Origin of the sequence: Rossellomorea sp. LJF3, assembly GCF_037046045.1 — a bacterium.
Classification (GTDB): domain Bacteria; phylum Bacillota; class Bacilli; order Bacillales; family Bacillaceae_B; genus Rossellomorea.
This window is the reverse complement of the sequence record NZ_JBANLY010000016.1, coordinates 1-88,198: the sequence shown is the minus strand read 5'-3', so window position 1 is coordinate 88,198 and position 88,198 is coordinate 1. Positions and strand designations below refer to the sequence as shown.

The window sequence follows — 88,198 nt, the reverse complement described above, 5'->3', positions numbered from 1 at the left end:
GGAGTTGACTGATACTAATCGATCGAGGACTTAACCACAAAGAGTCATATTTATATGAACAACAATTGGTCGATATTCGGCTTTCTTGACATCAATTCTTTATCTAGTTTTCAGGGAATAATTTTTATAAGAAAATATAAAAAAGCCTTGAAAAATTATATCCACACGATATAATAATACTTGTCCTTAAAAAGAGACAAGACATAGTCTGGTGACAATGGCGAAGAGGTCACACCCGTTCCCATGCCGAACACGGAAGTTAAGCTCTTCAGCGCCGATGGTAGTTGGGGGATCTCCCCCTGTGAGAGTAGGACGTCGCCAGGCTATATACAATGGAGGATTAGCTCAGCTGGGAGAGCATCTGCCTTACAAGCAGAGGGTCGGCGGTTCGATCCCGTCATCCTCCACCAAGTTTTTTACGAAAGTAAAATAAACTTCATTAATTTTTGCGTAAGCAAAATATCTTTCCATGAATCACTTATATTAAGCATCATACACGCCGGTGTAGCTCAACTGGTAGAGCAACTGACTTGTAATCAGTAGGTTGGGGGTTCAAGTCCTCTTGCCGGCACCATTTGGTTTTTTTGATGTGAGCCATTAGCTCAGTTGGTAGAGCATCTGACTTTTAATCAGAGGGTCGAAGGTTCGAATCCTTCATGGCTCACCATAGATTTTTGCCTTGGCAAAATATCTTACCATTGTTTTTCTCCAATGTGAAAAACAAAATTATATGCGGGTGTGGCGGAATTGGCAGACGCACCAGACTTAGGATCTGGCGCCGCAAGGCGTGGGGGTTCAAGTCCCTTCACCCGCACCATTTCTTTTGCGGAAGTAGTTCAGTGGTAGAACACCACCTTGCCAAGGTGGGGGTCGCGGGTTCGAATCCCGTCTTCCGCTCCAGAGACTTGCCGGGGTGGCGGAACTGGCAGACGCACAGGACTTAAAATCCTGCGGTAGGTGACTACCGTACCGGTTCGATTCCGGTCCTCGGCACCAAAGATTTTTGCGTAAGCAAAATATCTATCCTTACGTTACTTATTGAAAAAAATATTCTATTTAGCGCCCGTAGCTCAATTGGATAGAGCGTTTGACTACGGATCAAAAGGTTAGGGGTTCGACTCCTCTCGGGCGCGCCATATATCGGGAAGTAGCTCAGCTTGGTAGAGCACTTGGTTTGGGACCAAGGGGTCGCAGGTTCGAATCCTGTCTTCCCGACCACTTCTTTGGGGGCCTTAGCTCAGCTGGGAGAGCGCCTGCTTTGCACGCAGGAGGTCAGCGGTTCGATCCCGCTAGGCTCCACCAAGATTTTTTGCGCCAGCAAAATAATCTTCAGTGATTTTGCACAGCAAAAAAATCCTATATGTTTTACGAAAGTGAAACTTAATACTATGTTATATGTTTCTTGGCGGTGTAGCTCAGCTGGCTAGAGCGTACGGTTCATACCCGTGAGGTCGGGGGTTCGATCCCCTCCGCCGCTACCAATAGGGACCTTTAGCTCAGTTGGTTAGAGCAGACGGCTCATAACCGTCCGGTCGTAGGTTCGAGTCCTACAAGGTCCACCAAGTACCATTTTCATTACGGAGGAATACCCAAGTCCGGCTGAAGGGATCGGTCTTGAAAACCGACAGGGGTGTAACAGCCCGCGGGGGTTCGAATCCCCCTTCCTCCTCCATTTTCTCTTTTAAAAAATATTATCGTCGCGGGGTGGAGCAGTTCGGTAGCTCGTCGGGCTCATAACCCGAAGGTCGCAGGTTCAAATCCTGTCCCCGCAATACCATTTTTGCTTGTTATTAATAAGAGATTAACTTTGCTCTTTTATGAGTCACGCAAGGATAGTTATTTTCACTATCGTGAAGGTAATGAAAGTTATTTTGCTTACGCAAAAAACTCTGGTCCGGTAGTTCAGTTGGTTAGAATGCCTGCCTGTCACGCAGGAGGTCGCGGGTTCGAGTCCCGTCCGGACCGCCATTTATCTTTTGATGGTTCAATTGAAAATTTAATCTTCTATATAATACGGCTCAGTAGCTCAGTTGGTAGAGCAATGGACTGAAAATCCATGTGTCGGCGGTTCGATTCCGTCCTGAGCCACCATTTTTCTATTTAGACAAATTATGGCGATTGTGGCGAAGTGGTTAACGCACCTGATTGTGGTTCAGGCATTCGTGGGTTCGATTCCCATCAGTCGCCCCATATTTTATTTTGTAATGCGGGTGTAGTTTAGTGGTAAAACCTCAGCCTTCCAAGCTGATGATGAGGGTTCGATTCCCTTCACCCGCTCCAATTCATTTTTGGGCCTATAGCTCAGCTGGTTAGAGCGCACGCCTGATAAGCGTGAGGTCGGTGGTTCGAGTCCACTTAGGCCCACCATTTCATTATTCCGCAGTAGCTCAGTGGTAGAGCTATCGGCTGTTAACCGATCGGTCGCAAGTTCGAATCTTGCCTGCGGAGCCATATTTGGAGAAGTACTCAAGTGGCTGAAGAGGCGCCCCTGCTAAGGGTGTAGGTCGGGCAACTGGCGCGAGGGTTCAAATCCCTCCTTCTCCGCCATTAAGGCCCATTGGTCAAGCGGTTAAGACACCGCCCTTTCACGGCGGTAACACGGGTTCGAATCCCGTATGGGTCATTATGAAGAGACTATCATTGTTGATAGTCTTTTTTTTGTTGTTCCAAGTAGCACTTTGTCATGGAATAAAGCTGATATAAGCAAGTTTTAGAAAAAGTTTGTTCCAGGTTTCTGCGTCGATGGATATATTATCGACTTTCCTCCGTTTATTAACAACTTCCTCATTATTCCACTCAAAAGCAAATTTCCCATAACAGCAGAGAAGGTCAATGATTATCAAAAATCAAAATCTAACACCTCTTTCCTCCCTTCATTCGACACCGCTATTCCATCTTCCACCCAACCATAATCCTATACAAAGTACCGGAATCCCTCTATGTTTCCTACAAATATTAATTTTTTCACAAAATAATTTTCGACAAATTTCGCTATGAATTCAACGTAATTCCCCTATGTTTTTACAATGTAAACCTTACCATTTAGAATAACTTTCCAAATCGGCCGGTTTTTCATATATCCATGTAGTAAATTGTCGTAATTGAACGACGATTATAAAGAGGATTTTGGTGATGTTGTTAGAAAGTAGTTATGTAGATTGAAAAAATGTAGGTGAGATGATGAACGCAATGACCATAACAGATTACGATGTGTTTTTGTTTCATGAGGGAAATTTGCAGCAGGCCTATCAGTTTATGGGTGCACATGTGAGAAGGGATTCCACTGGGACCTATACAGAATTTTGCGTTTGGGCACCGAAAGCAAGGCATGTTTCATTGGTGGGTTCCTTTAATCAATGGAATGGGAATGGATATGAATTAAAAAAGCGGAACAGTGAAGGTCTGTGGACGATTCGAGTCGATAAGGATCTGGCGGGAGAAACGTATAAGTATGAGATTACGACTCCCCTTGGGGCAAAGAAGCTGAAGGCGGATCCGTACGGGTTTGCTTCTGAAAGGCGTCCTCATACGGCAAGCGTCGTGTATGAGCTGGAGGGCTTTGAATGGGAAGATGAGAAGTGGCTCGAGGACCGATCATCCACTACGATCTACGACAAGCCTATGGCGATTTATGAAGTCCATTTAGGTACGTGGAAGAAGGAAGCAGGAACGTTTCTATCTTATAGGGAATTAGCGCAGCAATTGATTCCCCATGTGAAAGAGCAGGGATTCACCCATATTGAGCTGCTGCCTGTCACGGAGCATCCATTTGACCGGTCCTGGGGTTATCAGGGTACGGGATATTATTCCCCTACCAGTCGCTACGGCTCACCACATGATTTGATGGCATTTGTGAATGAATGTCATTTACATAATATTGGCGTGATCCTGGATTGGGTCCCAGGTCATTTTTGTAAGGATGCGCATGGGTTATATGAGTTTGATGGTTCGTTTGCCTATGAGTACAGTGAGGAAAGGGACCGGGAGAATTATACGTGGGGAACGGCGAACTTTGACTTAGGCAAAGGGGAAGTGAGGAGCTTCCTGATTTCCAATGCCCGCTTCTGGATGGATCAGTATCATATCGATGGCTTCAGGATCGATGCGGTAGCGAACATCATCTATTGGGCGAATCAGGGTGAGCTTAACCCGAATGAAGGCGCCATACAGTTTTTGAAAAACTTGAACAAGGCCGTTTTTGAGTTTGATTCTTCGATTCTGATGATTGCAGAGGATTCTACGGACTGGCCACAGGTGACGTCTCCTGTTCATTATGGAGGACTGGGATTTAATTATAAGTGGAATATGGGATGGATGAATGACGTCCTTAAATATATGGAAACCGATCCATCTGAACGAAGGCATGTGCATTCTCTCATTACGTTTTCGTTGTTATATGCGTTTTCAGAGAATTATGTTCTTCCCTTCTCCCATGACGAAGTGGTGCATGGGAAGAAGTCGTTATTAAATAAAATGCCGGGGGATTACTGGCAGAAATTCGCTCAATACCGTTTGCTCCTCGGCTTCATGATGGCTCATCCAGGAAAAAAGCTTCTGTTCATGGGAAGTGAACTGGCCCCGTTTTCAGAGTGGAAGGACCTTGAGGAATTGGATTGGCATTTATTGGATTACGAATTTCATCACAAATTCAATTCATATTTCAAAGAGCTTATGCATTTATATAAAGGTGCTGAACCATTATTTCAGATGGATCATCGTTCAGACGGATTCCAGTGGGTTGATGTAAATAATGCAGAGCAGCAGATTTTCTCTTTCATCCGTTATGGGATAGAGAAGGGAGATCATCTTGTGGTGATCTGCAATTTCAGTCCCCATGTGTATCATCAGTATAAGGTGGGAGTAGATAAGGTTTCTTCGTATGAAGAGATTTGGAATAGTGATGATGAAAGGTTTGGAGGTTCCCATCAGGTGAATCCCAACCCGCTTACCGTGCACAATGAGCCGTATCATGGAAGAGATGGGTATGTGGAAATGACGATTCCACCATACGCAGCCGTTTATTTAAGACCAATCGAGTGAAAGGGGAGAAGAGTAATGGCAAAAGGTAGATGTGTGGCCATGTTGTTAGCAGGTGGAAAAGGGAGCAGGTTAAGTTCATTGACGAAGAGTCTGGCGAAACCGGCCGTACCATTTGGAGGAAAGTACCGTATCATTGATTTTACCCTGAGCAATTGTACGAACTCAGGTATCGACACTGTCGGTGTTCTTACCCAGTACCAGCCCCTGGTATTGAATTCTTATATCGGGATCGGGAGTGCATGGGACCTTGACCGTAAAAACGGTGGTGTGACCGTCCTGCCCCCATATGCTGAATCATCCGAAATGCGCTGGTATACGGGGACGGCCAGTGCCATTTATCAAAATATGAATTACCTTGAGCAATACGATCCCGAGTACGTATTGATTCTGTCGGGTGATCACATTTACAAAATGGATTATAGTAAAATGCTTGATTATCATATCGAGAAAAAAGCAGATGTCTCGATTTCAGTCATTGAAGTGGGGTGGGATGAAGCGAGCCGCTTCGGACTGATGAACGCGAATGAGGATATGCGTGTCACGGAGTTTGAAGAAAAACCACCTTTCCCGAAAAGCAATCTTGCTTCGATGGGCATTTACATCTTTAATTATTCCGTGCTGAAGGATTATTTGGAGATGGATGAACGGAATCCGGATTCGAGCCATGACTTTGGGAAGGATGTCATTCCTCTCCTACTTGATGAAAAGAAAAAACTGATGGCATATCCATTTGAAGGCTATTGGAAGGATGTCGGAACGGTCAAGAGCCTTTGGGAAGCGAATATGGACCTGATAGATGAAGAGAATGAATTGAATCTGTTCGATCATGATTGGAGAGTGTATTCGGTTAATCCGAATGAGCCGCCTCAATATATTTCAGAAGACGCCCTTGTGGAGGGATCTCTTGTAAATGAAGGATGTACGATTGAAGGAACGATTCAAAAGTCCGTCCTCTTCCAGGGAACAACGGTGAAAAAGGGAGCGCATGTCAGTCGTTCAGTCATCATGCCGGACGCTGTCGTTGAAGAAAATGCCTATATCGAGCAGGCGATCGTGCCATCGAATGTAAGGGTTCCAAAGGGATTGTGCATCATGCCGGAAGAGGGATCTGATGAAGTGATCCTCGTGACGGAATCATTCATTGAAGCACTGCTGGAACAGGAAAGAGTGTAAGGTTCAAGACCATCTTAACAACATTAGAGGAGGAGAAGTGTTTTGAAAAATACGATGCTTGGTGTTATTGACGCTACGAGTTACTACGATTCCTTGGAGGATTTATTATTACATCGCTCATTAGCGGCCCTTCCCATTGCCGGGAGATACCGGTTGATTGACTTTGTCCTTTCCAATATGGTGAATTCCGATATCGGCAGCGTTGCAATCTTTCCAAAGTTTCAATACAGATCACTGATGGATCACCTCGGATCAGGGAAGAACTGGGATCTGAACCGGAAGAGGGATGGCTTGTTTTTCTTTCCTGCCCCTGGACTGGAAGCGAATGAAGAAGGTGTCGGGTCCTTTAATCACTTTGCCCATCATATGGACTATTTCAGACGCAGTACACAGGAATACGCCCTGATCAGCAATTGCTTCACGTTATGTAACATCGATTATCAACCCGTACTGGAGCGTCATATCCGTATCGGTTGTGATATAACGGAAATGCGTTACAATGGCAGCTCCTTAGACATGTACTTAGTCAAAACGTCTACACTGATTGATTTGATCGGGAACAGGCGTGAGACGGGCTATACGTGTATGCAGGATGTGGTGGATGACATGGATGGCGGATTTAAGGTGTGCGGATATGAGCATGAAGGATTTGTTCAAACGATTGATTCCATTGAAGAATACTATGATGCCAGCATGAAGCTTATGAACTTATCCTATTGGAAAGAGCTGTTCAAGAAAGATATGCCTATTTATACGAAAGTAAAGGATGAGCCGCCGACACGCTACACATCAGCTGCAAGTGTGAAAAACAGCATCATCGCCAATGGATGCTTCATTGAAGGCAAAGTGAAGAATTCTACCATGTTCAGAGCGGTGAAGGTCGGCAGGAATACCACAATTTCTAACAGCATCATTATGCAGAAGAGCCAAATTGGAGATAACTGTGTACTGGAGAATGTGATTCTGGATAAAGATGTGAAGATAGAAGATGGTGTCAAGCTTATCGGGGAAGCAAACAATCCAATTGTCATTCGCAAAGGGATGATTCAAGGAGCGCTGATGAATTCGTGAAAGTGTTATTTGTAGTATCTGAGTGTGTCCCATTTATTAAATCCGGGGGCTTGGCGGACGTTGCAGGCGCTTTGCCCAAGGAGTTAAGAAGTTTAGGCACGGATGTCAGGGTGATTCTGCCTAAATACGGCGGGATCCCTCAAGCATTCCGTTCAAGAATGAAGCGGAAGAAAGAATTTTTCGTGTCAGTGGGCTGGAGAAATCAGTATTGTGGAATTGAAGAGTACAGTGAAAATGGCGTGACCTATTATTTTGTGGATAATGAATATTATTTTAACCGGGATCGTTTATACGGATACTTTGACGATGGGGAGAGATTCTCCTTTTTTACAAGGGCAGTATTGGAAAGTATCGCTGTTCTTGATTTCTATCCTGATGTGATTCATTGTCATGATTGGCACACGGGCATGGTTCCGTTCTTACTCAGAAGCGAGTATCAGGAGAGACCGGGCTACTCATTCATCCGCAGCGTATTCACGATTCATAATCTGCAATTTCAAGGAATCTACCCTAAAGAGGTGATGACGGAGTTACTCGCTATCCCGGAGAAGTATTTTCATCATGAATACCTCGAATTTTATGGAAATATCAATTTCATGAAAGGCGCGCTCATTTCTTCGGACTTCGTTACAACGGTCAGTCCTACGTATAAAGAGGAAATCCTCACGCCTTACTACGGGGAAAAGCTTCATAATATACTTGGTCAGCGGTATAACCAATTATTGGGGATCCTCAATGGGATTGATGATGAAGTGTATAATCCTGATGACGGGGAGTTTCCTTTCTTCAGCGGGAATCTTCAAGGAAAGAAGCAGGCAAAGCTTCATCTGCAAAAAAGCCTCGGACTTCATGAGGATGAAGGAATCCCACTTGTGTCCATCATTTCGAGACTGACGAACCAAAAGGGTCTTGAAATCATCAGGGGCGTCTTTCATGAGATGATCCAGGAAAATGTACAGTTTGTCCTGTTGGGGACAGGTGATTGGGAGTTTGAACAGTTTTTCAGGGAAATGGAGTGGACGTATCCTGATAAGGTCAGAGTACAGATCGGCTTCAATGAAGAACTGGCGAAGCAGATCTATTCCGCCAGTGATCTGTTCCTGATGCCTTCCAAGTTCGAGCCTTGCGGGCTGGGACAGTTGATCGCCATGAGATACGGGGCCCTGCCACTTGTAAGGGAGACAGGCGGGTTGAACGATACCGTTGAATCCTACAATGAGGAGACAAAGAGCGGCAACGGCTTCTCATTCAAAAACTTTAATGCTCACGATATGCTTTACACCTATAGAAGAGCCCTATCGTATTACCACGAAGATCCGGAAACATGGAATCATATTGTACGTAATGCAATGAATAAGGATTATAGTTGGGCCCAATCGGCCTTTAAATATAATCAACTATACGCTGACCTGGTATCAAGGAGTGAAAGCCATGTTTTCTGATCCGATTGAATTTAAAGAATTGTTTCTGAAGAAGCTTGAAATGATGTATGGAAAGACGTTTCCTGAGTCCACCAGTCAGGATCAGTTTTTCACGTTAGGCCATTTGATACGTGAATATATTTCGATGAACTGGATCCATACGAATGAGCAGTACCGTTTCAATAAACAAAAGCAGGTGTATTATTTATCCATCGAGTTCCTGCTGGGGCGTCTGCTACGGCAAAATCTGACGAATCTGGGGATCTACGAAATTGTGGATAAAGGGCTTAAGGATCTTGGAATCGACCTTGCGGAAATGGAAGAGGTGGAGCACGATGCAGGACTGGGAAATGGCGGCCTTGGCCGTTTAGCCGCCTGCTTTCTGGATTCCCTGGCTTCCCTCAATTTACCCGGTCATGGATATGGTATCCGTTATAAGCATGGATTGTTCGAACAAAAGATCGTGAACGGATTTCAGATGGAGCTTCCGGAACAGTGGCTGCGTCATGGACATGTTTGGGAGGTCCGCAAATCCGACCTGACAGTCGAAGTGCCTTTCTGGGGGAAGGTGGAATCCTATACGGAAAAGGATGTCTTAAGGTTTCGACATGTAGATGCAGAAATCGTCGCGGCGGTTCCGTATGATATGCCCGTAGTGGGGTTCGAAACGTCGACGGTCAATACGCTGCGATTATGGAGTGCCGAGCCTGCCGCCTATAAAGCGGGAAAAGATATGATGAAATACAAGCGTGATACAGAAGCCATCACGGAATTTCTTTATCCAGACGATACCCACGAGGAAGGGAAGATCCTGCGCCTGAAGCAGCAATACTTCCTGGTGTCAGCAAGTATCCGATCCATTTTGGATTCGTATTTGTACCGAAATGGGGATCTGAAGGAACTGCATGAGAATATTTCTATCCATATCAATGATACCCATCCGGTTCTTGCCATTCCGGAGTTGATGAGGGTCCTTCTGGATGAATACTCCTTTGAATGGGAAGAAGCATGGGAAATCACGACGAATACATTCGCCTATACAAACCATACGACGCTGTCAGAAGCACTGGAGAGATGGCCGATTCGTATATTCCAGCCCCTCCTGCCAAGAATCCACATGATTGTGAATGAAATCAATGAACGGTTCTGCAGGGAATTATGGAAAGAATATCCCGGTGAGTGGAAGAGGATAGAGGACATGGCGATCATCTCTCATAATGAAGTCAAAATGGCCCATCTTGCCATTGTAGGAAGCTTCAGTGTGAACGGTGTGGCAAAGATCCACACGGAAATCCTGAAGCAGCGGGAAATGAACTTATTCTATCAATATTATCCTGGAAAATTTAATAGTAAGACCAATGGGATCACCCATAGAAGGTGGCTCCTTAATAGCAACCCATCCCTTTCGAACCTGATTACCTCTTCGATCGGGGATGAGTGGATCAAAGACCCTTCCAAACTGGTGAAGCTGAAGGAGTATCATCATGATACGGCATTCCTGAAAGACCTGTATGATGTGAAGCAGGGAAATAAACAAAAGCTTGCCGGGCTGATATATGAAAGCAATGGTATCATTGTCGATCCGTCTTCGATATTCGATATCCAGGTGAAGCGGCTTCATGCATACAAACGTCAGTTAATGAATGTGTTGCATATCCTTCACCTGTACAATCGCTGTGTGGAAGATCCGGGATTTGATTTTCATCCACGTACATTCATTTTCGGGGCAAAGGCGTCCCCGGGTTACTATTATGCAAAAAAGATCATTAAGTTGATCCACTCTGTAGCAGATCTCGTAAATGATCACCCGCTTGTGAAAGGGCGCATTAAAGTCGTGTTCCTTGAAAATTACCGGGTGTCCCTTGCAGAAGAGATCATCCCGGCAGCTGACTTGTCCGAGCAGATCTCAACGGCAAGTAAAGAAGCGTCCGGTACGGGGAATATGAAGTTCATGATGAACGGTGCTTTGACCCTTGGGACACTTGACGGTGCCAATATTGAGATCCTGGAACAGGTCGGGCGAGAAAATATCTTTATATTCGGATTAACGGCTGAGGAAGTGATGAAATATCAGAACCATGGAGGCTATTACGCCATGGAGTACTTCCACTACGATACAAGGATCAAAAAGGTGTTGAACCAGTTGATTGATGATACCCTGCCTGATGCAGGTGATCATTTCGAAACCATTTATGATTCGTTACTGACTGAGAATGATCAATTCTTTGTCCTGAGGGATTTCGATTCCTACGTAAGGGTGCATGAACAGGCAGGAAAGGCGTATGAAAACAAAGAGCACTGGTCAAGGATGTGCCTGCAGAACATTGCCAATTCCGGCTATTTCTCCAGTGACCGGACAATCGAGCAATATGCGAAGGACATATGGGGCATTGCACAGGGGAGTTTAATGAAATAGAAAAAACGCTTGGGAATCGGATCCCAAGCGTTTTTTCTATTTTTTCTTCTTGTCGGATACATAGCTGTCTCCATCTTTATAGGGGATGTCACCCAGAGGAGATTCCATATCGTTCTCATCAAGCATGTCTTCATACTCTTCATGTGTTTTCGACGGATAGGCTTTACGGTTCGATCCTTCCATGTCGGTCCCGACGAATGATTCAAAATCCTCGGTGAACCCTTCCGATGTGTCCTCATCCTGATACAGGTCTGAGTAATCTTCGTGATCCCCTTCAAAGTCGGAGGGGGTTTCAGAAGTACCGAAACGGCCGACTTCCTGGAAGCTGTCGTGGTCGTCGCGCACATTCCCATCTGTCTCATGTCTGAATTCATTATCGACTGGCGGCTGCAGTACATCTTCTTCTACCGGCCTATCCTGTGGTGTCGACTTCTCCGGTGTATGGTCCTTACAATAGAGAGTCGTCGGAATGACTTCGAGGCGTTCGTAAGGGATATCCTGTCCGCACTCTTTACATTCTCCGTACGTACCGGCTTCGATCGCTTGCAGGGCTTGTTGGATTTTATCCAGTTCAAGCTTCGCATGATCATCGATGGCGAAATCCTTCTCCCGTTCATATAACTCTGTACCCATATCGGCCGGATGGTTATCGTAAAGGGAAAGTTCTCCTGTGTTATCGCGTTCGTTTGTATGGTGAAGATTATCCAAATCCTGATGTAAATGTTCCTTTAACTGCTTTTCCTGTTGAACCAATTCTTGTTTTAATGTCTGTTTTTGGCTGTCTGTCAGCAATTTCTTCACATCCTTCATTATGTTCGCTTAAATCTTGTCCTAACCATACTTTATCCGAAAGTGGGAAGGTTAAAACATAAAAGGTTTTTTCTGAAAAATAATACTATTAGCGAGTGGTGGTTGATTTCCACTTCAGGTGCTCGCTTTCCGCGGGGCTGGCGGTGAGCCTCCTCGGCTGCGCCTCCGGAGTCTCACCTCTCCAGCGTTTCCCGCAGGAGTCGAGCACCTTCCGTTCCAATCAACATTAGTTTTATATTTCTTAAAAAGGATAAACATCAGAAATTGAAGGGCCAAGAGAGAAAACAATAAAAGGAATTGGTTTAGTCAAAATAAAAAAATCCGAACAATCATTCGAGATTCTTCATTAGAAAGTCGAAGTCGTTCGGATTTTTTTGTTTTGTAAAAGCATATAAAAGGTATTTAAACGGTTCTAGCTGTTGCACGGAAATCAACAGCGGTTTAACAAGGGAACCTAAATCTTTCTACAGCATATAAGCAAGTAATAATCCAATGGATAACAGGAAACCAAAGATGGTATTTGTTTGTGCCGTGGCTTTCATGGCGGGCATCATTTCGATGGGTTGTGTTTTCCCGATGAATCCTGTTGTTGCTTTGATTGCTTTAGGGATGCTCAAAAAGGCTACGAACAGCCATGGGGATGAGATTCCCGTTACGACCAACCCGATGATCCAGGCGTAGGAAACGACAAACATACTGCCTAAGAGGATGATCGCCCCTTTTTTTCCTAACAGGATCGCAATGGTTTTGCGGCCGTTTTCCTTATCACCATCGAGGTCACGGATATTGTTGGCCAATAATATGGAACCTACCAATATGGAAACCGGAATCGAGATGAGGACGCTGTCCCCATTGATGTAGCCTGTCTGGATGTAAAATGAGATGAGGATGATCACAAATCCCATGAAAAATCCGGCTACGATTTCGCCGAATGGTGTGTAAGCAATTGGCATTGGTCCGCCAGTATAAAAGTACCCCGCTGCCATGCACACTATTCCTATGAGAGCCAGCCACCATGTACTATTAAGACAGATATAAATCCCTAACAGAAGGGCGATCCCGTATAGTGAAAAGGCAAGGTTGATGACCGTAGATGGTTTGACACCATTACGGACGATCGCTCCGCCGATTCCTACCGAGTGCTCTGTATCCAGGCCCCTCTTATAATCATAATATTCATTGAACATATTCGTAGCCGCCTGGATCAACAGGCAGGCAACCAGCATGGCTGCAAACAGCAAAATGTCCACTTTCGTAAATTGCAGCGCAAGTACCGTTCCTAATAATACAGGTACAAATGCCGCTGTAAGAGTGTGGGGCCGGGTTAATTGCCACCAGATCTTCCACCCTTTATCTGATTCCAACACGTTGGATGCTTGTTGTTCCATCATTCTCTCTCCCTTACGCAATAAGGAATTTTCAGAAAACATTACAATTCCTTTACAGATTAAAGTGTAGGTAAAGGGAAGGGGACTGTCAATCATTTTCTACAAATTCGTGAAGGTTCTATTTTCCAGGAATTGAGGACTTTTACAAAGCTTTTGGTTTCTCAAAAGAAGAAAAAGGGTTTATTATATATAATAAGGATAAATATTTTAAACATGTCTTGAACTCCGTTGACACACCATAAATACAGGTGTATCTTATAGTAAGTTTGACTATTGTACGTGATTTTGTTTGGGGGAATTCAATTGGTTACCATCCATAAGACCAATATTGAAAAAGCATATGATTCAGCCAGAATGAAGGCTAAACAAATACATCGCCCCGTCCTTCTCAGTATAGTGGAGGAAGTGGATGCCTTAGATCCTCTTTCTTTTTATTATGGAGGAAACTCTTTTCATGGAGAGCGCTTCCTATGGAAGGACCGCGATCATACCATCACATTGGTAGGGCTCGGAGCGGCTCACATTTTGTCTACAGATGAAAGGGAAGAGCGCTTTTTTACCGTTGAGAGCGAGTGGAAGCGCTTTATCGGGGAATCTGTGATCATGACAGGGGAAAAATGGGCAGGAACAGGTCCACTATTATACGGCGGGTTTCGTTTCGATCCGATGAACGGCAACAGTGAAGAGTGGAGTCAATTCTCTACGGGGACATTCCAACTCCCGATGTTCATGTTAACAAAGCCTGAAAAAACGAATTATTTGACGATGAATGTCATCTGTCATCCGGATGAGGATGAAAGCTTATTCCATGAACGTATCAGATTGAAGGAAGAGCTTCTTGCAAATGCCCGGAAGGCCATCATTCCTGAACGCCCTGAGTGGATCGGGAACCGTGATGTAAAACCTGAAGAATGGAAGGAGTCCGTCCAGAGTGTAGTGAATCGCATGCAGAAGGGTGAGATGGATAAAGTCGTCCTTGCGAGGAAATGTGAAGTGTCATTCGACCAACAGGTGACCTCTGATTTCGTATTGGATAATCTATGGAAGCAGCAGCCTGACAGCTTCGTATTCAGCTTTGAATGGGAAGGAAGCTGCTTTATCGGCGCAACTCCGGAACGACTCGTAAAGAAAACAGGGGAAGAAATCCTCTCCACCTGCCTGGCGGGTTCGATTGCCAGGGGGGATACCTTGGAAAGTGATGAGAAACTTGGGGAAGAGCTCCTCGAGGATGAAAAGAACAGGTACGAACATCAGCTTGTTGTGGATAGCATCCAACAGGCCCTCAACCCATTTTGTGACGCACTTTCGATTCCTTCTACGCCACAGCTTATGAAGCTCAAGGATATCCAGCATCTCTATACACCGGTCATCGGACAGGCATCCGAGAATACATCGCTTTTGAGCCTTGTTGAAAAATTACATCCCACTCCCGCACTGGGTGGTGTCCCGAGGGATAAGGCGATGCATGTGATCAGGCAGGAGGAAGATATGGACCGTGGTCTATATGCCGCTCCCATCGGTTGGATCGATGCCTATGGAAATGGTGAATATGCCGTGGCCCTTCGCTCGGGCCTCCTTCAGGGAGACAAGGCCTACTTGTATGCAGGGTGTGGAATCGTAGCCGACTCTGAACCTGAAAGTGAGTTTAAGGAAACACAGATGAAATTTCGGCCGATGCTCCGGGCATTAGGAGGGACCGTACGTGATTGATGAACATCAGAAGAAACTTACAGATTATTTAGCGGCCTTCATTGAAGAATTGGTTGGAAATGGAGTAGACGAAGTCGTCATCAGTCCCGGCTCTCGTTCTACTCCTTTAGCGTTGTTATTCGCGCACCATCCCGGGGTGAAGACGTATATCAATGTGGATGAACGCTCTGCGGCTTTTTTTGCGTTGGGGATCGCCAAGGCCAAGAAAAAGCCCGTAGCCATCCTATGCAGTTCCGGGACGGCCGGGGCCAATTACTATCCTGCTGTCATTGAAGCCCGCTATGCAAAGGTGCCCCTCATTGTGCTGACAGCCGATCGGCCCCATGAACTGAGAGAAGTGGGTGCCCCACAAGCCATTGATCAGATCGATCTTTACGGGAAACACGTGAAGTGGTCCATCGACATGGCATTGCCTGAAAGCATCCCGTCCATGCTCCAGTATGCGCGATCATCTGCTGTCAGGGGCGTAGCTCTTTCAACAGGCTATCCGGAAGGTCCGGTTCATTATAATTTCCCATTTAGGGAACCGTTGATCCCGGATTTACAAAAATTTGAATTCTCAAGTGGAAGAACGGCAAAGAGGGTCCTTCAAGGAGACCGGCAGCTATCTCCTGACAACAAGAATGAACTTCAGGAAACATTAATGAATTCGAAGCGGGGCCTCATCGTGTGCGGACCGGGGCTAAGTGAAGAGGCTGTTCCGTCCATCGTACGATTTGCCGAGGAATATGCGCTGCCTGTCGTAGCGGACCCACTGTCCTTCGTCCGGAGCGGGAACCATTCCAAAGACAATATCATTGACTGCTACGACACTTTCTTAAGAATTGATGAACTGAAAGAATCACTTCAACCAGATCTCATTATCCGTTTCGGTGCCATGCCCGTATCGAAGGCGCTTATGCTGTACCTGAAAGGCCTGCCGGATATTCCGGCGTGGGTTTTGAGTAAAGGGGAAGAGTGGCAGGATCCGACGGCACGCGGTACCGATTTCATTCACTGCGGGGAAAACCTCTTTTGTCAGAGCTTTATGGACCAAAGTGGACAAAGGAATATGGGCTGGCTGGATGAGTGGAAGCGTGTCAATATGGATACGAAGGGTTTACTCACCAAGGGTCACCAATCCTGGGATGAAGGAATGGCGGTCCATCAGTTGATACAGCATTTGCCTGAAGGATCCACCTTGTTTTCCAGCAACAGCATGCCGATCCGTGATTTGGATACATACTTTTTCACGAATGACAGGTCCCAGCGGATCTTCGCCAACCGCGGAGCCAACGGGATTGACGGAGTGGTATCCACTGCTCTCGGTATGAGTACGGTATCTCAGCCGATGTATCTCCTGATTGGGGATCTCGCCTTCTTCCATGATCTTAATGGGTTATTAACAGCGAGGAAATATCAATTGGATGTAACGATTGTGGTGATGAACAATAACGGTGGCGGGATTTTTTCCTACCTGCCCCAAGCAGGTGACCAGACTTACTTCGAAGACCTGTTCGGAACCCCGATGGATTTGGAGTTCGCTCACGCAGCCAAACTATACGGCGCACATTATTTCCATGTTGGAACCCAGGAAGAATTCATCCCGGCTCTCCAGGAAGCAGAGCATAGCAAGGGAATAAAGATCATTGAGGTAGTGACCAATCGGGAAGAAAATGTAGCAAATCATCGTAAATTGTGGAATTTTGTTTCCCGGGAAATGACGCAGAACTTAAAGGGGGAAAATCTTGATTCTTCAAGTGAATGATATCCATTATTTTGTAGAAGTGAAAGGGGAGGGAGACCCTTTGGTTTTCCTTCACGGCTTCACAGGCGACACAACAACGTGGTCCAGGGTCACCGATCAATTGTCTGCTGCATATCGATGTATCAGCGTTGATCTGATTGGTCATGGCCGTACGGATTCCCCGAGAGACGTCACAAGATACACAATGGAGCGGGTTGCAGCAGATATATACACTCTACTTGATGAGCTCGACATCGACAACGCAGTGTTGGTCGGGTATTCGATGGGTGGGCGTTTGGCACTTCACTTCAGCTTGACCTATCCTGAAAAAGTGAAGGCATTGATTCTGGAAAGCGCCTCTCCCGGATTGAAGACGAGTGAAGAAAGAGAAGATCGCCGGAAGAAGGATCATGCACTGGCGGACAGAATAGAAAGGGAAGGCATCGAAGAGTTTGTCGACTTCTGGCAGGAGATTCCCTTGTTCGCTTCTCAGAAGAGATTATCGGATAGGGAACGTTCCGACATCAGGCAGCAGCGCCTGAGGCAATCGGCCACAGGCTTATCCAATAGCTTGAAAGGGATGGGGACCGGTGCCCAGGATTCTTTATGGGACAGGCTTGGTGAACTGACATGCCCAGTCCTGTTACTCGTGGGCGAACTGGATCATAAGTTCGTCCATATTGCAGAAGAGATGAAAAATCTCAATCCCGATTTTCAAATCCTGACATTTTCCAACACCGGTCATGCAATTCATGTGGAAGAATCGCGAAAGTTTGGTACAATAATAGAGGAACTACTTTTAACTACATAAAGGAGGAACAAACCAATGGCTTTTGAATGGGTTTCAGAAAGAAATTACGAAGATATTTTATACGAAACATACAATGGGATCGCTAAGATCACGATCAATCGACCAGAAGTTCACAACGCATTCCGTCCTAAAACCGTCATGGAATTAATCGATGCATTTGCTTATGCACGCGACGATTCCAAGGTGGGTGTCATCGTTTTAACAGGTGCAGGTGAGAAAGCATTCTGTTCAGGCGGAGACCAGCGTGTACGCGGTCACGGCGGATATGTAGGGGAAGATGAAATTCCTCGCTTGAATGTATTGGATTTACAGCGTCTGATCCGCGTGATTCCTAAGCCTGTCATTGCAATGGTATCCGGTTATGCGATCGGAGGCGGACACGTCCTTCACGTCGTATGTGATATTACGATTGCCGCTGACAATGCAATCTTCGGACAAACAGGTCCTAAAGTAGGAAGCTTTGACGCTGGATACGGTGCAGGATATCTTGCACGCATCATCGGCCACAAGAAAGCGAAAGAAATCTGGTATCTATGCCGTCAGTACAATGCACAGGAAGCGCTTGATATGGGTCTTGTCAATACAGTGGTTCCATACGAGCAGCTTGAAGCGGAAACGGTTCAATGGGCATCAGAAATGCTTGAGAAGAGCCCGACTGCCCTTCGTTTCTTAAAGGCTTCATTCAACGCAGATACAGATGGACTGGCAGGTCTGCAGCAGCTTGCAGGTGACGCTACCCTTCTTTACTACACAACGGAAGAAGCAAAAGAAGGACGCGACGCATTCAAAGAAAAGCGTAAGCCGGACTTCGGACAATTCCCTCGTTTCCCTTGATTTGAGGGTGGCCTGATGAATCTGATATGGATTCATCGGGCTTTTTTAAATGAAAAGTGAACCAATACGAAAGGAATGGAGATTGACAGGATGACTACACAGGAATTACCTAACTGGCTGAAACAACGAGCGTTTTTAACCCCCGACCGGATGGCGTTAAGCAATGGGGATGTGGAGTATACATTTAGTGAGCTTTGGGAAAAAGCCATTTCGATCGGGAAACAGCTACATACCATCGCAAAACATTCGTCTCATCCTTTTTTGGGACTCATGATTAAAAACAAAGTGGAGTCTGTCTTCCTTGTTCATGCCATTCAACAGCTCGGTTTCACGACTGTACTGTTAAACAATAAGTTAAGTGAAAATGAACTTTCTTTCCAGATTCAAGATATGGGATTAGGGACGGTCATTTATGATGATGAATTTGCAGGGAAGCTTTCTTTTTTGGGGGAAGAAGTGGAGGGAGTCTCTTTCTCTCAGTTATTCGAAACTGACCCGACAGACTTTGAGGTGAAGGATCATTTTCAATTAGACCAAGCATGCTCGGTCATGTACACATCGGGTACGACGGGAGCGCCAAAGGGTGTCCTTCAATCGTACGGCAACCATTGGTGGAGTGCCATTGGTTCTTCCCTGAATCTTGGTATAAATGAAAATGATACATGGCTTTGTTCCGTACCCCTTTTTCATATCAGTGGTTACTCAATCCTGATGAGAAGCGTCATTTACGGAATGAACGTACGTCTGTTTGAAACCTTCGATGTGGCGGGGATCAACCGGGAATTGAGGTCCGGGAATGTCACCATCATGTCGGTTGTCAGCAATATGCTCTCCCGTTTGATGAAAGACCTGGGGGATGAAACCTATCATCCAAGTTTCCGCTGCATGCTGCTGGGTGGTGGTCCTGCGCCGCTTCCCTTATTGGAGAAGTGTAAAGAAAAAGAGGTACCGGTCTTCCAAACCTATGGTATGACAGAGACGGCCTCCCAGATTGTGACATTGTCGCCAGAGTACAGTATGTCTAAGCTCGGATCGGCCGGAAAGCCCCTCTTCCCTTCTGAATTGAAGATCAAGAGTGAAGGATCGAATCGAGAAGGGGAGATCCTCGTAAAAGGGCCGAATGTGACGAATGGATATTACCAGAGAGAAGAAGCCAACGCCAAAAGCTTTGAATCCGGCTGGTTCCATACGGGGGACATCGGATATGTGGATGAAGATGGATTCTTATTTGTCCTCGACCGGCGTTCAGATTTGATCATTTCCGGAGGGGAAAATGTGTATCCCGCAGAAATCGAGAGTGTCCTCCTCAGCTGTGACGGGGTGGAGGATGCAGGTGTGGCAGGCGTTGCAAGTGACGAATGGGGGCAGATGCCGTGTGCGTTCGTTGTAAAGAAAAATCATCTTACAGAAGAGGAAATCATCACACACTGTAAGAAGAACCTGGCGTCTTATAAACGTCCGAAAAAATTCGTATTTGTAGATGAACTTCCACGAAATGCGTCAAACAAACTGCTGAGGAGAGTTTTAAGAGAGCAGTGGGAAAAAGGGATGGTTGCCGATGAAGATTGAATCCATCACCCTTCATGTTGTTTCCATGCCTTTAAAGAAGCCATTTGTGACCCATCTTCAAACGGTTAAAGACCGTGAAGGCATTATCGTCGAAGTCAGGGACAGTGATGGAATGTGCGGACTGGGGGAAGGAGTCGCCTTTTCCACGCCATGGTATACGGAAGAGACGGTGAAAACATCCTTTCACATGCTGAAGGATGTGTTGATTCCCCTTATGAATAGTAAACCATTTCACCATCCTGAGGAAATCGGGAAGCGGTTCGAAACGGTACGGGGAAATGCCATGGCGAAGGCTGCCCTTGAAATGGCCTTATGGGATCTTTATGCCAGGCAGCAAGGTGAGCCTCTATGGAACGTGATCGGCGGGACGCGTAAAGAAATTCTTGCCGGGGCTGTTGTTGGATCGGGAACGTTGAAAGAGATGGTGAAACAGACCGAAGACCTGGTCGAGGAAGGGTATCAGCGAATCAAGTTGAAAATTTCCCCGGGAGCCGACAGGGAAATTGTAAAGGAATTACGTACCCATTTCCCTGCGCTCTCTCTATTAGCCGATGCCAATTCAGCGTATAGTCTTGAAGACATAACAAAGCTTCAGGCTTTGGATGAATTTGAGTTAGAGATGATCGAACAGCCGCTTGGGGTCGACGATCTGATTGAACATTCCCTATTGCAAAAGGAGATAACGACACCGATCTGCCTTGATGAAAGTATCGTGACCCCCCACGACATGAAGAGTGCCATACATTTGAAAAGCTGTGGAGTGGTCAACATCAAGCTTGGCAGGGTCGGGGGATACACGAGTGCGCTTGAGATCTACCGGTTGTGCCGGGAAAACGGGATCAAGGTTTGGTGCGGCGGGATGATCGAATTCGGGGTGTCCCGGGCTCATAATCTGACGCTTTCAACCCTTGAAGGATTCCGGGTTCCAGGTGATATCTCTTCCTCCTCGAAGTATTGGGATGAAGACATCATTATATCTCCGGTCGTTGTGAGAAATGGTGTGGTGGAACGATTGGAGGGAAGCGGAATCGGCGTGGAACTCAACAGAAAGCGCTTGAATGCCGTGACACTGTTTAAGGAATCCTTTCCAACACGTTTAGTCGATCAACACAGATAAAAGCCAGAGAGCACATGCTCCCTGGCTTTCTTTCATTTAAAACGGATTCGTCGCCCACTGAAGGGATTGTTTGATGAAGATCCTCTGGTGTAATTTCAGCTGGGAGACCATATGCTCTGCCAAATCCTCGGGCTGCATATACTTTTCCTTGTCTGCTTCCTCAAGCTTATCTCCAAAGGTCAGGTCCGTGGCCACGAGGCTCGGATTCAGGGTCATGACACGGATGTTATGTTTTCGGACTTCCTGCATCAGTGCCTCTGTCATTCCTTGGACGGCAAACTTCGATCCACTGTATGCCGTGCTTCCTTCAGTCCCTTTCAAGCCGCTGCTCGATGAGATATTGATGATGTCCCCCCGGTTCTTCTCGATCAGCTGGGGCAGGACGGCACGGGTTACATAGTAGGTTCCGAATACATTGACCTCAAAGGTCCGTTTCCACTCTTCGGGATCGATGTCCAGGAACGGACCGTACGTTCCGATACCGGCGTTATTGATTAAGATGTCTGCCGGTCCCAGTTCATGCTTAAGTTTAGAAACGGCCCTATCCACTTGTTCCATATCGGAAATATCCGCTACAGCCACACTGGCTTTCACTCCAAGGGATCGTGCTTCCTCCGCCACTTGTGCCAGGGTGCTTTCTGTGCGCGCGATCAACCCGACATGAACGCCTTCACGGGCAAGCTCTAATGCAGTCGCCTTTCCGATTCCCCGGGCAGCCCCCGTAATATAAGCCGTTTTGCCTTTAATCGTTTGTGCCATCTTCCATCATCCTTTTCATAAGGTTCTATCGTAAGTGTAAAGTGTAGGAGTGCGGATAGGCAACTAATCTACCTGACGGATGGGAATGAAAAAAGCCCCGGGAGTCCCGGAGCGGATTTATTCACTTTTTTGCCGCAAATACCGTTTATCATTCATGAATAAACTCCAGAAGTAGACAAAACCGGGGAACAGGATGATGAACCCGACGATATAGGTGATGAATACAGCCTTAAAGGAGTTGGGATCGGTAAAACCCGATTGGATCGTAACCTCAGGATAAATGATATATGGTAAATGTGCCTTACCGTACACATAACTTGCCAGTACATATTGAAAGGTAACCGCAATGACGGCCACCCGGGGCATCCCTTTCATCCCTTCCTTGTTCGTCGGAAGGAACAAAGCACCTCCCGCGACAAGGAACCCTAGAAGAGAGACGAGTAGGATCGGCAGGTCGTCCATCATACGATCGTAAATCCATCTTGCCTCGTTTTTCATGGTGAACATGATGAGAAAGGCCATGACAACCGAGATGGGACCGATGATCAGAGCGTCCCGGCGATATACTTTGAAGGCTTCGAATTCCTTTGAAGCCTTGGAGTAGTCAGCAAGAAGAAGAGATGACAGAAATAGCGTACTTGCGACGGCGAATCCGAAGAAAGCATATTCATGTGGGCTGCTAAACAATTTCCCCAGATGAAGGGTCTGTCCGTCGCTGAAGTCGATATATGGTCCGTGGGAAATGGGCAGTACACTGATGAGCAGACCCGGAATCAATAAGCCCGTGATCCCCGTTACGTAGGTCAGAGGCTTTCTGTAGTCATCTGCTACATGTGAGAATACAAGGAAGGCACTCCGCAGGGCCAGAAGCAAAAGAATCAAACTTCCGGGAACGAGCAATACGGTACCTAATGAATAGGCGGCTCCAGGGAACATACTGTACACGGCGACGACCAGGGCGACGATGAATGTGTTGGTGACCTCCCAGGTCGGGGACAGATAGCGATTGGCAATGTTCGTCGCTTTAGTTTTGTCATGATTGATGTAGATCATCGACCAGAAACCTGCCCCGAAATCCATCGTCGCCATGACGGCGTAGATAAAGACGAATCCCCATAGGATCGTGATGGCAATCAATGATTGTGTCATAACTTCACCTCCTGCTTTTTAAGTTGATAAAGGAATATCCTTGTGACTCGCTTCGGCTTTGTTAATATCCTTTTCAGGCGGATTCCGTCTAAAATAATAGAGTAGGACCAGAACGACGGACACGGCCAAAATCGCATATACGGACACGAATAGGATGAATAGGGTTCCTAAGTTCCCTGAAGTGGTCACCGAGTCTTCCGTACTGAGAATACGGTAGATCGTCCAAGGCTGTCGGCCGGTACAGGCGAAAATCCAACCGAACTCGATGGCCATTATCGACAGCGGGCCACCCGCAACGAATGCCCACATCAGCCATTTCGGGAACCGGTCCTTTTTCAGTAATTTGTTCCATACATAGGCGACCAGTGACAGTAAGATAAGCAATGAGCCGATCCCGACCATCGCATTAAATAGGGTATGGACGAATAGAGGCGGCCAATATTCTTCAGGGAAGTCGTTCAATCCGATCACTTCCGTATCGAAACTGTTCCCGGCAAGGAAACTGAGGGCCCACGGAATTTCAATTCCCCACTTCACTTCTTGAGTGACAGGGTCGGTGAATCCTCCAACCGAAAGCGGAGCATGAGTCTGGGTTTCGAACAAGCCTTCCGCTGCAGCCAGTTTCTCGGGCTGATATTCGTGGAGCTTCTGGGCTGATTCATGTCCATTGATGGCGGTCAAGAATGCGAAAACACCTCCGACTAATAAGCAAATCATGAGCGACTTGCGGTGAAAGGCATAAATCCTTGACCCGAAAGAAGATCGGAGCATCTTAAATGCGGACACCGTCGCAATCGTGAACGACCCGACTACATAGGCCGATAACGCCACGTGTCCGGCTGTCACGAAGAAGCTCGGATTAAAGAATGCTTTCCACGGATCTACGTTAGTGATTTGTCCGTTTATGATTTCAAATCCCGCAGGCGTTCCTTCAAACGCATGGACATTGGTGATCAATACGGCTGAAGCAAGACCGCCAATGGCAACAAGGACCAGGCTCACGATCCTCATCCATGGTGCGATCCGGCTTGCTGCATATACATAAATGGACATAAACAATGCTTCCACAAAGAAAGCATAGATTTCAATTTGAAACGGCAGGGCCATGACGCGCCCGATGACCTCCATGAATCCCGGCCAAAGGAGTGAGAGTTGAACGCCGGCGATCGTCCCGGTTGGGATACCCACCCCTAACAGAACGGCAAACGCCTTCGTCCAGCGCTTCGCCATCACCGAATAATCAAGGTCATTGGTCCGTTGAAACATGATTTCGGCCACGAGGATCATTAACGGAATACCTACTCCAAGTGTGGCAAAAATGATATGAAACCCCATGGTGATCCCGAACATGGAACGAGCGATTACTAATTCATCCATTTTCAAATCTCCCTTACTAGTCTTTAACATTTCCTTATTGTCCACTTAATGGAAAATAATATTCATGTTTTTTGGGAGGGAGATTTTCTATTTGGGGAGAGTGTTAAACCTTCACCGATTATAAACACCATAAAAAAAGAGCGGCCACCGTGGCCACTCTTATTGCAATGCTTTTTGTAATGTATCGATGTTCCTTTTCATCAGTGAAAAATAATCCTCATCCTTTTTTCGATCATCTGCTGTAAGGACGGATAAGTTATGAAGTGTCAGTGACTTCGCACCAAGCTCATTTTGGACGACTTCTGTCAGCCGTGAAGAGACGTTTTGTTCAAAGAGAACGTATTGGACATTGTCTTTTTTTCCTTTTTCGATGATTTTCTTCAGCTCCTGCTGGGATGGTTCATTGGCTGTATTCAAGCCGGCGATGGCTTCCTGGTGAAGTCCGTAGCGTTCTTCCCAATAGCTGTAGGCGGCGTGGGACACGTAAAATGTCTTCTTTGGCGCGTTGTCAGCCATCTTTTTGAACTCAGCGTCCAACTCGTCCAGGTCACTCGACAACGTTTCAAGATTAGCCTGGAACTCATCCTTATGCTCGGGCATTTCCTTCGAGAGGGTGTCGGCGATATTCTTGGCCATTTCCTTCGAATATACGGGATCCAGCCAGATGTGAGGGTTCACATCATGGTGATGGTCGTCATGGTCGTGTTCATCAGCCTCTTCTTCATGAGGCAATTCGATACCTTTGCTTGTAGGTACCACAGTAACGCCTTCATTTTCTAATAGTGATTTGGAGTTTTCAACGAATCCTTCAAGGCCCATTCCAACATAGAAGAAAACGTCCCCGTCAGCCATCTTCATCATATCTTTCTGAGATGGTTCGAAGGTGTGTTCATCGGCACCTGGAGGGTAGATACTTTCAACATCCACATAGTCCCCGCCGATTTTTTTCGTGAAATCCTCCAGTGGATAGACGGTTGTGTAAATCTCTAACACATCTTTCTTTTTGCCGTCCTGACCAGAGTCGGCTCCGCAGGCAGACAATACGAAAATCAATAATAATAGCAAACTCATGCGAATATAGTTCAAGAGGAATCCTCCTTTTTTAGTGGTGTTCGTTCCTTAACTGTAATGATTACGATTTAGCACAAAGGTTATTTTACTACCGATAAGGGGAATAAGCAAGATAAATGGATTATTTTTATAAAAAAAGACTGCCTCCCGATTTGGAGCCAGCCTGAATCATTTATCTTTTTGCCGTGGCCATTCTTCCGGCACGTGGTCGATCCCTCCAGGATGAAATGGGTGACATTTCACGATCCGCTTGATCGTCAGCCAGCCGCCCTTTAGTGCGCCAAACCGGCTCACGGCTTCGACACCGTAATGGGAGCATGTAGGATAAAAGCGGCAAGTAGGGGGTTTAAGGGGAGAAATGACGCGCTGGTAAAACTTGAACAATACTAACAATACTTGTTTCATAATCCGTCTCCCTGTTGATTTTCTTTTACTATATCAGAATCTGGAGGGGGATTGAAAGATTTTGGCCTGTCAGCCCGGGTAGGAAAATAGGATTTTCGCCTAATTCAGATTAAGTTGATGAAATAACTATGAATTTACGTTATACTATGAAGTAGAAACTAAATGGGAGTGATTTTAATGCCTTCAGTAGAAAGCTTTGAATTAGATCATGATGCAGTGAAAGCACCATATGTGAGACATTGCGGTGTCCATAAAGTGGGAAGCGACGGACTTGTGAATAAGTTTGATATCCGTTTCTGTCAGCCGAACAAGCAGGCGATGAAGCCTGATTCCATTCATACTCTTGAGCATTTATTAGCCTTCACGATCCGTAAATATGCTGAGCCGTATGCTCATTTTGATATTATTGATATTTCCCCGATGGGTTGCCAAACGGGCTATTATTTAGTCGTCAGCGGTGAGCCGAAAGTGGAAGAGATCATCGACCTGTTGAATGCTACCATGAAAGAAGCGGTAGAAATCGAAGAAATTCCTGCAGCCAATGAGAAGCAATGCGGGCAGGCGAAGCTTCATGACCTGGAAGGGGCCAAGAAACTGATGCGTTTCTGGCTGAGTCAGAGCAATGAAGAATTGAAGCAAGTATTTGCATAAAGAAAAACCACCGTTCATCATGAGCGGTGGTTTTTTTGAATTTATTCTTTCTTTTCCTCATCCTGTTTCATCTGTTCGAGGTGAGGATTGTTTTCGAGTGGATCGACTGTATGTTTAACGGTTGTATAGGCTTTGGACGTTGTAAGGGCACTGACGAAAATCACCAGGATACATATGACAACCGCAATAATTAGAACAAGAGTCATTGACATCATGAAACCCCCTTTTTTCACTATTTTACCATATAAGGATCAGCCATATAAGAGAAAAAACAACACTTTTATGACGTTTCCTATGTTTTCCATTGGATGTTTGTTATTCTGAATATAGTATGCACGATCCTTGAAAGACGAAGCAAGGGGGAAGATACCATGGAAATGTCTTCTATGATGGGAAAACAGGTGGCTGAGCTTCAGAGGACGCTCAGCATGAACCTGCTGAAGAGCCAGATGGCGACTCAAGCGGCTCAGGTCACGGTGATGATGAGGGATATGCAGGCCAGTCAACCTGCTCCTCATCCAAGTAAAGGACATGCAGTGGATATAAAAGGATGAAAAAAGCGTCGCTCCGGGTAATCGGGGCAACGCTTTTTTTGCGAAAAGATTTCGGCTTAATGAAGGCTTTTCTTCTCCAGTCTCACCCGTTCCTCGCTGTTGGACCATTTTTCTTTCAATGTTTCAAATATGTATAAGCGGAAGAAGTATTGCAATTCTTCTGTTTCCATTTCCTGGATCATTTCCAATAATTCATTCCTGGATGTATCTTCTAAGATTGTAAGGGCAATGAGGTCTAAGTCTTCGTCGGTACCTTTGATTCTTCCACGGTACATTTCATAAATCTCTTCGATTAACTTCATGCACTTCACCTCCCTTTTGTTTCATTTTAACATGAACGTTTATGAATTACTCTACATATTATGCTAGGACAACTCTTATTTGTCTTTACCCTTTTATCGGACTTTTTAACCGCGTAAAGGCGTGCTGCCTTAGCCGGAGCGAAGTCGCTGCATTGGTGATGAAAAGGTTGTCTGCGATAAAACCAGCCACTACGAAAAGGAGATGCTTTAATTGGAGAAAAGCTTGCTGTTCGTTGGGTCGGGTCTCAGTGCCCTTATTCTTAATTTATTCGGAGAGTGGGACATGCTGATTACGTTTCTGTTGATCGCCGTGACCCTCGATTACTTCACAGGAATGATTGCGAGCGGGATAGAAGGTGAGCTGTCAAGCAAATTCGGGATGAAGGGAATCGGCCGAAAAGTGCTTATTTTCTCGCTTGTCACCGTTGCTCACCTTATTGATACTATACTAACAAATCAACACTTTATTCGTAATGCGACGATTATTTTTTATTTATGTAATGAGTTGATTTCGATCATTGAGAATGTCGGGAGAGCCGGTGTGCCCGTACCGGAATTTTTGCGGAAAGCGGTTGAAGTGTTGAAGAAGAAATCCAAGTGAATAGAATTCCGTCAATTGAGGAAAATGAAGGGTAAGTACAGTGAAGGAGTGGGAAGATGAGCGAAGAACGACATGATTATTATATTGAAGTGGCCACCGGTGAAATTTCAAGAAGCTCGACGGATTCCGAATGGAACTTTAAAATATCTGCGACCGATGAAGAAATCACCCAGCTCCGGGAAGTGTTCGATTCCAATCATTCGGTCGACTGGCAAAATTTCTACAGGGCCCACGTTCCTTATGTTCAATATCATTTTGACCGGGAAAATGATGCCTATGATGAAAACCTGCATCAAGTGTATGAAATGCTTCACCGGCTGGGAGATGAAGACGTCAAGACTTTCATCGAAAGCATAGGCATCCTCGACTCCAAGCCCCATGAAGATCACGAGTAATGATAAAAGTGTTGGTTCAGAAGTGATATCTGTGGACCAATGCTTTTTATTTGTGGTTAGATGAAAGAAAGTGTGTACGGATGAGGTGACGTAGATGGAACAGTTTATAGATGAAAATGGCAAGAGAGTAGAATTATCCTTTCAAAAGGGGCAGTTTCAACAGGAGTCCTGCCATGTCCTTGTGATCTGCCGCTATAATGGCAAATGGTTATTGACCCGTCATAAAAAAAGGGGTCTCGAGTTTCCAGGGGGGAAGAGGGAAAAGGGGGAGACCCTCGGGGAAGCTGCGATTCGCGAAACGTTTGAAGAAACGGGGGGAGTGATCAAAGAGCCTCTTTTCATTGGGGAATATAAGGTGTTTGACCATACTCCATTTGTCAAAACGATTTTCTTTGCGGAAGCAGAAGAGATGATCCAAAAAGATGATTACCTGGAAACAGAAGGATCCGTGCTTTGGGACGGTGATTTTACACAGATTCACGAAGACCCTTCCTTTAGTTTCATCATGAAGGATCGGGTGGTGGAATCGGCCCTGAAAAGAGTGAGAGAACTCGATCTTATGACTTGATCCATTTCTTCTCGAGCTGCTCCACGAGCTTATACATAATGGTTGCGAATACGGCTATGACGAGTAGGGAGAGAAGGACAAGGGTGAAATTGAAGACCTGGAATCCGTAGATGATCATGTATCCGAGACCTTTGGCGGACACAAGGAATTCACCGACGATGACACCGACCCAGGATAGCCCTACATTGACTTTCAAGGTCGAAATGATCGTAGGGAAGGAAGCGGGAAGGATGACTTCTTTAAACATCTGTCCCCGTTTCGCACCGAATGTCTGCATCACCTTCAAGTAGTTCGGGTCGACTTCCCGAAAGGATGTATAGACGACGATGGTGGTGATGATGACAGAGATGACGGTCCCCATGGCAATGATGGACGTGAAGCCGGGCCCAAGTCCGACAATCAGGATCGGTCCGAGGGCGACCTTAGGCATGGCGTTCAGGATGACAAGATAAGGGTCCAATACTTTCGAAAGAAACGGAGACCACCAAAGTAAAGCGGCAAGCAGGGTCCCAAGCAGGGTGCCGAGGATGAATCCGATGACGGTTTCCCCAAGTGTCACAGACAGGTTGGCTAAAAGGCTCCCGTCGCCCAACTTCACGATGAACAGCTTCCATATCTTCGAAGGCGAACTGAAGATGAGGGGGTCCACCCAGCTGTTTCGGCTGGCGATCTCCCACAGTGAGAAGAAGACGGTGAAAATAAGGGCTTGATAAAACCAAACCCATCGCTGCTCCCTTTTCAATGATTGAATGTATTCCTGGTGTTTTTGTTTAATCGATTCTTGATTCAAGTTTCTCAAGCTCCTTCCAAATACTCTGGAAAAATTCCGGATACGCTTCATGATTTCTGACCTCGAAGGGCATCAATCCCTTTAACGGTTGTGGCACTTCGAATATAATATGAACACGCCCCGGTTTCGAACCGAATAAAATGATGCGATCACTCATGGAAATCGCTTCGCCGATATCATGTGTGACGAGGATGGCCGTTTTCCCGAAGGATTTCAAAGTGGAAAACACCAGATCCTCTAACTTCAATTTCGTTTGATAATCAAGTGCAGAGAAAGGTTCATCCAGGAGAAGCAGTTGAGGCTCGGTGATGAGTGTCCGGATCAGCGCTACCCGTTGCCGCATTCCCCCTGACAATTCCCGTGGGTAGGATGTCTCTACACCCTCAAGGCCCATTTCCTTCAATAAAGCATGAGCTTCTTTTCTTTTATCCTCTGTCAGGTTCCCCATAATGGCCAAACCGAGGAAAATATTCTCTTCAATCGTCTTCCACGGAAACAGATAGTCCTGCTGAAGCATATATCCCAATTTCTTCTTCATATTCCTGATGGGCTTATTGTCTAAGGTTACGGTTCCTTCTATAGGTTGAATGAGACCGGCAATGATGGAAAGCAGCGTCGTCTTTCCGCACCCCGATGGACCGATGAATGAGACGAACTCCCCTTCTTCTACCTGCAATGAAATGTCTGTGAGGGCATGGGTGGACGTTTTCGGTGAGAAGTAGGTGTGGTGGACGGAATCGATCGATAGAAAGTTCACTGTTTTAAGCCTCCATTTTCGAATTTTTTTACAACGGAAGGGCTGACATGTGTCAGCCCCCGGGTATTGCTACTTCGCTGCTTTTTCAGCGATGGAAGTGTTTACGAGCGTTTTGTGATCGATGGACTGAGGGAGTTCCCCTGCTTCATCCATGATGGCCTGAAGATTGTTCCACTCTTCTTCATCCAGGATCGGGTCTGTTGCGAAGGACCCTTGTGATTTATACCGGTCGACAACCGTTTCAATCAGGTCCACTTCCGTATCTTCGAAATATGGCTCAATCACTTTGGCGATGTCGGCCGCTGAATGTTCTTCCACCCATTGCTGAGCTTTGTAAAGGGCTTTCGTGAATTTCTCCACCGTTTCTTTGTTTTCTTTCATATAACTGTCTTTCGCCATGAAAGTTGTATACGGCACATGCCCTGATTCGGTGCCAAAGGAAGCGACGATATGTCCCTTTCCTTCTTGTTCAAAGATGGAGGCTGTCGGCTCGAATAATTGGACATAGTCGCCGGTACCGGATGCAAAGGCATTGGCAACATTGGCGAAATCGATGTTTTGGATCAAGTTCAAATCGTTTTGGGGATCAATGCCGTGCTGCTTCAATACGAATTCCCCGACCATTTGCGGCATGCCGCCTTTACGCTGGCCAAGGAAGGTCGAACCCTTCAACTGATCCCATTCGAAGTTCTCCACCTTTTCCCTGGAGACGAGAAACGTACCGTCGGTTTGGGTTAATTGAGCGAAGTTGATGACGGGATCATCCGACCCTTGTGCATGGACGTAGATGGACGTTTCAGAGCCGACCAGGGCGACATCCGCGCCGTTTGATAATAGGGTGGTCATCGTCTTATCCCCGCCCCATGTGGTGGTCAGTTCAATGTCTAGTCCTTCTTCTTTAAAGAATCCTTTTTCGATCGCTACATATTCAGGTGCGTAAAAAATCGAGCGGGTCACTTCCGCTACACGAACCTTTTGGACCGCCTCCTCTTTTTCTCCACATGCAGTCAATCCGATGGTCAAAGTGAGAATGAGGAGTACACCTAAACCGCTTCGAATCCATTTTTTCAATTCAATCTTCCTCCTTTACTTTTTCCAGGTAATCAGTAGTCGGGATGAGTGCAGCTGTGCCTTGTTTATTTAGTTGGCAGTAGGGTAGGATGGTCATAAAGCAACGTGAATTCTATTTGCTAAAATAGTCTATGTAGAGTATAAAAAATGTGTGAATACCCATAGCACGTTTTGAAAGGAAGAGAATATGAAGAACGGAATGATCGTGAAGAAAACGTTGTTTCCCTCTCCGAACCCACATGTTGAATTATATGAAATCACCTATATATCCTCGGGACTGAGGGTGAAGGGCTTACTGGCTGAGCCTGTTTTAAAGGGTACATACGACGGTTTCCTCTACTTAAGGGGAGGGATCAAAGGGGTCGGCATGGTCAGGCCCGCCAGGATCGCCCAGTTCGCATCACACGGATTCATCGTGTTTGCGCCATATTACAGGGGGAACCTGGGGGGAGAAGGGAATGAGGATTTCGCCGGGGATGACCGTGAAGATGCTGTTGCAGGAGTGGAACTGTTGAAAGAACACTCCCGGGTGGCAAAGAATCGCATCCATGTATTCGGATTCTCGAGGGGCGGCGTCATGGCCCTGATGGCAGGGATCGAGAGCCGGGACGTGACGTCCATCGTCACATGGGGAGGCGTGTCTGATATGTTCTTGACGTATGATGAACGAAAGGACATGCGGAGAATGATGAAGCGGGTGATCGGGGGAAGCCCGAATAAAGTTCCCGAAAGATACGAATGGAGGACTCCCCTCTATTCACTTGAAAATCTTGAGGCACCGGTCTTGATCATCCACGGTGAAAAAGATCAGAACGTTTCCGTCGAGCATGCATATAGATTAGAAAAAAGGTTGAAGGAGCTCGGGAAGCGGATTTCGTCCCATTACTTCAAAGAGTTTACACACTATTTTCCGCCCCGGAAGAACCAAGAAATCGTTTCCCTACTCTGTTCATGGATGAAAAATCAATAAATGAATAAGGATTGAGGTCAAATAAGATGGGCATGGGTCTTGAGTTAAATACGATGATTGTGACAAAAGGAAAAGAAGTGAGAAAAGAGGAGAATCTGTTTCAACTTCAAAAGGACGGATACCGCCTATATCCGATGCATCTTCCCATTGATGTGAAAAAAACGAAGCACAGTGATCCGAGCGGTTTCGGGAGGATTGAAAAGATAGAGTGGAAGGAAGAGAAAACGACGATCGTCTACCGGCTGATTTCCCTCAATTCCACCAATTAAAAACGGAAGGCTGTAAACAAATGCTTACAGCCTTCCGTTTTATTTGATTTCCTCATATAGCAGATAGCGGTTATCCTTCGTTTGGGCGATAAGATAGTTCTTGTGATCTTTTACGCTATAAATGGGGGTACCTTCCGCCAGCGTGTTGGCGGTGAAATTATTGACGGGATGATACTTGGTTTCGATCTTTTCTTTAATGGATCCAACCTTTTCCTTAAGGGTGAGTTTCTTCTCGGCGGATACCTTCACGTATTCTTTGTCGTTCACGACCATCATATCCCCATACCCGCATAATTCATACGATGCAGGTTTCTTCTCCCCGCAGGCACTCAATACGAATACACATAACACCAATACGGCCAGACGCTTCATATGTCTCCTCCTTTTCCATTCGGCACATACTCAAAAGATATTCAAGCTTGTACGCTAACATGATATTTTTTCCGCTTTTTTTATGGAAATGGTGCTTCCTTAATTCCTTGGATTTGTGTAAACTTAAAAGTATAATAAGTTTACATACATAAGGGGGATTTACAAATGAATGGAGAAAAACTGCGGATGATCATTCACTGTGCCATCTTTGCTGCCATGACAGGAATTTTCGCACAGATTGAAATACCACTGCCACTCGTTCCCATCAGCGGCCAAACCCTGGCAGTCGGGATCACGGCTACGATTCTTGGAAGCAGATACGGTGCGCTTTCCTTGATCTGCTATGCGGCACTCGGCGCGGTAGGGGTCCCGGTATTTGCCGGTTTCAGTGGAGGGGCACAGGTCCTGGTCGGTCCGACCGGAGGCTATATCTTCGGATTTATCATTGCGGCTTACTTGACAGGACTCATCCTTGAAAAAACGAGATTTACGATTCCGATGGCGATGATCGCCAACACCGTCGGCATGATCATCACGTTGATCCTTGGGACCATCCAACTGAAATTTGTAGCGGATCTCAGCTGGAGTCAGGCGATGGCAGCGGGGGTTTATCCGTTTATCGTCGTCGGACTGATTAAAGCATTCCTGGCAAGCTGGATTGGAATCACCGTAAGAAAACGGTTGGTACAGGCGAAATTGATCCAGAACCGGAACGTGGCAGCATAAGAAAAAGTGGACTCCTATTTTTAGGAATCCACTTTTTTTATTTGAATTTATACATTGACCAATAACCGATATCGTTAAAGCCAATACGCTTATAAATTTTTCCTGCTTCAGGATTATCATAAAAAAGGCATAGTTCTTTTCCTTCGTTCAAAACGTCACGGCAAAGCTTTGTCATGCACTCTGTTGCGTAGCCCTTTTTCTTGTACTCAGGATGGGTGCATACGGCGACGATCATGGCGGACATGCTGTTCTCCGCCGTTGTGGAAGCGGAAGAAACGAACTTTCCGTCCTCTTCTACATAGTAACTGCGGGCAACACCCTTTTCCATCCCATGCTTTCTTTTCTCTACGGTAAAGTCTCCTCCGCTGAATTCCGGAATAGCGTTCAATAGCTCCACAAGTTGCGGTAAATCGGTTAAAGAAGCTTCTTTAACATGCGGCAGCTCCCGGTCTTCCATGGAGGAGGTATTGTCACATTTGGCATAATACATATGTCTTTTCGAGTTGATATCCCTGGATAAGAAGGGTTCAACTTCAGTGACAATCCGTTTTAATCCTGAAACGATGCTGTAGTCTTCTGTCTCGTTGATAATGGCGGCGAAGCCTTCTGCGTCAAATTCCCCCATGGAAAAGGGGATGAAGTTTTCCCGGTATTTGAGGAGGATCCCTCTGAGATTTCCTTCCTCATCAAAGTCTCCCCAAATCTTCTGGAAATCCTGTTCATACCCAAAGGCTTCGATGTCCCCGATGATGAACAAGTTCTCAGCAGGCTGCTGCTGAATGAGTTGCTGACATATAGCATGATCTTTCTCTGTAAGCTGTCTGATCATCTTTATTCCCCCTGTGAAATTTAATCATAATCATACCAAAATTAGTAATATTTAGTAAAGTGTTATTTTCTTTGGAATCATGATAAAAGAATAGGGAAATGGTAGTGGTTTTAAAATTCATCTTTTAGGGAAACTTATGATCAATAACAGTTTTTCTATAACAGTTCTAAGGAGGAGCACACATGCTTTGGACCATCATCGGAATCTTATTAGTTCTCTGGTTACTAGGATTGATCTTTAAAATCGGTGGAGCTGTCATCCACGTTCTACTGATCATCGCCGTTGTCGTATTCTTATTTAACAGAATCACCGGCCGCAAAAAAGGGCTATAACGATAACAAAGGTCCGTCCCTCAGATTTGAGGGACGGACCTTTGTATGTTAGTTACGTGATTTATTTAACGGACGGGCCGCCTTTTTGTTCGATGTCAGAAGGGACGTTCGAGAATTTCTTAAAGTTCTCGTTGAATTTGTGAGCAAGTTCTTTTGCTTTGACTTCATAAGCCGCTTCATTGGACCATGTCTTCTTAGGTTGAAGCACTTCGTCTGGAACACCAGGAACGTGAACCGGGATGTTCAGGCCGAAAATCTCGTCTGTTGCCGTTTCCACATTCGTAAGTTCACCCTCAAGGGCCGCCTGGATCATGGCGCGGGTGTAGGAAAGCTTCATGCGATTCCCCACTCCGTATTCTCCGCCGGTCCAACCCGTATTCACGAGGAATACCTGTGCATTGTGCTCATCGATCTTCTTCCCGAGCATTTCTGCGTAACGAGTGGCAGGAAGCGGAAGGAATGGAGATCCAAAGCAAGTTGAGAAAGTTGCTTGTGGTGAAGTGATTCCACGCTCCGTACCTGCAAGCTTCGAGGTATATCCACTTAAGAAATGATACATTGCCTGTTCTTTTGTCAGCTTGCTGATCGGAGGCAATACGCCGAAAGCATCAGCTGTTAAGAATACAATCGTATTTGGGTGTCCTGCGATACTTGGCTCCACGATGTTTTCCATCGCTTGAAGGGGGTAGGCAGCACGCGTGTTTTCTGTTAAAGTGTTATCATCATAATCCGCGATGCGGGACATATCATCCAGAACGACATTTTCCAGGACGGAACCGAAACGGATCGCATCAAAGATCTGAGGTTCTTTTTCACGTGTAAGCCCGATGCACTTAGCATAGCATCCGCCTTCGATATTGAATACGCCGTTCGGGGACCAACCGTGCTCATCATCACCGATCAAGCGGCGGTTTGGATCTGCGGATAAGGTGGTTTTCCCTGTACCGGACAATCCGAAGAACAATGCTACATCGCCTTCACGACCGACGTTCGAAGAGCAGTGCATGGAAAGGATGTCGGATTCAGGAAGTACATAGTTCATGACCGAGAAGATGGATTTCTTCATTTCACCGGCATATTCCGTACCGCCGATCAATACGATTCTTTTTTCAAATGAAACGATGATGAACGTTTCAGAGTGAGTGCCGTCGACTTCAGGATCAGCTTTGAAGTTAGGAGCTGAAATCACGGTGAATTCGGATTGATGATCTTTTAACTCTTCTGTTTGAGGACGGATGAATAATTGGTGGGCAAATAGATTATGCCAGGCGAACTCATTGATCACTTGAATCGGCAGTCTATGTTTTGGGTCGGCGCCTGCGAACCCTTTAAATGAGAAAACTTCTTCTTTTTCTTTTAAGTATGAGATGACCTTCGTATATAATTTATCGAATGATTCCGAAGAGATCGGTTGATTGACAGAACCCCACTCGATTTTATCCTTCGTCGTTGGTTCTTCCACAATAAATTTATCTTTAGGAGAGCGTCCTGTGTATTTACCAGTTTCTGCTCTGACTGCACCTGATGATGTTAAAACGCCTTCATTTCGCTGAAGGACCTTTTCGACTAGTTGAGAAACAGATAATTGTTCCTGAATGTTTTGACCGTTAAGTAATTCTGTTAATTCATTAGACATGCTCACTGAATTCATTAGAACCCTTCCTTTATATAAATTTATTTAATGGTATCGTTTTCTTCACAAAAATAGTATAACACAATCAAGCTATTAGTCTATACTATTTATTTAATTTTATAATGTGTCTTCATTTTGTCACATTTCTTGACCGAATAAAGCCTGTTTCTTCTTATTTATATGAAATGTATCATGCAATGTTTAGCCTCATTACCCCATTAGGTTATTTTGATGATGAAAAACAGGCTGAAATCATGAAATGAATGGTTAAACCTGTCATTCGAAAAAAAGTTGACACCACTTGTCCTAACCGTTATCATTGTTCCTTGAACGGATACTCTTATCCTGAGCTGGTGGAGGGAGCAGACCCTATGAAACCCAGCAACCTGCTAAATAGTGAATGGATCCATTTCTTTAATGAATCCGATTAAGCGAAGGTGCTAAACTGAGGCAAGGTCTCTAAAACCTTGAACGATAAGAGAGAAAAGGCGCGGCTATGATCTGAAACCTTTCCTCTGAAGCTTTTTTTCCTGAGGAAGGGTTTTTTCTGTTTATAGTGGACCACATGCACATAAATCATGATTTATTTATAAAAGAATCATGTTTACTTCATACTACTTAGGGAAATGAGTACCGTATCTGTTTACTGTTTTGTCAGAAGAATCGTTCTGACAAATATGCTTAAGGAGGAACCTTGATGTCAACTAAACGTCGTCTGTTTACATCTGAGTCCGTAACCGAAGGACATCCAGATAAAATTTGTGACCAAATCTCTGATTCAATTCTTGATGCAATTCTTACCAATGATCCAAATGCACGTGTAGCGTGTGAAACATCTGTCACAACGGGTCTTGTGCTCGTTGCCGGTGAAATCACTACGAATACGTATGTCGATATCCCGAAAATCGTTCGTGAAACGATCCGTGAAATTGGCTATACCCGTGCGAAATACGGCTTTGATGCTGAAACATGTGCGGTTTTGACTTCCATTGATGAGCAGTCTGCCGATATCGCTCAAGGTGTCGATCAGGCCCTTGAAGCCCGTGAAGGTCAAATGACGGATGAAGAAATCGATGCAATCGGTGCAGGTGACCAAGGGTTGATGTTCGGATTCGCTTGTAATGAAACGAAAGAGCTTATGCCTCTTCCGATTTCCCTTGCACACAAAATTTCCCGTCGCTTAACGGAAGTACGTAAAGAAGAAATCCTTCCTTACCTTCGTCCGGATGGAAAAACACAAGTAACCGTTGAATACGATGAAAACGATAAGCCGGTCCGCATCGACACGATCGTTATCTCGACTCAGCATCACCCGGAAGTGACGCTTGAGCAAATCCAGCGCAACCTGAAAGAATATGTCATCGATCCGGTTGTACCGAAAGAACTGATCGATGAAGAAACGAAATACTTCATCAACCCGACTGGCCGCTTCGTAATCGGTGGACCACAAGGTGATGCAGGACTGACAGGACGTAAAATCATCGTTGACACATACGGCGGATACGCTCGTCACGGTGGCGGTGCCTTCTCTGGTAAGGATGCAACGAAAGTGGATCGTTCAGCGGCTTATGCAGCGCGCTATGTAGCGAAGAACATCGTGGCAGCAGGACTTGCTGAAAAATGTGAAGTTCAATTAGCGTATGCAATCGGTGTGGCGAAGCCCGTATCCATCTCCGTTGATACATTTGGAACAGGGAAAGTTTCAGAAGATGTATTAATTGACGTTGTGAGCAATAACTTTGACCTGCGTCCTGCAGGGATCATCAAGATGCTCGACCTTCGTCGTCCGATCTACAAGCAGACAGCTGCTTACGGACACTTCGGCCGCAACGACATCGATCTTCCTTGGGAACGCACGAACAAAGCGGATGCGTTGAAAGCAGAAGCATTAGGCGAATAAGGAAAGATAGAAGAGACCAACACTTTTTGGGGTGTTGGTCTTTTTTGATGATCATCACAAGAAAATCTTCCATGAGTATTCTCAAGGAGGATGGGGTATCCCAAGTATAGGAAGTTAAAACGGTTTGATGTTCTTATAATACTGTCCTTTTTCTGCGTATTCCCTTGAAATGCGCTTCATTTCACTGATATCGTGCTCATTGAGCTCCCTCACGACTTTTGCCGGTCGTCCGAACGCAAGGGTATTTGGCGGGATGACCTTCCCCTGGGGGACAAGGCTTCCGGCTCCGATGAACGCTCCTTCGCCGATTTCGGCATTATCGAGGATGATGGAACCCATGCCGATCAATGCCTTTTTCCTGATCTTGCAGCTATGTAAGATCACCCCATGTCCGACAGTCACTTCATCTTCAAGGATAAGAGGGTTATTTGGACTCTGATGAAGAATGGAGTTATCCTGTATATTTACTTTATCACCGATCTTAGTGGGAGCGACATCCCCCCTGATGACGGTGTTGAACCAGATACTCGATTCTTCACCGATCTCCACGTCCCCGGAGATGGTCACATAATCGGCGATGAATGCCGAATGTGCGATGATGGGTTTTTTATCGTAATATGGATAGAGCATTTTTTACTACCCCTTTCAATAATATTTATTATAATAATGGTAGCAGAATTCATTCATGGAGAGAACTACAAAGGAGGATTTGTCATGTGGAAATGGGAATCAGATCAAGAGGCAAAGGCAGTCATCGTCATCATTCATGGGGCGATGGAACATCACGGAAGATATGGTTGGCTCATTGAAATGTGGCGTGCTGCAGGCTTTCACGTCGTCATGGGTGACTTACCCGGTCAGGGAATGACGTCAAGAAGTCAAAGGGGCCATATCGATTCCTTTGATGAATACATCGTGGAAGTGAAGGACTGGGTCCAGGCAGCCTATCAATTCGAATTGCCTGTCTTTGTGATCGGTCATAGTATGGGCGGCCTTATCGCCATAAGACTCCTTCAGGAATCCCATGTGAACGTAGCGGGAGTCATTTTATCCTCGCCTTGTTTGGGACTGGTTACGACCCCGGCTAAACCGGTCGAGCTATTATCCCTCGGTTTAAATAAAATCGCTCCGATGGTGAAGTTCCCGTCAGGTTTGACCATCGATATGGCGACCCGGAACGCAGATGTCCGGGAAATCGACAGCAATGATACGCTCTATATCACGAAAGTGTCTGTCCGCTGGTACAGGGAGCTTGTACAGGCTATGAAGCAAGCATTTGCCAACCTGGAAAAAATGCCAGACGTCCCATTGCTTGTGATGCAGGCGGGTGATGATAAAATCGTCGAAAAAAAGACAGTGAAAAAATGGTTCAATGAGCTGTCATTATCTGAAATGCATTACAAAGAATGGCCAAAGTGCTATCATGAAATTTATAATGAACCTGAAAGAGAAGAGATCTATGAGTATTCTAAGATCTTCATTGAAAGTCGATTGAAAGCGCTGGGATACATTTTGTAAAAGAGGTGATGAAATGTCGATACCAAGTGATCCCTTTTCATTAATGACAAGAGTGTACCGCACCGTTTTTCCCATCGTGCATGAAGAATTGGACGGCTGGAAAAAGCGGGCGGAAAAGATACCCAATCAGGAACTGAGAAACCAGGCACTTGCGAGCATCCAGCATAAAACGTTCCATTGCGAGGGAGGATCGATCCTTTCCCTTCTGGCATTGGAGCATAAAGCAGATACGATCCGGTTCATCGTCGCGTATCAGACGATCAGCGATTACCTGGATAATCTGTGCGATCGCAGTGTTTCCCTTGATCCCGATGACTTTGCCCTCCTGCATCAGTCCATGAAGGATTCCTTGACGGTGGGGGCGGAACCCGTCAATTATTATGCATTAAGACGAGATCAGGATGATGGAGGATATCTCAGGGAACTGGTCCTGACCTGCCAATCCGTTCTAGGTAGCTTACGCCATTACGAAAGCATCAAGGATGATCTCCTGGAACTGTGTGAGTATTACTGTGATCTGCAGATACATAAACACGTGAAGAAAGAAGAGAGAGAGGGACGGCTTCAGGATTGGTTCGAAACCCATCGACCGAACCTGCCTGAAATGGACTGGTATGAGTTTTCCGCTTGTTCAGGTTCGACTCTTGGAATCTTCTGTTTGGTCTCTTATGCCAATCGAAGGGACTTCAAGCCGTCATATACAGAAAAAATCAAGCGGGGCTATTTCCCATACATTCAAGGATTACATATCCTTCTCGATTACTTCATCGATCAGGATGAGGACCGGGAAGGGGGAGATTTGAACTTCTGTTTCTACTATGAAAATGATGAGCATTTAAAGGAGCGACTCATCCATTTTCTGCAGAAGGCCGATGAACATACCCATGAGCTTCCCCATGCTCACTTTCACCGATTGATCAATAAAGGACTCATCGGAGTCTATTTGTCTGACGACAAAGCCAGTAAACAGGAGAGCGTCCAATCCTTCTCCAAGCAATTCATCGGAGAAGCCGGCTGGATCACCAAATTCTTCTACCTGAACGGGAAAATCTACCGCAAATGGAGAAACCGAAAAAAAACATCATAATAGACGAGCGAGGGACGGACCTCCGAAATACTTCGGAGGTCCGTCCCTTTTTCTGTCTGTTTTGCCCAACCAAAGTTGGACACAGTCACACAATAAGATACCAAATATACCATAATTATACATAAAAAATTTGTTGATTTTCCCGGTTTGGTGACAATAGTCCTTGTTTACTGTCGATGAGACATGGATCCTTTTAACTATATTCTTTTTATTTCGTAATACTAAATAACCAAATACTGTCTGAATATATTTACTTTTCAGAATAGTGGAGTATATTGTAGTTAGTGTAAAAATTTAGTACATAACTAAGGGGGAATCGTGCTTGAAATCACGTAAAGTATTATCCATGGCCATGGCCGCAGCACTTAGTGTAGGGGCATTTGCCGTACCTGCATCAGCTGCGACTGTTGGGCCTGAGAATGTGTTAGCAAAGCCAACGGTGAAATATGATCATAAACATGGAGGGGCGTTCGATTTAGGAATCGCGAACGATGAACGTCTGATCGAGATGCTGAAGAAAGAAGGAAAGATCAAGAAGAATGCTACTGCTGCAGAAGCTCAGAAGGGATTGCAGAAATTCCTGAAAGCGAAAGCGGAATCTGCTGAAAATCATCCAGGGGAACTTCAGGATGAGGTAGCGGAAACGAAGACCAAGCTGAAAAAAGAAATGAAGAAAAACGGCTTGAATCATGGTAAAGGAAATAAGCTTGGACATGCGAAAAAGAATAAACCTGACCCGGTTGAAGAAGAAGCATATGATGGTGAGAAACGAACAGATGAAGTATTGGTCCTTCTCGTTGATTATCCGGACAAGCCGCACAACACCATGACGGAAGATGAAACGGATATGTATTATGAAGGTGAAGATGCTTATTCAAGAGAACACTATCAGGATATGTTATTCGGAACAGGCGGCTGGGAAGGTCCGGATGGAAAGACATATACTTCAATGAAACAGTACTATGAACAGCAATCCGGTGGAAGTTATTCAGTAGATGGTGATGTTGCTGGTTGGTATACAGCAAGTAAACCGGCAGCTGCATATGGTGGAAATGATCCGCAGCCGGATGGCAGCGACGTAAACGCACGCGGCTTGATCAAAGAAGCACTTGCCCAAGCGGCTGCAGACCCGAACGTAAACCTTGAAGATTATGATAATTGGGATCGTTACGACCTTGATGGTGACGGAAATTATCTTGAGCCGGACGGTCTTGTCGATCACTTAATGGTCATTCATTCAGGTGTAGGTGAAGAAGCCGGCGGTGGTTCTTTAGGATCTGACGCTATTTGGTCACACCGTTGGAACCTTGGCGGGATCTTCCCGATTGCCGGATCTCCTGAGCCTGAAGTTGATTATTGGGGACAGGGAACAATGTACGCTTACGACTACACAATCGAACCTGAAGACGGTGCCGTCGGAGTAATGGCCCATGAATTCGGACATGATTTAGGATTGCCTGACGAGTATGATACACAATATTCAGGTGCAGGTGAAGCAGTCAGCTACTGGTCCATCATGGCAAGCGGAAGCTGGGCGGGGGATATCCCTGGAGCACAGCCGACAGGATTCAGTCCTTATGCGAAGGAAATGCTCCAAAATTCTGCAGTAGTGGACAGTGAAGGTACAAAAGGAAATTGGCAGTCTGGTACAGAAGTAGAGCTTGAGGACCTTAAGGGTAAAGGAATGGAAGTCCTTCTGGACGAAGCTGCTACAAAAGGTACGAACAATGATGTCGTGAAAGTGAATCTTCCTAAAAAAGAAGTTCAGGGAATCAAACCTGCCTTTGGTGAAAAGTACTACTACAGTACAAAAGGAGATGACCTGAATACGACATTAGTGTCTCCGGAGTTCGACTTAACCAATGCTACAACTGCTTCATTCGATTTCAAAACGTTGTATGAAGTGGAGTTTGAGTACGACTATCTATATGTAACCGCTAAAACAGCCAGCGGCAAGGAAGTTGAATTGGATGTCATCGGTGACGATGATACGAATGCAGATACAACTGCAGAAACCACAAATGGCGAATGGGTGGATAAGTCATATGACTTAAGCCAATTCGCAGGTGAGAAAGTGACGCTTGAATTCAACTATGTGACGGACGGCGGCTTGGCCCTTGACGGCTTCGCTATGGATAATGCAACACTGACAGTGGATGGAAATGTCGTGTTTGAAGACGATGCTGAAGGGCAACCTCAATTCGAAATGGATGGTTTCGTAGCTTCCAATGGTATCGACTACAAAGATCACTACTACCTGCTTGAGTGGCGCAGCCACAACGGTGTCGATGAAGGTCTTGCCAACATCCGCCGTGGTGCAAGCCTGATGGAATACAACGAAGGATTAGTCGTATGGTATGTGGATAACTCTTTCTCTGATAACTGGACTGGTAAACATCCAGGAGACGGATACCTTGGAGTGGTAGATGCAGATCAAAAGGCAAACTATTGGAGCGACGGTTCAGTTGGATCCACACGCTACCAGATCCACGATGCTGCATTCAGCCTGAATAAATCTGAGAAGATGTTCCTTGATTACACTGATTTACTCGGCATCACAATGAAAGACAACCACACTGCCCGTAACCCACTATTCGATGACAGTGCGGATTACAGCAATAAAGGATTAGTAGACGCTGGACGTAACGTACCGAACTACGGATTGAAATTCCGTGTAACAGGAGAAAGTGCTGACGGTACAGTCGGTAAAGTGTTACTTTACAAAAAATAAGCAAGCAAAAAGGGTGATGGCCATTCCGGCCATCACCCTTTAAGCATGTTAGTGGACATTTTTTTCATCAGAATTGATAATAATACACACATCAATCAAAGGAGATGTCCATTTTGAAGCTAAGTGTACTAGATCAGTCACCGATTGCAGAAGGAATGAGCCCGCAGGAGGCTTTAAATAATACAGTAGAATTAGCAAAACATGCAGAAAAATTAGGGTTTGAACGGTTCTGGGTATCCGAGCATCATGATTCCACGAGCCTTGCCGGTTCATCACCGGAAGTGCTGATTGCCCATCTTGCCCAAAATACGTCAAGAATCCGTGTCGGGTCCGGAGGGGTCATGCTTCCCCATTACTCATCTTATAAAGTGGCGGAAAATTTCCGTTTGCTTGAAGGCTTGAATCCGAATCGGATCGATTTAGGGTTGGGAAGGGCTCCCGGTGGAATGCCGATGGCCACGATGGCCCTCCATGACGGGAAACCGAGAGATGTAAATCGTTACCCGGAACAAATTGATGACTTACTCGGTTATCTGACGGATTCCCTGCCTGATGCCCATCCGTACCAGGGACTCACGGCAGCGCCGATGATCAAAACCATGCCGGAAGTCTGGATGCTTGGATCAAGTCCATCCAGTGCCATGCTTGCAGCGCAAAAAGGCCTGCCATATACATTCGCTCAGTTCATCAATGGGGAAGGTGGACCTCAGTATACTCAAGCCTACCGGAATAACTTTGTTCCTTCCGAGTACCTGAAAGAACCGAAGAACATCGTAGCCGTTTTTGCCATCTGTGCCGAAACGGACGAAGAAGCGGAAAGGGTTGCATCAAGCATTGATTTATCCATTCTGATGATCGAGCAGGGCATGCGCTCGAACGGAACCCCGAGCCCTGAGAAAGCGGCAGCGTATCAGTACACCCCATTCGAAGCAATGAGAGTGCGGGAAAACCGCAAGCGCATGGTGGTCGGGAATCCTAAGAAAGTGAAAGAAAAACTCCTTGCACTCAGCGAGCAGTACCAGACGGATGAAATCATGCTCGTAAGCATCACATACGACTTCAAGGATAAACTCAAATCATTCGAACTGATCGCAAACGAATTATTATAAAAAGATAGGGACGGACCTCCGCGGAGGTCCGTCCCTACTTTTATCTCTTCTCCAACGCTACGATAAACGGCGGATTATTCAGTTGGTTCATGAACTGGTATCTCAGAACGTGGACATAGTTTTGATCCAGTCGCTCTACATAGCGGAGGATGTAGTCCCGTTCGACGGCTCCTTCAGGATGCCCGTGATAAATGACAAGGACAAGGATCCCTTCAGGGGCCATCATCTCAAGGATCTGATTCAAGGCAAGTATCGTCGTTTTCGGACGGGTGACGATATCCTTGTCACCGCCAGGTAAATACCCAAGATTGAAGAGGGCCCCCGTCACTTTCCCGTAATGCAATGGCGGGATAACGTTCATGACGGTCTCATGTCCCTGGTGGAACAGGGTCACCCGGTCGGCGAGATCATGGGTGATAAGTTGTTCCCTCGTGTTGTGGATGGCTTCTTCCTGGATATCGAAACCGTATACCCGGCCGTTTTCCCCGACCAGGCGAGCGAGGAACAGGGTGTCATGTCCATTTCCAAGCGTTGCGTCTATCGTAATATCTCCCGGTTTGACAGCCCGTTCCAGAAGCTCTCTCGCGAAAGGTAGTATTCGATCTAATTTCATGCTTTCACATCCATTTTATAAAATTTTCCCTGCCAGCTGTCCCGGCGTTTCAATTCATCATCAATGGCGTTCAGTACGTTCCATTTATTCACGCTCCACATCGGTCCGATCATCAGGTCGATAGGTCCGTCCCCCGTGATGCGATGAACGATCATCTCAGGAGGGATGATTTCTAATTGGTCACAGACGAGTTTCACGTAATGATCAAAATCCATGAACTCCAACAGTCCTTTTTCGTATTGCTTGACCATGGGTGTTCCCTTCAGTAAGTGAAGAAGATGGATCTTGATTCCCTGGACGTCAAGCTTTGCGACTTCCCGTGCCGTTTCCATCATCATTTCCTCATTTTCCTGGGGAAGTCCGTTAATAATATGGGAGCATACACGGATCCCGTGCTTGCGCAATTTTTGAACGCCTTCCTTATAACACTGGTAATCATGAGCCCGGTTGATCAAGCCCGCCGTTTTTTCGTGGACGGTTTGAAGCCCGAGCTCAACCCATAAATACGTTCTTTCATTCAATTCAGCCAAATATTCGACGACGTCGTCAGGAAGGCAATCAGGGCGTGTGGCGATGGAAATGCCTACCACTCCATCCTGCTTCAGAACGGATTCGTATTTTTCCCTCAGGACGTCAACGGGTGCATGGGTATTTGTGAACGCCTGGAAATACGCCATGTACTTTCCGTCTTTCCACTTTTTATGCATTCTTCCTTTGATGTCATTGAATTGTTTCTCTAAGGAGTCGACCCTGCTTCCGGCAAAGTCGCCGGATCCCGCTGCACTGCAAAAGGTACAGCCGCCGTGTGCAACTGTGCCATCCCTGTTCGGGCAATCGAACCCGCCGTCGAGGGCAACTTTAAACACCTTATGTCCGAAATGGTTTCGGAGGTGATAATTCCATGTGTGATATCTTTTTGAATCTGTGGCATATGGAAATGGGTTTGTCCCGATGACAAACACCTCCTAAATTTCAAGTGATATAGCGGTATGTATGACGCTAAAGAGATTTTATCATGAACACGGGGACAAATGTATCCTGACCATAGAAATAGGTGAAGATTACCACTTCTGAAACGGGCAAACAAGTTCAAACTAAGGTGGAGGGGAGTAAGGATAGGACCTTCCTCTTCTTGATTTTAATCATCAAGGAGGTAGTCGAAATGGCAACAAGGAATTCGATGGATGAATGCATTCAGAAATGCGAAGATGCCATTCGTTACGCTCAACAACAATATAAAGCAGGGTCACAGCAGGAGCATTATCATGATGTGGAATACACACAGGCGATGCAGCAGCTTGAAGAAGCGGTCAACGACGTGGCTCACATGGCGAACAGTGCAAACTCCCAACAGCGTGAACAACTGCATCGCATGAGACTTCAACTTCAAGCCTTGCAGAATGAGATGATTTTGCTGGATCACGATCCGAATGTAGTGGGAGGTAAATTACATTGAGTACACGCTCTGATCAAAACAACCCTGAACAAAAGACCCGAAGTGATTTCCGAAAACTGGATACAGAATTCGGCGCTGAAAACAATCCTGTCAAAGAAGCCAAAAAGCGCTACGAAAAACAGGGTCAGCCCGTCAAATCCAATCATCATAACGGGAAATAAAACGTCCCCGGCCAGGTGCTCATAAGGAGTGCCTGGTCTCTTTTTATGATATAAAAAAATAATTCTTGCCCCCTTTCCTGAAAAGGAGTAAAATCCTTTTGGGACTCGAAATAAAAGGTTGGAAAGGGGGCAGAATGATGCCCAAATCATTATGGTTACTTGTCATTGGAATGATGGTGAATGTGACGGGAGCCTCTTTTTTATGGCCGCTTAATACGATTTACCTTCATGAAAATTTAGGGAAGTCATTGTCTGTAGCGGGGATTGTGCTGATGATGAACGCAGGCGCGAGTGTGATCGGGAATCTGATTGGAGGGACGTTATTCGATCGTTTTGGCGGTTATCGTTCCATCCTGTTAGGAATTTCAATCACTTTATCCGCCCTGATCGGGATGAATATATGGCACGGCTTTTCATATTATGTCGTCTTCCTGACCATTGTCGGATTCGGTTCAGGTATCGTATTTCCTTCTATGTACGCCATGGCAGGTTCGGTGTGGCCGGAAGGGGGGCGGAAAGCATTCAATTCCGTCTATGTCGCCCAGAACATTGGAGTGGCCGTCGGAGCCGCATTGGGCGGGTTCGTCGCCTCATTTTCCTTTAACTATATATTTATGGCTAATCTGAGTATGTATATCGTCTTTTTCTTCATCGCCTTCTTCGGATACCGGAAGATTTCGGCTAGTGGTCATCAAACGTCGGTGTTGAATGAATCAAAGGTAATAAGGGATAAATCGAAGCTGAAGGCCCTGCTCTTCATATGTGTTGCCTATCTTTTATGCTGGATGGGGTACGTGCAATGGCAGTCCACCATCGCCACCTATACGCAGGAAATCAATATATCCCTGAAACAGTACAGCTTATTGTGGACGATCAATGGAGCGTTGATCGTTCTGGCTCAGCCGATTTTATCCAAAGCGATCAAGCGTTTTGAGAACAATTTAAAGCTCCAAATCATGATCGGGACCATCATTTTCATGATTTCGTTCGGTGTAGCATCGATTGCCGATCAATTTCAGTGGTTTGCCATTGCCATGATCATCCTGACGATCGGTGAAATGCTCATCTGGCCGGCGGTCCCGACAATCGCCAACTCACTTGCTCCAAAGGGCAGGGAGGGATTCTACCAGGGGATCGTCAACAGTACGGCCACGGGTGGCAGAATGATCGGTCCGTTTATCGGAGGGTTGCTGGTGGATGTATTCAGCATGCAGGTGCTCTTCATGACACTGATCGCGTTTTTCGCTGTATCGTTATTGATTACCAGTCAATATGACCGTCCATTAAGAAAGAAAAGCGCCGTGTCAGTACCGGTACAACAATAAAGAAACCCCCAATGAGGAATCATTGGGGGTTTTTTCTCCATATAAAAAGGGCTCCCATTTCCTATGGAAGCCCACTTGCAAAAAAATTGAGGCGGATAATCAGCAAACGCCACATCGTTTGTTGTCACTAGGACGTGATTACCGACTTACACAATTCAGCTCATCGCTATAATAGAATAGCATAGGACTTGAAAGAAAACAAGACTATTTTATAAATATAATCTTTAACCGAAGATTACATTGGACTTTTATAAGTAATGATAGTCGTTTCTAGGAAGCATTACTATAGAGAAATAGGAATGAATACAGTGCAGAATGGTTTCTAACTCATTTTTTGAGCCAATATTTTATCAGAGGACCCTTATCGCCAAATACAGGGTCTGATGTTGGAAGGGAAACGTTCTTGATCTCAATTAACACACTGGGACGTTCACGTAATGAACCCTTTTTTAAATTATAACTGTCTCCATCCGGATAAGCGCCGGCGACTTTAAAGTCGGGACTTGCTGACAACCTCTTATGACCGGTCCCGGCTGGCAGGACCATCACATCACCTTGGTGAACCGTCACTTCTTCGCCCATTTCACCGCCTAATTGAACTCTGGCCTCACCCTGCATGACACCCAATACTTCGTGGGCATTGCTGTGATAATGGTGATAATCGTAAATGCCGTTTGTCCAGCTGTTCAGCCAGTGATTTTGATTGAAGATCTCTTCGGCTTCATTTGCCTGATCGAGTGCGTTCCGGTAAATGAGTACGGGCAGGTCCGGGTTATTCGGGATGATACCATCGTCTTCGAAATAAAATATTTTCAGTTCTGCGATTTTCATCCTTTCATTCCTCCATTCATTGTTATGAAGATTCCCTAATACGACAGGCATTAAACCGAATCCCGACTGGTAATTGAAATTATTGACAAATCTGAATTGTTTTCAAAAAGCTTTATAATAGAATGTGCTACTATAGAGGTATATGTTCTCTTGCAAAACAGAGGAGGCGATGGGAAATGAGCAGTTTATTAAAAAAGGTGTCCGTCGACATGATCGAAATCATTCTTGAGAACGCTTTCGAGTGGTTGGTCGTCGTGGATGACGAAGGGATCATCATCTATATAAACGACAATTACTGTCGCTTTCTTGAGGTTGAACGGGATAAAGCGATAGGATCACATGTAACAAACGTGATTGAAAACACGAGGATGCACATAGTGGCTGAAAGCGGGAAAGAAGAGGTGGCAGATCTTCAATATATTAAAGGAAATTACATGATCGCCAACCGAATCCCGATTCTGGGGGACGGGAAGGTGATCGGGGCATTCGGATCCGTCATTTTCCGTGATACGAGTGAATGGATGCAAATGAGTTCACATGTGAAAAACATGATGTCAAAGATCCAAAGTTACATACAGGATATCAATACCGGGGTGAAATACTCTCTCAATGACATCATCGGGGAATCAACCGGTATGAATGAATTGAAGGACAAAGCCCAAATGATCGCCCCGAGTGATATTTCCATCCTGATCAGAGGGGAGAGCGGAACGGGTAAAGAGCTGTTCGCACACAGCATCCACCAGCTGAGTGAAAGGAGCGGACAGCCTTTCATTAAAGTGAACTGTGCAGCGATCCCCGAGCAGCTATTGGAGTCGGAGCTCTTTGGTTACGAAGAAGGGGCATTCACCGGGGCCAAAAAAGGCGGAAAGAAAGGGAAATTCCAGCTTGCCCATAAGGGAACATTGTTCCTTGATGAAATCGGTGATATGCCTCTTAATATGCAGGCGAAGCTTCTCAGGGTATTACAGGAAGGGGAAGTCGAGGCAGTCGGTTCGACCCGGGTACAGAATGTGGACGTGAGGATCATTGCCGCCACGAACCGTCCACTGGAGAAAATGATGGAAGAAAAGAGATTCCGGAGTGACCTGTATTACAGGATCAATGTCATCCCTTTTCAGATCCCTCCACTGCGTGAGCGGAAAGACGATATTGAAACCCTCGCATCCTTTTTCCTGGAGAAATCCATAAAATCCTCGGGAAAACGTATCAAGGATTTCGACCAGGAGGTGATGCGGATTTTTCTTTCCTACAGCTGGCCGGGGAATCTCCGTGAATTGGAAAATGTCATTCACGCTTCCACCTATCTGACGAATGGAAGCACCATTTCTCTTCAGTCATTACCGACGTATATGAAGTCGGGTAATGTATATGGAGTGGGATCTAAAACGCTGAAAGAAATCCTGGAAGAAACGGAAAAGTCCGTCCTCACCCAGAGTCTGCAAGCCCAGCCCGATAAGCGAAAGGCTGCAAAGTCACTGGGAATCAGTAAATCCAGTATGTATGAAAAATTAAATAAGTATGGTCTTCTGTAAACTCATAAGATAGTCCGGAAATGTGGAAAACTGTCCGCTTTTCCGGACTATCTTATTTTTAGAGAAATGGTGAACATTTCGTGACTGAAGGATGGATTTGTCCAGTATTTCGGACTCGAAAAAAACTTTAGGATTGTTTTAGTAGTAATCTGAAAGTTGGCACAATTATTGCATGTTTAATAAGTGATCATATTTTTGGGAAAGGGGAGCGTACGCATCAAGATAAAATGTAAGCGTCATCATCTTTGGAGAACAAAGGGGGAAATATCATGTTAAGCATGATCGGTCTGATTGGAGGACTCATTTTATTAATCTATTTAACGATGAGGGGCATGAACATCCTGATCGTTGGGCCCATCTCGGCATTATTTGTCGCAGTGCTGAGCGGCATGCCGCTTTTTCCGCAATTGGCGGGAAAAGGTGAAGCGGATCTTGTCACGAACTATATGTCAGGTTTCACAAGCTTTGTCGCTGCCTGGTATTTGATGTTCTTACTGGGAGCGGTGTTCGGGAAAGTGATGGAGGATAGCGGTGCCGCAGACAGCGTCTCCCGTTTTGTAGTAGAAAAATTGGGGATGAAATACGCTGTATTCGCCATCGTACTTGCCTGTGCGGTTTTAACGTACGGGGGAGTCAGCCTGTTCGTTGTAGCATTCTCGGTTTATCCTATGGCGGTGAGTCTGTTTAAACAAGCAGATCTGCCACGCCGTTTCATTCCGGCGGCACTGGCGTTCGGGTCGGTCACGTTTACGATGACCTCAGCCGGTTCACCGGAGATCCAGAACTGGATTCCCATCGAATATTTAAACACAACGCCTTATGCAGGCTGGGAAGTCAGCTTGATCGTTGCCGTATTCATGGCGGTGTTTGGATACTGGTGGTTAAAGCGCATGATCACGAAGGCTGTGAGAAAAGGAGAGAAATTCCACGCCCGTGAAGAAGATCCGGTCATTGATGAAGGAAGACCGTTACCAAACCCGTTCATGGGATTGATCCCATTATTGGTCGTCCTCATCCTGGCTTTTTCATTCCACGATTCTTTAAAACAATCGGCTCTGATCATTGCCTTGCTCGGAGGGGTCATTTCCGCTTATGTATTGAATCGTAAGTATTTCAAAGGCTTCTGGGGAGCGGTTTCCGAGGGGACGGTCGGAGCGCTGATCGCCATCGGGAACACGGCGGCCGTAGTCGGTTTCGGCGGGGTGGCCAAAGCGGTTCCTGCTTTTACTACAGCAGTCGAGGTCATGACGAATATTCCCGGGTCACCATTGATCGGAGGAGCCATCGCCGTCAGTGTCATCGCCGGTATGACAGGTTCGGCTTCGGGAGGTCAGGCGATTGCCCTGCCGATCCTTGCACCGCACTACGTCGATATGGGTGTGAACCCAGAAGCCCTTCACCGGGTAGTGGCGATATCTTCAGGAGCACTGGACTCACTGCCGCATAATGGTTATGTCGTGACGACGATCCGCTCGATCTGTAATGAATCACATGGAGAAGCGTATGGCGCTGTAGGGGCATTGACGGTCATCGTCCCTCTTATCGGTTTGGCACTTGCGATTGTATTATTCAGCTTGGGAGTGGGGATTTAAGAAAATGGTAGAAAATAAAGTGGTATTCATAACAGGGGCAGCCCAGGGGATCGGCTACCAAATCGGCAGGGAATTCGCCGCTGGAGGAGCGAAAGTCGTCCTCACGGATTTGAAGGAAGATGCTGTGGGGGAAGCTTCAGAATCTCTTAAAACAGAAGGATATGAGGTTCTCGGATTGGGCTGTGACGTAACATCGGAATCAGAATTAAAAGAAGCGATTGAAAAAACAGTGGAGCATTTCGGGCGGCTCGATGTCCTGATCAACAATGCAGGGCTTCAGCATGTGTCACATATCGAAGAGTTCCCCACTGAAAAGTTCGAGCTGCTGTTAAAAGTCATGCTGACGGCCCCGTTTATTGCGATCAAGCATGCTCTTCCCCACATGAAGAAGCAAGGGTCGGGACGGATCATCAACATGGCGTCCATCAACGGATTGGTCGGTTTTTCAGGCAAAGCCGCCTATAATTCTGCGAAACACGGAGTCATCGGTTTGACGAAAGTCGCGGCACTGGAAACGGCAGAGCACGGGATCACGGTGAATGCGGTTTGTCCGGGCTACGTGGATACGCCCTTGGTCCGGAATCAACTGGCAGATCTCGCAAAGACGCGCAACGTCCCTTTCGAGAGAGTGATTGAAGAAGTCATCTATCCTTTGGTGCCTCAGAAAAGGCTCCTGGACGTAAAAGAAATTGCCGACTATACGATGTTCCTGTGCAGTGATGCCGCAAAAGGGGTCACCGGGCAGGCAGTCGTACTGGACGGCGGGTATACGGTTCAATAGAATGATGGAGGAGAGACGGTTCTTTAGGGGGCCGTTTCTTTTTTTTTCGGGGTGTGGCGAAAGTGGATGTTGAGTTGGATGAAAATGTAAAACGGCTGTATTCTTCATCAAAACGGCCGGATTATCTTCCATTTCGGCTGGATTCAAGGTCGAAACGGCTGGATTTTTCTCAGTATCGGCTGGATTTTCAGCAGAAACGGCTCGATTCGTCTGGAGCTTGGTCCCAATTTGCACTGAAAGGGTCGGACTCGTCTCCCGTGACCGTTCCCCTTCCATCGAAATAAATGGATTCTTCTCAATAATAGCCTGATAACAGACGAGTACGGCCAGATTTGCGAACCTACTCTCAAACAAATGACTAAAATATCCCCTCCAAACTAATAATAGGCTTGCGCTTCTGTATATTTTTCACTAAAATAGTGAATACATATAGTGTTTACTTATATTGAAACGTTGATCAGGAGTAGTAGTGACGGTTTTCTGTCTTAGAGAGTTGACGGGTGGTGAAAGTCAACCAGAAGCATCATGAACTCGCCTGCTGAGTTGCAAGTGTGAAGTAACAGTAAGACTTGCCGTTTTCCGCGTTAAGGATGAATGAAGCTGAGTGCGCGTACACTAATGTGGGTGGTACCGCGGGAGAATGTACATACAAACTCTCGTCCCAAATATTTATTTGGGATGAGGGTTTTTTTATTTTTTTAAAGAACATGAAAATTAAAGGAGGATCTCAATATGAGTTTTAATCATAAAAGTGTTGAGACGAAATGGCAACAGTATTGGGAAGAAAATAAAACGTTCAAGGCAACGGAAGACGAAGGGAAATCCAATTTCTATGCACTGGATATGTTCCCGTATCCATCAGGTGCAGGCCTTCACGTAGGACATCCGGAAGGGTTTACGGCAACGGACATTCTTTCCCGCATGAAGCGTATGCAGGGGTACAATGTCCTTCATCCGATGGGCTGGGATGCATTCGGTTTACCGGCTGAGCAATATGCCCTTGATACAGGGAATGATCCGGCAGAGTTCACTCAAAAAAATATCGATACGTTCCGCCGACAAATTAAATCACTTGGTTTCTCATATGACTGGGACCGTGAAGTCAATACGACTGATCCCGGCTACTACAAGTGGACGCAATGGATCTTCACCAAGCTTTATGAAAAAGGCCTTGCTTATGTGGATGAGGTTGCCGTGAACTGGTGTCCGGCACTTGGAACGGTCCTTGCCAATGAAGAAGTCATCGACGGGAAGAGCGAACGCGGTGGTCATCCTGTCGAGCGCCGTCCGATGAAGCAGTGGATGCTGAAGATCACGGCATATGCCGATCGTCTTGTTGAAGACCTTGAAGAGGTTGACTGGCCGGAAAGCATTAAAGATATGCAACGTAACTGGATCGGACGCTCTGAAGGGGCAGAAGTGAATTTTGCCATCGATGGTCATGATAAATCATTCGATGTGTTCACGACCCGTCCCGATACGATCTTTGGTGCCACCTATGCGGTTCTTGCTCCTGAGCATCCGTTTGTAGCAGAAATCACGACGGACGAACAGCGCTCGAAAGTGGATGAGTACATCGACAAAATCAAGTCAAAGAGTGACCTGGAACGGACAGATCTTGCAAAAGAAAAAACGGGTGTATTTACGGGGGCTTATGCCATCAATCCGGCTAACGGTGAGAAAATGCCGATCTGGATCGCCGATTACGTTCTGATGAGCTATGGTTCCGGCGCGATCATGGCTGTTCCAGCCCATGATGAACGGGATTATGAGTTTGCGAAAGAATTCGATCTTCCAATCGTGGAAGTCGTCGCTGGTGGAAACGTTGAAAAAGAAGCGTACACAGGTGACGGAGATCATGTGAATTCCGGTTTCCTTGATGGACTTGGAAAGGAAGAAGCAATTGCCAAAGCCATTTCCTGGTTAGAGGAGAAGAACATCGGAACGAAGAAAATCACGTACCGTCTACGCGACTGGTTATTCAGCCGCCAGCGTTACTGGGGTGAGCCGATTCCAGTCATCCACTGGGAAGACGGAACGACAACGACCGTTCCTGAAAGTGAGCTGCCGCTTGTCCTTCCGAAGACGACTGAAATCAAACCGTCCGGAACAGGTGAATCTCCACTTGCGAACATCAGTGAATGGGTGAACGTCGAGGACCCTGAAACAGGCAAAAAAGGACGTCGTGAAACAAATACGATGCCGCAGTGGGCAGGAAGCTGCTGGTACTACATCCGTTATATCGATCCACATAACGAAGATGCCCTTGCCGATGCGAAGAAAATGCAGGAATGGCTGCCGGTGGATACGTATATCGGAGGAGCCGAGCATGCGGTCCTTCACTTGCTGTACGCACGTTTCTGGCATAAATTCCTTTATGATATTGGCGTAGTTCCAACGAAAGAGCCGTTCCAGAAGCTATTCAACCAAGGAATGATCCTTGGGGAAAATAATGAAAAAATGAGTAAATCAAAAGGGAACGTCGTGAATCCCGATGAGGTTGTTGAATCTCACGGAGCCGATACCCTTCGACTATATGAAATGTTCATGGGACCACTGGAAGCATCGATTGCCTGGAGCACGAACGGATTGGACGGAGCGCGCCGCTTCCTTGACCGTGTATGGCGCCTGCTTGTCGAGGAGGATGGTTCACTATCCTCTAAAGTGAAGGATGCACCGAATAGTGACCTTGATAAAACGTATAACCAAACCGTTAAGAAAGTGACGGAGGACTACGAAGGTCTTCGTTTCAATACAGGGATTTCCCAACTGATGGTATTCATCAATGATGCATACAAGGCGGATACAATTCCGAAGAGCTATGTAGAAGGTTTCATCAAGCTTCTGTCACCGATCGCCCCTCATATGACAGAGGAGCTTTGGAGCAAGCTTGGTCATGAAGGAACGATTTCCTACGAAGCATGGCCGACATTCGATGAATCGAAGCTTGTCGACAACGAAGTCGAAATCGTCCTTCAAGTGAACGGAAAAGTGAAAGCCAAAGTCATGATCCCACGTGACATGACCAAAGATGACCTGGAAAAAACAGCGATGGACAACGATGAAATCAAAACACAAATCGAAGGCAAAACCATCCGCAAAGTCATCGCCGTACCAGGCAAACTAGTCAACATCGTAGCCAACTGATAATGGTGAGGGACGGACCTCGAAATGGGCCTGATTTTAAGCGGGAATCGCTTTAAATCGGCATTTCGATGAGGTCCGTCCCTCTTTTTAAGTCTGATGTTTTTGTTTGTGGGACAGGCTTTGGTATAATCGTGTTGAATAATGATTGAATGGTGAAAGGAAGATGATAAGCATGGATACAATTAAGACGATTACAACGGATGAGCTGGAGAAGAAGTTGAAGAATGGTGAAGAACTGTTACTAGTAGATGTTCGTGAGGATGAAGAAGTGGAAGAGGGCATGATTCCGGGAGCGAAGCATATCAAGATGGGGGAAATCCCTGAGTCACTTGATCAATTCGATAAGGATAAGGAGTATATCTTTATCTGCCGTTCCGGAAACCGCAGCGGAAATGTTGCCCACTATATGCAGGAGCAAGGGTATAAAGTGGTGAACATGGAAGGCGGCATGATGAACTGGACCGGGGATACGGCTGCGAAGAAATAATGGTGTTTTTAGTTGGGGGCACATCCTTTTTTAGGGGTGTGCTTTTTTTGTTGTTTGAAAATAAACTATTCTGACAATACTAATACCAAAACAATCCGGGAGGGGATTCCATGATTCAGGTGAAGGTCTTCGATTACGAGCATGAAAAAGATTTAGAGAAAGATATGAACCATTTTCTCAGTAAAATGGATGATAAGAAGATTGTGGATATTAAATATCATGTGGCTGCGATGTCGGAGGAAGAGGAGGACCAGATCTATTGTTTCTCTGCCATGGTCGTGTATAGAAAATAAAAAGGTTGATCGCTCAGGATATGAGGATCAACCTTTCTTTTTGACTATTAAACCTTTGCTGCATTCAACCCGGCAAGCCGGCCGGTCACTAAGGCAGAGGTGATATTGTAACCGCCTGTGTATCCATGGATATCAAGCACTTCCCCGCAGAAGAAGAGGCCCTCCATCTTTTTCGAAGCCATCGTTTTCGGTTCGATTTCTTTGATGGACACCCCGCCTCCGGTTACAAAGGCTTTATCGATGGATAGTGTGCCGTTAACTTTGAAGGTGAACTGCTTTAAGAGCTTGGCAAAATGACGGATCTTTTCTGAGGAGATGTGATCCCCTTTTTCGTCATGATCGATTTCTGCACGGTCAAGTAGAAATAGCAGGTACCGCTCAGGAACCAGGCCTTTAAAAATATTTTTCGCCGCTTTCTTTCCATCTTCCTTCACCTGCTTATGCAGGGATTGGAATAGCTGCTCTTCATTTTGATCGGGCATGGAGTCGATCTGCATGGCCACATGTGTCAGGTTCCATTTCTTCATGGCCTTGACGACGTACTGGCTGCAGCGGAGAACAGCCGGGCCGGAAATGCCGAGGTGTGTGAAGATCATGTCCATCTTATGCGTGACGATCTTTTTCCCTTTCGGATTCAGCACGCTTAAATCGACGCTGCGCAAAGAAAGGCCCTGAAGCTCTTTCTTTTTCACAAATGGCTCGTCCGACGTTAGGGGAACCTCTGTCGGAAACAGGTCCGTGATCGTATGGCCGGCTTTCGTCGCCCATGGATATCCGTCACCTGTTGATCCGGTGTGAGGGACGGACTTTCCGCCGACAGCGATCACGACAGCGTTTGCGGCTATGGTTTCCCCGTCTTTCAAGAGGATGCCCACCGTTTTGCCGTTTTCGTACAGAACCTCTTCGACACTGGTACTTGTCCGGGTGTCGACCTTCAATTCCTTCATGCGCCCGAGCAAAGCTTCGACGACATCCATGGCCCTGTTCGATACAGGGAACATCCGTCCGTGATCTTCTTCTTTTAACTGAATCCCCAAGTTTTCAAAGAAGGAAATGATATCTTCATTATTAAACTCAGAAAATGCGCTGTATAGAAAACGCCCGTTCCCGGGGATATGCTTGATGATTTCCTCTACGGGGAGCCGGTTGGTCACATTGCAGCGGCCGCCCCCTGAAATCGCAAGCTTTCTACCAAGCTTTGTACCTTTATCTACAAGGAGAACTTTCGCGCCATTTTCCCCGGCTGCGATACTGGCCATCAAGCCCGATGGTCCTCCGCCTATGATGATGACATCGTATGTTTTTACCATTTTTTCCACCAACTTTTAATATTCGCTTCTCGAAAAGAAGTTTCACCTTATTTTAAATGGGATGTGTTTTAAATACAACATTCGAAAAAAATTGTCATTCGATTCGTACAGTAGTAAACTACTGATAGTGTGAAAATTTTTGAGTTCGAAATTATTTTGTTTGTGTAACGGGCAACAAGATATATAGAGAGGGATACTATGTCATCTAAATTAATAAGAGGAACGTTTATCTTAACGTTAGGGACCTTTATTTCGAAGTTTTTGGGTCTTTTTTATGTTATACCGTTTGATGATTTGTTAAAAGGTCATGAAGAAGGGGCATCCCTTTATCAATATGGATATGTACCTTATACGATCTTTCTGACAGTAGCGACTGCAGGTGTGCCACTGGCCGTTTCAAAATTCGTTTCAAAATATAATGCCATCGGGGAATATGCCGTAGGGAGGAAATTATTTAAATCCGGGCTCGTGCTCATGACGTTGACTGGGATTGTATCATTCCTCATCATGTATGCATTCGCACCGATCTTCGCAGAAATGACGATCAAAAGCGATGAGCAGGTCATTTCCGTTGCTCAGGTGACCACTGTCATCCGGGCCGTCAGCTTTGCCCTGATCATCATTCCGTTCATGAGTTTGATCCGCGGATTCTTCCAGGGGCATCAATCCATGGGGCCGACAGCGGTTTCCCAGGTGATTGAACAGATCGTCCGGATCACCTTCCTCCTTGGCGGGATTTATGTCGTATTGAACATTCTGGATGGGACCGTGACCACGGCCATTTCCGTTGCGACATTCGCCGCTTTCGTAGGTGGACTTGCGAGTCTTGGAGCATTGATCTGGTATTGGTTCAAGCGGAAACCTCACTTGGATGAACTCCTTGAAGAGGACCGGGGGAACGAAGAGATTTCGTTGAAAGCGATGTACAAAGAAATCATTGCCTATTCGATACCCTTCATTTTTGTGGGTCTCGCCAATCCATTGTTTCAACTGGTGGATCAGATCACGTTCAATACCGCCATGGCTGATATCGGGAACGCGAAAGTCTCGGATCACGCTTTTGCCGTATTGAACTTCTACACGCATAAGCTCGTGATCATTCCGGTGTCATTGGCGACAGCTTTTTCCATGACGCTGATTCCGCTGATTACAACATCGTATACGAGCGGTGACCGGAAGACGATGCGCAGGAACATTGACCAGACCTTTCAGATTCTGTTGTTTCTGACCGTGCCGGCAGCACTCGGACTGGCCCTTTTGGCTGAACCGATGTATACGTTGTTCTATCACAGTGACCCACTCGGAACCTCGATTTTACGATCATATGCACCTGTAGCGATCCTGTTTGCACTATTTGCGGTGACAGCAGCGATTCTTCAAGGGATCGATGAGCAGAAGTTCACGATTTTCAGCCTGCTTGTCGGCCTGCTTCTGAAGCTTGTCCTGAATATCCCGCTCATTCGCCTGTTTGAAACACAGGGTGCCGTGCTTGCGACAACGATTGGATACGCAGTAGCGATACTGATCAATCTCTATGTGATCAAAAAGTATGCACGATATCAATTCAGGTTGATTTTGAGAAGGACCATGTTCATCGGCGCATTGAATGCCGCCATGGCCGGGGTCGTATTGGTACTGTATGGTGTCCTGGTAAAATTCCTTAGTCCGGAGACAGGATTCCAATCGATCATCCTTGTAGCCATCTGCGGCGGAGTCGGAGCCCTCGTTTACTTCTACCTGAGCTTGAGAAGTAAACTCGCGGACAAATTGTTCGGTGACAAGATTTCGAAAATCCGCAGTAAGCTGCGAATCGGGTAAAAGAAAAAGGGATGATGCGTGATCATCCCTTTTTTATTTTGAGTAAAGCTGCTTACCTTCAGCAGCCTGTGTTAAGAATAATAGAAGGAAGGGCGCATGCCCGTTGGAGTACGACCTTAAAAATAATGAATGGAGTGTGATTGACTTGAGAATAGATAAAATGCTTGCGAATATGGGCTACGGCAGCCGGAAGGAAGTAAAGAAACTATTGAAGGATGGCGGCCTTCAGGTGAATGGGGAAGTCATCAAGGATGGAAAGGTCCATATTAATACGGAAAAGGATACCGTCATGCTGTACGGTGAACAGGTCGAGTATAAGGAATTCATCTACCTGCTGATGAATAAGCCACCTGGAGTCATTTCCGCCACTGAAGACGGACAGGATGAAACGGTCATTGATTTACTTCAGCTGGAAGATCAAATCTTCAATCCGTTTCCAGTGGGAAGACTTGATAAGGATACGGAAGGCTTCCTTCTGATCACGAACGACGGTCAATTATCCCACCAGCTTCTTTCACCGAAGCGCCATGTGCCGAAGACGTATTTTGCCGTAATCGAGGGAGAAGTGACAGAAGCCGATGTGGAAGCGTTCAAAAATGGTGTCACATTGGATGATGGATATGAAACGAAGCCTGGGGATTTAACGATCTTAAAATCCGGTCTGACTTCCGATATCGAATTGACGATTACGGAAGGTAAATTCCATCAGGTGAAAAGGATGTTTGAAAGTGTCGGAAAGCGCGTGGTCTATCTGAAGCGTTTGACCATGGGACCCCTTGAGCTTGATGAAGACCTGGAGCTTGGTGAGTACCGTGAACTGACGGAAGAGGAAGTAACCCTTCTGAAAGAATATAAACCACAATAAAAAAACGGGACAGCACCCTTCGCTAAAGGTGCTGTCCCGTTTTTTTGTTATTTCAGTCCGCTTTTCGATATGTCCAGCTCCGGCGGCTAGTCCCTCGAGGTCATAAGCCAAGCAACCCAAAAAGGCAAAGAGCGCCTTTCCGGGTTCCCCGTCTTATGCTTGTCGGGCCTGAGCAAGCCGCCTACGCTTTTCGTTTACGACGTCAACTTCACTTTTTTCTCTGTAGTCGTCCACTGACCACGGCTCGGGCTTTGGACAAGGTCGTTATAGGCTAACACGTTGAGATCTCTTTGTATGGTGCGAGGAGTAATGCCAAATTCGTCTACAAGATCTTGAGTTGTTACAGTACCCTTCTGTTTGATGTACATGTATACAGCTTTGATTCTAGTGAGCATACGATTGGTTGAAGGTTTCAAAAAACCACTCCCTCATCATTTTTCCAAAAAGGCAAAGACTACATGCGTCATGTGTGCACCTCACGTGCTACCATATGTACTATGCGCTTTAGACAACCCCTTTTCTACAAATAGAGTTTACTCATAAGATGTCAGACAATTACATTGTACTCCTAATCCGACAAAATTTCTAGAATATTGTCCAAATTTACAAACAATTTACCTAGTAACTTGTTGGGTGTATTCCTAGAATATGAAGAAAATGCTAAAAATATGTATTTAGATTATGAATTGAGATGGGAGTGGGTTATTTCCTCCGGTAACGAGTGGCCCTCCCCGTTTGGATTTCCCCGTCAAACAGTATAAAATGGGAGGGGAAGACAATACATATAAAGCAGGTGGTAGGGTTGAGTATTAATTGGACGAATGAAGTGGAGAAGCGGAAAGATGATTTGCTTAAGGACTTGCAGAAATTCCTTCAGATTAAAAGTGTGTTGGATGAAGAGGGTGGAACAGAAGAAGCGCCCCTTGGAAAAGGTGTGAAGGAAGCTCTGTCTTACCTGTTGACGCTGGGTGAAAAAGACGGATTCACTCCTAAAAATGTCGATCACCTTGCCGGGCATTTGGAATTCGGTGAAGGGAAGGATCTTCTGGGCATTCTTTGTCACGTGGATGTCGTTCCTGAAGGGGACGGATGGAGCGTCGATCCTTATGGCGGTGAGATCAAGGACGGGAAGATCTTTGCCCGTGGAGCGATCGATGACAAGGGACCGACCATGGCCGCTTATTATGCCATGAAAATCGTCAAGGATCTGGATCCAGCCTTCAATAAGAGGATCCGCATGATCATCGGTACGGATGAAGAAAGCGATTGGAGATGCGTAGAGCACTATTTCAAGAATGAGGAAATGCCGACGATGGGATTTGCTCCTGATGCGGATTTCCCGATCATCCATGCTGAAAAAGGAATCGCGGACTATGATCTGGTCCAGGTGAAGCCTGAGCAGGTGACTGAATCAGGGATCAAAGTCCTTTCCTTCGAGTCCGGACGCCGGTACAATATGGTACCAGACTTTGCAAAGGCCATCCTGGTTGTCGATGAGGATCATACGAAATGGGTACAGAACTTTGAAATCTTCACGAAGGATGAAGGGGTCAAAGGAAGCTATTATATCGAAAATGGAGAGCTCGTGTTCCAGGTGGAAGGCGTGTCTTCACATGGTATGGAGCCGGACAATGGGAAAAATGCAGGGCTTTATTTAGCCGCTTTCTTATCTGGACTGCCACTTTCCTCTCAAGGAAAACAGTTCTTTGAATTCACGGTTAAGCATTTCTTCAAGGATTCAAGGGGGATCCAGCTCGGTGTCAGCTATACGGACGACATTACGGGGGATCTGACCATCAACGTCGGGAAGCTACGTTATTCGGAAGCTGAAGGCGGACGATTAGGGTTGAACATGCGTTATCCGGTGACGTTTGATATGGATAAAGGGAAGAGCATCATCGAGAACATTGAGGGATATTCCATCGAGAATTTCACAGACAGCAAGCCTCATCATGTTTCCAAGGATGATGAACTCGTACAGACCCTGAAAAAAGTATATGAAGATCAAACGGGTGAAAGAGGAGAGTTACTGAGTATCGGTGGTGGGACATATGCGAGAAGCCTCGAAGCCGGCGTAGCCTTTGGAGCATTATTCCCTGGCCGTGAAGATATTGCCCATCAAAAGGATGAATATATGTATATCGAGGATCTCCTTAAAGCGACGGCCATTTACGCCCAGGCGATTTATGAATTAGCATGTGAATCATAAGAGAGAAAAGGGGAGAGGGTAGGATGAACACAGTATTCGTAAACGGGGAACTGATCGATCGTGACAAGGCGAAGGTCGATATCGAGGACCGTGGTTATCAATTCGGGGACGGCATTTATGAAGTGATCCGGGTGTACGACGGAAACACATTCACCATGAAGGAGCATATGGAAAGACTGTATCAAAGCGCTGAAAAAATGAAGCTTTCCATCCCGTATGAAGAAGCGGATTTCACATCAAAGCTCCTTCATTTGATTGACCTCAATGGCGTCAGGGACGGAATCGTATATTTACAGGTGACACGTGGTGTATCGGCACGTCAGCATCATTTTCCTTCAGAAGATGTAGTGGGAAGTGTCGTTGCGTATACAAAGGACTTCCCTGTTCCGGCTCACCAGATGCAACAAGGGGTAACAGCCAAGCTCGTGGAAGATATCAGATGGCTGCGCTGTGACATAAAGAGCCTTAATCTGCTTGGAAACCTTCTGGCAAAACAGGAGGCGGCATCAAGTGGGCACTTCGAAGCGATCATGCATCGCGGCGACACGGTAACCGAAGGCTCGTCTTCCAATGCCTTTATGGTGAAAAACGGGGTCATTTATACGCATCCCGTAACAAACCTGATCCTGAATGGAATCACGAGAAGAGTCATTGAAGATCTATGTAGAAAAAATGGGATCTCTTTTAATGAAGAGACGTTTTCCGTTTCTGAGTTGATGGCAGCGGATGAAGTATTCATTGCCAGTACCACTTCAGAAGTGATGCCTGTGGTCGAAATCGATGGACAGGAAATCGGAGAAGGCACACCGGGTACTGTCACGAAAAGGCTTCAGGCGCTGTTCAATGATAGAAAAGGAATGGAAGCCCGTTAAACCAGTTTTGGAGGCAATACATGTTGATTTGTTCACAACCATTTATGAAGACCGAACGAAGAATAGAAGACAACCAGCAATTCACGGTAGAGACGGAGGAGCATCTTTATTTGTACAGTGATCGAATCGTCACTCCTACGAAAAGCTTCACCATCAGTGATGTGATGGATATGACAAGTAAGCCCCTTTCCGCTTACTATACGTTTTTATATCTTCACACCATCGAAGGGGTCTGGACGTTCGTCGTCAAATCTTCTCCAGAACAATTCATCTCACATTATCATAATGTTAAATGAACATAAGAAAGAGGCTGCCCCTGGGGCAGCCTCTTGTCGTTTTATTAAAATCTGAATAAGTCACTTGATAGATAGCGTTCTCCCGTATCGCAGGCGATGCATACGACCACATCTTCAGGAGATAATTTCTTCGCAACTTCGATTGCAGCGTAACAGGCGGCCCCTGATGATGGTCCGACCAAGATCCCTTCTTCGCTTGCCATTCGACGGGCGATGTCATACGCCTGTTCGTCTTCGATTTTATGAATTTCATCATACACATCCGTATTCAGGATTTCGGGAACGAAGCCTGGACTTGTACCGACCAATTTATGCTTGCCTGGTTTTCCTCCGGATAGGACCGGTGATCCCGCCGGCTCCACTACATGGACAGCAAGATCGGGATAATGCTCTTTAAGCACCTCACCTGTTCCGGTGATCGTACCCCCTGTACCCGCTGTAGCGACGAATGCCGATAGGGGCTTGCCGATTTCCTTCATCGCTTCAACGATTTCAAGGGCCGTTGTTTTCCGGTGGGCATCCGGATTCGCATCGTTTTCAAACTGCATGGGCATGAAGCTGTTAGGGATCTGCTCTGTCAGTTCTTTCGCTTTTTCGATGGCACCGGGCATTTTATCGTCACCTGGTGTCAATACCACTTCAGCTCCATAGGCCTTCAGGAGGTTGATGCGCTCTTGAGTCATCGTATCCGGCATGACAAGGATTGCACGGTACCCTCGTGCTGCTGCATTCATGGCAAGGCCGATCCCCGTGTTTCCACTCGTAGGCTCAATGATGGTCGAACCTTCTTTCAGGAAGCCTTCTTTTTCCGCTTCCACGATCATTTGATAGGCGGCTCTGTCCTTGACGCTCTTACTCGGATTATAGAATTCCAATTTCACATATACATCCGCACCGTCAGAAGGGTTTAACCGATTTAATTTTACAAGGGGGGTGTCCCCGATCAAATCTGCGATATTTTGTACAACTTTCATATTCATCTTCCTTTCAGAAAACATTCTTCTTCTATCGTACTAATTCAGACAAATCTTATCAAATAAATTAGCTTTGTATTTCATTTTTGTTGCATTTCCTTCTAGTCATTCTCTCTCATGACACATTTTGCTAAAATGAAAGTAATAACAGAAAGGACGGGTGATATGTTGAACCCCCACTATTTCTTTGCGCTTTCCCTGCCTGAGGAAACGAAGCTGTATTTGAATGGGTGTATGGAGCCGATGAGGATTGAAGGCTCGTTCAAGAAATGGGTCCACCCGGAGGATTATCACCTGACTCTGGCCTTTTTAGGGAGTGCGGATGAACTCACGCCTGTCATGGATAAAGTGGGGAGGTTGACACATCCTTCTTTTCCATTGACCTTGAGCAGGTTTGGTACGTTCGGAAAAAGTGATTCCCCGAGGATCCTGTGGATGGGGGTCGAGCCTTCCGACATGCTGCACCGTCTCAGGGACCTTGTGTATGGTTCATGTGAAGAAGCGGGCTTTCAATTGGATCAGAGACCATTTTCACCGCATATCACAGTGGGGCGGAAATGGAATGAGTTATATCCCTTTACCCGGGAGTGGCTGAATGGATTCCAGCCTCTTCAACCTCATACGTTTACAGCAACAGAAGTGGTATTATATCAAACCCACACGGACCGGCTGCCTAAGTATGAAGCCATCCACACCATACCTTTACAGGCAAATTGACCGACACGAAAGGACCGATTCCTATGGCACAGCTGATTAAACTTCAAGATTACGTTTCACGATACGAAACGGATTTATATAGATATCCTTCCCAATTTGTCCGATTAAAAAAGCAGCAATGGGAAAAAATGAAACAACATTGGGAGAATGGAGATCTGCCAAAGCCATCGCCAGTACAGGAATTGGCTGATGAAGAGAAGAACTCCATGAAAGACAAGCTCTTTTCCCTTTTTAAGAAGAAAGAGGATGAAGATGAAGAAGAACCGATACCAGAGCCGAGTGATGAAGACCTTCAATTGGACATGGATGCAGGTCAGGGTATCCACTCTGAAGAGGAATTGAAGGCGTCCTTCTTGAACCTTGTATTTGATTTTCAGCTGAGATGGGCGAGTTCCACGATCACGGAGAAATCCTATGTGGATAACAGCTACCATTATGACGAACGATTACGGTATCTTCTTCAACGCTTCCCGGATAATATTTTTGTCATGTACAACCCCGTTCTGAAAATTAAAAATGCACCCGTCGAACTGGAAACGGTCCTGATCACCCCTACAGGCATATGGTGTTTGACCTTTCTCGAGTTTGAAGAGGGAACAGCCTACATCGGGTCAGGAGAGCGGTTCTGGGTGAAAAAATGGGGGGATAGGGAAGAAAAGGTGTTAAATCCCCTTATCGGCTTGAAAAGGATGGAGAGAATCGTCCATCAGATCATCCGTTATGCCGGGGTGGAACTGCCCATTTACCAAGCGGTCATAAGCAGGAATGGTTACATAGATTACCCTCAATCCCCAGTCGGGATTCAGTTCTTGGATAAACGGATCCACCATGAATGGTTCCAGCAGCAGCGTTCAAGCTCCTCACCGATCAAGAGTGTCCAGCTGAAAGCGGCTCAGGCCATTATGGAGTATTGTCAAACGACTTCCTTCAAGAGGCTTCAGTGGGAAGAAGCGGCGTCAGATGAGTAGCCGGCGGTTTTGAGGAGAACAGTATAGGGTATATCCTTTCAAAAAGAGGTTGATTGACTACTTCACACTATGCAGGCATATACCTTAAGAGAATCAAGATAGACATGATATGAAACCGTGAACAGCGGAGCAAATAGGAATGCAGTGAATACTATATGGTAGCGGTCATTTTAACGAATACAGTTCAAAAGATGGCAGAGAGTCGGAAAATGTTAAACAAAAGTGGGTGGCAGAAGTGTTAGTCATTAGCAGGCATTATGATGCGTTTTTAGATACATTCAATGTAATTACCATGATCCTTCCATACGATTATCATGAAGGGAATTCGAATCACTTCACCCTGATCAAGGATGATGAAAAGATCGCTCTTCATATTGAAGAGAAGATCCCCTTGCATGATGCCATGAAATATGTGACGACCATTCAGAGTGAAAAGATCATCTTAGGCGACACGTATGAAATCGTCGACGAACATGGTACAAAGACGGACCTTCAAATCGGGGCGGTCATACGGACCGAAGAATTTGATCAAAGGTATTATTACGATGGAAATGACCTTGGTGTTACGTATCAGGATGGATGCACCGTATTCAAGGTATGGGCCCCGACTGCGACAGAGGTTCGGTTGAAGCTCAAGTCCCCGGATGATGAAGAAATCCAATACCCGTATACGAGAACGGAAAAAGGTGTATGGGAATGCCGGGTCGATACCGACATAGAAGGCTATTTGTATTCAATCCTCCCGTGCATCAATCTCGTATGGGATGAGCTGATCGACCCTTATGCGAAAGCAGTCTCATTGAATAGCGAGTGGGGCTGTATCATCAATCCCCGGGAAAAGGTTTCTCCCCTCGCTCCATTAGCCTCTCCGACGGATGCCGTGATATATGAATTGAATATCAGGGATTTCTCTGCCCAGAAAGAGAGCGGGATGAAGTTTCGGGGGAAGTACAGCGCCTTTACGGAAAAAGGAACGAAGACACCGAAAGGATTTTCAAGTGGGATCGAGTACTTGAAGGAGCTCGGCGTCACACATGTGGAGCTGCTTCCCGTAAACGACTTCGACGGTGTGACGGATAACCCTTCGGACACCAACTATAACTGGGGATACAATCCCTTATTTTTCAATGCACCTGAAGGGAGTTACAGCTTAAAGCCTGAAGATCCATATGAGCGGATCAGGGAATTAAAAGCTGTGATCCAAAGCCTTCACGATGAGAATATCAGGGTCATTCAGGACGTGGTCTACAACCACGTGTTCATCCGTGAACAGTCATCTTTTGAAAAACTCGTGCCCGGCTATTTTTTCCGGCATGATGAAAATGGCTTACCGTCAAACGGGACGGGGGTAGGAAATGACTTTGCATCAGAACGTCTCATGGCAAGGAAGTTCATTGTCGACTCGATTCTTTATTGGATAAAAGAATACGGTGTCGACGGTTTCCGTTTTGATTTGATGGGGATCCTGGACGTTAAGACGATGACTGTGATCCGTGAAGAAGTGGATAAAGTGTTGCCAGGGGCGATAGTAATAGGAGAGGGCTGGGATCTGAATACGCCACTCCCTCCCCACCAAAAAGCCAATCTTCGGAATGCCCATCATCTTCAGGGGATCGGACAATTCAATGATTGGTTCAGGGACACCATTAAGGGAAGTACATTTAATTTGTATGACAAAGGCTTTGCCCTTGGTCACGGACACCTCGAACAGAAGGTGGAGCTGGTCCTCACCGGCAGCATAGGGATGAAGAGCGGGGAACGGGGACTCTTTAAAGAACCTGTTCAATCCGTGAACTATGTCGAGTCCCATGACAATCATACGCTGTGGGATAAAATGAAGGCGTGCATGAATGAAGATGAAGAAACCCTTAAGGCCAGGCACAAATTAGCGACTACGATGGTGCTCTTGTCTCAGGGGATCCCGTTTCTCCATGCAGGGCAGGAATTCTTCAGAACGAAAAAGGGCATTGAGAACAGCTATAACTCACCCGTGGAAATCAATCAGCTGGACTGGGTCCGAAGAGAAGAGTACGATGAAGTGGTCCGGTATGTGAAATCCCTGATACAGATACGGAAAAGTCATGGGGCCTTCCGTTTTCAAAAAAGTGATTTGATCCGTGAGCATGTAAAAGTGTCTCACAGCAAGGCGAATCTCGTGGATGTCACCTATCAGAATGTCCATCCATATGGTCCATGGGATGAGATCCTCATGGTCTTTCACTCGGATACAAAACCGTGCGAGTATTCCCTGGCAGAAGGAAAACAATGGATCTGTTTATCGGATGGCAATCAGGCAAGCGTAAGCGGTCTGTATGATGTGAAGGAGACTTCCATCACCCTCCGGCCGGTGTCTTCCTATGTATTTGTAAGGTAACCATTCATTCCAATGCTTGACGAAAACGCAAGATGACGATAAAATCGTAAACAGATGGCTATTGATTTGTATTGCCCAATAGCTGTCTTTTTTATTTTATTAGACTCTTTTAATAAGACACCAACATGATAAAAAAGAACCTATAAACGTGAACATATAAACATGACAAAGGACCAATAGAAGGTGAATATATTGGAACACTTATTTGACCAAGATTGGGAAATAGTCCCCGCAGGCGGTGCGACGGGAGAAGCGTTCTTTGCTCAGTATCAGGAGCAGAGGTTATTTCTGAAGCGTAATTCTTCCCCTTTTGTGGCTGTATTATCAGCAGAAGGAATCGTGCCCAAGCTTGTTTGGACAAAACGAATGGAAAACGGGGACGTCATCACGGCACAACACTGGTTGAATGGGAGAGAGTTAAAGCCCGAAGAGATGAAGGATGAACGGGTGGCGAGGCTGTTGAACAAGATCCACTCCTCAAAACCTCTTTCAACCATGCTCGAGCGGCTTGGTAAAGAACCGTTTCAACCGGAGCATATGCTGACGGAAGTGGAGACGGGACTCGAGTTCGATCTTCTATCATTGCCTGTCATCAGAGAGGCGCTTTCATTTCTTCAAAAGGAGCTTATGGAAGTACAACAGGATGAATATGTGGTCTGTCACGGAGACGTCAACCATAACAACTGGCTGCTGTCTGATTACAACCAGTTGTATTTAATCGACTGGGACGGAGCGATGATCGCAGATCCGGCCTTTGATGTAGGTTTGCTGTTATACTGGTATATCCCTGAGGATCAGTGGGAAAGCTGGCTGACCCAATATGGTGCGGAGCTTACCGATAACTTGAAGCTGCGCATGAAATGGTATGTTGTGGCTCAGACGATCCTATCCATCCAATGGCATAAAGGGAAAGCGCGCTTCCACGAAATGAATCATTGGATACAATATTTACACAAGGTGATATGAATCAGGAGTAGCTGTTCATATCCGTGACCCATTGGGACAGGTTTTGTTTATTCGTCGTAATATGGTCCGTTAAGTCAGATGAGGAAATCCCGCTTTGACTGTACTGATAAATTTCCTGCAAAACGGGTTTGACGTTTTCATGAATATCGGCATTGACCATCAATGACTTGACCAGCCGTTCAACCTGCTCGCATTCCGAAACCGAACCGCAGCAATCCGTCGAATGATTGCTTAATATATCTGATAACAACTGCATTTGATTCTGTGAATTTAAAGGCATCGAGTACACCCTTTCATTTTTCGTTTGGTTGAATGAAACACGTACATCCCAAGGTCCCTTCAAATGACCAGACCCAAAAAGGAATTCACTACTAGTGTGTGAATTCCTTTTTCAATTATGCGCCCTTTTTTGAGGGACGGACCTCCACCCGGGCGCTCCACTCCATTTTTGGCTCTTGCATAGGACGGGGAGTCATGGTATGGTTTTTTCGATAATAAAAAATGAGGTGTCTACATGCGTTTACGTCATAAACCATGGGCTTCTGAGAAAATCAGTGATCATCCACAGTATGTTGTGGCAGAACCCCAGGAGAAAAAAGGTCAATGGAACAAAGAGTTTGGTAACGATAACCCGATCCATATCGAGGTAGGGACAGGAAAAGGTCAATTCGTCACGGAAATGGCAAGGGCCAATCCGGACGTTAATTATATAGGAATCGAGTTATATGAAAGTGTCATCGTGACAGCTCTTGATCGCCTGATCGAAGCGGAACTTCCGAACGTCAAGCTGTTGAATGTCGATGCAAGGAATCTAACGGAATACTTCGAAGCAGGGGAAGTGGACAGGGTCTATCTGAACTTCTCTGATCCATGGCCGAAAAACCGCCATGAAAAACGCCGCCTGACATATAAGGACTTCTTGTCCATGTATGAACAGATCCTGATTAAAAAAGGAGAAATCCACTTCAAGACAGATAACCAGGGACTGTTCGAATACTCATTACAGAGTTTCTCATGGTATGGCCTGCATCTGAACTTCTTAAGCCTGGATCTCCATAACAGTGAATTCGAAGGCAATATCATGACCGAATACGAAGAAAAATTCTCCGCCAAAGGGCAAAGAATCTACCGCGTCGAAGCCCAGTTTCAACATTGATCATAAGAGGAAGACAGCCCTGTGAATGTACAGGGCTGTTTTTTGATTGCCGAGGCATCAGCCTACAAGTTGTCCATGTATTCTGATAAAATGAAGGAGTATGAACAAAGGAGGAGTCAGGATGGAAACGTTGAAGGTTGGAGATCTTACGATACACTGGTTGAACGGCGGCGTGACTCACATGGATGGGGGAGCCATGTTTGGAGTGGTCCCAAAGCCGCTGTGGTCCAAAAAGTATGAAGTCAATGAATACAATCAGATCGAATTGCGAACCGATCCACTTTTCTTTCAGTGGAAAGGGAAAAATGTCTTGATCGAATCGGGTATCGGCAAAGGGAAGCTGAATGATAAACAAAAGCGCAATTACGGTGTGCATGAGGAATCGGATATTGAAGCATCCCTTGCATCCCTTGGCCTTACGCCAAATGATATTGATGTGGTCTTGATGACACACATGCATTTTGACCATGCATGCGGGTTGACGAAGGTTGAGGGAGAGGAATTGGTTCCAGTCTTCCCGAATGCCGTCATCTACACCTCTCAGGTGGAATGGGATGAGATGAGGAATCCCAACGTGCGCTCCCGCAATACATACTGGAAGGAAAATTGGGAAAGCATTCAATCCCAAGTGGAAACGTTCAAGGATGAGATAGAGGTCCTTCCGGGGATCAAGATGGTTCACACCGGCGGTCACAGTGACGGCCACTCGATCATCCTTTTGGAGCACGGTGGAGAGACATTCATCCATATGGCAGATATCATGCCGACTCACGCACACAAGAATCCATTATGGGTACTCGCTTATGATGACTATCCGATGACGTCCATCGGGGCAAAAGAAAAATGGATTGGGAAAGCGATTGAAGAAGAGTACTGGTTCCTTTTCTATCATGATGCGGTATATAGAGGCATCAAGTGGAATAGAGACGGGGAAATCATTGATAAGGTAATGAGGGAAAAATAAGAAAAGGATGATCCCAGGGTGAATCGGGATCATCCCATTTTTTTACGTTAAAGGGTATACATCCACCACCGTACCGGTATAAGCGTCGGCTACGAACTCATACTGCTCGAGTTCGCCGTCTTTCCGTCTTGATATACCGCCTTTATACACCTTGGTGCTGACGTGGTGCTTCTGATAGTCTTCAGGCTTCATCCCGATCCATGAACCATCGATGCTGCCTTCTTTTTTGAATGAAAGTTTGACGTCTTTTAATACTTTTTCAGCAGAAATAAGGCGGGAATCATCAAGCTTTTCTTTAAGCAGATATCCGCCCGCTGCTCCGATTCCCAGTCCAAATACGAAAGATTTCCAATTCATCCTTTGTTCCCTCCACAGGCTAATTTCACGTGCCGGAAGCCTCGGACCGTCCATCTTAGTCCCTGCTAGCCTTGCCGGCAATGATCGATAATTTGTCATCCTTAGGTACATTCTATCAAAGAAAACAGAAAAAAGAGAACTGCTTTTATTCTCAATAGGTGGTAAGAGGTGCGAAAGTTCTGTAAAATAAGATTATACATACTGCAGATTTTATATAAAAGGGGCATAAGACATGAAACAAGATACGTTAGAGCTATTTAAGACATTGACTGAATTACAGGGAGCTCCCGGTAATGAGCATGCGGTCCGGGCATTTATGAAAGAGCATTTATCACGGTATTCCGATGAAATCGTGCAAGATCGATTGGGCGGAGTATTCGGTGTGAGAAAAGGCAGCGATCAGGATCCCGTTGTCATGGTTGCCGGCCACATGGATGAAGTGGGCTTCATGGTTACATCGATCACAGACAATGGAATGATCCGTTTTCAAACCCTCGGTGGCTGGTGGAGCCAGGTACTGCTCGCTCAGCGGGTCCAAATCATGACGGATAACGGGCCGGTGACAGGTGTGATTGGAAGTATACCTCCTCACCTGCTAGGTGAAGAACAGCGCCGCAAGCCGATGGACATCAAGAATATGCTCATCGATATCGGTGCGGATGATCGGGAAAATGCACGTGAAATCGGAATCAAACCAGGTCAGCAGATTGTGCCGATCTGTCCGTTCACCCCGATGGCCAATGAGAAGAAGATCCTGGCCAAAGCCTGGGATAACCGTTACGGATGCGGATTATCCATTGAATTATTAAAAGAGCTTCAGGGCGTAAACCTGCCCAACACCCTTTACTCCGGTGCTACGGTTCAGGAGGAAGTCGGACTGCGCGGTGCCCAGACGGCAGCCAATATGATCAATCCGGATATTTTCTTTGCACTCGATGCGAGTCCTGCAAATGATATGTCAGGGGATAAGAATGAATTTGGTCAACTTGGAAAAGGGGCACTCCTCCGCATCCTCGACCGATCCATGGTGACGCACAGGGGAATCAGGGAATTTGTATTGGATACAGCAGAGTCAAACGACATTCCGTATCAGTATTTTGTCTCACAAGGCGGTACAGACGCCGGAAGAGTTCATATGTCAAATGAAGGCGTACCGAGTGCTGTCGTGGGCATCTGTTCAAGATATATCCATACTCATGCGTCCATGATCCATGTAGATGATTATGCGGCTGCCAAAGAGCTGATCGTCAAGTTAGTGAAAGAGTGCGACCGCTCGACCATCGAGACCATTAAATCCAATGGTTGATCACCACTAGAAAAATAGCTAAGAGCTGTCTCATTCATATACGAGTTGGGACAGCTTTTTTATAGAGAGAAAAAAAGGCGTTTATCAGACCTTTTTAGAAATGAGGTATGAATGTGTTAAAGATAGCAATCGGAACAACGAATCCAGCAAAGGTGCAAGCGATACAAAAGGCGTTCGAGGAGCAATACAAGGAGGTCCAGTTCCAGTGCCTGAAAACCGATTCCCATGTAAGTGAGCAGCCCCTGTCCGATCAGGAGACGATCGAAGGGGCACTGAACCGCGCCAAAAATGTTCTCAAAAGCACGGACAGTGATGTTGGGATCGGCCTTGAAGGAGGCGTGTCAGAATCCCTCTACGGAATGTTCGTCTGTAACTGGGGGGCACTCGTCGACCGGCAGGGGAACGAAATCATCGGCGGTGGTGCCAGGATCTCCCTGCCAAACGAGATCAGCCGGGAGTTGAAAGCTGGGAAGGAGCTCGGGCCCTTGATGGATGAGTATACCCAGCGTACGGGAATCAGGAAGAAAGAAGGGGCCGTAGGGATATTCACCAATGGACTCGTTACAAGGGAAACGATGTTCCTTCACGTCGTTCAGCTCCTGCTTGGTCAGTGGCAATATAAAACAAACGTCCAAGATAAGTAAATCCCGGTCCGTTTAGGGGTTACTTGGCCCATACCAAATCGTCCAGTCCTTCATAGGATGGAGTATATCAGACTTTATTTTATCTGATAAATTCTTTCTAAGGAGGTTAGAATTTATGGGATGCAATTATTGTAACGACCGTGTCGGCGGGCGCCGGGATGATGATCGTCGTGATAATCGCCGTGACGACCGATTCTGTTGCGACTGGGATAAGTTCCTGTTTGGGGACAGAAGAAGATGCAACTTGTTTGGTGAGAATGATGATCGTAGAAGATGCGGTGGGAGAGACAACGTAAGAGGAGCAGAAGACAGGGACAGAGGATGCAGAGGCAGAAGAAGCGACGAAGACGATCGCAGAAAATGTGGATGCAAAAGAAAACATAGAAACTGCTTCTGCAATCTATTCTGGTAAAAAGAATCGAACTCCGTTTCAAACGGGGTTCTTTTTTGATTTTGATAGAAAAAATCCCCCTGAAAGAATTCAGGGGGATCAATCAATTATTTTACACCCTTCATCGCCCGTTGGATCATAGGGGAGATGAGGAATAGGATAATGGCCAGAACGATTGCCATTCCACCGATTGAACCAAAGTAAAGTGTTTCATTTTCAGGTGAATAGAAGCGGACAAGCTGTGCATTCAGAGCCTGTGCACCGGCAGAAGCCAGGAACCAAAGACTCATCGTTTGAGCAGAGAACGCTTCAGGAGCAAGCTTTGTTGTCGCTGAAAGACCGACCGGTGATAAGCATAATTCACCAAGAACGACGATGAAGTAACTTAGCACAAGCCATAATGGATTAACAAGTGAACCTTCTCCACCCATTTGTGCAGGTAACAGGATCACTAAGAAAGATAAACCGGCAAACAATAGACCGAATGAGAATTTCTTCGGGATGGATGGCTGACGGTCACCCAATTTCACCCACATCCATGCAAATACTGGAGCCAGCAGGATGATAAATAATGGATTCAGTGACTGGAACCATGCAGGAGAAATCGAAATCCCCATGAAATCAAGCTGTGTACGCTTGTCTGCATATGCAGCAAGGATAGTGGACCCTTGTTCCTGGATCGACCAGAACATCACGGCTGAAATAAATAATGGAATATACGCAATGACTCTTGAACGTTCAGTTGCCGTTGTTTTTGGACTATAGTACATCACAATAAAGTAGATGGTTGGAACGACGATTCCGAAGATCCCGACGATATTGATGAATACGTCCAGTGTGAATAAACCTGAAGGAATCGTGATACCTAGAATGATTGCAAGGGCGATGACGACCGCACCTACGATTAATCCGTATTTCTTCTTTTCACGGGTGTTAAGCGGGTTTGGAACATATGTACCCGCAAGGCCAAGATTCTTTTTCTTCGTTAACATGAATACGACAAGACCTAAGAACATACCGATTGCGGCAGCTGCGAATCCCCAGTGGAAACCTTTCGATTCCATAAGACTACCGACAATTAATGGAGCGATGAATGCACCTAAGTTGATACCCATGTAGAAAATACTGAATGCCGCATCACGGCGGGTATCATTTTCACTGTACATTTCACCTACAACAGTGGAAACATTCGGTTTTAATAAACCTGTTCCGATAACAATCAATACCATTGAAACAAAGAACAGAGATAAACTCCCTGGAAATGATAAAGCGATGTGACCAAACATGATGAATATTCCACCGTAGAAGACGGCTTTCGAAGTTCCGAATATCCTATCAGCCAACCAGCCTCCGATGACCCCCGACATATACACGAGTGAACCATAAATGGACATGATGGCTAATGCTGTGTTTTCATCTAGACCCAGTCCACCTTTTGAAACCTCATAGTACATGTAGAATACGAGGATGGCACGCATTCCATAATAGGAAAAGCGCTCCCAAAATTCCGTGAAGAATAAAGTGAATAATCCCTTCGGATGTCCAAAGAAACCTTTTTGAGGGACACTATCCACAATTTTCTGTTTATTCATTGATGACATGTTACTACCTCCCTTATTCTTTTACTATAATATTTTAATATTTTCTTAAAGTCAAAAAAAGTTTGCAAATGGTTAATTATAACATAAAATTTCTATAGATTGCTAATATTTAATTATTTTTAAATAGTGAAAATAATTAGGTCTTTAGTGCGCGTGAGAATTCTGCATAAAAAAGCCTGCAGGATTGATCCTGCAGGCTTTTTGGGAGATAGGGTCATTCGGATTCAAAAACGTAAGAAAGGGTCTTTAGTGCCTGTTCAATGGACGTTACTGTAACATTCGCCTTATTTGTAAGCTCTTTCAATGGATGATGAAGTTTTTCCGGGCGAATGAGGATCAGGGGCTTTTGTAGGGTAATGGCTGTGCTCGCGTCCATCGCCGTGTTCCATTGCTTATATTCTTCACCGAATAAAGCAATCACCACATCGGATTTCTTCATAAGCAGTTCCGTCCGGAAATTATTGATGGCAGAAGCAGCTTCATCCCGGAATATCTTGTTCGGCTGCTCCCCGAGGATTTCTTCCCCGATCGAGTCGGAACGATCGTGATTTTCCATGGGCCCGACGAACTGAAGGGGGAGTCTGAGGGCTTTCGCTTTCTCTTTTAATTCGTACCTCCAGGAGCTATGTATCTCTCCGGCTAAGTACACGGTTAATTCCATAATGATCACCTTCCTGTTTTTAGTCATCTTATCATAAATACCCTTTCGAAGGTATTTCAACCACCTTTCCCATGAAAAAGGCAGAATTTCTTATTGGAAGGGTTGTCAGGTGGGACTTTATGAGGGTATCATAAGCATAGGTCCTAGGTATGAATGGGAGGGGAATCGAGTATGAAAACCACAGCATCGATCATTTTCTTTATACTATTGCTTATTTTAGCAGGATGCAATACATCGATCGACCAGGAAAAAAAGGAGACGGCAAGCGCGGTGGAGGGAGCATTGAACTCCAATGAGAAAGCCGGAGAAGACGCTGGCAACATCAGCTTTTATCTTCCGTTTGGTGCCAAGATAGAAAAAGAATCTCCTTATAATATCATTATTTCAAAAGATTCTGATACGTTTATTCTTTTCACGAACCCTCAAGAAGATAAGGATAGTGAACTTCTATATAAAATGGCCATTAATGACAAAGAAAGTCTGGTGAAGCATGGGACGTTTAAAGAAGACAATCGCTTAGGATATTATGTCATTAAGGAATTGCCGGATACAGAAGAATACGAACTTACTGTAGGAGTGGGCGGAACGAAAGTAACAACTCAGTCAGAAATGAAAGACTTGGCGGATAACGCTGAAATGATGATGAAAATCGCAGCATCAGTCAAACACAACTAGATAGATACAGACCGGTTTTTTTTCTGCGGGAGCAGGGAGGGGCCGGTTTTTTTTATGGATTTAGAATAGATAAGCAATGGGAAAAGGAAAATAAAAGAAATCCGACCATACTGAAGAATGAAAAATTATAGACAAATCAAACATGTGTCTTTACACTAGTAAAAGGAATGGTATACAGAGGAGTGAAGGGCATGAGAGGGTATTTGGAGAGAAAAGGCGTTACGTTTTCGGCGAAGACGTATTTTATAGATGCTTTAAGTTATATGGCGCTGGGGTTGTTCAGCTCGTTGATCATTGGATTGATCATTAAGACGATCGGGGAACAGCTTCCCCTTCCTGCAGGGTTGAGTGAATTTTTCATAGAGATGGGGACGCTTGCCATCAGCTTGATGGGGCCGGCGATCGGTGTGGCGATTGGCTTTGGTCTTGGGGCGCCGCCACTGGTCATATTCGCTGCCGTGGTGACAGGTGCCGCCGGAGCGACCCTTGGAGGACCGGCCGGAGCGTATGTAGCGGCAGTCCTGTCAACGGAAATTGGAAAGCTCGTCAGTAAGACAACGAAAATAGATATTATCGTGACGCCATTTGTCACGATTTTTGCAGGATTCACGGTCGCTTACTTCATCGGACCGGGAATCGCTGACTTTATGAGTATGTTTGGAAGCTGGCTCAGCTGGGCGACGGAACAGAGACCGATCATCATGGGGATCCTGGTTGCGGCCCTCATGGGTCTTGCCCTGACTGCCCCGATTTCAAGTGCGGCCATTGCTTTGATGCTTGATTTGAATGGGGTCGCTGCCGGTGCTGCCACGATTGGCTGCGCCGCTCAAATGGTTGGATTTGCCGTCATCAGTTATCGGGAGAACCGGGTGGGCGGATTATTCGCCCAGGGGATTGGGACTTCCATGTTACAGGTCCCGAATATCGTTCGAAATCCACTTATCCTCATACCACCGACTGTTGCCGGCATGATTCTCGCTCCCATCGGGACGACCGTTTGGCTGATGGAAAACAATGCAGCTGGAGCCGGGATGGGGACGAGCGGATTTGTCGGACAGATCATGACGTTCAAAACGATGGGATTCAGCTGGGATGTTACCATGAAAATCCTGCTGTTGCATTTTGTTGGACCTGCATTCATAAGCCTGTTAATATCTGAATATATGCGTAAACTAGGTTGGATCAAACCAAACCAAATGACGATTGAAACAGGGGGCAAATAAAATGCGTAAACTTGAATCAGTGGAAGAATTCCACCAATTGAAAGAAAACGGGAAGCATGTATTTATGTTCTCAGCCGACTGGTGTCCGGATTGCCGAATCATCGAACCTATCCTTCCGGAAATCGAAAGTGAGTACGATGACTATACATTCTTATATGTAGACAGAGATCAATTCATTGACCTCTGCATCGAGCTTGATATCTTCGGAATCCCGAGCTTCCTCGCATACGGAGACGGTCGTGAACTCGGACGCTTCGTAAGCAAAGACCGGAAATCAAAAGAACAAATCGAGGACTTCATGAACTCGTTGGCTTCATAAATAACAGCAGAGGGGATCTCCTGAAAAGATGGGGTCCCTTTTCTTTTTCCCAAAATCAAAAGGTTCCTTTTGTAATCTCGCCATTTTCATGTAAAATGTTATAAGTGAGAATGAAAAACGAAGGTTTAGGATCAGTACTTTCTATATAAATGTATCACCAAAGGAGGATCAGATTTGGACATAAAAAAGCTAAAAAGTATACTCCAGGAACGATTAGAGAAACCAAATCGTACGTTTACATATGATCGGGATAAAGATTCACTGAGAATAGAAAACACCTCTACGAAAAAAGGGATCACTGTCTCCCTGCCGCCGATCGTATCGAAATGGAAGGAAAACAATAAATCCATCATCGATGAAGTCGTCTATTACGTAGAAGAAGCCTTAAATGTGATGGGAACAGAAGCGGATCTAGGCAGTAAACAGAAGAAGGTGTTTCCTGTCATCCGTTCCACCTCTTTTGCAACCGAATCCAATGAAGGTGTGGCACTCGTGACGGACGAGCATACAGCTGAAACGCGTATCTACTATGCCGTTGATTTAGGGAAAACCTACCGTCTGTTGGATGAAAACATGCTGAAAGCTGAAGGATGGACCCATGAGCAAATGAAGGAAACTGCCCTTTTCAATGTCAGAAGCCTGCAAACAGACATGAAAAAGGATGAAGTAGCAGGAAACCTATTCTATTTTCTCAATAATAATGACGGATACGATGCCAGTCGTATTTTGAATGATAGTTTCTTAAAACAGGTTAGCAAGGATATTCAAGGTGAGATGACGGTATCGGTCCCCCATCAGGATGTATTGATCATCGGGGATATCCGTAATGAAACGGGCTATGACGTCCTTGCACAGATGACGATGAGTTTCTTTACGACAGGAAATGTACCGATTACAGCATTATCCTTTGTATATGAAGAAGGGGAACTGGAACCGATCTTCATTTTGGCCAAAAATCGCAAAAAGGAAAGGGAGAAAAAATGATGAACGTATTTTATAACTTGGAAGGCATTGGTGATACCCTGATCGTTACACTGGATCCGGGCTTTGAAGGAGAAGTACAGCACGAAAGGAAAGAAGACGCAGCACGTTTATTCGATGAGAAAACAGGGAAAACACTTGGCTATAACCTATTCCAAGCATCCAAGTATATAAACGTGAGTGAAGTGGGACCTGTCGAAATGAACGATGAGAAGCTCCAATTGATCAACGAAGCCATCAAGAAGAACGGCTTTGATGAAGTATTGGAAGCAGACTTTTCACCGAAATTTGTTGTCGGCTATGTATCTGAAAAAGAAAAGCATCCAAATGCAGACAAACTGAACATCTGTACCGTCGATGTTGGAGATGAAACCCTGCAAATCGTGTGCGGTGCACCTAACGTAGACAAAGGCCAAAAAGTCGTTGTCGCTAAAGTAGGCGCAGTCATGCCGAGCGGAATGGTCATCAAAGATGCAGAACTTCGAGGAGTCGCATCATCAGGCATGATCTGCTCTGCCAAAGAACTTGCCCTTCCCGATGCCCCCCAAGAAAAAGGCATCCTCGTCCTTGAAGACACATACCAAATAGGTCAACCATTCACAGCATAAAAACAAATACCTGGGTCCGGAGTGTGGGCTCAGGTATTTTTGTGTATTTTTTATTTGACTTTATGAATGAATAAGGTGTGAACATTTGGTTGGTAACGATGTATTGGGTTATTTTACAGAGTTCTAAGGTATTAACCGACCATTCATAAGTTGATTGAAGCTGCAGGTGCTCGACTCACGCCCCGCGGAAAGCGAGCATCTGCAGCGGAAATCAACCAGCACTTACTATGTACCATGTGACAATACTGTATATTACAAACCCTTTACACCTATGTTTATTTCGACACAATCCTTTAACAATTCCCTTATTCTATCGAAATGACTCGAATTTTTCTCTTTAACTGATAAAATAAATAGTAAGTATGAAAGAAAGAGTGATGTTTGTGAGCTGGATTAAAAAAATATTTGGTAAATTATCAGATAATGATGAACAATTTGAAGAGTACTATGATGAAAACCAAGACGATGTTCAGCAGCTCCAACCGACAAAGGCTGAACGTAAACATATAGCAGGGCCAAACCATTCACGTGATGTAGAAGCAAGGATGACATATCAATATCCAAAAGGGAATTTCCGATTTCCCCTTATATCAGACGGGGAAAACAGAGAACGTCCGCGAAGAACTCAAAGAAATCAAGAAAGAGAAAGAGATAGAGAAAAAGATAGAGAAAGAGAAAAGCCTAAAGAGCAGGAGCAGCGGCAGCCAAAGAACCGAAACCAATCTTCGGGCAATCGAAAGTGGAAAGAAGAGAACCAGTCCACTCCCATCAAGACAAAGAAAGCGACAAAGGTGGAAAAAGGAAACAGCCGGCCGTTTACGCCAACGGAGATTCCGTCACCCATCTATGGTTTTAGAGGGAGACCGGTTAAGAAAGAAGAAAGTGTCGAATATGAGCTGAATAAGTTTTTACATAACGAAGAAGAGAGAAAAGAAGCAGTCATCGATCAAAAAGCTCTATCGATAGTAGAGGAATCCCTTCCTGTTGTAGAAAAAGAGTCTGCCATTGCTAAGGAGTCAGAGGCTGAATCCCGTGTACAGTCACATACGGAAGAACTGAAAGAAAGCATCCAACCTGTAGAACATCCGGCCCGCGCTGAGGAGATACATGCGGAAGAGATACAGTCGGATCCAATAAATGAAACGGACCAGAATGACGCCGGGATAACAGTCATTCCCACGACATCACATGAGCGTATTTCACTGATAGACGAAGTTGAGCCGGTTAAAGAAGAACCCGATATGGCAGTACATCGTGAGACGGTTCAAGAAGCAGGTCCGTCCCTCCAATTCGAATCAGCCGAACCCGTAGAGGAAGTACCTGCCGGCGAAACGGCTCAACCGCATCAAGAGACAGCAGTCCTTGAAACGCCAGGGGAAGAAGGACCGGCTGTGTATGAGAAGCCGGTCAATGAAGAACAGTCCCTTGTTGAAGAAAGGCCCGTCGACGAAGAACCAGAAGCGGCCATACCTTCAGAACCGATCAAGGAGGAACCTGAAAGACGGAAGAGATCGCATCTTCCTTTTAACGTGTTAATGCTTAAACAAGATAAGCGTCAGATGGATACTCGCAGATCGTCCGTACGTACGGAAGGTTCCCCTTCCATGGAGAGACAGAGGACCACTGAACAAACGGCACCTCCCGTTAAAGAGGCGCGTGTTGAAGAATCAGCTGAAGACGTGCGACGTGAAGAAAAGCCGCCTCAACAGACTCAGGTCCAAGGAGAAGAAGCGGTAAAGAGCTACAGTGAATTAAGCTCATCATCGAAACGGACAAGAGACTATGTCTTTCCGAAAGTGGATTATTTGACGCCGCCGGTATCCAAGGAAATGAGCGAAGAGTGGCTGGATTCTCAAAGACTTTTACTTGATGAGACCCTGCATAACTTCAACGTCAGGGCAAAAGTGGTGAATGTCACCCAGGGGCCGTCGGTCACACGTTTTGAAGTGCAGCCTGAACCAGGGGTGAAGGTCAATAAGATTACGAATCTGACTGATGACATAAAGCTTAGCCTGGCAGCCAAGGATATCCGGATGGAAGCGCCGATTCCAGGTAAACACACCATCGGGATCGAGGTGCCGAACAGGGAGAGCCGCCCGGTATGCATCAGTGAAGTCATTGCGAGTCCTGCCTTCCAGGAGCCGTCTTCACCATTGACCGCGGCCCTCGGACTGGATATTTCAGGACAGCCCATCGTGACGGATCTGAGCAAGATGCCCCATGGTCTCATCGCCGGTGCGACCGGTTCGGGAAAAAGTGTATGCATCAATTCGATTCTCGTCAGTCTTCTGTATAAGTCATCTCCGGATGAATTGAAGATGCTCCTCATTGACCCTAAGATGGTCGAGCTTGCACCGTATAACCGGATCCCTCACTTGGTGAGCCCGGTGATCACCGATGTGAAAGCAGCGACCGCCGCCCTTAAATGGGCCGTGGAGGAGATGGAAAGACGATACGAATTATTTGCCCACACAGGGGTAAGGGATATAAAGCGTTTCAACGAACTCGCGAAGCGGAATAAACAATACAGCGATATGCTTCCTTACCTCGTGATTGTCATCGATGAGCTCGCAGATTTGATGATGATGTCGCCGGCAGACGTGGAAGAAGCCATTTGCCGTATCGCCCAGAAGGCACGTGCCTGCGGAATTCACTTGATCATTGCCACTCAGCGTCCTTCAGTTGATGTCATCACTGGCTTGATCAAGGCGAATGTACCGACAAGGGTCGCATTCTCGGTTTCCTCAAGCGTCGACTCAAGGACGATCATCGATGGGAGCGGGGCAGAGCGCCTGCTCGGTAAAGGGGATATGCTGTTCCTTGAGAATGGTTCATCCAAACCGGTCCGATTGCAGGGTACGTTCGTATCCGATGATGAAATCGATGACATCATCCGCCATGTCAGGGAACAACGGGAACCGGATTATCTCTTCCAGCAGGATGAATTGATCAAGAAAGCGCAGGTCACCGAGGAAGAGGACGACTTGTTTTTAGAAGCATGTGAATTTGTCGTCGATCAGGGCGGAGCATCGGCCTCAAGTCTGCAGCGACGATTCAGGATCGGTTATAACCGGGCCGCAAGATTGATGGAAATGATGGAGAGTAATGGAATCATTTCCGAGTCCAGAGGCAGTAAACCAAGGGATGTCCTCATTTCCGAAAGTGAATTGGAGACACTCGCATAGACTAGTACAAATATTTAATACATGGTATTCTGTTTATATCTGTCCAATACGGACGAATGTAAACAGAATACCTATTCTTTTTGTGTAGGAAGAGCCATAAGGAGCTTTAGTGATGAAAGAAATCGAATTGAAACTTCAAGGAAAACTCAACAGGTTGACCAATCATACATTCAAGTTTGATGAAAGAATCAAGGATGGCTGGTTTTCAGCTGTGTATTTTTTAAAGACGAAGGAAATTGCCAAGAAACATAAACCGGATGCAGTCATCACCATGCAATTCTTTCAAAAGACACATGCCGTGATTTGCGGAACGGATGAAGTCATCGCCCTTCTGCATACATTCGCTGATAACCCGCAGAACCTTGAGATTCACTCTTTAAAGGATGGAGACCAGATCTCTCCGTTTGAAACCGTGCTGACCATCAAGGGCCGTTATCAGGACTTTGGATATTTAGAAGGCATCATCGACGGAATCCTTGCGAGAAGAACGTCCGTTGCGACGAGCGTTTACAATGTGATGAAAGCTGCTTCCTTATCGGGGAAACAGAAGCCCGTCATCTTTATGGGCGACCGTGACGATCATTTTACCCAACAGGCTGGAGACGGTTATGCAGCCTTCATAGGAGGATCTACGGCCCAGGCGACCCACGCCATGAATGAGTGGTGGGGGAAAAAAGGGATGGGAACCATGCCTCATGCCCTCATTCAATTATTCAATGGGGATATCGTAGAGGCAACGAAAGCGTATAAGGAAACATTCCCCGAGGACGAGCTCATCACCCTTGTCGATTACAATAATGATGTCATTACTGACTCATTGAAGGTCGCAAGAGAGTTTGGCCAGGAATTAAAAGGGGTAAGGGTAGATACATCAAGAATGATGATCGATAAATATTTCCTTCGTAATCAGCATGTGCTTGGAACCTTTGATCCCCGCGGGGTCAATATGCAGCTCATCAATGCATTGAGAGATGCTTTGGACGAAGAAGGGTACCACCACGTCAAGATTGTCGTGTCGGGCGGTTTTAACGAAGACCGCATCCGCCAGTTTGAGGAAAATCAAGTTCCAGTCGATATGTACGGAGTCGGAAGCAGTCTTCTGAAGATCCATGTAGGATTCACTGGGGACAACGTCGTCATCGACGGTTCCCCGGAAGCTAAGGCAGGAAGGAAGCTTCGCCCGAACCCCCGTCTGGAAAAAGTAGAATTCGAATAGGTGAGAACATGCAAGAGCAGGAAAGCACGTTAGATCTTGAGCGGTTCAGGCAGAAAAAACAGAAAATCGCCGAGGATCATATTGAGGACCTCTACAGTAAAGCGTATGAGTACGCTTTGAAGGAAACGAATATAAGGGAAAAAGTACGGGCTAAAATGATTTTCTCTAAACGGTTTCTTCAATACGATGAGGCCAGGATGATGGCTCGAGTCGAGAGATTGTTTCAAGAATGGTTTCTATTTGATTATAAAACCATCAAGGGACAAACCTTATTCTTTCAATTTCTGCAGTCACATCCCCTTCAGGAATCAACCAAACTCCTTGGTGCCGTTGTATTGACGGCTGCTTGGGAACCCGTCATAGTCAAAGGGAAAGAAGGACGGACCGTACGTTGTCAAACGATCGTTCAGGGAGATGAAGTGATTGTTAAAATGAACCCTGATTGGCTAGAAAAGGAAATATCTGAAGAACAGGTCTATTTCGTGAGGAAAGTCCCGCTGGTCGTTCATCAGTGGATCTTAGGTCCTGTTTTTCCCGTGAAATCAGTGGACGTGTTAACAAATTTACAAACACAATATAGTCAAATGAATCAAAAAACTGGGGTATTATGGAGGACGTTTTTAAAGGAAGAAGCGCCAAACTTCATTCTGCCCAGCCTTTCGTAGCTTCTGCATGGTCAGGGATTTCAAATAATGATATAATGTTTCAAGTTGAAGAAAGTACGCTTTTTTCTAAACTCACATATCAGAAGCTTGAGACCGATGGCAAAATAAATATAGATTTCATATAATGCTTTTAGATAGACGATTGTTGGAGGTTCTATTATGACGATATATCATTTCGTAGGAATAAAGGGGTCGGGCATGAGTGCGTTAGCCCAAATACTCCATGATATGGACTACGAGGTCCAAGGATCTGACGTAGACAAGTATTTCTTTACTCAGAAGGCTCTGGACGAATCAAATATAAAAATACTACCTTTCCAAAAAGAAAACATTGGAGGGGATATGCATGTGATCGCGGGGAATGCTTTCCCTGACACCCATGAAGAAATACAAGCGGCCGTAGAACAAGGACTGCCTGTGACCAGGTATCATAAATTCCTTGGTGATTTCATGCAGAAATTCACAAGTGTTGCGGTAACGGGAGCCCACGGGAAAACGTCGACAACCGGTTTACTGGCACATGTCATCAGCGGCGCAAAGCCGACTTCCTTCCTGATTGGGGATGGAACGGGTAAAGGCGAAGTGGATGCGAATTATTTTGTATTCGAAGCATGTGAGTACAGACGACACTTCCTGTCTTATTTCCCTGACTATGCCATCATGACGAATATTGATTTCGATCATCCCGACTACTTTGCCAATGTGGATGACGTCTTCTCTGCTTTCCAGGAGATGGCCATGCAGGTGAAAAAAGGAATCATCGCATGCGGGGATGACGAGCAGTTACAAAAGATCCAGGCACAGGTACCGGTGGTGTTTTACGGTTTCGCCGAGGAAAACGACTTCCAGGCGAGAAACGTAACGCGGGACAGAACGGGTACATCATTCGATGTGTTTGTGCGCAATGAATTTTATGCCGCATTCAAAATCCCGACATTCGGTGACCATAACATCATGAACGCCTTATCCGTCATTGCCATTTGTCACTATGAAGAGCTTGATACCGCCATCGTCCAAGAACGATTAAGCACATTTAAAGGAGTCAAGCGCCGTTTCTCTGAAAAAGAAGTGGGCTCACAGATCCTGATCGATGACTACGCTCATCATCCGACTGAAATCAAGGCAACCGTTGATTCGGCAAGACAGAAATATCCTGAAAAAGAGATCATCGCTGTCTTCCAGCCTCACACATTTACACGTACGCAGACCTTCCTGACAGAGTTTGCCGAGACGCTGAGTCTTGCGGACAAAGTGTACTTATGTGAAATCTTCGGTTCCGCACGGGAAAACCACGGAAAACTTTCCATCCACGATCTTGAAAGTAAGATTGAAGGGTGCGAAATCATAGACGAACAAGATACGACCGCTTTACTCAAACATGAAAACGCCGTACTGCTTTTCATGGGGGCGGGAGACGTACAAAAGTTCCAGCAGGCATATGAACAGAAGCTTGAGGAACAATTGAAAGAAGAGAAATAATAGATAAAACCGGTTCCTATTGGGAGCCGGTTTTTTTGTGCTTTGATAAAAAAAGGTTCTATAATATTTGTTGGGGTTCTTACACAATTTGAACATAAAAAATGCACGTAATCATCCAGTCTTTTATACTTGAGTTGTCGAGAAACAAGTATAGATTGGAGATAC

General features: G+C 45.8%; 84 protein-coding genes, 21 tRNA genes, 1 rRNA gene, 1 riboswitch and 1 other annotated feature. Of the genes, 79 read left to right on the top strand and 27 right to left on the bottom strand.

The window, feature by feature from the left end; all coding sequences use genetic code 11:
- Positions 1 to 207: 207 nt before the first annotated feature.
- The 27 genes from rrf (at position 208) to V8G47_RS15200 (ending at position 11,121) form a co-directional block, all read left to right on the top strand.
- Positions 208 to 324 (top strand): 5S ribosomal RNA (gene rrf / locus V8G47_RS15330).
- Positions 325 to 334: 10 nt separating this feature from the next.
- Positions 335 to 410, top strand: a tRNA-Val gene (locus V8G47_RS15325).
- A gap of 88 nt (positions 411 to 498) precedes the next feature.
- Positions 499 to 574, top strand: a tRNA-Thr gene (locus V8G47_RS15320).
- A 17-nt stretch (positions 575 to 591) separates the two neighbouring features.
- Positions 592 to 667 (top strand) — tRNA-Lys (locus V8G47_RS15315).
- 65 nt (positions 668 to 732) lie between these two features.
- Positions 733 to 817, top strand: a tRNA-Leu gene (locus V8G47_RS15310).
- A gap of 8 nt (positions 818 to 825) precedes the next feature.
- Positions 826 to 900 (top strand) — tRNA-Gly (locus tag V8G47_RS15305).
- 7 nt (positions 901 to 907) lie between these two features.
- Positions 908 to 996: transfer RNA gene (locus V8G47_RS15300), tRNA-Leu, on the top strand.
- 63 nt (positions 997 to 1,059) lie between these two features.
- Positions 1,060 to 1,136 (top strand) — tRNA-Arg (locus tag V8G47_RS15295).
- A 5-nt stretch (positions 1,137 to 1,141) separates the two neighbouring features.
- A tRNA-Pro gene (locus V8G47_RS15290) sits at positions 1,142 to 1,218 on the top strand.
- An 8-nt stretch (positions 1,219 to 1,226) separates the two neighbouring features.
- Positions 1,227 to 1,302: transfer RNA gene (locus V8G47_RS15285), tRNA-Ala, on the top strand.
- A 102-nt stretch (positions 1,303 to 1,404) separates the two neighbouring features.
- Positions 1,405 to 1,481, top strand: a tRNA-Met gene (locus tag V8G47_RS15280).
- A gap of 4 nt (positions 1,482 to 1,485) precedes the next feature.
- Positions 1,486 to 1,562, top strand: a tRNA-Ile gene (locus V8G47_RS15275).
- 17 nt (positions 1,563 to 1,579) lie between these two features.
- A tRNA-Ser gene (locus tag V8G47_RS15270) sits at positions 1,580 to 1,672 on the top strand.
- Between the two features lie 26 nt (positions 1,673 to 1,698).
- Positions 1,699 to 1,772 (top strand) — tRNA-Met (locus V8G47_RS15265).
- 119 nt (positions 1,773 to 1,891) lie between these two features.
- Positions 1,892 to 1,968 (top strand) — tRNA-Asp (locus V8G47_RS15260).
- 47 nt (positions 1,969 to 2,015) lie between these two features.
- Positions 2,016 to 2,091, top strand: a tRNA-Phe gene (locus V8G47_RS15255).
- Positions 2,092 to 2,114: 23 nt separating this feature from the next.
- Positions 2,115 to 2,190: transfer RNA gene (locus V8G47_RS15250), tRNA-His, on the top strand.
- Between the two features lie 16 nt (positions 2,191 to 2,206).
- Positions 2,207 to 2,280, top strand: a tRNA-Gly gene (locus V8G47_RS15245).
- Between the two features lie 10 nt (positions 2,281 to 2,290).
- Positions 2,291 to 2,367 (top strand) — tRNA-Ile (locus V8G47_RS15240).
- Between the two features lie 9 nt (positions 2,368 to 2,376).
- A tRNA-Asn gene (locus V8G47_RS15235) sits at positions 2,377 to 2,451 on the top strand.
- A 5-nt stretch (positions 2,452 to 2,456) separates the two neighbouring features.
- A tRNA-Ser gene (locus V8G47_RS15230) sits at positions 2,457 to 2,547 on the top strand.
- A gap of 4 nt (positions 2,548 to 2,551) precedes the next feature.
- Positions 2,552 to 2,623 (top strand) — tRNA-Glu (locus tag V8G47_RS15225).
- 566 nt (positions 2,624 to 3,189) lie between these two features.
- Entirely contained in the window at positions 3,190 to 5,040 is a 1,851-nt protein-coding gene (gene glgB, locus V8G47_RS15220; protein ID WP_442970866.1) for a 1,4-alpha-glucan branching enzyme, read from the top strand.
- Positions 5,041 to 5,055: 15 nt separating this feature from the next.
- Positions 5,056 to 6,213, top strand: a complete 1,158-nt coding sequence (locus V8G47_RS15215; protein ID WP_336200866.1) for a glucose-1-phosphate adenylyltransferase — start codon at positions 5,056 to 5,058, stop codon at positions 6,211 to 6,213.
- A 42-nt stretch (positions 6,214 to 6,255) separates the two neighbouring features.
- Complete coding sequence (locus V8G47_RS15210; protein ID WP_336200865.1) at positions 6,256 to 7,284, top strand: sugar phosphate nucleotidyltransferase; 1,029 nt, start codon at positions 6,256 to 6,258, stop codon at positions 7,282 to 7,284.
- Entirely contained in the window at positions 7,281 to 8,726 is a 1,446-nt protein-coding gene (gene glgA / locus V8G47_RS15205; RefSeq protein ID WP_336200864.1) for a glycogen synthase GlgA, read from the top strand. Before V8G47_RS15210 ends, glgA begins: the two co-directional genes overlap by 4 nt.
- The gene (locus V8G47_RS15200) at positions 8,716 to 11,121 is read left to right on the top strand and encodes a glycogen/starch/alpha-glucan phosphorylase (protein WP_336200863.1); all 2,406 of its coding nucleotides are present in this window, start codon (positions 8,716 to 8,718) and stop codon (positions 11,119 to 11,121) included. The genes glgA and V8G47_RS15200 overlap by 11 nt, the downstream gene beginning before the upstream one ends.
- A 36-nt stretch (positions 11,122 to 11,157) precedes the next feature.
- Here the strand turns inward: V8G47_RS15200 and V8G47_RS15195 are convergent, their stop codons facing one another.
- Together V8G47_RS15195 and V8G47_RS15190 are read right to left on the bottom strand one after the other, a co-directional pair.
- A complete protein-coding gene (locus V8G47_RS15195) occupies positions 11,158 to 11,922 on the bottom strand; it encodes a TraR/DksA C4-type zinc finger protein (RefSeq protein WP_442970865.1) in 765 nt (254 codons plus the stop codon).
- A gap of 473 nt (positions 11,923 to 12,395) precedes the next feature.
- On the bottom strand, positions 12,396 to 13,319 hold the full coding sequence (locus V8G47_RS15190) for a 1,4-dihydroxy-2-naphthoate polyprenyltransferase (protein WP_336200861.1): 924 nt from the start codon (positions 13,317 to 13,319) through the stop codon (positions 12,396 to 12,398).
- Between the two features lie 303 nt (positions 13,320 to 13,622).
- Between V8G47_RS15190 and V8G47_RS15185 the strand changes: the two genes are divergently transcribed.
- From V8G47_RS15185 to menC, 6 genes are all read left to right on the top strand, one after another.
- A complete protein-coding gene (locus V8G47_RS15185; RefSeq protein ID WP_336200860.1) occupies positions 13,623 to 15,029 on the top strand; it encodes an isochorismate synthase in 1,407 nt (468 codons plus the stop codon).
- The gene (menD, locus tag V8G47_RS15180; RefSeq protein WP_336200859.1) at positions 15,022 to 16,776 is read left to right on the top strand and encodes a 2-succinyl-5-enolpyruvyl-6-hydroxy-3-cyclohexene-1-carboxylic-acid synthase; all 1,755 of its coding nucleotides are present in this window, start codon (positions 15,022 to 15,024) and stop codon (positions 16,774 to 16,776) included. Before V8G47_RS15185 ends, menD begins: the two co-directional genes overlap by 8 nt.
- Positions 16,757 to 17,566: a 2-succinyl-6-hydroxy-2,4-cyclohexadiene-1-carboxylate synthase gene (gene menH / locus V8G47_RS15175; protein ID WP_336200858.1), complete on the top strand. Its 810-nt coding sequence runs from the start codon at positions 16,757 to 16,759 to the stop codon at positions 17,564 to 17,566. The genes menD and menH overlap by 20 nt, the downstream gene beginning before the upstream one ends.
- 15 nt (positions 17,567 to 17,581) lie before the next feature.
- Positions 17,582 to 18,400: a 1,4-dihydroxy-2-naphthoyl-CoA synthase gene (menB, locus tag V8G47_RS15170; RefSeq protein WP_336200857.1), complete on the top strand. Its 819-nt coding sequence runs from the start codon at positions 17,582 to 17,584 to the stop codon at positions 18,398 to 18,400.
- 90 nt (positions 18,401 to 18,490) lie between these two features.
- On the top strand, positions 18,491 to 19,969 hold the full coding sequence (locus V8G47_RS15165) for an o-succinylbenzoate--CoA ligase (protein WP_336200856.1): 1,479 nt from the start codon (positions 18,491 to 18,493) through the stop codon (positions 19,967 to 19,969).
- Entirely contained in the window at positions 19,959 to 21,086 is a 1,128-nt protein-coding gene (gene menC, locus V8G47_RS15160) for an o-succinylbenzoate synthase (protein WP_336200855.1), read from the top strand. Before V8G47_RS15165 ends, menC begins: the two co-directional genes overlap by 11 nt.
- Positions 21,087 to 21,122: 36 nt before the next feature.
- On the opposite strand, the gene V8G47_RS15155 is transcribed toward menC, so the two are convergent.
- The 5 genes from V8G47_RS15155 to yidD form a co-directional block, all read right to left on the bottom strand.
- Positions 21,123 to 21,845, bottom strand: a complete 723-nt coding sequence (locus tag V8G47_RS15155; RefSeq protein ID WP_336200854.1) for a 3-ketoacyl-ACP reductase — start codon at positions 21,843 to 21,845, stop codon at positions 21,123 to 21,125.
- A gap of 117 nt (positions 21,846 to 21,962) precedes the next feature.
- A complete protein-coding gene (locus tag V8G47_RS15150) occupies positions 21,963 to 22,994 on the bottom strand; it encodes a cytochrome d ubiquinol oxidase subunit II (RefSeq protein WP_034765498.1) in 1,032 nt (343 codons plus the stop codon).
- 18 nt (positions 22,995 to 23,012) lie between these two features.
- The gene (locus tag V8G47_RS15145) at positions 23,013 to 24,371 is read right to left on the bottom strand and encodes a cytochrome ubiquinol oxidase subunit I (RefSeq protein ID WP_336200853.1); all 1,359 of its coding nucleotides are present in this window, start codon (positions 24,369 to 24,371) and stop codon (positions 23,013 to 23,015) included.
- Between the two features lie 159 nt (positions 24,372 to 24,530).
- Positions 24,531 to 25,457, bottom strand: coding sequence for a metal ABC transporter solute-binding protein, Zn/Mn family (locus V8G47_RS15140; protein WP_336200852.1), 927 nt, complete (start codon positions 25,455 to 25,457; stop codon positions 24,531 to 24,533).
- A gap of 153 nt (positions 25,458 to 25,610) precedes the next feature.
- Entirely contained in the window at positions 25,611 to 25,847 is a 237-nt protein-coding gene (gene yidD, locus V8G47_RS15135) for a membrane protein insertion efficiency factor YidD (protein ID WP_261749840.1), read from the bottom strand.
- Positions 25,848 to 26,024: 177 nt separating this feature from the next.
- Between yidD and V8G47_RS15130 the strand changes: the two genes are divergently transcribed.
- Positions 26,025 to 26,498, top strand: a complete 474-nt coding sequence (locus V8G47_RS15130; protein WP_034765503.1) for an S-ribosylhomocysteine lyase — start codon at positions 26,025 to 26,027, stop codon at positions 26,496 to 26,498.
- Between the two features lie 41 nt (positions 26,499 to 26,539).
- On the opposite strand, the gene ytzI is transcribed toward V8G47_RS15130, so the two are convergent.
- Entirely contained in the window at positions 26,540 to 26,710 is a 171-nt protein-coding gene (gene ytzI / locus V8G47_RS15125) for a YtzI protein (protein WP_229594227.1), read from the bottom strand.
- 159 nt (positions 26,711 to 26,869) lie between these two features.
- Here ytzI and V8G47_RS15120 point away from each other — a divergent pair, with 159 nt between their 5' ends.
- Positions 26,870 to 27,052: a polyribonucleotide nucleotidyltransferase gene (locus V8G47_RS15120; protein WP_336200851.1), complete on the top strand. Its 183-nt coding sequence runs from the start codon at positions 26,870 to 26,872 to the stop codon at positions 27,050 to 27,052.
- A gap of 56 nt (positions 27,053 to 27,108) precedes the next feature.
- Here V8G47_RS15120 and V8G47_RS15115 read toward each other — a convergent pair whose 3' ends face one another.
- Positions 27,109 to 27,354 carry a DUF6154 family protein gene (locus V8G47_RS15115; protein ID WP_060672906.1) on the bottom strand — a complete coding sequence of 82 codons (246 nt, stop codon included), beginning with the start codon at positions 27,352 to 27,354 and terminating at the stop codon, positions 27,109 to 27,111.
- Between the two features lie 211 nt (positions 27,355 to 27,565).
- Here V8G47_RS15115 and V8G47_RS15110 point away from each other — a divergent pair, with 211 nt between their 5' ends.
- The 3 genes from V8G47_RS15110 (at position 27,566) to ytkD (ending at position 28,918) form a co-directional block, all read left to right on the top strand.
- A complete protein-coding gene (locus tag V8G47_RS15110; RefSeq protein ID WP_224522110.1) occupies positions 27,566 to 27,955 on the top strand; it encodes a phage holin family protein in 390 nt (129 codons plus the stop codon).
- A 56-nt stretch (positions 27,956 to 28,011) separates the two neighbouring features.
- Positions 28,012 to 28,350: a hypothetical protein gene (locus V8G47_RS15105; RefSeq protein WP_034765509.1), complete on the top strand. Its 339-nt coding sequence runs from the start codon at positions 28,012 to 28,014 to the stop codon at positions 28,348 to 28,350.
- A 94-nt stretch (positions 28,351 to 28,444) separates the two neighbouring features.
- Complete coding sequence (ytkD, locus tag V8G47_RS15100; protein ID WP_336200850.1) at positions 28,445 to 28,918, top strand: RNA deprotection pyrophosphohydrolase; 474 nt, start codon at positions 28,445 to 28,447, stop codon at positions 28,916 to 28,918.
- Here the strand turns inward: ytkD and V8G47_RS15095 are convergent.
- The 3 genes from V8G47_RS15095 to V8G47_RS15085 form a co-directional block, all read right to left on the bottom strand.
- Entirely contained in the window at positions 28,908 to 29,708 is an 801-nt protein-coding gene (locus tag V8G47_RS15095) for an ABC transporter permease (RefSeq protein ID WP_034765514.1), read from the bottom strand. The genes ytkD and V8G47_RS15095 overlap by 11 nt on opposite strands.
- Positions 29,689 to 30,465: an ABC transporter ATP-binding protein gene (locus V8G47_RS15090; RefSeq protein WP_336200848.1), complete on the bottom strand. Its 777-nt coding sequence runs from the start codon at positions 30,463 to 30,465 to the stop codon at positions 29,689 to 29,691. Before V8G47_RS15090 ends, V8G47_RS15095 begins: the two co-directional genes overlap by 20 nt.
- Before the next feature lie 69 nt (positions 30,466 to 30,534).
- Complete coding sequence (locus V8G47_RS15085) at positions 30,535 to 31,536, bottom strand: ABC transporter substrate-binding protein (RefSeq protein ID WP_442970864.1); 1,002 nt, start codon at positions 31,534 to 31,536, stop codon at positions 30,535 to 30,537.
- A gap of 199 nt (positions 31,537 to 31,735) precedes the next feature.
- On the opposite strand from V8G47_RS15085, the gene V8G47_RS15080 reads away from it, so the two are divergent.
- Together V8G47_RS15080 and V8G47_RS15075 are read left to right on the top strand one after the other, a co-directional pair.
- Entirely contained in the window at positions 31,736 to 32,506 is a 771-nt protein-coding gene (locus V8G47_RS15080) for an alpha/beta hydrolase family protein (RefSeq protein ID WP_336200871.1), read from the top strand.
- A gap of 26 nt (positions 32,507 to 32,532) precedes the next feature.
- On the top strand, positions 32,533 to 32,775 hold the full coding sequence (locus V8G47_RS15075) for a DUF2584 domain-containing protein (RefSeq protein ID WP_336200847.1): 243 nt from the start codon (positions 32,533 to 32,535) through the stop codon (positions 32,773 to 32,775).
- A gap of 39 nt (positions 32,776 to 32,814) precedes the next feature.
- On the opposite strand, the gene V8G47_RS15070 is transcribed toward V8G47_RS15075, so the two are convergent.
- Entirely contained in the window at positions 32,815 to 33,147 is a 333-nt protein-coding gene (locus V8G47_RS15070) for a hypothetical protein (RefSeq protein WP_336200846.1), read from the bottom strand.
- Between the two features lie 165 nt (positions 33,148 to 33,312).
- Between V8G47_RS15070 and V8G47_RS15065 the strand changes: the two genes are divergently transcribed.
- The gene (locus tag V8G47_RS15065; protein WP_336200845.1) at positions 33,313 to 33,873 is read left to right on the top strand and encodes a biotin transporter BioY; all 561 of its coding nucleotides are present in this window, start codon (positions 33,313 to 33,315) and stop codon (positions 33,871 to 33,873) included.
- A 37-nt stretch (positions 33,874 to 33,910) separates the two neighbouring features.
- On the opposite strand, the gene V8G47_RS15060 is transcribed toward V8G47_RS15065, so the two are convergent.
- Positions 33,911 to 34,702, bottom strand: coding sequence for a GNAT family N-acetyltransferase (locus tag V8G47_RS15060; RefSeq protein WP_336200844.1), 792 nt, complete (start codon positions 34,700 to 34,702; stop codon positions 33,911 to 33,913).
- A 182-nt stretch (positions 34,703 to 34,884) separates the two neighbouring features.
- Here V8G47_RS15060 and V8G47_RS15055 point away from each other — a divergent pair, with 182 nt between their 5' ends.
- A complete protein-coding gene (locus V8G47_RS15055; RefSeq protein ID WP_106298475.1) occupies positions 34,885 to 35,034 on the top strand; it encodes a lmo0937 family membrane protein in 150 nt (49 codons plus the stop codon).
- 61 nt (positions 35,035 to 35,095) lie between these two features.
- Here V8G47_RS15055 and pckA read toward each other — a convergent pair whose 3' ends face one another.
- Entirely contained in the window at positions 35,096 to 36,685 is a 1,590-nt protein-coding gene (gene pckA / locus V8G47_RS15050; RefSeq protein ID WP_336200843.1) for a phosphoenolpyruvate carboxykinase (ATP), read from the bottom strand.
- A gap of 319 nt (positions 36,686 to 37,004) precedes the next feature.
- A riboswitch (SAM riboswitch) is annotated at positions 37,005 to 37,148 on the top strand.
- A gap of 216 nt (positions 37,149 to 37,364) precedes the next feature.
- Here pckA and metK point away from each other — a divergent pair.
- Positions 37,365 to 38,567 (top strand): methionine adenosyltransferase, encoded by a 1,203-nt coding sequence (gene metK, locus V8G47_RS15045; RefSeq protein ID WP_336200842.1) that lies wholly within the window; start codon positions 37,365 to 37,367, stop codon positions 38,565 to 38,567.
- Positions 38,568 to 38,681: 114 nt separating this feature from the next.
- Here metK and V8G47_RS15040 read toward each other — a convergent pair whose 3' ends face one another.
- Entirely contained in the window at positions 38,682 to 39,197 is a 516-nt protein-coding gene (locus V8G47_RS15040) for a gamma carbonic anhydrase (protein ID WP_261749848.1), read from the bottom strand.
- Positions 39,198 to 39,281: 84 nt separating this feature from the next.
- On the opposite strand from V8G47_RS15040, the gene V8G47_RS15035 reads away from it, so the two are divergent.
- From V8G47_RS15035 to V8G47_RS15020, 4 genes are all read left to right on the top strand, one after another.
- The gene (locus V8G47_RS15035; protein ID WP_261749849.1) at positions 39,282 to 40,085 is read left to right on the top strand and encodes an alpha/beta hydrolase; all 804 of its coding nucleotides are present in this window, start codon (positions 39,282 to 39,284) and stop codon (positions 40,083 to 40,085) included.
- 13 nt (positions 40,086 to 40,098) lie between these two features.
- A complete protein-coding gene (locus tag V8G47_RS15030) occupies positions 40,099 to 41,172 on the top strand; it encodes a tetraprenyl-beta-curcumene synthase family protein (RefSeq protein ID WP_336200841.1) in 1,074 nt (357 codons plus the stop codon).
- Between the two features lie 322 nt (positions 41,173 to 41,494).
- Positions 41,495 to 43,903 carry an immune inhibitor A domain-containing protein gene (locus V8G47_RS15025; RefSeq protein WP_442970863.1) on the top strand — a complete coding sequence of 803 codons (2,409 nt, stop codon included), beginning with the start codon at positions 41,495 to 41,497 and terminating at the stop codon, positions 43,901 to 43,903.
- A 104-nt stretch (positions 43,904 to 44,007) separates the two neighbouring features.
- Positions 44,008 to 45,012 (top strand): LLM class flavin-dependent oxidoreductase, encoded by a 1,005-nt coding sequence (locus tag V8G47_RS15020; protein ID WP_336200840.1) that lies wholly within the window; start codon positions 44,008 to 44,010, stop codon positions 45,010 to 45,012.
- Between the two features lie 40 nt (positions 45,013 to 45,052).
- On the opposite strand, the gene V8G47_RS15015 is transcribed toward V8G47_RS15020, so the two are convergent.
- Positions 45,053 to 45,625 carry a class I SAM-dependent methyltransferase gene (locus V8G47_RS15015; protein ID WP_336200839.1) on the bottom strand — a complete coding sequence of 191 codons (573 nt, stop codon included), beginning with the start codon at positions 45,623 to 45,625 and terminating at the stop codon, positions 45,053 to 45,055.
- A complete protein-coding gene (locus V8G47_RS15010) occupies positions 45,622 to 46,587 on the bottom strand; it encodes a TIGR01212 family radical SAM protein (RefSeq protein WP_336200838.1) in 966 nt (321 codons plus the stop codon). The genes V8G47_RS15015 and V8G47_RS15010 overlap by 4 nt, the downstream gene beginning before the upstream one ends.
- A gap of 200 nt (positions 46,588 to 46,787) precedes the next feature.
- On the opposite strand from V8G47_RS15010, the gene V8G47_RS15005 reads away from it, so the two are divergent.
- The 3 genes from V8G47_RS15005 (at position 46,788) to V8G47_RS14995 (ending at position 48,567) form a co-directional block, all read left to right on the top strand.
- Positions 46,788 to 47,081, top strand: coding sequence for a YtzC family protein (locus tag V8G47_RS15005; protein WP_336200837.1), 294 nt, complete (start codon positions 46,788 to 46,790; stop codon positions 47,079 to 47,081).
- Positions 47,078 to 47,242, top strand: a complete 165-nt coding sequence (locus tag V8G47_RS15000) for a hypothetical protein (RefSeq protein ID WP_060672924.1) — start codon at positions 47,078 to 47,080, stop codon at positions 47,240 to 47,242. The genes V8G47_RS15005 and V8G47_RS15000 overlap by 4 nt, the downstream gene beginning before the upstream one ends.
- 137 nt (positions 47,243 to 47,379) lie before the next feature.
- A complete protein-coding gene (locus V8G47_RS14995) occupies positions 47,380 to 48,567 on the top strand; it encodes an MDR family MFS transporter (RefSeq protein ID WP_336200836.1) in 1,188 nt (395 codons plus the stop codon).
- A gap of 327 nt (positions 48,568 to 48,894) precedes the next feature.
- Here the strand turns inward: V8G47_RS14995 and V8G47_RS14990 are convergent, their stop codons facing one another.
- A complete protein-coding gene (locus V8G47_RS14990; protein ID WP_336200835.1) occupies positions 48,895 to 49,398 on the bottom strand; it encodes a cupin domain-containing protein in 504 nt (167 codons plus the stop codon).
- A gap of 176 nt (positions 49,399 to 49,574) precedes the next feature.
- Between V8G47_RS14990 and V8G47_RS14985 the strand changes: the two genes are divergently transcribed.
- From V8G47_RS14985 to V8G47_RS14955, 7 genes are all read left to right on the top strand, one after another.
- Positions 49,575 to 50,933 carry a sigma-54 interaction domain-containing protein gene (locus tag V8G47_RS14985; protein ID WP_336200834.1) on the top strand — a complete coding sequence of 453 codons (1,359 nt, stop codon included), beginning with the start codon at positions 49,575 to 49,577 and terminating at the stop codon, positions 50,931 to 50,933.
- Between the two features lie 269 nt (positions 50,934 to 51,202).
- Positions 51,203 to 52,525, top strand: coding sequence for a GntP family permease (locus V8G47_RS14980; RefSeq protein WP_336200833.1), 1,323 nt, complete (start codon positions 51,203 to 51,205; stop codon positions 52,523 to 52,525).
- A 4-nt stretch (positions 52,526 to 52,529) separates the two neighbouring features.
- Complete coding sequence (locus tag V8G47_RS14975) at positions 52,530 to 53,306, top strand: 3-hydroxybutyrate dehydrogenase (RefSeq protein WP_336200832.1); 777 nt, start codon at positions 52,530 to 52,532, stop codon at positions 53,304 to 53,306.
- A 53-nt stretch (positions 53,307 to 53,359) separates the two neighbouring features.
- On the top strand, positions 53,360 to 53,590 hold the full coding sequence (locus V8G47_RS14970) for a hypothetical protein (protein ID WP_336200831.1): 231 nt from the start codon (positions 53,360 to 53,362) through the stop codon (positions 53,588 to 53,590).
- 160 nt (positions 53,591 to 53,750) lie between these two features.
- Positions 53,751 to 53,973 (top strand) — a binding site (T-box leader).
- Positions 53,974 to 54,038: 65 nt separating this feature from the next.
- Entirely contained in the window at positions 54,039 to 56,453 is a 2,415-nt protein-coding gene (leuS, locus tag V8G47_RS14965) for a leucine--tRNA ligase (RefSeq protein WP_336200830.1), read from the top strand.
- A 172-nt stretch (positions 56,454 to 56,625) separates the two neighbouring features.
- Positions 56,626 to 56,940: a rhodanese-like domain-containing protein gene (locus V8G47_RS14960; protein ID WP_336200829.1), complete on the top strand. Its 315-nt coding sequence runs from the start codon at positions 56,626 to 56,628 to the stop codon at positions 56,938 to 56,940.
- Between the two features lie 110 nt (positions 56,941 to 57,050).
- Positions 57,051 to 57,233 carry a sporulation protein Cse60 gene (locus V8G47_RS14955; protein WP_336200828.1) on the top strand — a complete coding sequence of 61 codons (183 nt, stop codon included), beginning with the start codon at positions 57,051 to 57,053 and terminating at the stop codon, positions 57,231 to 57,233.
- Between the two features lie 47 nt (positions 57,234 to 57,280).
- On the opposite strand, the gene V8G47_RS14950 is transcribed toward V8G47_RS14955, so the two are convergent.
- Positions 57,281 to 58,543: an NAD(P)/FAD-dependent oxidoreductase gene (locus V8G47_RS14950; RefSeq protein WP_336200827.1), complete on the bottom strand. Its 1,263-nt coding sequence runs from the start codon at positions 58,541 to 58,543 to the stop codon at positions 57,281 to 57,283.
- 198 nt (positions 58,544 to 58,741) lie between these two features.
- On the opposite strand from V8G47_RS14950, the gene V8G47_RS14945 reads away from it, so the two are divergent.
- Positions 58,742 to 60,361 carry a putative polysaccharide biosynthesis protein gene (locus V8G47_RS14945; protein ID WP_336200826.1) on the top strand — a complete coding sequence of 540 codons (1,620 nt, stop codon included), beginning with the start codon at positions 58,742 to 58,744 and terminating at the stop codon, positions 60,359 to 60,361.
- A 139-nt stretch (positions 60,362 to 60,500) separates the two neighbouring features.
- On the top strand, positions 60,501 to 61,226 hold the full coding sequence (locus tag V8G47_RS14940; protein ID WP_336200869.1) for a pseudouridine synthase: 726 nt from the start codon (positions 60,501 to 60,503) through the stop codon (positions 61,224 to 61,226).
- Positions 61,227 to 61,420: 194 nt separating this feature from the next.
- Here V8G47_RS14940 and V8G47_RS14935 read toward each other — a convergent pair whose 3' ends face one another.
- On the bottom strand, positions 61,421 to 61,642 hold the full coding sequence (locus tag V8G47_RS14935; protein WP_034765604.1) for a DeoR family transcriptional regulator: 222 nt from the start codon (positions 61,640 to 61,642) through the stop codon (positions 61,421 to 61,423).
- A 386-nt stretch (positions 61,643 to 62,028) separates the two neighbouring features.
- On the opposite strand from V8G47_RS14935, the gene pepV reads away from it, so the two are divergent.
- The 3 genes from pepV to V8G47_RS14920 are packed head-to-tail and all read left to right on the top strand — an operon-like array spanning position 62,029 to position 64,603.
- The gene (pepV, locus tag V8G47_RS14930) at positions 62,029 to 63,435 is read left to right on the top strand and encodes a dipeptidase PepV (RefSeq protein WP_336200825.1); all 1,407 of its coding nucleotides are present in this window, start codon (positions 62,029 to 62,031) and stop codon (positions 63,433 to 63,435) included.
- Between the two features lie 23 nt (positions 63,436 to 63,458).
- Positions 63,459 to 64,307, top strand: coding sequence for a D-amino-acid transaminase (gene dat, locus V8G47_RS14925; RefSeq protein ID WP_336200824.1), 849 nt, complete (start codon positions 63,459 to 63,461; stop codon positions 64,305 to 64,307).
- A 20-nt stretch (positions 64,308 to 64,327) separates the two neighbouring features.
- Positions 64,328 to 64,603, top strand: coding sequence for a hypothetical protein (locus tag V8G47_RS14920; protein ID WP_336200823.1), 276 nt, complete (start codon positions 64,328 to 64,330; stop codon positions 64,601 to 64,603).
- Between the two features lie 44 nt (positions 64,604 to 64,647).
- Here the strand turns inward: V8G47_RS14920 and cysK are convergent, their stop codons facing one another.
- Positions 64,648 to 65,577 carry a cysteine synthase A gene (gene cysK / locus V8G47_RS14915; protein WP_336200822.1) on the bottom strand — a complete coding sequence of 310 codons (930 nt, stop codon included), beginning with the start codon at positions 65,575 to 65,577 and terminating at the stop codon, positions 64,648 to 64,650.
- 165 nt (positions 65,578 to 65,742) lie between these two features.
- Between cysK and thpR the strand changes: the two genes are divergently transcribed.
- The 4 genes from thpR to V8G47_RS14895 all read left to right on the top strand — a co-directional run bounded on the left by thpR (position 65,743) and on the right by V8G47_RS14895 (position 70,602).
- The gene (gene thpR / locus V8G47_RS14910; protein ID WP_336200821.1) at positions 65,743 to 66,294 is read left to right on the top strand and encodes an RNA 2',3'-cyclic phosphodiesterase; all 552 of its coding nucleotides are present in this window, start codon (positions 65,743 to 65,745) and stop codon (positions 66,292 to 66,294) included.
- Between the two features lie 23 nt (positions 66,295 to 66,317).
- Entirely contained in the window at positions 66,318 to 67,262 is a 945-nt protein-coding gene (locus tag V8G47_RS14905) for a nuclease-related domain-containing protein (protein WP_336200820.1), read from the top strand.
- Between the two features lie 235 nt (positions 67,263 to 67,497).
- Positions 67,498 to 69,636: a type I pullulanase gene (gene pulA / locus V8G47_RS14900; RefSeq protein ID WP_336200819.1), complete on the top strand. Its 2,139-nt coding sequence runs from the start codon at positions 67,498 to 67,500 to the stop codon at positions 69,634 to 69,636.
- Positions 69,637 to 69,828: 192 nt separating this feature from the next.
- Positions 69,829 to 70,602, top strand: coding sequence for a phosphotransferase family protein (locus V8G47_RS14895; RefSeq protein ID WP_034765627.1), 774 nt, complete (start codon positions 69,829 to 69,831; stop codon positions 70,600 to 70,602).
- Position 70,603: 1 nt separating this feature from the next.
- Here V8G47_RS14895 and V8G47_RS14890 read toward each other — a convergent pair whose 3' ends face one another.
- Positions 70,604 to 70,882 (bottom strand): YtzH-like family protein, encoded by a 279-nt coding sequence (locus V8G47_RS14890; protein ID WP_060672940.1) that lies wholly within the window; start codon positions 70,880 to 70,882, stop codon positions 70,604 to 70,606.
- Between the two features lie 234 nt (positions 70,883 to 71,116).
- Between V8G47_RS14890 and trmB the strand changes: the two genes are divergently transcribed.
- Both trmB and V8G47_RS14880 read left to right on the top strand, forming a co-directional pair.
- On the top strand, positions 71,117 to 71,758 hold the full coding sequence (gene trmB, locus V8G47_RS14885) for a tRNA (guanosine(46)-N7)-methyltransferase TrmB (RefSeq protein ID WP_336200818.1): 642 nt from the start codon (positions 71,117 to 71,119) through the stop codon (positions 71,756 to 71,758).
- Between the two features lie 121 nt (positions 71,759 to 71,879).
- Positions 71,880 to 72,722, top strand: a complete 843-nt coding sequence (locus tag V8G47_RS14880) for a YtnP family quorum-quenching lactonase (protein WP_336200817.1) — start codon at positions 71,880 to 71,882, stop codon at positions 72,720 to 72,722.
- 42 nt (positions 72,723 to 72,764) lie between these two features.
- On the opposite strand, the gene V8G47_RS14875 is transcribed toward V8G47_RS14880, so the two are convergent.
- Positions 72,765 to 73,079 (bottom strand): PepSY domain-containing protein, encoded by a 315-nt coding sequence (locus tag V8G47_RS14875; RefSeq protein WP_061811407.1) that lies wholly within the window; start codon positions 73,077 to 73,079, stop codon positions 72,765 to 72,767.
- A gap of 232 nt (positions 73,080 to 73,311) precedes the next feature.
- Here V8G47_RS14875 and V8G47_RS14870 point away from each other — a divergent pair, with 232 nt between their 5' ends.
- Both V8G47_RS14870 and V8G47_RS14865 read left to right on the top strand, forming a co-directional pair.
- Positions 73,312 to 74,385: a M42 family metallopeptidase gene (locus V8G47_RS14870; protein ID WP_061811408.1), complete on the top strand. Its 1,074-nt coding sequence runs from the start codon at positions 73,312 to 73,314 to the stop codon at positions 74,383 to 74,385.
- 113 nt (positions 74,386 to 74,498) lie between these two features.
- Positions 74,499 to 75,029, top strand: coding sequence for a DUF84 family protein (locus V8G47_RS14865; RefSeq protein WP_442970862.1), 531 nt, complete (start codon positions 74,499 to 74,501; stop codon positions 75,027 to 75,029).
- Positions 75,030 to 75,135: 106 nt separating this feature from the next.
- Here V8G47_RS14865 and V8G47_RS14860 read toward each other — a convergent pair whose 3' ends face one another.
- From V8G47_RS14860 to V8G47_RS14850, 3 genes are all read right to left on the bottom strand, one after another.
- Complete coding sequence (locus V8G47_RS14860) at positions 75,136 to 75,411, bottom strand: hypothetical protein (RefSeq protein ID WP_336200815.1); 276 nt, start codon at positions 75,409 to 75,411, stop codon at positions 75,136 to 75,138.
- Between the two features lie 116 nt (positions 75,412 to 75,527).
- On the bottom strand, positions 75,528 to 77,021 hold the full coding sequence (locus V8G47_RS14855; RefSeq protein WP_336200814.1) for a peptide MFS transporter: 1,494 nt from the start codon (positions 77,019 to 77,021) through the stop codon (positions 75,528 to 75,530).
- Positions 77,022 to 77,235: 214 nt separating this feature from the next.
- Complete coding sequence (locus tag V8G47_RS14850) at positions 77,236 to 77,682, bottom strand: YtoQ family protein (RefSeq protein ID WP_336200868.1); 447 nt, start codon at positions 77,680 to 77,682, stop codon at positions 77,236 to 77,238.
- A gap of 171 nt (positions 77,683 to 77,853) precedes the next feature.
- Between V8G47_RS14850 and V8G47_RS14845 the strand changes: the two genes are divergently transcribed.
- The 9 genes from V8G47_RS14845 to murC all read left to right on the top strand — a co-directional run bounded on the left by V8G47_RS14845 (position 77,854) and on the right by murC (position 88,033).
- A complete protein-coding gene (locus V8G47_RS14845; protein WP_336200813.1) occupies positions 77,854 to 78,357 on the top strand; it encodes a hypothetical protein in 504 nt (167 codons plus the stop codon).
- A 191-nt stretch (positions 78,358 to 78,548) separates the two neighbouring features.
- Positions 78,549 to 79,580, top strand: coding sequence for a PTS transporter subunit IIC (locus V8G47_RS14840; protein ID WP_336200812.1), 1,032 nt, complete (start codon positions 78,549 to 78,551; stop codon positions 79,578 to 79,580).
- A 1-nt stretch (position 79,581) separates the two neighbouring features.
- The gene (locus tag V8G47_RS14835) at positions 79,582 to 79,899 is read left to right on the top strand and encodes a thioredoxin family protein (RefSeq protein WP_336200811.1); all 318 of its coding nucleotides are present in this window, start codon (positions 79,582 to 79,584) and stop codon (positions 79,897 to 79,899) included.
- 174 nt (positions 79,900 to 80,073) lie between these two features.
- Positions 80,074 to 80,883 (top strand): DUF1444 domain-containing protein, encoded by an 810-nt coding sequence (locus V8G47_RS14830; protein WP_336200810.1) that lies wholly within the window; start codon positions 80,074 to 80,076, stop codon positions 80,881 to 80,883.
- Complete coding sequence (ytpR, locus tag V8G47_RS14825; protein WP_229594295.1) at positions 80,883 to 81,488, top strand: YtpR family tRNA-binding protein; 606 nt, start codon at positions 80,883 to 80,885, stop codon at positions 81,486 to 81,488. Before V8G47_RS14830 ends, ytpR begins: the two co-directional genes overlap by 1 nt.
- A 383-nt stretch (positions 81,489 to 81,871) precedes the next feature.
- Positions 81,872 to 84,673, top strand: coding sequence for a DNA translocase FtsK (locus tag V8G47_RS14820; RefSeq protein ID WP_442970861.1), 2,802 nt, complete (start codon positions 81,872 to 81,874; stop codon positions 84,671 to 84,673).
- A gap of 112 nt (positions 84,674 to 84,785) precedes the next feature.
- Positions 84,786 to 85,889 carry a nicotinate phosphoribosyltransferase gene (locus V8G47_RS14815; RefSeq protein ID WP_079532871.1) on the top strand — a complete coding sequence of 368 codons (1,104 nt, stop codon included), beginning with the start codon at positions 84,786 to 84,788 and terminating at the stop codon, positions 85,887 to 85,889.
- A gap of 8 nt (positions 85,890 to 85,897) precedes the next feature.
- Positions 85,898 to 86,554, top strand: a complete 657-nt coding sequence (locus V8G47_RS14810; RefSeq protein WP_336200809.1) for a hypothetical protein — start codon at positions 85,898 to 85,900, stop codon at positions 86,552 to 86,554.
- A 159-nt stretch (positions 86,555 to 86,713) separates the two neighbouring features.
- On the top strand, positions 86,714 to 88,033 hold the full coding sequence (gene murC, locus V8G47_RS14805; RefSeq protein WP_336200808.1) for a UDP-N-acetylmuramate--L-alanine ligase: 1,320 nt from the start codon (positions 86,714 to 86,716) through the stop codon (positions 88,031 to 88,033).
- The last annotated feature ends 165 nt before the right edge of the window (positions 88,034 to 88,198 follow it).

Excerpts from the sequence above, each read along its gene's own strand:
- ytpR (WP_229594295.1), top strand. The coding sequence starts at position 80,883 with ATGAACGTATTTTATAACTTGGAAGGCATTGGTGATACCCTGATCGTT.
- V8G47_RS15130 (WP_034765503.1), top strand. The coding sequence starts at position 26,025 with ATGCCTTCAGTAGAAAGCTTTGAATTAGATCATGATGCAGTGAAAGCA.
- dat (WP_336200824.1), top strand. The coding sequence starts at position 63,459 with ATGAACACAGTATTCGTAAACGGGGAACTGATCGATCGTGACAAGGCG.
- V8G47_RS15020 (WP_336200840.1), top strand. The coding sequence starts at position 44,008 with ATGTCCATTTTGAAGCTAAGTGTACTAGATCAGTCACCGATTGCAGAA.
- pckA (WP_336200843.1), bottom strand. The coding sequence starts at position 36,685 with ATGAATTCAGTGAGCATGTCTAATGAATTAACAGAATTACTTAACGGT.
- V8G47_RS14860 (WP_336200815.1), bottom strand. The coding sequence starts at position 75,411 with ATGTTTTCTTTTGCATCCACATTTTCTGCGATCGTCTTCGTCGCTTCT.
- V8G47_RS14945 (WP_336200826.1), top strand. The coding sequence starts at position 58,742 with ATGTCATCTAAATTAATAAGAGGAACGTTTATCTTAACGTTAGGGACC.
- V8G47_RS15075 (WP_336200847.1), top strand. The coding sequence starts at position 32,533 with ATGGGCATGGGTCTTGAGTTAAATACGATGATTGTGACAAAAGGAAAA.
- V8G47_RS15060 (WP_336200844.1), bottom strand. The coding sequence starts at position 34,702 with ATGATCAGACAGCTTACAGAGAAAGATCATGCTATATGTCAGCAACTC.
- V8G47_RS15155 (WP_336200854.1), bottom strand. The coding sequence starts at position 21,845 with ATGGCACAAACGATTAAAGGCAAAACGGCTTATATTACGGGGGCTGCC.
- V8G47_RS15030 (WP_336200841.1), top strand. The coding sequence starts at position 40,099 with ATGTCGATACCAAGTGATCCCTTTTCATTAATGACAAGAGTGTACCGC.
- V8G47_RS14920 (WP_336200823.1), top strand. The coding sequence starts at position 64,328 with ATGTTGATTTGTTCACAACCATTTATGAAGACCGAACGAAGAATAGAA.
- V8G47_RS14960 (WP_336200829.1), top strand. The coding sequence starts at position 56,626 with ATGGATACAATTAAGACGATTACAACGGATGAGCTGGAGAAGAAGTTG.
- V8G47_RS14980 (WP_336200833.1), top strand. The coding sequence starts at position 51,203 with ATGTTAAGCATGATCGGTCTGATTGGAGGACTCATTTTATTAATCTAT.
- menC (WP_336200855.1), top strand. The coding sequence starts at position 19,959 with ATGAAGATTGAATCCATCACCCTTCATGTTGTTTCCATGCCTTTAAAG.
- V8G47_RS14835 (WP_336200811.1), top strand. The coding sequence starts at position 79,582 with ATGCGTAAACTTGAATCAGTGGAAGAATTCCACCAATTGAAAGAAAAC.
- V8G47_RS15070 (WP_336200846.1), bottom strand. The coding sequence starts at position 33,147 with ATGAAGCGTCTGGCCGTATTGGTGTTATGTGTATTCGTATTGAGTGCC.
- V8G47_RS14855 (WP_336200814.1), bottom strand. The coding sequence starts at position 77,021 with ATGTCATCAATGAATAAACAGAAAATTGTGGATAGTGTCCCTCAAAAA.
- ytzI (WP_229594227.1), bottom strand. The coding sequence starts at position 26,710 with ATGTCAATGACTCTTGTTCTAATTATTGCGGTTGTCATATGTATCCTG.
- V8G47_RS14845 (WP_336200813.1), top strand. The coding sequence starts at position 77,854 with ATGAAAACCACAGCATCGATCATTTTCTTTATACTATTGCTTATTTTA.
- V8G47_RS15035 (WP_261749849.1), top strand. The coding sequence starts at position 39,282 with ATGTGGAAATGGGAATCAGATCAAGAGGCAAAGGCAGTCATCGTCATC.
- V8G47_RS14880 (WP_336200817.1), top strand. The coding sequence starts at position 71,880 with ATGGAAACGTTGAAGGTTGGAGATCTTACGATACACTGGTTGAACGGC.
- V8G47_RS14985 (WP_336200834.1), top strand. The coding sequence starts at position 49,575 with ATGAGCAGTTTATTAAAAAAGGTGTCCGTCGACATGATCGAAATCATT.
- V8G47_RS14850 (WP_336200868.1), bottom strand. The coding sequence starts at position 77,682 with ATGGAATTAACCGTGTACTTAGCCGGAGAGATACATAGCTCCTGGAGG.
- V8G47_RS15065 (WP_336200845.1), top strand. The coding sequence starts at position 33,313 with ATGAATGGAGAAAAACTGCGGATGATCATTCACTGTGCCATCTTTGCT.
- V8G47_RS14990 (WP_336200835.1), bottom strand. The coding sequence starts at position 49,398 with ATGAAAATCGCAGAACTGAAAATATTTTATTTCGAAGACGATGGTATC.
- menB (WP_336200857.1), top strand. The coding sequence starts at position 17,582 with ATGGCTTTTGAATGGGTTTCAGAAAGAAATTACGAAGATATTTTATAC.
- V8G47_RS15115 (WP_060672906.1), bottom strand. The coding sequence starts at position 27,354 with ATGAAGTTAATCGAAGAGATTTATGAAATGTACCGTGGAAGAATCAAA.
- metK (WP_336200842.1), top strand. The coding sequence starts at position 37,365 with ATGTCAACTAAACGTCGTCTGTTTACATCTGAGTCCGTAACCGAAGGA.
- V8G47_RS14815 (WP_079532871.1), top strand. The coding sequence starts at position 84,786 with ATGAAAGAAATCGAATTGAAACTTCAAGGAAAACTCAACAGGTTGACC.
- thpR (WP_336200821.1), top strand. The coding sequence starts at position 65,743 with ATGTTGAACCCCCACTATTTCTTTGCGCTTTCCCTGCCTGAGGAAACG.
- trmB (WP_336200818.1), top strand. The coding sequence starts at position 71,117 with ATGCGTTTACGTCATAAACCATGGGCTTCTGAGAAAATCAGTGATCAT.
- V8G47_RS14955 (WP_336200828.1), top strand. The coding sequence starts at position 57,051 with ATGATTCAGGTGAAGGTCTTCGATTACGAGCATGAAAAAGATTTAGAG.
- V8G47_RS14890 (WP_060672940.1), bottom strand. The coding sequence starts at position 70,882 with ATGCCTTTAAATTCACAGAATCAAATGCAGTTGTTATCAGATATATTA.
- V8G47_RS15015 (WP_336200839.1), bottom strand. The coding sequence starts at position 45,625 with ATGAAATTAGATCGAATACTACCTTTCGCGAGAGAGCTTCTGGAACGG.
- V8G47_RS14875 (WP_061811407.1), bottom strand. The coding sequence starts at position 73,079 with ATGAATTGGAAATCTTTCGTATTTGGACTGGGAATCGGAGCAGCGGGC.
- V8G47_RS14995 (WP_336200836.1), top strand. The coding sequence starts at position 47,380 with ATGCCCAAATCATTATGGTTACTTGTCATTGGAATGATGGTGAATGTG.
- V8G47_RS15150 (WP_034765498.1), bottom strand. The coding sequence starts at position 22,994 with ATGACACAATCATTGATTGCCATCACGATCCTATGGGGATTCGTCTTT.
- V8G47_RS15105 (WP_034765509.1), top strand. The coding sequence starts at position 28,012 with ATGAGCGAAGAACGACATGATTATTATATTGAAGTGGCCACCGGTGAA.
- V8G47_RS15165 (WP_336200856.1), top strand. The coding sequence starts at position 18,491 with ATGACTACACAGGAATTACCTAACTGGCTGAAACAACGAGCGTTTTTA.
- V8G47_RS15145 (WP_336200853.1), bottom strand. The coding sequence starts at position 24,371 with ATGGATGAATTAGTAATCGCTCGTTCCATGTTCGGGATCACCATGGGG.
- glgB (WP_442970866.1), top strand. The coding sequence starts at position 3,190 with ATGACCATAACAGATTACGATGTGTTTTTGTTTCATGAGGGAAATTTG.
- V8G47_RS14870 (WP_061811408.1), top strand. The coding sequence starts at position 73,312 with ATGAAACAAGATACGTTAGAGCTATTTAAGACATTGACTGAATTACAG.
- V8G47_RS15215 (WP_336200866.1), top strand. The coding sequence starts at position 5,056 with ATGGCAAAAGGTAGATGTGTGGCCATGTTGTTAGCAGGTGGAAAAGGG.
- V8G47_RS14950 (WP_336200827.1), bottom strand. The coding sequence starts at position 58,543 with ATGGTAAAAACATACGATGTCATCATCATAGGCGGAGGACCATCGGGC.
- leuS (WP_336200830.1), top strand. The coding sequence starts at position 54,039 with ATGAGTTTTAATCATAAAAGTGTTGAGACGAAATGGCAACAGTATTGG.
- V8G47_RS14905 (WP_336200820.1), top strand. The coding sequence starts at position 66,318 with ATGGCACAGCTGATTAAACTTCAAGATTACGTTTCACGATACGAAACG.
- ytkD (WP_336200850.1), top strand. The coding sequence starts at position 28,445 with ATGGAACAGTTTATAGATGAAAATGGCAAGAGAGTAGAATTATCCTTT.
- cysK (WP_336200822.1), bottom strand. The coding sequence starts at position 65,577 with ATGAAAGTTGTACAAAATATCGCAGATTTGATCGGGGACACCCCCCTT.
- V8G47_RS15005 (WP_336200837.1), top strand. The coding sequence starts at position 46,788 with ATGGCAACAAGGAATTCGATGGATGAATGCATTCAGAAATGCGAAGAT.
- murC (WP_336200808.1), top strand. The coding sequence starts at position 86,714 with ATGACGATATATCATTTCGTAGGAATAAAGGGGTCGGGCATGAGTGCG.
- V8G47_RS14810 (WP_336200809.1), top strand. The coding sequence starts at position 85,898 with ATGCAAGAGCAGGAAAGCACGTTAGATCTTGAGCGGTTCAGGCAGAAA.
- V8G47_RS15190 (WP_336200861.1), bottom strand. The coding sequence starts at position 13,319 with ATGGAACAACAAGCATCCAACGTGTTGGAATCAGATAAAGGGTGGAAG.
- V8G47_RS14975 (WP_336200832.1), top strand. The coding sequence starts at position 52,530 with ATGGTAGAAAATAAAGTGGTATTCATAACAGGGGCAGCCCAGGGGATC.
- V8G47_RS14840 (WP_336200812.1), top strand. The coding sequence starts at position 78,549 with ATGAGAGGGTATTTGGAGAGAAAAGGCGTTACGTTTTCGGCGAAGACG.
- V8G47_RS15200 (WP_336200863.1), top strand. The coding sequence starts at position 8,716 with ATGTTTTCTGATCCGATTGAATTTAAAGAATTGTTTCTGAAGAAGCTT.
- V8G47_RS15080 (WP_336200871.1), top strand. The coding sequence starts at position 31,736 with ATGATCGTGAAGAAAACGTTGTTTCCCTCTCCGAACCCACATGTTGAA.
- yidD (WP_261749840.1), bottom strand. The coding sequence starts at position 25,847 with ATGAAACAAGTATTGTTAGTATTGTTCAAGTTTTACCAGCGCGTCATT.
- V8G47_RS15120 (WP_336200851.1), top strand. The coding sequence starts at position 26,870 with ATGGAAATGTCTTCTATGATGGGAAAACAGGTGGCTGAGCTTCAGAGG.
- V8G47_RS15055 (WP_106298475.1), top strand. The coding sequence starts at position 34,885 with ATGCTTTGGACCATCATCGGAATCTTATTAGTTCTCTGGTTACTAGGA.
- V8G47_RS15040 (WP_261749848.1), bottom strand. The coding sequence starts at position 39,197 with ATGCTCTATCCATATTACGATAAAAAACCCATCATCGCACATTCGGCA.